Source organism: Paenibacillus sp. 01T47 (assembly GCF_056398245.1).
This window is the reverse complement of the sequence record NZ_JBFTPA010000019.1, coordinates 57672-162429: the sequence shown is the minus strand read 5'-3', so window position 1 is coordinate 162429 and position 104758 is coordinate 57672. Positions and strand designations below refer to the sequence as shown.

General features: G+C 45.5%; 82 protein-coding genes and 1 pseudogene (1 of these 83 running past the window's edge). 12 read left to right on the top strand and 71 right to left on the bottom strand.

Annotated elements, in window-relative coordinates; all coding sequences use genetic code 11:
* Nucleotides 1-198 (bottom strand): annotated as a pseudogene (locus AC1DOV_RS28010) (IS110 family RNA-guided transposase); the annotation flags it as partial.
* 542 nt (nucleotides 199-740) lie between these two features.
* Between AC1DOV_RS28010 and AC1DOV_RS28005 the strand changes: the two are divergent.
* Nucleotides 741-944 (top strand): tyrosine-type recombinase/integrase, encoded by a 204-nt coding sequence (locus tag AC1DOV_RS28005; protein ID WP_477509324.1) that lies wholly within the window; start codon nucleotides 741-743, stop codon nucleotides 942-944.
* A gap of 217 nt (nucleotides 945-1161) precedes the next feature.
* Here the strand turns inward: AC1DOV_RS28005 and AC1DOV_RS28000 are convergent, their stop codons facing one another.
* The 13 genes from AC1DOV_RS28000 to AC1DOV_RS27940 form a co-directional block, all read right to left on the bottom strand.
* Complete coding sequence (locus AC1DOV_RS28000) at nucleotides 1162-2607, bottom strand: alpha/beta hydrolase family protein (protein WP_477551588.1); 1446 nt, start codon at nucleotides 2605-2607, stop codon at nucleotides 1162-1164.
* Nucleotides 2608-3585: 978 nt separating this feature from the next.
* Nucleotides 3586-4140 carry a GNAT family N-acetyltransferase gene (locus AC1DOV_RS27995; protein WP_477551587.1) on the bottom strand — a complete coding sequence of 185 codons (555 nt, stop codon included), beginning with the start codon at nucleotides 4138-4140 and terminating at the stop codon, nucleotides 3586-3588.
* A 326-nt stretch (nucleotides 4141-4466) separates the two neighbouring features.
* On the bottom strand, nucleotides 4467-4946 hold the full coding sequence (locus tag AC1DOV_RS27990; RefSeq protein ID WP_477551586.1) for a hypothetical protein: 480 nt from the start codon (nucleotides 4944-4946) through the stop codon (nucleotides 4467-4469).
* Nucleotides 4947-6382: 1436 nt separating this feature from the next.
* Nucleotides 6383-7372, bottom strand: a complete 990-nt coding sequence (locus AC1DOV_RS27985) for a carbohydrate kinase family protein (protein WP_477551585.1) — start codon at nucleotides 7370-7372, stop codon at nucleotides 6383-6385.
* Nucleotides 7372-8211 carry a carbohydrate ABC transporter permease gene (locus AC1DOV_RS27980; RefSeq protein ID WP_339208274.1) on the bottom strand — a complete coding sequence of 280 codons (840 nt, stop codon included), beginning with the start codon at nucleotides 8209-8211 and terminating at the stop codon, nucleotides 7372-7374. Before AC1DOV_RS27980 ends, AC1DOV_RS27985 begins: the two co-directional genes overlap by 1 nt.
* A 10-nt stretch (nucleotides 8212-8221) precedes the next feature.
* Nucleotides 8222-9154: a carbohydrate ABC transporter permease gene (locus AC1DOV_RS27975; RefSeq protein ID WP_441879454.1), complete on the bottom strand. Its 933-nt coding sequence runs from the start codon at nucleotides 9152-9154 to the stop codon at nucleotides 8222-8224.
* Nucleotides 9155-9219: 65 nt separating this feature from the next.
* Complete coding sequence (locus AC1DOV_RS27970) at nucleotides 9220-11130, bottom strand: GH32 C-terminal domain-containing protein (protein WP_477551584.1); 1911 nt, start codon at nucleotides 11128-11130, stop codon at nucleotides 9220-9222.
* A complete protein-coding gene (locus AC1DOV_RS27965; RefSeq protein ID WP_477551583.1) occupies nucleotides 11127-12680 on the bottom strand; it encodes a glycoside hydrolase family 32 protein in 1554 nt (517 codons plus the stop codon). Before AC1DOV_RS27965 ends, AC1DOV_RS27970 begins: the two co-directional genes overlap by 4 nt.
* Before the next feature lie 169 nt (nucleotides 12681-12849).
* Nucleotides 12850-14481 carry a response regulator transcription factor gene (locus tag AC1DOV_RS27960; protein WP_477551582.1) on the bottom strand — a complete coding sequence of 544 codons (1632 nt, stop codon included), beginning with the start codon at nucleotides 14479-14481 and terminating at the stop codon, nucleotides 12850-12852.
* 5 nt (nucleotides 14482-14486) lie between these two features.
* Complete coding sequence (locus tag AC1DOV_RS27955) at nucleotides 14487-16289, bottom strand: cache domain-containing sensor histidine kinase (protein WP_477551581.1); 1803 nt, start codon at nucleotides 16287-16289, stop codon at nucleotides 14487-14489.
* Between the two features lie 106 nt (nucleotides 16290-16395).
* Nucleotides 16396-17760, bottom strand: coding sequence for an ABC transporter substrate-binding protein (locus tag AC1DOV_RS27950; protein WP_477551580.1), 1365 nt, complete (start codon nucleotides 17758-17760; stop codon nucleotides 16396-16398).
* Nucleotides 17761-18587: 827 nt separating this feature from the next.
* Nucleotides 18588-18839 carry a hypothetical protein gene (locus AC1DOV_RS27945; RefSeq protein ID WP_477551579.1) on the bottom strand — a complete coding sequence of 84 codons (252 nt, stop codon included), beginning with the start codon at nucleotides 18837-18839 and terminating at the stop codon, nucleotides 18588-18590.
* 762 nt (nucleotides 18840-19601) lie between these two features.
* On the bottom strand, nucleotides 19602-20492 hold the full coding sequence (locus tag AC1DOV_RS27940) for a LysR family transcriptional regulator (RefSeq protein ID WP_477551578.1): 891 nt from the start codon (nucleotides 20490-20492) through the stop codon (nucleotides 19602-19604).
* A 167-nt stretch (nucleotides 20493-20659) separates the two neighbouring features.
* On the opposite strand from AC1DOV_RS27940, the gene AC1DOV_RS27935 reads away from it, so the two are divergent.
* The 3 genes from AC1DOV_RS27935 to AC1DOV_RS27925 are packed head-to-tail and all read left to right on the top strand — an operon-like array spanning nucleotide 20660 to nucleotide 23361.
* A complete protein-coding gene (locus AC1DOV_RS27935; protein ID WP_477551577.1) occupies nucleotides 20660-21499 on the top strand; it encodes an SDR family NAD(P)-dependent oxidoreductase in 840 nt (279 codons plus the stop codon).
* A complete protein-coding gene (locus AC1DOV_RS27930; RefSeq protein ID WP_477551576.1) occupies nucleotides 21489-22667 on the top strand; it encodes an MFS transporter in 1179 nt (392 codons plus the stop codon). Before AC1DOV_RS27935 ends, AC1DOV_RS27930 begins: the two co-directional genes overlap by 11 nt.
* Nucleotides 22654-23361 (top strand): SDR family NAD(P)-dependent oxidoreductase, encoded by a 708-nt coding sequence (locus AC1DOV_RS27925; protein ID WP_477529000.1) that lies wholly within the window; start codon nucleotides 22654-22656, stop codon nucleotides 23359-23361. Before AC1DOV_RS27930 ends, AC1DOV_RS27925 begins: the two co-directional genes overlap by 14 nt.
* A gap of 363 nt (nucleotides 23362-23724) precedes the next feature.
* On the opposite strand, the gene dcm is transcribed toward AC1DOV_RS27925, so the two are convergent.
* From dcm to AC1DOV_RS27905, 4 genes are all read right to left on the bottom strand, one after another.
* Complete coding sequence (gene dcm / locus AC1DOV_RS27920) at nucleotides 23725-24591, bottom strand: DNA (cytosine-5-)-methyltransferase (protein ID WP_477509151.1); 867 nt, start codon at nucleotides 24589-24591, stop codon at nucleotides 23725-23727.
* A gap of 555 nt (nucleotides 24592-25146) precedes the next feature.
* Nucleotides 25147-25716 carry a manganese catalase family protein gene (locus AC1DOV_RS27915; RefSeq protein ID WP_477551575.1) on the bottom strand — a complete coding sequence of 190 codons (570 nt, stop codon included), beginning with the start codon at nucleotides 25714-25716 and terminating at the stop codon, nucleotides 25147-25149.
* A gap of 43 nt (nucleotides 25717-25759) precedes the next feature.
* On the bottom strand, nucleotides 25760-26023 hold the full coding sequence (locus AC1DOV_RS27910; RefSeq protein ID WP_144376813.1) for a spore coat protein CotJB: 264 nt from the start codon (nucleotides 26021-26023) through the stop codon (nucleotides 25760-25762).
* 2 nt (nucleotides 26024-26025) lie between these two features.
* A complete protein-coding gene (locus AC1DOV_RS27905; protein WP_477551574.1) occupies nucleotides 26026-26250 on the bottom strand; it encodes a spore coat associated protein CotJA in 225 nt (74 codons plus the stop codon).
* 205 nt (nucleotides 26251-26455) lie between these two features.
* Between AC1DOV_RS27905 and AC1DOV_RS27900 the strand changes: the two genes are divergently transcribed.
* Nucleotides 26456-27331 (top strand): arylamine N-acetyltransferase family protein, encoded by an 876-nt coding sequence (locus AC1DOV_RS27900; RefSeq protein ID WP_477551573.1) that lies wholly within the window; start codon nucleotides 26456-26458, stop codon nucleotides 27329-27331.
* A gap of 102 nt (nucleotides 27332-27433) precedes the next feature.
* On the opposite strand, the gene AC1DOV_RS27895 is transcribed toward AC1DOV_RS27900, so the two are convergent.
* The 9 genes from AC1DOV_RS27895 to AC1DOV_RS27855 all read right to left on the bottom strand — a co-directional run bounded on the left by AC1DOV_RS27895 (nucleotide 27434) and on the right by AC1DOV_RS27855 (nucleotide 42767).
* Nucleotides 27434-27712 (bottom strand): DUF2277 domain-containing protein, encoded by a 279-nt coding sequence (locus AC1DOV_RS27895; protein WP_076269556.1) that lies wholly within the window; start codon nucleotides 27710-27712, stop codon nucleotides 27434-27436.
* A gap of 112 nt (nucleotides 27713-27824) precedes the next feature.
* Entirely contained in the window at nucleotides 27825-28715 is an 891-nt protein-coding gene (locus tag AC1DOV_RS27890) for a glycoside hydrolase family 43 protein (RefSeq protein ID WP_477551572.1), read from the bottom strand.
* Nucleotides 28716-28935: 220 nt separating this feature from the next.
* Nucleotides 28936-31875, bottom strand: coding sequence for a GAP1-N2 domain-containing protein (locus tag AC1DOV_RS27885; RefSeq protein WP_477551571.1), 2940 nt, complete (start codon nucleotides 31873-31875; stop codon nucleotides 28936-28938).
* Entirely contained in the window at nucleotides 31875-33134 is a 1260-nt protein-coding gene (locus AC1DOV_RS27880) for a TRAFAC clade GTPase domain-containing protein (RefSeq protein WP_339208235.1), read from the bottom strand. The genes AC1DOV_RS27885 and AC1DOV_RS27880 overlap by 1 nt, the downstream gene beginning before the upstream one ends.
* Before the next feature lie 14 nt (nucleotides 33135-33148).
* Complete coding sequence (locus tag AC1DOV_RS27875) at nucleotides 33149-33784, bottom strand: beta-mannanase (RefSeq protein ID WP_076269552.1); 636 nt, start codon at nucleotides 33782-33784, stop codon at nucleotides 33149-33151.
* A 23-nt stretch (nucleotides 33785-33807) separates the two neighbouring features.
* Nucleotides 33808-35094: a VWA domain-containing protein gene (locus AC1DOV_RS27870; RefSeq protein WP_339208231.1), complete on the bottom strand. Its 1287-nt coding sequence runs from the start codon at nucleotides 35092-35094 to the stop codon at nucleotides 33808-33810.
* Between the two features lie 57 nt (nucleotides 35095-35151).
* Entirely contained in the window at nucleotides 35152-37575 is a 2424-nt protein-coding gene (locus AC1DOV_RS27865; RefSeq protein WP_477551590.1) for a transcription initiation factor TFIID, read from the bottom strand.
* Between the two features lie 2 nt (nucleotides 37576-37577).
* Nucleotides 37578-40967 carry a tubulin-like doman-containing protein gene (locus AC1DOV_RS27860; RefSeq protein WP_477551570.1) on the bottom strand — a complete coding sequence of 1130 codons (3390 nt, stop codon included), beginning with the start codon at nucleotides 40965-40967 and terminating at the stop codon, nucleotides 37578-37580.
* A 24-nt stretch (nucleotides 40968-40991) separates the two neighbouring features.
* Nucleotides 40992-42767, bottom strand: coding sequence for a vWA domain-containing protein (locus AC1DOV_RS27855; protein ID WP_477551569.1), 1776 nt, complete (start codon nucleotides 42765-42767; stop codon nucleotides 40992-40994).
* A gap of 153 nt (nucleotides 42768-42920) precedes the next feature.
* Between AC1DOV_RS27855 and AC1DOV_RS27850 the strand changes: the two genes are divergently transcribed.
* Together AC1DOV_RS27850 and AC1DOV_RS27845 are read left to right on the top strand one after the other, a co-directional pair.
* Nucleotides 42921-43076, top strand: coding sequence for a hypothetical protein (locus AC1DOV_RS27850; RefSeq protein WP_179089849.1), 156 nt, complete (start codon nucleotides 42921-42923; stop codon nucleotides 43074-43076).
* The gene (locus AC1DOV_RS27845) at nucleotides 43073-44041 is read left to right on the top strand and encodes a hypothetical protein (RefSeq protein WP_477551568.1); all 969 of its coding nucleotides are present in this window, start codon (nucleotides 43073-43075) and stop codon (nucleotides 44039-44041) included. Before AC1DOV_RS27850 ends, AC1DOV_RS27845 begins: the two co-directional genes overlap by 4 nt.
* A 118-nt stretch (nucleotides 44042-44159) precedes the next feature.
* On the opposite strand, the gene AC1DOV_RS27840 is transcribed toward AC1DOV_RS27845, so the two are convergent.
* From AC1DOV_RS27840 to AC1DOV_RS27805, 8 genes are all read right to left on the bottom strand, one after another.
* Nucleotides 44160-45209, bottom strand: a complete 1050-nt coding sequence (locus AC1DOV_RS27840) for a glycoside hydrolase family protein (RefSeq protein ID WP_477551567.1) — start codon at nucleotides 45207-45209, stop codon at nucleotides 44160-44162.
* A 52-nt stretch (nucleotides 45210-45261) separates the two neighbouring features.
* Entirely contained in the window at nucleotides 45262-46596 is a 1335-nt protein-coding gene (locus tag AC1DOV_RS27835; RefSeq protein WP_477551566.1) for a multi antimicrobial extrusion protein MatE, read from the bottom strand.
* Nucleotides 46597-46940: 344 nt separating this feature from the next.
* Entirely contained in the window at nucleotides 46941-48356 is a 1416-nt protein-coding gene (locus AC1DOV_RS27830) for an alpha-L-fucosidase (protein WP_477551565.1), read from the bottom strand.
* Between the two features lie 27 nt (nucleotides 48357-48383).
* Nucleotides 48384-50093: an ABC transporter substrate-binding protein gene (locus AC1DOV_RS27825; RefSeq protein WP_441879498.1), complete on the bottom strand. Its 1710-nt coding sequence runs from the start codon at nucleotides 50091-50093 to the stop codon at nucleotides 48384-48386.
* Nucleotides 50094-50214: 121 nt separating this feature from the next.
* A complete protein-coding gene (locus AC1DOV_RS27820; protein ID WP_477527530.1) occupies nucleotides 50215-51114 on the bottom strand; it encodes a carbohydrate ABC transporter permease in 900 nt (299 codons plus the stop codon).
* Nucleotides 51115-51135: 21 nt separating this feature from the next.
* Complete coding sequence (locus AC1DOV_RS27815) at nucleotides 51136-52020, bottom strand: ABC transporter permease (protein WP_076269619.1); 885 nt, start codon at nucleotides 52018-52020, stop codon at nucleotides 51136-51138.
* A 317-nt stretch (nucleotides 52021-52337) separates the two neighbouring features.
* Nucleotides 52338-54575 (bottom strand): helix-turn-helix domain-containing protein, encoded by a 2238-nt coding sequence (locus AC1DOV_RS27810; RefSeq protein ID WP_477551564.1) that lies wholly within the window; start codon nucleotides 54573-54575, stop codon nucleotides 52338-52340.
* A 617-nt stretch (nucleotides 54576-55192) separates the two neighbouring features.
* Nucleotides 55193-55915, bottom strand: coding sequence for a ThuA domain-containing protein (locus tag AC1DOV_RS27805; RefSeq protein WP_477509165.1), 723 nt, complete (start codon nucleotides 55913-55915; stop codon nucleotides 55193-55195).
* A gap of 195 nt (nucleotides 55916-56110) precedes the next feature.
* On the opposite strand from AC1DOV_RS27805, the gene AC1DOV_RS27800 reads away from it, so the two are divergent.
* A complete protein-coding gene (locus AC1DOV_RS27800) occupies nucleotides 56111-57049 on the top strand; it encodes an AraC family transcriptional regulator (RefSeq protein ID WP_477551563.1) in 939 nt (312 codons plus the stop codon).
* A gap of 55 nt (nucleotides 57050-57104) precedes the next feature.
* Here the strand turns inward: AC1DOV_RS27800 and glgD are convergent, their stop codons facing one another.
* The 3 genes from glgD to AC1DOV_RS27785 all read right to left on the bottom strand — a co-directional run bounded on the left by glgD (nucleotide 57105) and on the right by AC1DOV_RS27785 (nucleotide 60602).
* Nucleotides 57105-58217 carry a glucose-1-phosphate adenylyltransferase subunit GlgD gene (glgD, locus tag AC1DOV_RS27795; RefSeq protein WP_477551562.1) on the bottom strand — a complete coding sequence of 371 codons (1113 nt, stop codon included), beginning with the start codon at nucleotides 58215-58217 and terminating at the stop codon, nucleotides 57105-57107.
* Nucleotides 58218-58228: 11 nt separating this feature from the next.
* Nucleotides 58229-59377, bottom strand: a complete 1149-nt coding sequence (locus tag AC1DOV_RS27790) for a glucose-1-phosphate adenylyltransferase (RefSeq protein ID WP_076269533.1) — start codon at nucleotides 59375-59377, stop codon at nucleotides 58229-58231.
* Nucleotides 59378-59786: 409 nt separating this feature from the next.
* The gene (locus tag AC1DOV_RS27785) at nucleotides 59787-60602 is read right to left on the bottom strand and encodes an alkaline phosphatase family protein (RefSeq protein WP_477551561.1); all 816 of its coding nucleotides are present in this window, start codon (nucleotides 60600-60602) and stop codon (nucleotides 59787-59789) included.
* A gap of 270 nt (nucleotides 60603-60872) precedes the next feature.
* Between AC1DOV_RS27785 and AC1DOV_RS27780 the strand changes: the two genes are divergently transcribed.
* Nucleotides 60873-61487, top strand: coding sequence for a methyltransferase domain-containing protein (locus tag AC1DOV_RS27780; protein WP_477551560.1), 615 nt, complete (start codon nucleotides 60873-60875; stop codon nucleotides 61485-61487).
* A gap of 98 nt (nucleotides 61488-61585) precedes the next feature.
* On the opposite strand, the gene AC1DOV_RS27775 is transcribed toward AC1DOV_RS27780, so the two are convergent.
* Complete coding sequence (locus AC1DOV_RS27775; protein WP_477551559.1) at nucleotides 61586-62980, bottom strand: alanine/glycine:cation symporter family protein; 1395 nt, start codon at nucleotides 62978-62980, stop codon at nucleotides 61586-61588.
* A gap of 299 nt (nucleotides 62981-63279) precedes the next feature.
* On the opposite strand from AC1DOV_RS27775, the gene AC1DOV_RS27770 reads away from it, so the two are divergent.
* Nucleotides 63280-63606 (top strand): antibiotic biosynthesis monooxygenase family protein, encoded by a 327-nt coding sequence (locus tag AC1DOV_RS27770; RefSeq protein WP_441879518.1) that lies wholly within the window; start codon nucleotides 63280-63282, stop codon nucleotides 63604-63606.
* A gap of 96 nt (nucleotides 63607-63702) precedes the next feature.
* On the opposite strand, the gene AC1DOV_RS27765 is transcribed toward AC1DOV_RS27770, so the two are convergent.
* Both AC1DOV_RS27765 and AC1DOV_RS27760 read right to left on the bottom strand, forming a co-directional pair.
* Nucleotides 63703-64413 (bottom strand): response regulator transcription factor, encoded by a 711-nt coding sequence (locus tag AC1DOV_RS27765; protein WP_477551558.1) that lies wholly within the window; start codon nucleotides 64411-64413, stop codon nucleotides 63703-63705.
* Nucleotides 64406-65578, bottom strand: a complete 1173-nt coding sequence (locus AC1DOV_RS27760; protein ID WP_477551557.1) for a sensor histidine kinase — start codon at nucleotides 65576-65578, stop codon at nucleotides 64406-64408. Before AC1DOV_RS27760 ends, AC1DOV_RS27765 begins: the two co-directional genes overlap by 8 nt.
* A gap of 335 nt (nucleotides 65579-65913) precedes the next feature.
* Between AC1DOV_RS27760 and AC1DOV_RS27755 the strand changes: the two genes are divergently transcribed.
* Nucleotides 65914-66246, top strand: coding sequence for a response regulator transcription factor (locus tag AC1DOV_RS27755; RefSeq protein WP_477509173.1), 333 nt, complete (start codon nucleotides 65914-65916; stop codon nucleotides 66244-66246).
* A gap of 107 nt (nucleotides 66247-66353) precedes the next feature.
* Here AC1DOV_RS27755 and AC1DOV_RS27750 read toward each other — a convergent pair whose 3' ends face one another.
* From AC1DOV_RS27750 to AC1DOV_RS27715, 8 genes are all read right to left on the bottom strand, one after another.
* Nucleotides 66354-67277 carry a flagellin gene (locus AC1DOV_RS27750; protein ID WP_477551556.1) on the bottom strand — a complete coding sequence of 308 codons (924 nt, stop codon included), beginning with the start codon at nucleotides 67275-67277 and terminating at the stop codon, nucleotides 66354-66356.
* A complete protein-coding gene (locus tag AC1DOV_RS27745) occupies nucleotides 67258-68226 on the bottom strand; it encodes a flagellin (RefSeq protein ID WP_477551555.1) in 969 nt (322 codons plus the stop codon). Before AC1DOV_RS27745 ends, AC1DOV_RS27750 begins: the two co-directional genes overlap by 20 nt.
* 264 nt (nucleotides 68227-68490) lie before the next feature.
* Complete coding sequence (locus AC1DOV_RS27740; RefSeq protein ID WP_477551554.1) at nucleotides 68491-69459, bottom strand: proline dehydrogenase family protein; 969 nt, start codon at nucleotides 69457-69459, stop codon at nucleotides 68491-68493.
* A gap of 82 nt (nucleotides 69460-69541) precedes the next feature.
* Nucleotides 69542-70348: a helix-turn-helix transcriptional regulator gene (locus AC1DOV_RS27735; protein WP_477509175.1), complete on the bottom strand. Its 807-nt coding sequence runs from the start codon at nucleotides 70346-70348 to the stop codon at nucleotides 69542-69544.
* Nucleotides 70349-70507: 159 nt separating this feature from the next.
* Nucleotides 70508-71314 carry an acyltransferase domain-containing protein gene (locus AC1DOV_RS27730; RefSeq protein WP_477551553.1) on the bottom strand — a complete coding sequence of 269 codons (807 nt, stop codon included), beginning with the start codon at nucleotides 71312-71314 and terminating at the stop codon, nucleotides 70508-70510.
* Between the two features lie 564 nt (nucleotides 71315-71878).
* The gene (locus AC1DOV_RS27725; RefSeq protein ID WP_477509177.1) at nucleotides 71879-72022 is read right to left on the bottom strand and encodes a hypothetical protein; all 144 of its coding nucleotides are present in this window, start codon (nucleotides 72020-72022) and stop codon (nucleotides 71879-71881) included.
* Between the two features lie 122 nt (nucleotides 72023-72144).
* Entirely contained in the window at nucleotides 72145-72474 is a 330-nt protein-coding gene (locus AC1DOV_RS27720) for a carboxymuconolactone decarboxylase family protein (RefSeq protein ID WP_477509178.1), read from the bottom strand.
* A gap of 14 nt (nucleotides 72475-72488) precedes the next feature.
* On the bottom strand, nucleotides 72489-72887 hold the full coding sequence (locus tag AC1DOV_RS27715) for a tautomerase family protein (protein WP_477509179.1): 399 nt from the start codon (nucleotides 72885-72887) through the stop codon (nucleotides 72489-72491).
* 109 nt (nucleotides 72888-72996) lie between these two features.
* On the opposite strand from AC1DOV_RS27715, the gene AC1DOV_RS27710 reads away from it, so the two are divergent.
* Nucleotides 72997-73884, top strand: a complete 888-nt coding sequence (locus tag AC1DOV_RS27710; protein WP_477551552.1) for a LysR family transcriptional regulator — start codon at nucleotides 72997-72999, stop codon at nucleotides 73882-73884.
* 599 nt (nucleotides 73885-74483) lie between these two features.
* Here AC1DOV_RS27710 and AC1DOV_RS27705 read toward each other — a convergent pair.
* The 22 genes from AC1DOV_RS27705 to AC1DOV_RS27600 form a co-directional block, all read right to left on the bottom strand.
* On the bottom strand, nucleotides 74484-76301 hold the full coding sequence (locus tag AC1DOV_RS27705; RefSeq protein ID WP_477551551.1) for a glycoside hydrolase family 35 protein: 1818 nt from the start codon (nucleotides 76299-76301) through the stop codon (nucleotides 74484-74486).
* A 45-nt stretch (nucleotides 76302-76346) separates the two neighbouring features.
* Entirely contained in the window at nucleotides 76347-77588 is a 1242-nt protein-coding gene (locus AC1DOV_RS27700; RefSeq protein ID WP_477551550.1) for an alpha-L-fucosidase, read from the bottom strand.
* A gap of 123 nt (nucleotides 77589-77711) precedes the next feature.
* On the bottom strand, nucleotides 77712-79097 hold the full coding sequence (locus AC1DOV_RS27695) for an ABC transporter substrate-binding protein (RefSeq protein ID WP_076269514.1): 1386 nt from the start codon (nucleotides 79095-79097) through the stop codon (nucleotides 77712-77714).
* Between the two features lie 123 nt (nucleotides 79098-79220).
* Nucleotides 79221-80009 (bottom strand): carbohydrate ABC transporter permease, encoded by a 789-nt coding sequence (locus AC1DOV_RS27690; protein WP_477551589.1) that lies wholly within the window; start codon nucleotides 80007-80009, stop codon nucleotides 79221-79223.
* 63 nt (nucleotides 80010-80072) lie between these two features.
* Entirely contained in the window at nucleotides 80073-81011 is a 939-nt protein-coding gene (locus AC1DOV_RS27685) for a carbohydrate ABC transporter permease (RefSeq protein ID WP_076269513.1), read from the bottom strand.
* A gap of 215 nt (nucleotides 81012-81226) precedes the next feature.
* Complete coding sequence (locus AC1DOV_RS27680; protein ID WP_430063181.1) at nucleotides 81227-82822, bottom strand: response regulator transcription factor; 1596 nt, start codon at nucleotides 82820-82822, stop codon at nucleotides 81227-81229.
* Nucleotides 82823-82829: 7 nt separating this feature from the next.
* A complete protein-coding gene (locus AC1DOV_RS27675; RefSeq protein WP_477551549.1) occupies nucleotides 82830-84545 on the bottom strand; it encodes a sensor histidine kinase in 1716 nt (571 codons plus the stop codon).
* Nucleotides 84546-84623: 78 nt separating this feature from the next.
* Nucleotides 84624-86786, bottom strand: a complete 2163-nt coding sequence (locus tag AC1DOV_RS27670; RefSeq protein ID WP_477551548.1) for an alginate lyase family protein — start codon at nucleotides 86784-86786, stop codon at nucleotides 84624-84626.
* Nucleotides 86773-87900, bottom strand: coding sequence for a glycoside hydrolase family 88 protein (locus AC1DOV_RS27665; protein WP_477551547.1), 1128 nt, complete (start codon nucleotides 87898-87900; stop codon nucleotides 86773-86775). The genes AC1DOV_RS27670 and AC1DOV_RS27665 overlap by 14 nt, the downstream gene beginning before the upstream one ends.
* Before the next feature lie 236 nt (nucleotides 87901-88136).
* Nucleotides 88137-90440 (bottom strand): glycoside hydrolase family 95 protein, encoded by a 2304-nt coding sequence (locus AC1DOV_RS27660; RefSeq protein ID WP_477551546.1) that lies wholly within the window; start codon nucleotides 90438-90440, stop codon nucleotides 88137-88139.
* A 718-nt stretch (nucleotides 90441-91158) separates the two neighbouring features.
* Nucleotides 91159-92589: a sulfatase family protein gene (locus AC1DOV_RS27655; protein WP_477551545.1), complete on the bottom strand. Its 1431-nt coding sequence runs from the start codon at nucleotides 92587-92589 to the stop codon at nucleotides 91159-91161.
* On the bottom strand, nucleotides 92558-93472 hold the full coding sequence (locus AC1DOV_RS27650; RefSeq protein ID WP_477551544.1) for a helix-turn-helix domain-containing protein: 915 nt from the start codon (nucleotides 93470-93472) through the stop codon (nucleotides 92558-92560). Before AC1DOV_RS27650 ends, AC1DOV_RS27655 begins: the two co-directional genes overlap by 32 nt.
* 57 nt (nucleotides 93473-93529) lie before the next feature.
* The gene (locus AC1DOV_RS27645; protein WP_477551543.1) at nucleotides 93530-94966 is read right to left on the bottom strand and encodes a sulfatase family protein; all 1437 of its coding nucleotides are present in this window, start codon (nucleotides 94964-94966) and stop codon (nucleotides 93530-93532) included.
* 52 nt (nucleotides 94967-95018) lie between these two features.
* A complete protein-coding gene (gene cysC / locus AC1DOV_RS27640; RefSeq protein WP_477551542.1) occupies nucleotides 95019-95570 on the bottom strand; it encodes an adenylyl-sulfate kinase in 552 nt (183 codons plus the stop codon).
* A gap of 31 nt (nucleotides 95571-95601) precedes the next feature.
* The gene (locus AC1DOV_RS27635) at nucleotides 95602-96606 is read right to left on the bottom strand and encodes a Gfo/Idh/MocA family protein (protein ID WP_477551541.1); all 1005 of its coding nucleotides are present in this window, start codon (nucleotides 96604-96606) and stop codon (nucleotides 95602-95604) included.
* Nucleotides 96603-97997 (bottom strand): sulfatase family protein, encoded by a 1395-nt coding sequence (locus AC1DOV_RS27630; RefSeq protein WP_477551540.1) that lies wholly within the window; start codon nucleotides 97995-97997, stop codon nucleotides 96603-96605. The genes AC1DOV_RS27635 and AC1DOV_RS27630 overlap by 4 nt, the downstream gene beginning before the upstream one ends.
* 34 nt (nucleotides 97998-98031) lie before the next feature.
* Nucleotides 98032-98835 (bottom strand): sugar phosphate isomerase/epimerase family protein, encoded by an 804-nt coding sequence (locus tag AC1DOV_RS27625; protein WP_477509193.1) that lies wholly within the window; start codon nucleotides 98833-98835, stop codon nucleotides 98032-98034.
* A gap of 111 nt (nucleotides 98836-98946) precedes the next feature.
* Nucleotides 98947-100053, bottom strand: coding sequence for a Gfo/Idh/MocA family protein (locus AC1DOV_RS27620; RefSeq protein ID WP_076269500.1), 1107 nt, complete (start codon nucleotides 100051-100053; stop codon nucleotides 98947-98949).
* A 384-nt stretch (nucleotides 100054-100437) separates the two neighbouring features.
* Nucleotides 100438-101343, bottom strand: a complete 906-nt coding sequence (locus AC1DOV_RS27615) for a carbohydrate ABC transporter permease (RefSeq protein WP_477551539.1) — start codon at nucleotides 101341-101343, stop codon at nucleotides 100438-100440.
* A complete protein-coding gene (locus tag AC1DOV_RS27610; RefSeq protein ID WP_076269499.1) occupies nucleotides 101340-102206 on the bottom strand; it encodes a carbohydrate ABC transporter permease in 867 nt (288 codons plus the stop codon). Before AC1DOV_RS27610 ends, AC1DOV_RS27615 begins: the two co-directional genes overlap by 4 nt.
* 91 nt (nucleotides 102207-102297) lie before the next feature.
* Nucleotides 102298-103659, bottom strand: coding sequence for an ABC transporter substrate-binding protein (locus AC1DOV_RS27605; RefSeq protein WP_076269615.1), 1362 nt, complete (start codon nucleotides 103657-103659; stop codon nucleotides 102298-102300).
* A 318-nt stretch (nucleotides 103660-103977) separates the two neighbouring features.
* Nucleotides 103978-104758: the 3' portion of a response regulator transcription factor gene (locus AC1DOV_RS27600; protein ID WP_477551538.1), read on the bottom strand. Its footprint extends 722 nt past the window's final position; 781 of the gene's 1503 nt are visible here — the last part of the coding sequence; the start codon falls outside the window, past its right edge — the gene reads right to left on this strand; it ends in the stop codon at nucleotides 103978-103980.

Below are 104758 nucleotides of genomic sequence, written 5' to 3'. Positions count from 1 at the left end.
GGTTATCCAGCGGCTTAATTTTTCAAAACCTTCGATAGAATTCGAAAACGAGAGATGCCGTTTTGAAATGACGATTCCTCGGAAATTTGTGGACTGTGCCACGTGAGTTTCTTTGGCCATGTCAATTCCTATGACAAGATGCGAGGTGGYAATTTGTTCAATCCGTTGATTTTGTGCGTCTGATTGCTTAAACTTCATAGTAAGAGCGCCTCCTTGATGTGTTGTCGACAAACCCATCATACCGAGGTGCTCCTTTTTTGACAAAGACTATTTCTTAGCCTCAACAGGAATGTTTAGCTTAACAGGACCGAGAGCCGAATGGCCCGAAGCGTGAATATGGTGTTATACGAGCCGGAAGCAGGTGATTCCAGACCTCTAAATTCCCGATAAACCCTTATGGATCAAGGGATCATGTCATTTGTAAAACAATCCCAATCGACTGCAAATATTCCGATTTTTCGTGAAAGTTATATGAAATCGTATATCCCATAGTTATACGATTTCTCCCCTCCTCCTTCGTATATCCGTTTTGGTTCGCATAACTTCATAAGGATATGCGAAGTGCAAAACCAAGATCACTTCATCATGAACGTCAATTGGAACGCTGCTGTGCAATTCTTTCTTCAGAATTGTAAATCTCGAAGCTTATTTCGTATACATATCTAATGAGACTTTTTGTTCCTGAAAGGTTCTTTCATCAATAATGAGCCAATCAGTACGCGCGCGCATTGCAATATAAGATGCATGCCTATGGTCACGCGGCAAACATTTCGGGAGTGAGAGTCTCTCCTCATACGTTCCGGCACTCGATGGCGAAGTTTCACATTTTGAACGGAGGCGATCCGTTGACTCTTCGGCGCATTTTGGGACATGCCACCCTCGATATGGTCGATTACTATGTCAAATTATTCAGCAGCGATATAAAACAGCAGCATAAAAAATAGAGTCCGGTGGAAAACATGAAACGCATCTTAGCGACGCCGTGCATGACGCGGAGTTACAAGCTACACAATTCCGATATGCCGAGTTTAGCGGCCAATTAGTGAAAAGGCATCTCTGTAGCATGCCAGAACGAAAAATATTTAGTTCTTGCATCCTTGTTGTATATGTTAATAAGAAAGAGAGTGTGCCACCGTCGGCACCCTTTCTGTAGTTTTCGGTTTATTCCTTCGGAAACTCAACCTCCGGATATGACGGATTCGGCTTGCTGATCAAGCCACCGCCGGTTTCTTTTAAATGCTTGTTGAAAAAATCCAAAACGTACCGGTTCACGATATCCGCGCTTCGTTCGCCGTCAATGTCGCCCGTTATGCCGAGCTGCTTCAAAAGTTTTGAATAAAGCTGTAAGTCGGTGAAGTTGTAATGCTCCGTACCTTCAATATACACCATTGATGCTTGGTCTATGATTTTGTATTCCTTTTTTCGTTCCTCAATCATCTTGTTGAATTCTTCTTTCGTTAAACCCGAATTTTTGATTTCTTCATCAGAAATCTTTCCACTCAGCGCCTTGTTTTTGATGTTCATAAAGCTGGTCGATTCCATGAACAGAAACGGCTTTGAAATCGCCTGCTTGTCGTTGACATTGTACAATGAACCGTCCATGTTGATTCCTGCTTTAATTCTGTGATTTGAATATGCGGCGTTAAACGCCGTGGCGCCGCCGAATGAGTGACCCATCATCCCGATGTTATCCATATCGAGTTTTCCCTCAAAGGCATCACGATTCAGCTGATCCAACTGGTTGATGACAAAGTCGGCGTCGTGCGTCCAAATGTTCCCGAGCTTGCTGATGTTTTCGGAAACTCCGTTCATATATGGCTCGGTTGTTAAGCCTGTCACCCGTCCGTCTGGAAAAGCCGTTGCCATTGTGCTGTAAGTATGATCGATAGCCACTGCGACAAATCCATGACTTGCCAGATGCTCGGCTTGGGAAGCGTGCAGCAGCCGGCTTGTTCCGAAGCCGTGGCTGATTACGACGACTGGATATCGGGCTTCAGCTAATGAAATCGTGGTGTTTTCGTATGAGTTAGTTTTGATATAGCGCCAATAGTCCAAAGCAAACGCGGGAAGGCCGAATCCATCTGCGAACCTCTCGATATACTCGTGAAATGTGCTTGCGTCTTCGGAAAAGAGAGGTGCCTGTTTCTGTCCATTCAAACCTTGTGCGGGGTACCATACTTGGACCATCAGTTCTCTATGATCGTGCGGATTTTTTGTCAGCGTTTCTTCTCTGCCGCGGTCGGTCAAATGAAACATCTTCGTCCCGACCGAATAAGCACCGTCAGGCTTAGGCAAATCGAAAACGGGCAGGTATACAGACAGGAAGACGGAGACCGCCAACATGGCGATTGTTAGAACATACAAGCCATATTTCAACAGCTTCCACATCCTGATATGAAACCTTTTTCCGAAGATCGCGATAAAGGCGAGGACGACGGAGATCAGATAGATCAAAACCATTTGCCATCTGTACCCCTCAAAAAAAAGCTGTCCCGCCAATAAGCCAATGTTCGCAAATCCGGCTGACGCCGCAAGCTTTCTCGGCATTTTTTGCTGAAACAGCATGACAAAAGACAAAAGAGTTAATAATATTTCGAAAGTTCTCATGATTTCTCCATTATATAAGTTGTTGGTGGTCTTATACATAACGAATGTGTGGTTCGATTGGTTGCAAAAATATTCCTTTTGGCTGCATTAAAAAAAACGTTGGATTGCCCAGAGGTTGCAGCTTATGATGTTGTGGTTCGCTCTAAGCTAGTTCTCCTTTATCTGTTTCACATGTATACGGTAAACCCATTATCGCTTTGAGAAAGCATGGACATGTTGCAAACGACTATTATATCTTTCATAAGTAATATGACAGTATCAGCTTCGTATATCTCGTGAAACTCAGGTTCGCAAATCCTTTTCTGCGCATAAACCGTGAACACCTGATTCGTATATCTAAGCTAAAAAAATCAAAGTTATGCGAAAACAAAGCACCAAAAGCGAAGTAGGGAAATAGATTAAACCCTTGTTGCACAAGGGTTTAATCTATTTATGAAGGCTCAAAAAATGGTTCGCATAATTGAATTTGATATGGCTTAACATTTTATCCTTAACAAAGAATTTTTTGAATAATAATCATGATGTTGTTATCGACTATTACGTTACCTATAGTGATAAAACGAGTTATATGATGGAAGCATCAAGAGATTTAAACATTAACATTAAATTTATTGTATTGCTGGTTGACAAGAATGAGTTATTACGAAGAGATAGTCAGAGACCTCTTAGACATCAAATGGGTGATCGTTGTATTATAGGGCTTAACGAGATACTAAAGTCAAATCCACCTGAGAAGCACATCATGAATACAACGCACACTGATATTGAGGAAGTTGTAGATGAGATTTTGAGAAATCCAAGGTTTCTTTTAGATTCTTCGTCATAGCATTCAAAGTGTTGATAGCTAAACAGCCTGCCGGAGTGATCTGGCAGGCTGTTTACGATTAAAAATGAATTAAGTTACCTCAGTCTTATAATTCCGATTCACTGACTTGTGCTCGGATGCCTCTTATTGTCTCCATTCAACATCGTGAACGGTTAGCTCGATACGAGGTGTTTTATAAATGCAATTCGTACTATTTGATCATCCCATATAGGCCCGCGCCATACCACTTCGTAATCTAACTTACTATTCATTTTAATCACGGGGATATTTGATTCTTCAGTATGGGAGTAGACTAATTGTACACCCTTAATTCGTGCTTCCTCTTCTAATTTTAGCTTAAGTTCGTAGGCGATCCCTCGTTTACGATAATCTTTATCGACCCATAGTTGGTAAACTTCCATAAGCTGACCATCTTCGGGAAACAAAGCTCGATCTATCCTCCGTAAAATACTAAAATCAGGAACATCGTCACGATTTCTTACTCGATACATCAATAATCCAATCTTTTTCTTGTATGATTGGTCTTCACAAATAAATGCACCTATTCCATTATCATCATTCTCTATAAAGGAAGAAACTGTATGCCGGTGCTCCATTATTTCTTCAGGTGTCTTATCGGCATTTGTTGTTGTCGTTCCTTCACTTTTAAAATCTATACTAAATATGAAATCCAAATTACAAGCCAAGGCCTTTCTTATAACGATCATCTTTCAACTCTCCCAATATACGCTTCATGTACTTTTACATAATAAGTAATATTAAAAATCGCATCTATCAATTTGAGAACCCACACCATGTAAAGTAGGTGAAGACCTTGCTCGAGAATAAGAGTTATTTCGACTATATTGTTCTCAATCCTTTCTAATATGGAAAATTGTAGCATGAGAAAAATAACTATGTAAATGGTTTTCTACTTACAGAGGTGATTAACGTATTCTGCTCGTTAACGTAATGAAGCTGCCCATCGTTCCGGCAGCTTCATCATAGGTGTTTATTGTGCTATCGTTCCCTGTTAGCTTATCAATTTGTTCCTCTAACTTCTCAATTCGTACAAAAAGACATTAAGTGAATTTACTTTTATATTTTCCACAGTTTGCTTATCTTCATCTCTTGCTTCCTCAAAAGGAATACCATCATGATACTGATATTTTAAAAACACATTTATTATCGAATCTATGTTTTCTACTGTTTCAATTTCACATTTAAAAGGTAGTTTTGTATGGATGTCTGAAATGAAATTAAAGCGCAACCTTCCAGATCGCCAATCGAACCATACATAAAAAAGCATTCTATTACAGTCTGATTTTGTCATTTGTTCAGTTCTATTTGTAATTACATTACAAAAAAAGTTTCCTATCTCACCAACTGTAAACTCACTAGCTAACTGTTGACTCATCGAAATTGACCATGTGTTTTGTGAAATTTCTTCTTCTAAGTCATCGATATCATTTCCAATGAACATTTTATCTTCTACTATTTCATCGAGTTCCTTTAGAAACACCTCTTTGTTCATGTCCGCAGCACCTTCTCATTATACTTAATTAGCTCTCATTGCCCGTCAGTGAGTCAAATGTTACTTCTCATTGACTTATAGGCCATGTGAATAAGGAGCGGCAGACGCCAACGAATGGGAGTATAGGGAAATTTTGAGTTAATTGGTAACGTCTCGCTGTCGATCCATATCGGTAAGCACCTGGACGACATCGCCTTCTTATATCAGTTCTAGGTTTCGAGCGGCGGCAGCAAGCAGAATCTTCAGATAGATCTGTTCTACCGGCTTTCCGTCCGGCTTATGCTCATCCAGTGGCGGATATAAGCACTCGCCTCCTCCTTGCTCATACTGCCCAATCGCGTCTTAAGCGAGTTTAAAGAAAAGGATCCTGATGCTTCACGAAACGTCTCGTGTGCTTATAGATGCCCTGGATCAGTGGTAAGGATTTTTTTCGTGTTCCTCATGGAGCACAACTTCGACTGAATGACCATTGCCAAACGTAACACCACCCTGTTTCGATTCGTGAAGGAGCCGGGCCGACAGGATCGATACATCCAGTATCTGCATGCCAATTGAGTAAAGAATCGTATAAATCCCTTTTCCCAAAGGGACTGCCGAAAGGGCTAAATGCGTTAATGTTACCTATAATAAATCGTAGTGCTGTAAGAAACCCCTGTATAGAAAAATGATGATCTGCCAGAGGGAACCGCACTTCTCATACAGTATAGATTTATATCATCGGTCAATATTGAACAGTGCTTGTAAGTCTTTTCTGCGCTCACGGTGTTATCAAGGTAGTTGATGTAATTTCTTAAAAAAAGTAGCGATTAATTCATAGAATTTTGCCCAGCTTGGTCACTCCGAACCTTGTATAATACTCCATATATCCTCTTATCTGCATTTCTTCGTACAACTCTTTAGTTAAATATTTCATTCTTTCCTCTTAATCTCATTTCGCTGACTCACTAAGTATACGGCTTGTAAATCTCTTTTTTTGCGGTAACCTTCCCATTAGTTTAATAAAAAACGGGCCATTAACATGACTAAAAAATCAAATAACCCGAACTCACGAGGTCGGAAAGCTTCATCTTAAGCTATTCAACTAACGTTCCCCTTCCTTCGGATGGAATATTCTGGAGGATGCAGCCAAGTACGAGCATCTCCTTGTAATCGATATAGACGGCTCGAAGGTTGCCTGTTTTCCTTTCATAACTCAACGATCCCTTTAAGATGCACATCTGAAATGCCGCCGCATCCGATAAACCCGAGTTTTATGCTTTTATCCTCCTTCAATATTTGAAAGCATCCAACGTTAACCATTCAGTGGCATTTCCAAAATGTCATTTGGAATACCGGCCAGACTCTCAGAACTGATCAAATTAATTTACTGGAGCCTCTTAGACGGTACGGTGCACAAAAAAAGCCAGAGTCAGACAACTGACTCTGGCTTTTCGGGGTTAACGTCTCCCGCGAAGCAACTCTTCGATTTCTTCCAGCGTCCCGAGCGAATGAATGGCGCCCTTACGAGTCGTAGCGAGCGCCCCGCCGGCGTTGGCGAAGGCGACTGTTCTGTGCAGTTCCTCCTCGCTCCAGTTCGCCGCCTTCGTCTCGCTGCCGAGCACGCAGTGCAGAAACGCGCCCATGAAAGCGTCGCCCGCCCCGGTCGTATCGACTGGAACGACACGGTTGGCTGCCACTTCGCCGGCATAGCGCGCCGTCCGATAATACGTTCCTGCTGCTCCTCGCGTGACAAGCAGTACGTCCAGCCCGTAGCGAAGGACAAGCTCTTCGGCTCCGGTAGCAATATCCAGTGTGCCGGCGTCAGGCAGGCCCGTCAGCAGCGCCAGTTCCTCATCCGACACCTTAACAATGTGAGCCTGTTCAAGCCCACTCTTCATCCATACAAGCCCGAGTTCCTCGGTCTCCCACAGAGATGGACGCCAGTTCGGATCGTAGGAGATGATCGCGCCTGCTTGCCGCGCCGCCTCAACTGCATGAAGCGTCGCATGGCGCGAAGGCTCCGATGTTAGCGAGATGGAGCCGAAGTGGAACAGACGCGTTCCGCTTGTAAGTTCCGGCCGCACTTCGGCCTCCATAAGCAGCGCGTCCGCTCCCGGCTGACGGGCGAAGTGGAACGAACGCTCTCCCCGCTCGTCCAAATGTACGAACGCCATCGTCGTATGTGCTTCCCGGCTTAACACAAGCCCCTCAGCTGCGATTCCTTGCCGGATCAGCACATCCCGCAAATACTCGCCGAACGGATCCTGTCCGACCTTGCCGATAAAGGCAGTCTTGTTGCCCAGTTTTGCGAGCGCCGCCAGTACATTAACCGGAGCGCCGCCGGGGTTGCGTTCCAACAAAGGCTCCCCGGATACCGATACGCCCTCCGGCACGAAATCGATCAAATACTCGCCAAGTGCCACCGCATCGTAAATTTTGTGCCCCATTACCCTTTGACCCCCGACATCGTGATGCCCTGAATGTAGTAGCGCTGCAGAAACAAGAACAGAATCAGAATCGGAGCCGTTGCTATCGTGCTAGCCGCCAAAATTTTGGACCAATCGGTACCGGCTAGCGAAGAGAACGACGCAATCGCGACTTGAAGCATCTGCTTCTTTTCGTCGTTGATGACGATAAGAGGCCAGAGATACGAGTCCCAGTTGCCGAGAAACGTCATAAGGCCGAGTGTTATTAGCGCCGGAACGGCCGCCGGAACGACGATTCTAATGAACACGCGCATAACCGAAGCACCGTCAATCTTCGCCGCTTCCATAATCTCATTCGGAATGTCCGCGAAAAACTGCCGCAGCAGGAAGATGCCGAACACCGACAGCGAGGAAGGCACAATGAGACTAGCGTACGAGTTGACCCACCCGAAATTGTTCATCAGCAAGTAGTTTGGCACGAGCGTTACTTCACCCGGAATAACCATCGCCGACATGAACAAGGCGAAGACGATCGACTTGCCACGGAATCGCAGCTTCGCGAAAGCGAAGGCGGCCAAGGCGCTTACGACGAGCACGATGACGGTTACGGATCCAGCGACGATCACTGTGTTCCAAATGTAGCGTAGGAATGGATTCGTATCGCTGAAAATAACGTTTTTGTAGTTCTCCCAGGTGAACTTGACTGGCACGAACATATGCCAATTCAAGCTCGATGAATATTGGAACAGTTCCTCATAAGGACGCAGAGATCCAGCGACCATCCATACGATCGGAATGATGCAGACGATGGCGATGAGCGTCATCATGATGTATTTAAGCGCAAACCCCATTTGCCGCATAATAATCCCCCTAGTAGTCAGCTTTCTTATTGAAGTAGGTCATTTGCGCAAGCGAGATGATCAGCACGATAGCGAACAGAACAAAAGCCGCCGCTGTGCCGTAGCCCATTTGCATTTGCTGAAAAGCCGTTTTCCAGATGTAATACACGACTGTCTGGGTGGACCCGTTCGGTCCTCCATTGGTGAGGACGAAGACGATACCACCCAGCTTTATTGCATCGATCGTCGTCATGATGACAACGAAAGCCATCGTCCGGTTCAGCATCGGCAGCGTAATGCGGAAGAACTGCTGCGCTCGGCTTGCTCCGTCAACCCGAGCCGCCTCATATAAGTCTTGAGAGATGTTGTTCAGTCCCGCAAGAAAAATAATCATGAAAAACCCAGATGCTTTCCAAATGCCGAGAATGATTATGCCGTACATCGCGGTATCCGGATTGGATAAAAAGTTCGTCAGCGGCAGTCCCATCGACTTGAGAAGCTGATTCAGGATGCCGAAGTCCTTGTTGTAGATGAGCTTGAACACCGTGGCTGCGACCGAGGTCGAGATCACGACTGGGATAAAATAAGCCGTGCGAAACAGGCTTGTAAAACGCCCGGCTCGCTGAATCAGCAACGCGAGGCCTAGCGAGATCGCTGTCTGTACCGGAATGACAATGACCGCGAAGAATAGTGAATGCCGAAGACTTGCCAGAAACTCAGAGTCATTCATCAGCGTCCGGTAATTATCTATGCCGTTAAAAGACCGGGTTCCGCCCACCATGTTGTAGTTCTGGAAGCTGATGAAGAATGCTTGGACCATCGGGTAGAAGACAAAGAGCAGAAGCGCTGCCAACGCAGGCAAGATGAACAGCCAAGCCGTTCTCTCTTCCTGGCGCAGTGCCCGGCCGAAGGGATTTCCTTTGCGGCGCTTGGATATCGATGGAGCCAGCTCGGTGTGTGCCATGGTTTTCCCTTCCTTTCAGTTTGGTGGATTGGGTGAATAAACTTGATTCAGAGAACTATCGCCCTTTACGGCTCGAAGACAAACACACTCATCGTCGCCGTCACTTTGCCGTCAGGCGTCTTCGCGATCAAGTCGGCTTGTCCTGCACTTATGCCAGAGATGTCAACACCGTTGCCGTCCGCTGCATGTGTCACTTTAGCGACTGACATGTCGCTGGACGCCCATTCGAGCTGTTGGGAGGCGGACAGCGGCAGCACGGACGACTTCACGGTTACATGGGCGCCAACCGCCACGTCCACACTTTCCTTGCCGATGAGGATGCGGCTCGGTACGTTGGAATCAGGATTCTCGTCACGCCACACCGAGCGCATCGGGTAGAATGAGGCTTCATCTAGCTTGACGCTCCCCCGCTCAAGTTCTAGCGACAAGCCATTGCTTAACGGCTCGGGGAACACGATGGCGGATAGCACCTTCGCTCCGTCTTCAGCAAACACTTCGAGCGTGTCTTCGTCTACATAGATCCGAAGAGGTAACCTTCCGTCTGCAGACGGCTTCACCGGAGCCACAAAGCTCTCCGCGAAGCCCGGCTCAAACGAAACAGCGCCAGATTTCGAACGGTCGATTGTAAGTGTTCCTGCTGCGGCATTGTAGCGGATGATGGTTTCCTCCGCCCCCGTACCATCTGTCCTTACCTTGAGTGCAAACGCAGCATCAGCCGAAACGGTGAAAGTCGTATCCAGCTCATAAGAGGTTCCGCGCCACTTCCCGAATGCGTTCGAGTTGGTCGCGAGCTGCTGCGCTTCGAGCTTAAGTACGATGCCGCGCAGCGAATCGAGTTCCTTGACTGGTTGTTGAATGAGACGGATCCCTTCGCCAGGAATATCGCGAAGTGTAAGCTCGCGGGGAACGGACATGTTGCCTTTCCAAGGATCGGTCGGCATCGTAAACGGGTAGCGCCAGTTGGACATCCAGCCGAGCCAGATACGCCGTCCATCCTTCTCCGGGATGTCCGAATACGAGACCGCCGCATAGAAGTCCTTACCGTAATCCGTCCACAACACTTTATCGGCGGGATTATCATTATGGAAGGTTTTTCCGTCGAACTCTCCGATGAAATATTGCGCTGTCGAGCCTTTGGTCGCCTCGTTGTTGCCGACGCTCAGCGTCAACACCCACTTGTGATTACCACTGCCGTCTACCGGAAGCTCGAACAGATCTGGACATTCCCATACGGCGGCATGCGAACCTTGATTTATGCCGAATTCACCTGTCTTGGTCCAGTTTCGGAGATCGGGCGATGAGTAGAATCTAACATGATTGTCGACTGATACCACCATGATCCAACGCTTGCTCGCTTCGTGCCAGATAACCTTCGGATCGCGGAAATCCTTGATTCCGGGATTCGGAATGACCGGATTACCCTCATACTTTGTCCAGGTGCGCCCGCCGTCGCTGCTGTACGCGATGCTCTGCGACTGCACGCCGCTCTGGAAATGCGTAAAGATTGCAACCAGCCCGGATTTACCTTGGAAAAAACCGCTCGTATCGTTCCAGTCCACAACCGCGCTGCCCGACCATATTTCGCCGAGCTCATCGCGAATCAAGGCGACCGGAAGATGCTCCCAATGCACGAGATCCTGACTGACCGCATGCCCCCACTGACCGCTGTTCTGGTAAAACTGATGGTACTCTCCCTCGTAATACACCATGCCGTTTGGATCACTCATGTTGCCGGTCTCGACACTTAAGTGGTACTGCGGGCGATAGCGTTCCGTGTAATAATTCGCGATCGGGTTGAATCGGAAAGGTGCGGGCGTCGCGTAGATTTCCTCCGCCTTGTTGGTTTTTCCAGCGGAATCTTTAATTGAATCGGAGTGAAAAGACATCCAGATCGCTCCTCCTATCGCGAGCACAACCACGGTGCCGATAGCGATCGTGGCTAGGGCCGACATAGACTTTTTCGGAATCCCGCTCATTGCTTAACCTCCAGTCCATCCATAGTCCAGAGCCGCATGGCTTCGAATACAATGGTTCCTCCCACCGCCTGAATCTCCAGTCTGCGTCCTGAAGCCAGAGGATAAATGCGGCTGGTCAACACTCGATCGCCATCGTTGACAAACAACTCTATGGATGAGTTGTCTGAGAACAGACGGAGACTCAGGCGAGTGGCGGCAGAAGCCTGAAGGTCGGATACGTACACGCCGGGATCGCCAATTCCCGCCTCATTGCGGTTCAATTCGATGCGGCGCTGCGCAGCCAGCCAGCGGATCTTAGTGATTTGGTCTGTGACGGACCGCGAAGTCTTTACGGACTCTGCGTCGGATAAATCCTCGCATGCTCCACTAATTACGATCCGAAGCTCCTGCGCCTCTGTTGCAGACAAATCAATATCGGCTTGCCATTCAAAGGCCGGCGGCAGCAACCAGATTCGTTCTTCGCCAGGCTGCAGATGGAGTCCGTTGTCTAATTTCGAAATCTCTTGTCCTCGAAGAGAAGCTAGTTCCTCTACTGGCCTCGAGGCCAGACGCCCATCTTCGGTCATCTGAAGCTCTCGGGCAAGCGTCATAGCCCCATACCAGGCGCGTCCCGTCTTAATGAGTCGCGATCCCCACATGTCCATCCAGGCGATCAGGATGCGGCGTCCGTTGCTGTCCAACATCGTTTGCGCGGCATAGAAGTCCGGTCCGTCATCGATGATACCGCTGCTCTCGGGGATAAAACGACCTGCAGCGAAGTCCATCTCACCGATCATGTAGAGATTTTTGACGCCGTCCATGTTCATCGGTGAAACGATTAGGACGTACTTGCCTCCTAGCGGGAACAAATCCGGACATTCCCACATATCTCCCTGCGTCCCGTCGCTCTCCGCCGCGACACCTCGGTACGACCAATCCAAAAGGTTGGGAGACTCGTATAGGAGGGCGCGGCCGCGACCGTTTTTACCTGAGCCAATGACCATATACCAGCGCTCTTCATGCTTCCACACCTTCGGGTCGCGAAAGCCGAAGCATTCACCGTCTGGACTGCCTTGAATAACCGGCACCGGATGCTTAACGAAGCGGATGCCATCCTCGCTCGTCGCCATAGTCTGCACTTCCTCCGGGGTACGCCCATCGACGTGTGCGGTATAGAAAAGCACCAATTGTCCCTCATGCTCCACCGCACTGCCCGACCAACAGCCGCAGCCGCCTTCAGACGAACCGAACTCGTAGGGCTCCGTCGGTGCAAGGGCAACCGGGCGATGCTCCCACCGCACCAAGTCCCGGCTGACCGCATGTCCCCAGTACATCGGGCCTTGATAATCACCGAATGGGAAATGTTGATAGAAGGCATGGTACTCGCCTTTAAAATGAATAAGTCCGTTCGGATCGTTCATCCAGCCCGACGGCGCCATCAGATGATAGCGCAGGCGGAACGGATCTTGCGCCGCCCGAGCGGCTCCGGCCTGTACCGCTTCCTCCGCTATCTTAAGCGCCTCCTCATGCTCGGATTGGCGGCTGTCTTGCCTCGTGTTCGTGTTTGTCATGTCGAATTCTTCCTTCCCGCAGCTTTCCATGTTTGTTTCGATTGCCTCTATTGTAAGGCTGCGGGAAGGGCCAAGACTTTCACTATGCTCGGGGAGCAACTTTTAAAATGCTGGGTGGGGGGAGGAAGTAGCGAATAGTGGGGAGGGATGACTTCTTCTATAAAAGCTGTTAGCTCTCATTCGTTGTCTGCCGCTTCTCCCGGTATTCCTTTGGGCTGCAGCCGTAATACTTTTTAAAAGAGGTGCTGAAATAGCTGGAGCTGGAGTAGCCGACCAGCATCGCGATATCCGTCAACTTCAGATCTGTCCCGCTCAGCAGCTCGGCGGCGCGCGTCATCCGGAGCCGCGTCAAATAGTCACTGAATGTAACGCCAGCGTTCTGCTTGAACAAGCCCGACAGGTAAGTCTCGTTCATGTGAAACATACTGGCCAACTGAGACAGCGTCAACTCGTAAGGATAATTCTCATCCACATACTTGCGGACCGCCTCCGCCTGCAACTGGCCGCTGGAGGTCCGGCTGCTTCGCACCGCATCCATGACCAAATCGGCGATCCGTTCAATTTGCGCAAGTACCTCTTCCCGACTCCGATAGGTCGCAATCGAAGCTTGGCAATTCCAAAGCACCTGTTGAAGCGAGGTATCGCCCAGTTCAAACTTTTTCGCAAGTGAACCGAAGGTTAGAATGACCCGCAGCGCCAGGAAGGTGAAGGCGAACATCGGCATGTCTCGATTCGACGGGAACAGCTCGAGTAATTGAGCGGAAAAAGCTTGCCGATTCAATGTCTCGATCGCCTGAATCAGCCTTCGCTCCGTCTCAGCCGTGAATGACTGCGCCCAATCCAGTACTCCCTGCTGGGTCGATGCGGTGGCCGATCCATCGATCGTCTCGCGGCTCCAGGCCAGCATACAGCTCGCATAGCCGTTTTTCGCTTCGCGCCACCCCGACACGGGCTCGCCTATGCCGCTGACGCTCTCAAGCCGCAGGTACATCGCCGCATTGCGCTTCAGCTCGCGAACGAACTGCTCCGCGGCTGCGTCACTAGACTCCTTACTTCCCGTGTCCACCAGCAGGAAAAACATCATCGACGGGTGCCCCACGTCATAGAATGGGTACACGTCCTCACGCTTATCGGCCGTTTCCCGGCAGAGCATGCGGAATGCCAGCTGCAGCAGATCGCGGCGTCCCTCCCAGCTTCGCAGCCGTCCCGGCGGCAAGCGCATCTCTAGTGTCGCAAAGCGTAGGCTTAGCGCTTCGCCGTCGAGCTTGGCGAGCTGCAAATGGTGCAGTCGATCTCTCACCGCAGACTCGCCTACGCCTTCCTCTTTCACCAATTGAAGGAGGAAATGCTCCTGCATTTGCCGCAGCTGCTGGTTACGCTGAACCTTCTCCCGCTGGCGCTCACCTTCCAGCAGTCGTTCCTCCTTCAACTCGCCCGCCAGCTTCCCGAGCAGCGATGAGAGCTCCGCCCGCACTACAGGCTTCAGCAGGTAATCCTTGACGCCGAGCTGAATGGCCGACTTCATATAATCGAAGTCCGAATAGCCGGATAAGACGATAACACGCAGTTCCGGATAGGCCTCCTTGCAAGCTCGGATGAAGGTGATCCCGTCCATTTTCGGCATTCTAATGTCCGAGATGACGATATCCGGACGAACTACCGCCTCGGCAAGCATACGGAGTGCTTCCTCTCCATCGGACGCTTCGTAAGCGATGACGAATCCGGCACTCTCCCAATCAATCTTCGCCCGGATGCTATTGCGAACACCGGCTTCATCGTCTACGAGCATTACACGGTACATGATGATCAATTCCTTCTTGCGGGCAACCGCATCGTTATCGTCGTGCCGGAATCCGGTGATGAAGCAATGTGGACTTCAAAGGCATCGCCGTATTGCACCCTGCAGCGCGCCAGCACGTTTCGGAGTCCGATGCTGTTCCCCTCCGTGTGGAGGATCGCCGTCGTATCCGCCCCAGACAGCCCCCTCTGCAAATCGGCTGCCAGTTCCCCATTCATGCCGATTCCGTTGTCGGAGATGGTCAAGTACAGCCAACCGTCGCGGGCCTCGGCACCTAGTTCAACAATCGCTATTTCCCCGTTTTCCAAACTGTATTTAACCGCATTCTCAACCAAGGGCTGCAGAATAAACTTAGGCATCTTAAGTTCACGGGCCCCCGGCGCCTCTTCGATCCGTACCTGTAGTCGATCGTCATACCTTAGCTTTAGGATGAACAAATAATCCCGGATATAATCGAGTTCTTCCGGCACCCACACCTGATCAGAGCTCAAATCCAGCGAATACCGCATCATCTGTCCCAGCGACTCGGTTGCATCCATAACGAGGTCATTGCGCTTCATAGCGGCCAGACCGCTAATAATTTCGAGCGTATTGTTGTAAAAATGCGGGTTGATCTGCAGCAGCAACGCTTTGTATTCGGCGTTTTTACGCCTCAGATTCGTCTCGTATTCCGTTTCGATCAGGTACTTCAGCCGGTGCGTCATCTGTCCGAAAGCGCCGGTCACATAACCGATCTCACTGTGCCCCCGCTGGGTGTTGGGCATCTGTTTAATCGCTTCGTCGAACTCGCCTCGCTTCACAAGCTTCATGGATCGGGCCATTCGCGTAAGGGGATTCGTGACGCTTTTGGACAGGCCGAATGCCACAACAAGCACGATCACCAGCAGAATTCCGCTTACGAGCAGCATCGTCTCCTTAATGCGGTTCAGCTTCGCATACAATTCCCGTTCCGGCACGACGCCCATGATCGTCCAGTTCTGATCCGGCAGCTCCTCGTAGAAGACCAGGTAAGGCTTGCCCTGATTTCGTACGGCGAACACGCCGCTCTCCCTCACTCGCTTCCCCGCCTGATTGGTCTGCCGGACTTTGGCAAGCTTGCTTATCCCTTCCTGCAAGATGGCCGCTACTCCTGTAAACTGCTGGCCTAGCACGCTACGCCCATCGATATCCAGCAGGAAGACGCGGCCCGTCTCGCCGAAATGAATCCGTTCTAGTGGATCCCGCAGAACGCTCGTCGGATAGTTGACCTTAACGATGCCAACGCTGGTCAACGTCTGAAGCTCAACAAGAGGCAGCAGGTAGCCATTCACATTGCGGTTCCTCATGCTCTCATCCGGCTGGTCCTCGTCCAGGTGAGACCCCGTCCATTTCACATTCTGCTCCTTGTAATCCAGAAACCAAGGTTGCTGTTCATATGTGCGATCCTGCTTCCACAATCCGCCCTTCGCAATAGTAAAAAGACTGATCGAGATTCCGTTGGAATTATTCACCGCATAGGAGGACAGAAAATCCCGCACCCTGCGCTTCGCCAGCAGTTCTTCTCTCTCCAGGTCTTCGCTATTGCGCAGATCGGCCAGCCAAGTCTGGGTAATCGAGCTTCCGAGAACCTGGTTGCCGATATCCTCCAACTGCTTCATCAAGGTCGTTACGTGGGAAGCATACTGCTCGATCGTCTGCGAAGCGGATATTTCAAGGGAATTCTTAATAAGGTTCGCCGACGTAGAAGTCAGAATATAGACCAACGAAACGAACGGGCAAATAAGCAGGATGGAGAAAGCAACCATAAGTCGGCTTCGAAGCGAGTAGAGCATGTCGTCAGGCCTCCGGTGAATGTAAGATGAGAGCTATTTGAACGCAAAAGCCTGAAAAAGACGATCCGCAAATAGCGGACGTCTTTTTCAGGTTATCCTTTATTTTTTACTTCGGCATATCGGCGTAAGCCTTGTCGATCTTCTTGATGGCATCAGCAATCGCCGTATCGACGTTGCGTTTACCAATCGTTACGTCTTCAATCATCTTGTTGACGGCATCCGACATCTGCGGGAAGATCGGCGTAATCGGACGCGAGCGGCCGTATTTCTGGTTCTGGATGACAAAGACGTTCTTCGGATATTCGTTCAGCTCCGGGAACTGCTTCGCGACGGAGTAGCGAACCGGAATATCTTTCGTCACGCTGCTGTACAGCTTGGAGCCTTCCGCTCCAGTCACGTAGTTCACGAACTTCCAGGCTGCGTCCGCGTTCTTACTCTGGGAAGAGATGGCGAGGGACCAAGAGCCGTTGGCCACCGCTTGCTTCGTTTCTTTAGGCAGCGGCGCGACGTCCCAATCCTCACCGAGCTTGAAATTCGGGAACTTCTCGGCCAAGAAGGACAACGACCAGGAGCCGTCGACCGTCATCGCAAGCTTGCCTGTAGGGAACGGATCCGGCGGGTATTCCAGCGACGATACTTTGTCCTTATTATACAGATCCGCGAAGAACTGTACCGCCTTCTTGGTCTCCGGCATATCCAGGTAGCCCTTAGATGTCATACCATCCTTGTCCATGATCTCCCCACCGAACTGCCAGATGATCGGGTACTTGAAGTAAGCGGCCGCTCCCGCGTTCCCAAAGCCTTGGGCCGGATCGATGCCGTAAATGCCCTTTTTCGCGTCGGTCAGCTTGATAGCCGCATCGCGCACTTGATCCCATGTCATCGGATCATCCGGGTTTTTGGACGGTAGCGGAATACCTGCTGCCTCGAACATCTTCTTATTGTAGAAAAGAGCAATGGACGATTCGGTAAGCGGCGCCATGTAGATGTTTTCCTTGTACGTATAGGCCCCAATTGTACCCGCCGGAATATCGTCGAGATTGCCGTCCACCTTAAAATAATTCGTCAACGATTGCAATGCTCCTGATTGCGCGTAGGATGCCATGTTCGGGGCATCAATCGCCATAATATCCGGCGGATTGTTCGCTGCGATCGAAGTCCGCAGCTTCGCATCGTAGTCCGAATAAGGAATCGGGCTCATCTCGACCTTGATGTCTGGATTGTTCGCATTGAATGCCTTCACCAATTGATCGTAAGCAGAGTTTTCGGCGTCATTTCCGGAGTTGCGCCAGAAAGTCAGCTTGACCTGTTCGCCGGATGTGGGCTTGTCAGAAGACGATGTGGATGCGCTTTCTGAAGCAGTTCCCGACGGGCTGGCGGTGTTCACATTGTTGTTGGATGAGCAGCCTGCAAGGAAGGCAGTGACGAGCAGCGCGCTTGTGCCGATGGCAGCAAGTTTTGACTTTTTCAAGGATGATGCCCCTCTCTTTATTGTGGTTGTTTGCAGTAACATTGTATCATCCAAGAGAGCGCTTAATAATTCAATATTCTCGGTTCCTGAGTTGCAAAATATTCAGAAGGTTCAAGAGGCAGACGATGAAGCTTGATACGCAGGACGCCAATAAGACAAAGGACGTTTGATTGCAATGCGGATAGTGAGTCAGTTCAATTCTAATTCAAACATTGGGGACGCTTCCTAATCGATTTTTTGCCAGCATACTGGACTGCTTCTTCTCGGTCTCATTCTCCCCTATACCTTCGATACCCGGCTTGGAAATACCCATTAGTTAATTGTGATGTCGTAGTTTATTTTGCGTTCTTACGACGATTCTTTTCTGAATGGGGTGAAACGGCTGGCGCTTGCCTCATAGAAAACCTCACAGACTAAACATTTCTCAAATGTTCAGTCTACTGGGGCTGTTCGCAACTACAGAGATAATGCCCTGATGATAACCGTTACAGCCGCCGCACGAGTAGCTTGCTCATAAGGTTTAACCGAGCAGGATACGGTTGGCGTATGCGTCTCTTAATCACAGAGGCAACAATAAATTAGAAGGAGAGAGCAATGCTCAACGTCTTGATTTCATACGGCGACATTGCTTCACGGCGTTATGGCACACCTCTTAACCGTACTAGCTATGATGTCTGTGGTAGGTAATAAACGAGCTATGCGCTCTCAGGTTGGCCAAAAAAACCGCTCGGCTTTTTGACTAGCCAGCGGTAATTTAAGTTGCGAGTCGTTAAAGCGTAGCCTAAGCAGAAATCTTATATTATCCTCCATCTGCCTTGTGACATACGCTATAGATTTACGGAAGCTTTCCAAGCTTGATACACTTCAATAAAATTTGATTCAATTTCCTTTCGCGGCCTGCCAAACTTAACTCCTTCAGATTTAGCCACTGCAATTCTTTCAGCTTGTCGCTCCAGATTCTTTTTACACTCTTGTTCTGCTACATAGGCAAGCAAACTAAGAAATTGACTCTCCAGGACCTTTCCGAAGTTACCCATGGTTCGATACTTTCTAGAATCAAAGAGCAGCTCGTTATCCAAACAAACAATATCCGCTACAATCTCACGAGTAATATATTCCCACTCATCTATGATTCCTTCGTAATCTCGTCCCTATCGATCTAACGAATCGATGTAAACTAAATCACCTTGTCTCAACATAAGACACTTAGCCTGATACTGAGGTCGATTCAAGTCTTTGCCGCTCAATTTATCAGCAGTTGCCTTTCCGGATTTTGCTCCTTAGTAGAAACACGCGCGTAGCCCATCTCCATCATTAATACTCCTCCTTCTCTATAAAGATATCTATGTCTTCTCTCCCTTGTAGGTTTATAACTCATACTCTTTGTCCATTACGTTAATTCAGAAGAGTGTCCCTTATTGTACAAGAAAGGTAAATTGTCTTTTTTCACATATTGAAGTATCTGGATTGAATTATATACCGGTATAGCCTTAGTCACCATCCTATCCTTTCAAAATGCATGCTTTTTGATACACTAAAAAAAGACACTATAAAGCGTTTCAAAAACTGTATATTTGATTTATGGTACGTTTCATTTTCTGGACACACTTTTGATACGGTATAATCATCGAAATCTTGATTAGTAATTGGTCTTCATATACCCAGTCGCCAAATGAAGAGAAGGATAAAGCGCGGTAACGTGTATGCCATACTATTATCGAGAGGTAAACTCGCTTTTGGCAGAAGGTTCAAGATTGGACCTATTGCAATATATAAACATATTGGGTAGAACTTATTGGCAGAGCTGGTCGTGGCCCGCGGAATTTCGGAAAGTTGTAACACTATCCATAGAAATCTTGATTATGAGTCAAGAATGTTTTTGCAGCAGCGGAAAAGACCTGATGTTTTTTCCAAACCATATTCAATCCGGACTCTACTCTTGGCTCGAGAGGTCTGAAACAAAGGTTGCTATCAAACGACGTATTTACGATCTTATCTAGTGTTAGAGCATAACCGATGCCTTCTTCAACCATAATTGAGGCATTATAGGCCAGGTTGTAAGTGGCTATGATATTTAGTTTATCGAAATCGTCACCAAACCAATCCGCAAAATCATTCTTTGAAAATGTTTGCTTTAGCGCCTGTCTAGAGCAAATGAGCGGAACTTGTAGTAAGTCAGCGGGTTGAATTACATCCTTGCAAGCTAGTGGACTATCTTTTCTCATCACAACGCCCCAAACGTCTTTGGCGGGCAAATTCAAATAATTGTATTTCGAAACATCAGCCGGTTGAATGAGTATTCCAAAGTCAAGCAGTCCCCTATTGATCCGCTCCGTTACGTCATCTTCATTCCCGCTGTAGAGATGATACCGTATATGCGGATATTTTGAATGCAATTTCTTTACTACTCGAGCAATTTGTTTCATGGCTTCTGTTTCCCCGCCACCTATATATACATCCCCACTAACAGTTTCCTCCATAGACCGGAACTCAGTCTCTAATTTATCAACCATCTCAATGATTTCTTCAGCTCTTCTTCTCAAAAGCGTTCCTTCTTCTGTGAGGACAATATGGTGGCTACTGCGAATAAATAGTTTTTTTCCTAACGTTTGTTCAAGATCCTTTAATTGTCTGGACAAGGTTGGCTGTGTTAGATGTAAAAAGTCTGCAGCTGCCGTAATGCTCCCTTCTCTAGCGACAGTAAGGAAATAACGTAATACTCTTACCTCCATCGACATATCTCCTTTTTTGTTTCCATACTACATGTTCAAGAAATGCTTTTCAAGCATATCAAGTTATGAGATATAAGTATTTGTTATGTGATAATAGCACGTCTAAAATAAATACAATCAGCTTTTTTGATCCACATTGTTATAAAGAAATCGGAGGGATTTTAAACATGGTTAGAGAAAAGGTTTGGTTTATCACGGGAACTGGCCGAGGTATGGGCAAAATAATCGCGAAAGCTGCCTTGAATGCAGGACATAAGGTTGTGGCTACAGGACGCAATACAGACGCGGTGGCTAAAGCGATCGGTGATTCTGAGAATGCCTTGGTCGTTAAATTGGATGTTACCCGTCCTGATGATGCTCAGTCGGCAGTTAAGGCTGCAATTGATCGCTTCGGCACTATCGATGTGCTTGTTAGTAATGCCGCGCAATTTTATGGAGGTTTCTTTGAAGAACTGACCCCCGTCCAAATCGATGAGCAATTACACGTGTCATTGATAGGGCCTATGAACGTTACCCGTGCGGTGTTGCCTGTCATGCGCAAGCAGCGTAACGGTCATATCGTCTCGATTTCTTCCGGTGCAGGCATTTCCGGCTTTGAGTTTAACTCAGCCTACAGTGCATCGAAATTCGCGCTTGAGGGCTGGATGGAGTCCCTCTCACCTGAAATAGCTCCTTTCGGCATTCATACGACGATTGTCAATCCGGGCTTTTTCCGTACGGAATTTCTGACAGAGTCCTCGTCGACTTACGCCAAAAACTTACTCGAAGATTACGAGGATCGCAGAGCAAGCTTCCTGTCATTTTTCAAAGAACAAAATGGGCAACAATCTGGTGATCCAACCAAGCTCGCGAATGCGATTCTCAAGATTGTAAGTGAGATTGATCCACCGAAACGCTTTATCGGAGGCGCTGACGCGATGGGTATTGCTGAGCAGAAGATTGTCGATCTTCAAGCTCAAGTTAATGCCTACCGAGAGCTTTCGTCAGCTATGGCGTATGAGGATTAATCGCAACCATTTAGTTGTCTATGTATTAACTTTTGGGGTATTTGGTATTTTAAATACTGAAATGGGCGTTATCGGAATTTTGCCTTTAATCTCTGACCACTTCCAGGTCAGCATCTCCGCTGCGGGGCTGATCGTTAGCCTCTTTGCGCTTGCGGTTGCCATCTCTGGTCCCATTTTGCCCTCATTGTTCTCGGGGATAAATCGTAAAAAAATCATGCTACTTGCACTTGGCATTTTTATTGTGGGCAATTTCGTTTCCGCTATTACATCAGACTTTACCGTGTTATTGATTGCACGTGTCGTACCCGCTTTTTTTCACCCGATTTATTGTTCCATGGCCTTTACGGTCGCAGCCGCTACCGTTAACAAAGAAGAAGCATCAAAGGCAGTAGCGAAAGTCTTCATTGGCGTTTCTGCGGGCATGGTAATTGGGGTACCGGTAGCCAGCATAATCGCAAGCGCAACATCGCTTGCTTATGCGATGTTGTTCTTTGCGGTGGTAAATATAGCCGCCTTCATCGCAACGCTTTTATTCGTTCCGTCTATGCCTGTAGCGAATCAGCCTTCTTATGGCGTTCAATTGCGAGTCTTAAGAAGATCAGCAGTTTGGTTGTCCATTGCCGCGGTTATCTTCATGAACGGAGCCTTGTTCGGAGTGTACAGTTATCTTGCGGAATACTTGGAAATCGTGACCCAATTGACTTGGAACACCATTAGTTTGATGTTATTCCTTTACGGTGCGGCTAATATGATTGGAAACATAATCGCAGGGAGACTGCTTACTCATCATGCATTAAGTACAATAAAGCGATATCCGTTTGTATTAGGTGGCGTCTACATCCTCATGTTATTCCTCGGCCAGTTCAGCGTACCCATGGTCTGTATGATTCTGATCTGGGGAGTATTGGGAGGGATTGGCGGCAATATTACTCAATATTGGATTGTCACTTCAGCGCCGGATGCGCCTGAATTCGCAAACGGAATCTTCCTGACATCTGCTAACTTGGGCACAACAATAGGCGCAAGCGTATGTGGGCTTTTCATAACGGGAATGGGGGCGCCATACGTCTTACTTGGAGGGATCTTGTTCGTTGTATTAAGCATTGCGTCCATTTATCCAAAAATTTCAATAGAGGGTCGATTGGAGGTTGCTCATGATGATAGATAAGCAGGTAGCTCTGGTCACAGGAGCGAATCGTGGCATCGGATATGAACTCGTCAAACAATTAGCTTGCATGGGTTTCAAGGTCATATTAGCAAGCAGAGATACAAACAAGGGCACTGCAGTTGCGCAACAGCTTGCCGAATCGGGATTTGATGTCTCCTTTATTTTAATTGATGTAACGGATCAAGAAAGCATTCGTCAAGCTGCAATGACTATCACAGAGACCGTTGGGCGATTAGATATACTAATTAATAATGCTGGTATTTATCTTGACGGGGATAACAACTTATTATCGATGGATCCAACGATTCTCGAGAACACAATGACAACGAATTTATACGGTGTTTATCATGTCATGCGTTCGTTTGTACCACTTATGGAAGAGCGAGGATATGGAACAATAATAAATGTCTCCTCGGAATATGGAACCATGAGTGCCATGTCATCTGAAGGTGCTGGTGCATACAAGATCTCCAAACTTGCCATGAATGCATTGACCCAATTGGCAGCAGCCGAAGTCAAAGGACATATAAAAATTTATGCAGCCGATCCAGGGTGGGTCAGCTCGGATATGGGAGGTTCGTCCGCTCCAAGAACTCCAAAACATGCTGCCGAGTTGATCCTCGGGTTGATAAAATTGGGGGCGGAACGACCACGCTGTGGGTTCTTCAGAGATGGTAAACTAATCAATTGGTGATGTAAGTAAGTCTGGGCGTTTGCTAATATGGAGGAGTAACAATGTGGAAGATTTGATTGAATTAGTGTTTTTCTTGTTATGAAAACAGAATTGAAGTCTAAAATCAATAAATCGTTGAACTAACGGGAAACCATAGTTCAATAATACACAGAAGCAGCCAATCATAATGATCGGCTGCTTCTTTTTATTAGTTGAGGGAAATGATAATGCTGATAACCTAACATGTACTACTTTTATTACCCTTAGATAACAATGTAGATACTGTTTATACAAAAAATTAATGCAGCACAGAACAGACTGCATTACTCAAGTACATTAAAATCTGAAGGAATCCATCAATCGTTTACCGATTTCATAAGCAACTCAGCTCGTTACAGCATTGCCTGCCATTTTATATAATTGGGAATCGCTTATCCCATATCCTTTGAGTGTATAAAACCAATCGTCCGGAAAAGACTGCAGTCGAAAACATTCAAGAGGTGTCAGTTTGCGAATACGATAACCATCATAGATTCCATGTTTGTCCTGTGCTGTTAGCGTAAAAGATGGTTCTCCTGGCTCCTTAAATCTACGTCCGTTCTGCCTTTTCTCTTCGCGGTCAGGTGTTAATACAGCCATGGGTTCCATGACCCCTGTTCGAGCTTGATTGGCTCCTAATCCTTTGAAATAACTTGCATCTAAACAAGCTGCTTCTCCTGCTTCGTTGACACCTGTCTTTTGTGATACATTAACTAAAATTTTGTTACCTTCACCCTTATTCGTTGTAAGTGTCGGCGCTAGTCCGTTTGCTGCAATTACTTGGCCATTCATACCTCTTCTGCTTGGATTTACATTTCCAGCGATCATGACCCTAGAAGCTATTGTTTTAGAGTCTTTAGCAGGCTTGTTGTTTTCTCCTCTGAAAGGAAATATTTTTCGTCCACTTGATCCTCTAAGACTTGCGACACTGAAGACTCGTTCTCTGTTTTGTGGCACATAGGCCGAGCTGTTAAGCACATACCACTCCCCCACGTACCCCAACTCATCCAACGTTCCGATGATAGTCTCGAACGTTCTCCCTTTGTCATGACTGAGGAGTCCTGTGACATTTTCAAGGAGTATAAATTCAAGTTTGAGAATAGATGCGAACCTGATGATCTCAAAGAATACTGTCCCTCTAATAGCGTCGTTAAATCCTTCACGCTTTCCAGCAATGGAGAAAGCCTGGCAAGGAAATCCCGCAACCATCATAAGCACTCCACATCCTTTCGTTTGGATCATGTAAGATTTTAAAACTCTCGTGAGTAGGTTGTTTTTTGGGAGATCCGCACGTTAGGCAGATTGTGTAATACTTTTTTTAGGATGAGCTTCATGCTGCGTGAATGTTTGGCATGTTTCGCATTTTGTATCACATTCCGCATATCCCACACATTTCATTCCAGCCTCCATAAGTCCAAATCCCATTCTAATGCCGGTATCTGATGTTCTCTCGTTAAGAACAAAACGTTGATACGCCCAAAAGGGTTGAACGACCTCGTACGTCCTTCGGTTTACTTCATTCCATCTAAGTCGGTTTGCTTCCAACTCTTCTGTGTACACCACTGCTTATAAACGTATAACTGAAATTCCGCTTAGTCCCGATGGACTTGTGTGATCAATCAAATTGTAGGGTTAGCGGATGTGTTACTCTGGCAAAAGAAAGAGCGATAATAAATAGCCGGTCCACCACACTCTTCTTGCTGTTAGCTTAACATCAGCAGGCAAAAGCAAAAAACCTCCCCGCAGTACCCTGCAGAGAGGTTCCATCTAATAAAATATTTTCTCATCCCGCTTTTCCTTAAGTATCTCGACCGCTTCACGGAACCGCAGCGAATGTATAATCTCCCTCTCCCGCAGAAACTTCAAGCTGTCCTGCAGATCGACGTCGTCCGTCAAATCAATGAGCCACTGATACGTCGCCCTAGCCTTCTCCTCCGCCGCTATATCCTCATACAGATCAGCAATCGGATCGCCTTTCGCTTGAATGTAGGTAGCCGTAAACGGTACGCCGCCTGCATTCTCATAAAACAAAGCGCTGTCATGAGCCACATAATGTGCACCAAGTCCCGCCGCTTTCAATTGATCCGGCGTTGCATCCTTTGTTAATTTATAGATCATTGTAGCAATCATTTCTAAGTGCGCAAATTCCTCAGTGCCTATATCTGTTAGCAATCCAATGACTTTATCCGGAATCGTGTACCTCTGGTTTAAATACCGAAGCGCTGCTGCAAGCTCACCATCAGCACCGCCATATTGCTCCATTAGAAACTTAGCCATCATTGGATCGCATTTGCTTACGCGAACGGGATATTGCAGTTTTTTCTCATAAACCCACATGTACGGTGCCTCCTCTAGATTTCCTACTAGCCCTATCCACTATTTATACCTGCCAAGGCCATGGTGTATCATTCCATGACCAAGGGTTGGTAGAGAAGCTTTGGCCAAAATGCTTTAAAGGCCCGTACTTCGATTCATACTGCTGTACGATAGGCAATCTTAGCTGTGCGAACTGATTGTATTGATGTATGGCATTGGAATCTGTAGGATGAGTATCCAAATATAAATTCAGCTCCACGAGTACAAAATCTACCGCCTGCAAATCATGCAGCAGCTTGTAATACTCTTCATCAAGTATGATCGCCACCGTCAATCACCTTCTTCCTGTCTGTCGTTTTTCGGATCATATGGGCTATACAACATAGGCCAAAGAGTACCATATCTCAATGCTTCATGAGGTGAAAACTGAGGTAAATTGGGCGGTTGAAAGGTAATAAATAATTGAGGCGGCGTGCTGAAGCTTTTTACTTTTATAGTCGGGCAGGGATCTAAAGGGCTAATAAACGGCTTATAATAACGCACCTGATTATTCACGCAGATGTCTCCTCTCGGTATGCTCTTCAAAAAAGTATATGTATAAGGACTTGGTCATCATGACTAACCATTCATTGAATGACGCTGTACCGGTACAGTCTGTGCATTTCTACATTGTTCTCTAGCTCTTTCTCGTTTAGGATGTGATAAAGGCAATAAAATAAAGAAGCTCAAAACGATGTTTGAGCCATAGAGGTGAATCGTTATGGAACCGTTGACGAGAGAAGAAATAAAAGCTTATTTAAGCAGACTTGGCATCTCAGAAATTCAGGAGCCAACCAAGGCATTTCTATTTGAGCTTCATAGAGCCCATGTAAGAGTTTTTTCTTGGCAAACCATTGATGTTTTTGCAGGTAAGCCCGCAGGGATTCACATCAATCAATCCGTCCCGCTCCTTATCCATGGCAGAAGCGGATATTGTTTTCATTTAAATGGCGCATTTAGCCAGCTTCTGCGTTCATTAGGCTACAAGGTTTCATTCCACAGGGCAGGCGTACAGCCACTAGGTGCCGAGCCTCGTATCAACTCGTTTCACCTTGGACTAACCGCTCACTTGTTGAACGAAAACAAAGAAGAAGAAAAATGGATTATTGATGTTGGATTAGGCGATATGCCTTTTGAGCCGCTGCCTCTTCTTGCTGGAACGTATAACCAAAACCCTTTTATTTATAAAGTAACAGAATCTCTTGTTGTTCCAAATGGATGGCGCTTAGAGCATGATCCATCTGCGTCATTTGTTGGCGTGGATTATGATTCTACCGTTTTGGCGGATATGACAGAGTTTGAGCCTAAGCATGAGCATTACAGCCGCTCCGCAGAATCTCCATGGATCAATATGTTTTTAATTAGAAATAGACATGCTGGCGGAAGCAATGAAATCCGAGGCTGCATTTGGAATGAACGAGGAACTGACGGTGTGAGGCAGACGGAATTAGTGAGTCAATCCCAGTGGCTCGAGGTGTTGGGCGAGGTTTTTGAAGAAAAACTCGTCAACTACAGCCGTCAAGAGCGGGATGAACTATGGAAAAGAATTCAGCTTGCTCATGAACAATGGAAAGTAGCAAAAGCCTCATCATCATAACAAAAAAAGGCTTTTACTAACTCCTTATAGATGTCCTAATCAAATAAACCTCAGAGAAATCTGAGGTTCATTTGACTATAAGTGGTATAAGAACTCCAACCTCTAAGCTTCCGCCGTACCGAATCTTTTGGCATTTCTTGCGCGGGCACGCTCGATTTCGACCTCTCGATCACGCGGCTCAGCTTGGGTAACTAGCGTGTCGAGCAATTTCTGAGCAGCCGCAGCCACCTCTTGGATCGCAACATTGAATGCTTCTTCATTGGCTTTCGATGGTGACTGATATCCCGATAGCTTCCGAACAAACTGGAGCGAAGCGGCAGCTACTTCCTCTTCTGTTGCCGGTGGATCGAAGTTAAATAACGTTTTAATATTTCGGCACATCATGCTCTTCCTTTCAGCATTTTATTTTGCCTGAAAGCTCTAGTTCCATGCAAATACAAGCCTTTTAACTTCGATAATAGCTTTTCTATAGAAACTTTTCAAGGGATAACAACTACCAAGCATTTGTCATAACTATCGGTTTTATCTCCCCGTCAGCAATAATCATTTTATCAATACAAAGCATACGATTCCCCGCTTCAGGGTCACCAATAATACGGCGATGATAAACAATGAGCCATTCATTACTCTCTGGCAAATGGAGGAACCCATGATGTCCTGGCCCTTCCGCAATAGGCTCTTGTCGCTCAAGCACGATGCCCTTATTCTCGAATGGACCCAAAGGATTCTCACTCACGCCATACGCAACGCAATAAGAGCCGTTCACCCAGTCACCTTGCGACCACATGAGGTAATACAGTCCATCCTTCTTTATCATACAAGGTCCTTCAACATAACCATCAGGCGTAATGGAGAGAAAGGTTTCACCATTTTCAAGTGGAATGAACCCCGTCATATCATCATTCATTTTCGCTACGTTGCAATGACGCCAGCCGCCATAATATAAATAGATCGTTCCATCATCATCCTTGAACAAATGAGCATCAATCGGCTGAGCGGAATGAATGAATCGATCAATGAGCGGTTTTCCCAGATATCCTCTGAATGGTCCTTCAGGACGGTCAGATACGGCTATCTCCAAACCGCCGATCTCATCGTTGCTTTGAATATCGTTTGTTGCAAAAACCAAATAATATTTTCCTCGTTTCCGGGTAATCGTAGGTGCCCAAACCGCTCTCCACATCCATGGAAAGTCTGACATTTCAATAATGCTCTCATGCTTCTCCCAATGGATCAGGTCGCTTGAGCTGAACGCATCCAAATTCAATTGCTTCGTATATTCCGTAATGGACCTGGTAGCATAAATCCAATGCTTGCCTTCATACGTTCTCGCTTCAGGATCAGCATACCAGCCTGGGACTATCGGATTATTAATACCTTTCATCGAAAAACAGCTCCTTGTTCGTGTTGTAGTACCGATATTGTAAAATATTGCAGACCCTATGTCTCTATCATAAATTCAACTTTCTTATCCACTTTTATGACATTAATCAATTTCATCATTTTAATAGCCGATTAGCTAAAAAGAAAAAAGGGGTCGTCCCAGCAGTAGTAAAACTACTAACGGAACAACCCTTCCTATTCTTATAAATACGTTGCTTTGGTTATGGCGCAACAACACGCAGCACGGAAATCTCATACTTCGATTCACCGACTGTGATAATGCTTTTCTCCGGTATATCAACCTGCTTACCGAGGTTAACTACAACCCGGTTCGTATAGTCTGCTTCATTTATTGCAGTATTGCTCGGTTGCTCCGTCTGAGAATCGGTAGCTGTCGGCAGTGAATCAGTCTCAGCCGGTGTTGGCGTTGGCGTCGGCTTATCGGATTCTTTGGCAGTCGAATCCGTTGTTTCCGTCGGCTGTGATGAGCTTTCAACTTGATTTCCGTCAGTGCTGCTACTCCCAGTATCCGATTTGCAATCAGAAGTAACTTCTAGTGTCGTGTACGAAACTGCTTCAGCACCCGGCGTTTCTACCGTCAATGAGCTAGGCTTAAACAGTCCGCAAGCTGCTGCTTCCTTAAATGCGAAGACGAGGGTGGTCGCAGCCTTCTTGCCCACTGATGCAGCATTTTGCTCCACGTATACGATTGTATCCGGCTGGGTTATGCTCGGTTCAGGAGTCGTTTCAGGCAAAACAGCACCACCAGGCTTCACATCATCCTTGCCGCCGAAGGCAAACATAATGCCGGCTACGATTAGTACAATACCTATAGCCGATAACGATGTTATAAACGTCGATTTACGATTCCTGCGAAAAAATTTAGTCAGCGGTGAGGATAGCTCGCGCTCCGCCTGTTTATATACACCTTTAAGAATAGGGCCTGCTTTGTCAAAATGCTGCTTCCAATTGGCTCGTTTCTTAAATGCATCCCGGTCATGTTTTGTGAAATAGCTGACTACTGCAGTTACATAGGCAGGGACAAAACCTCTCGAGCGCATGAAACTAGGATGTTTTTCTGCCCATCGGAAAAACAGATATACCGTATCTTTTTGAGACGCGTTTTGCTGCAAATAGTTGAGGAGCGTGGCATAATCCACTGATTCCATATCCGAGCTGCGAAGAAACAATAGCACGAGACGGGGAAACTCAGCTAACTCCAGCTGATTGGCAAGCAATCGGCGACCAACGAGCTGCACCCGGTCGATCTCTGCTGGGGATAGATTTTCGAATAAATCTACCGTTGGCTCCGGGAATGCGAAGCATTCGTAAAGCGCCTGCAGCTCAAGCGCTGCTGATTTCTGCCTCGGATCGCTCAGCTGTCCATTCCATTTTTTCAGCTGATCCTTCGATTTGAGAAACTCGCCCAGCATGAGCTGATCCTTCGTCAATCTTTCCATATCAAGTTCAATTAACATTGCTCGATAAGCCGCAAGCTCGAGCTCCGTATAAAACTCTACCGCATCATGAGACGGCAGCTGTTTTCGCACGCCAAACTTGCCTTCACTTGCTAAGCTGCGCAATTGTTCAAGCGCTTTGCTCGTCGCTGGCAGCGAGTGGCGCTCCCGTTTCAGCTTCTCGATGAGCTGCTGACGGACCAGCACAAAAAAGTCTTCATCACCGTACAGCTTAGGATGAGCATTGCCCCACTGCTCAATGAGCTGTAGAACACTTTTGGCTCCTGCAGCTGCTTTAAGCTTTTGCTCAAGGAATGGAATAAATAAGTTTGCACTTAGCTTCGCATCTACTAAGACTCTTGTGAAAAAAGCTATACTAAAGTCAGGATTACTTTCAACTGCCGCATAGAAGGAAGCCGCTGCGTCTTGCTCACTCTGCTTTCTTGCATTTAACAATGCTAAAAGGAAAAAGGAAACCAGCTTATTTTCGATATTTTTGCCTTCAATTTGATAGTATTGTGTAAACACATCTACAATGAAGGTTTCCGGCACTACTCCTTGCCTAGCACGGTCAAACTCATAATCAAATCGAGACAGAAATAAATCATTCAAGCGCATCTTGGCATCCAATGCGCCGGATGGCTGCAAATAATCCATCAAGCTCCGCATTACCGCGCTTTTATGCGATTCATATAACTTTTCGTTGCCTTCCTCGATTTGGTAAACGACGCATAGCTCATGATAACTGGCTGCTGCGAGTTCGCGCTCCTCCCCCATATCTGCCAGCATCAGCTCAGCGAATTGAAAGAAGCTATCCGTACGGTCAGGACGATCCAAGTTATCCCATGCAAAATCCAAAAAAGGCTGATCTATACTGTCCAGATCAACATTCATCATTCGGTCGTTGCCGAAATCAAACGTAAAATCCTTCTCGATGCTGCGATCCCCATTGCGGAGGCTTCCTTGCTCTACGAACGTAAGATGAACCGATTTGCGGCTTACCGGCTCTTTCGCATAGGTAATGAAACCAAGCTGCTTGCGGAAGGCGTAGGGTAAACTCGCATATAGCACACCAAGCAGCTGTTTTGCCTTGTCTGGCAGCTGTTTGATTGGAACATCAAGCGAAACATAGATCTTTTTCTTACCCCCGACTGCTGCCATTACCGCATAGAGCAGCTGTTTAAACGATTTTTCTGAAATGTTCAGCAACGAAAGGATGGAACGAGCAGACGGCTTAATCGCTGCTGCACTCTGAATCGGAAGCTCTAGCAGCTCTGCTATTTCCGTACCGCTGTCAATATTATATTGATCTGCGAAAGCGGCTTGCAGCCAGTTCATATAATCACTTGCAGGCTTACTGCTATGACCGCTTGGAATAATAAAGTTATGTGTAAAAAAAGCGCTGCGCAGACCCGTGAAGTCGGCTGCCTGATAAACACTTCTGCCAAGCAGCAAATCGCCATTATCCAAATGAAGCAAGTGCATCGTCTCTGGATACGCGGATCCGTCCTTCTCACCGCGGGTAGCCAGCTCAGTCGGGGCATCATAAACACAAAACGGATGAAGCACTTTTTTTACAAATGATGCTTCCAAACCGCTTGATTTGGCGATCGTGTCATAACCTTCCGTGGATCTGAAAATGCCGCGTCTTTCCCGTGCATACATCTGCTGCTGAATCATCCTGCTGGGCGTAGAATCGCGCACTATTCTCTTCTCCCCTCAATGAAGTTCAGCTTATAAAGCAGCCAAATGAAGGGCTCGTCTACCCGAATGGGACTGACGACGGTTTGCAGCTTCTGATCGACGGGATTGCTGCCGAGTGCGGAAACCGCATAATAAGCCGTATCCTTAAAATAAACATCCATCGTACCTTTAAAGGGACGATCGACCTTCTCGATGAAACGGCGGATTTCTCCATCAATATTTTCAAACTCGGTCAGGTTGAAATAATTGCGATGCACCATGTTGTTGAAAATATTGCTGTTCGATTTAATATATTCTCCATCTTCATCCTTTAGCGAATGAAGCATATCGCTCTTCGTTAAAACGACGGCAGTCGGAATATCCGTTTTGTTGTTTTCCTGATAAGCAATAAAGTCGCCAAACATCGTCAGAACAACGTCGCGCGGCTCGTCGTATTGGGAAACCCATTCACCGGGCTTATCGCCCAGATTCATTCTAATTTTCTCGCGAATGGAGCGAATTTGAAGCGGATCTACCATCAGCAAAATGCCTGCTGAATTTTTGATATGCTGACCATGCAAACCAAGATAATCCTGCTCTACCATACCCTCGCCAGCGACATCAAAAAATACGAGAGTAAGCGGTGGCTTCGATTCATCTTTAAAAACAAATTGAAAAATAAAAGGCTCCTGCATCTTTTCCTTTTGGGTAGACGCAAGCAGATCGCCGCGCTCAAACAGCGGCTCCTCGTAATAGGTTCGGAATTTCCGGCTAATTTCAGCGTTAAGCGGCATGCAGGCTGCATTAAAATGATCCGCTGTAGTGTTCTGCAGCGTATGTATCAACGCGGTCATATACACCGACTTGCCTACCTGTGAAGCGCCAATGATTGAAATAATATTGCTCGGCACCTTGCCTGCCGTTACTGGAATTTCGTTGTGGCATTTTGGGCAAAGTCTTCTGCGTGTCAACTCGCCATAGCGGTCATTTATTCCAATCAATACATGGTCTGAGTAAATCCGATGCTCTTCAGGCACGTCGTTTGGATAGAGCACCGCTTCCATATCATGTACAGAATCAAGGCCAAAACGCTCACGATACTTATTCAGCTCATCATCTTCTCCAAGCGCATAATCCTCATCATCCTCACGGGAATGTGAAGCGCGGAATACAACCTCATCCGGTGTAAATTTACTAAAACAATAGGGGCAAACAATATCATAAAACAAAGGCCTTTGCTTTGCTTCCGGCTTTTTCTTGAAAAGATCGAAAATACCCATGCGATCTTCCTCCTTTATACTGAAATCAATTCGTACATCTGTCCAGACGTTCGGCCATCAGTGAAAAACAATCGTATAAAATCCTGTTTGCCAACCTCAATGGCAGGCAAAACGGTTTTTCCAGCTGCGAAAGGCGCAACGAACGGATACAGCATGCCATCTTCTTTATTCGCGGGATAGCTGCCCTGCTTTTTCACATAACAAAGTACGTCTTTCCCAATCGGTACCTCTGTTGAAACTTGAATTTGAATCGTTTTGAACTTTCTGAACAAACCGCTCTTATTTGTAATCGAATAATGAATTTTAGCTCGGCCAGCACTTATTTCGATGCTGTTCTCGTGATTAGGCTGAAGGATGAGCTGCGGACCGCCGCTCCCTTCCAGTGCGGCATATACCGTAAAGACAAAACGTCCGATGCCCTCTAATCGGCTATGATAGCCATTATTCGCTTTATATTCTGCCTTCGTGTACAACTTGACAGTTCCTATATCCACGGGGCTTTCCGCCGCCTGCTCAGCCGGTGTTTTCCCAATGTAAACCGCTTCTATACCGCCCGGCCAAATCCAGCGCAGCGTGCAGCGGTCCTCCTCCAACACGCGAGTTAAACCGCTGATGATCGGAGAACCATCCTCTGCATCGATAAACCGCATTTTATATCCGCCTCCCGCATCGTTTAAAATCCATGACTGCGGCTGTCCTTCGTCCGTTCGCCTAACGCCTTTGTGGACTGATCTCTATTGCTGTTTTTTCTGCCGCCATCATAACGGTTTGTACTGTTATTATCCCTTATCGGAACAACAAGTGTGAAAATGCTAATAATGGCTGCCAGTACAAGAACAGCGAATAGACGTGATAAACCGTCAGAGAGCATATCCCCGGACAAGCCGGAGTCCAAAATGAAGCCAGCCAGCAAACCGCCTACAATACCGCCCGCCCCAAAGCTTAATGCCAAAAACCGATTGTCGAAAAACAATCCGAGCGACATCCCTAAAGCTGCACCGATAATGGCTAAGGATAAAATACGAAGCAGTGTATACAACGTGCTGTCCGCAAGCGATCCCGTTCTTTCGGTTAAGAGCGTCCGATTATCGATTGTATTGTAAATATTTTGGAATACGAGCGCCAGCCCGTTCGCTTCCGACACATCGTAATAGCTTCCATTGGTGGAATCAGCTATTTGCTGCAGCAAGGCAGAGCCCTTGGAATCTGCAACGCTAAGGCCTACCGTATTAATGACAATTTGCTGCTCTTGGAATTGTGCAATTTGCTTATTGATATCGGATTCGCTGAAACCGTCCGACAATAGAATGACCATTGTCCCGCGCCCAGCCTTTTCCTTATCCTTAATCGTCTTCATTGCTTCGCCAAGCGCAAGACTAAAGTTTGTACCGCCGTCCGTCGGCTCAAGTGAGTCAATTGCGGCATTTACTTTATCTTTCTCTTCCTGTGTGCTTACTTTAACAAAGGGCTGTATCAATTGTGCGGTATTGTGAAATGCAACCACCGCCACACGCTTATCGCTTTCCATGTTTTGAATCAATTGCTTCGCAGCCGAATAACGCTCGTTATCAGGATCGGTCTCCAGCATGCTTCCTGAATTATCGATGACAAGCACAATATCCTTTACCTGCTTCGCACCGCCAAAATGTGCGCCGTAAATAAATTGCAGCAATCCGCCGACTGCAAACAGCAGAACTAGCGTTGCTGGTACGAGCAGCTGCCACGATAATCCGGTATAACGCTGACGCCACGAAGTTCCGTTCAAACGAGGCGATATCATTTCAGCAATCAGGCAGGCTAGTCCAATGCATAAAGCAAGAACGCCAAAGTATAGCCCAACGACGGCAAAGCGCGGCCAGATTTCTGACAGCGCCCCCAGTATGATTTCCCCGATGACGAATCCTACTGCGCCTCCTATCAAGCTGAACAGTAAGAGAAGCCCATTTATTTTTCGTTGCATAATAACAGCACCCTTTCTACTTGCTAGTGGACCGCAGCAATTGTTGATGTATATCGCTCAGCGAAGATCAGGCAGCAGAGCAGGATCAAGCGTGTGAAATTCGTACCCATTTTTCAAATAGGTCTCATAATACACTTTGCCGTTTCGATAATACATCAAATCTTCTAAATGAAAGCCGCCCATAATATTCAACTTTTCTACACCGCTGCTGCGCTTCTCATGTACACACCCCAGCTTGTAAATGCGTGAAGATTCGTCAACGCCAAGTGCATATCGGATAAATTCACTCTCGCGATCTCCGAACAAATACTTTTCCTCATACCGATGCTCATGTGTATAGTCGAGAAGACGAATATGAACGACCGCATGCTCTTCCAGTGTCCGGTATAATCGGTGAAATAGCTCGTCCCTCGATAAAGCTTTACGATTGCTGTATGCAACGGATACATTGGCACGCAGCAGCAGCTCCTCCTCGAAAGTCTGTGCAAAAGGCTCTGCTGTCAAAATGTACTTTCGGCAAATCTCCATTAATCGCTCCAGAAACGCGGAATCTCCCTGCTGCAGGAGCTCCGTCATATTGCCGAGAAATCGTTCCTCAAAAAATATGGATGCGCCGCGTTTCTCTTCAATATCCTTCATGACAGCCGCAGTGACTCGCTCATAATACTCGAAGATGTTCTGCCCGATATAATCATCCGCTGAACGGATACTGTGCTGAGCCGCCGCATTCAGCGTTTCCTCTAGCAGCGCCATCTGTTCTACGCGAATTCGGTATTTCTCATGAAGACGCTCCAGCTCAGCAGCAAATTTACGGTACAAAGCAAGCTCAGTCTCAAGTCGTAAAAGCTGCCATTCCAGCCGGTACACCGCATCAAAAAAAGCGCGTATAAAGGATCGAACATTTTGCTTGTCCATAAATGGAAGACGCTGAAATTTCAAATCATCCACACGTTGTTCGCGGATTCGACCCAGCTCATCCTGAGCGATATCAATCTCTCTGACCAAATCGCGCATTCGAGCGCGAACAGCTGTCATGACGCTGTCTGTCTCATTTTTTTCGTCTGTCCATTTGGCAACCTGGAAAAAGCTAAACAATGGCTGATCTTTCATATTACGGTTTACAGTGGCTCGCAGCTCATCTGAAGCCTTCACATAACCTAAGTTCACCTCAGCTGAACTAGTGAAATGCTTACGGAAGAAGATGGTACAGCCATCTCCGAACAAGGCTTCCTCTGCCTCGCGCAGCGACAGGCGCCGCAGTTGATCATAACGAATGTTGTTCGTCAGAAGACCCGACATATCGATGAGACTGTCCTCGCTTGGTACGAGATCGAGCATTCTAGTGTCCATCGCAGCTGCATCCAGCCCAAAGAAGGACAGCTTTTCCTTGTTGCCCTGCAGGTCAGCAATTTCCAGCCGCTCTTTTATTTGTTTAAAGAAATGATAAAGGACGGTTAACGCAATCGAATGATTCGGTCGTTTCACCTTGGACAATCCCGCTGATACGAACCCCTGTCTTCCGGATTCCGTCATGAGACTGTTTTTGAAAGAAGAGTTGTTGTAGCTTACGTCACTCGATTGTACCTGTGTTTCCTTTCTCCTCCTGTTTTTCAACAGCAGAATATTGCAAATGATTTCATAGTTATCCTGCATCCCGTTAAGCGTTGTAATTCCCCGCTCATTGCGATCAGATAATACATAAACAAGATCAAATAATGGGGATGCCTTGTGAGTGACCGGAATTGATAATCCATCACCCGTCACCTGAAGCCTCGCCGAAAAAGAATAATCTGGCCGCTGCATTCCATCCAGCTCGCGCAGGAAGCTGATACCCGCTGCGCTTGCCAAACCAAACGTCTCTGATTGCTCACGTTCATTAATTAAAGCGTACAAATCCATTTGAACGGATTTGAACAGCTGCAAAAAAATGGATTGAGCAAGCAGCGATATTTCTGGAACAAGCACGTTTAATGGATCATCAACCCTTGTAATGACAGCAAGGTGAAGGCGATCGAAAGATGCGTACAATCGGCCGTAATCAGCAATTGTATCGCTAACCTGACGCAGCGCCCGGTTGAGATCCGCTAGATGACGCCCTTCCTTATGGAATGCAGTGCCTATATCTTTGCGTTTGGTGCGATTATCCGTTTTGCCATCTACAACATCCGTAAGCGCTACCCTCGTCACCTTCGGGACAGATCGATTACGATTTGCCCCATGGTATGACGATGCTTTATTACCTGTACTTCCAGAGGCAGCATTTGCTTCACTCGACGAGACATGGAAATAAATAACGCCGGCATTGTTGTCCCATTTCAGTTCATTGGATTGAATCATAGGTTCAATCGCATGTCCTGCCTCATCTCCGATGTATAGAAATACGGTTGGATAGTGAATGCTGCTTTGATCATCCTCAAGGCCGCTAAGCTTCTGCTCAGCAGCCGAATAGTCGCTTGCATATAGATCCAACAATTCTCTCATCATTATTTCAACTTTCTACGAATTTCGTTAAGTTTAGTAGACATTTCCCGGTAGAACCGGTGCATTTCCTCTCCATTTGCCAGCTCAACCTTCTCGTATTCGAGACGCTCGCGTGCATCAAGGAATGTACCGAACAGCTCCTCCAGCTTAGCTAACAGCTTTGAAGTATCCTCCGTTGCAGTCAGCTCGGTTACTCTGCGCTCTGCTTTGCGTCTTAGCACGCTGCGGTTTTTCTCATCCAGCTGTCGGAAGCTCTCAAACACCTCAAACTCAACATAGCTGCTGCTTTTCATTAAATTAGCGAAAGGCGGCCATGCTTCTTCCTCTGGCTCGCGATCATAAACATACAGGGCACCTTTCTTGCAAATGGTCTCTGTGTATAGCGCCTCGATAAACTGATCCAGCAATTTCTCATCATCTTGGTGCTGCATAAGCAGCTGCTCAAGCTCGACTAATTTTACAGAGATAGATTCATACTTCGCCAATTCCTCACGAACCCGTCTTAGCTGCTCCGGCGAACGAATGAGATTTTCTTGTGCAAGCTCCTCTGTAAAGCTGCCGAAAATATCTTTTGTCGATTCAAGCTCCAGCCCCTCGGATAAAAGGCGCTTCAGCTCATTTACTGCTCGCTTAACTTCACCTAAATTCGGTTTCGCGCCATCAAGCTGCATATTGAACGGTTTTAACGCATCCGATAACTGGAACGGCTTCGTGAAGCGAACGGAATAACGGCTGCTCGTGTTATTGTCTATGCCCTTCTCTTCAATAATACGGAAGCTCTCGGCTTTGACAAACTCAGCGCGAACCCTTGCATTATAGCTTCTCACACGTGGGTTGACGTACGTATCGCCCCATGATTTCTCTGGAATCGGCGAAGGCAAATAGGTCCAATTGACACGGTCAGTCTGCACCAAATGACGGCCGATGCCTTCCTTATCGAGAATCGTGCGTTCATAGCTTTCTTCATAGACCTTCAGCGGCGTATAAACAAACAAAGGTACACCATTTCTCGTATTCAGCCAGAAAATCCGGTTTTTCACTTCACTTTCCTTTATCGTAAAGTGGGATTTGCCTATCGAGTTATTTTGATAGTTCCGAATCCCTCTCAAAATACTTGGTGCCTGCACAGGCACGGACACAAACCCCCATGAAGGGACATGTAAATTACCTGAGCTGTTGCTGAGATGGAATACAGGCACAGCTTCCTCATCTAGCTTGCTAGCGATATGACGCTCAACAAACTTCTCAATCGATTCATCGTTCCCGTATTTCATAACTAGGAATTCTTCCATTGATTTCGTAATCAGATCGCCGAATTTATTCGTCAAAAACTCTGAAATCGAGCTGACGATATCAATTTCCTGCTCTTTTACCCAAAGATTCGAATGGTCTAGAAGCTCCTGCGTAAAGTCGCGGATCAGATCATCGCCGTCCTTCTTATCCATTAAACGGCTGATAACGTCGGAGATGTCTGGAACGCCTACGATATTCCAATAATAAGTTTTGTTTCCTTTATGATCCGCTTGTTCCTCGCCGCTTGTCAGGATTTCACCATTTTTGGCAAAGATGGAATTAAGCACATTCAAAATTTCAGTAAATACGTTATAAATGCGGTTATTCTCGTTGTTCAGCAGCTGGTGGAGATCCTCATAAAATTCAATCAGTTGTTCCATTCGCTCAACGTCAGCAAGCAGCCAGTACTCATTTATTTTTGCTTCGATATAGTTGTTTTTCTTCTTATCCTTGGATACGAACGCGCTCTTCGCATCGCCCATACGCTCATTGGCTTGCTCTCTAGCTGCTTCGATCTCTTTAGGAAGTCGTGACAGCCCTTCACGAAGCGTCTCAATATAAGAGAGCAGCATCTTCAGCAAGCAGAAGCCTTTCTCAGTATAAAGGAGACGGGATACATAAAATGGCCCTTGCTCTGGATGGAGAAATGTACGACGAATTTGATCGGTAAATTGTCCAACAATTTCGCCAGGCAGCTGTTTTTTGGCCTTAATATATTCCTCGCGCGCACGAGCCAAAAAGTTTTGCTCCAGCTCCGTATCCATGTTCACGGCTTGCATTTTCACCACGTTATTGTAGCTGAGTCGCTCGCTGTTCTCGAAGCCTGGCAGCGGCTCAGGCACTCGTGAGTCAAAGGTTTTCATCATCGTTTCGAGATCAATGCCAAGCTTGCGGGCAAATTTCTCTACATCGTCCTGACTCGGCGCCTTTTCAAACATCTTGTCCATTTTGTTGAAAAGTCGGTAGGCCAAATAAGTCGTCATTTCCTCGATCGGCAGTACCGCCGAAGAAGCTCCGATAATGTTGTAATCGTAGTTAGCCGGGTACATTTTGTTCATTTGAGCAATATTGGTCCGAATGTTGCTAATATAATCATGAATAGCGAATTCCTCGCCGGATTGTTTTTCCTCGCTGGAAATAAAGTTCGTAATATTCTCTGCCGTTACATTCATGCAATAATCATAAGCATTTTCAAGCAGCTTGCCCTCAGCGTTTGTAGCCGAGATGAGATGGCATAAATTAAACGGTGGGAGCGGCGAATTAACGTTTAGTATATTGCCATATTGCTGCGTAAACCGTTCACCACGGCTGTCCACATTCATCCAATAGTCCAGTTCCTTCAGTGCAGCATAGCCATTTTTCTTAATGTACTCACGTGTATGGTCACTCAAGCTTTTGCTTGCAAGGTTAATATCCGGCGTAAACAAATAACCAAGCGTATTAACGCGGTCGATGCCGGCTGATCCGTGATCACGCTCTATAATTCCTCGAACGATATAAGAGATATCGAGGAAGCAGCCGCTTCCTGTTCCGCCAGACAAGCCGGTTAGCAGAAACACCATCAGCTTTTTGTTCGTCCCGACGGATAACGTTTTAATTTTTTTGTCGATGCTCTGCACCACTTGATTGATCTTCGTAAACAGCAGCAGCCGACCTGCTTGACGAACGCCAGCTGCACCATTCATGCCATCAGTTATACTTAGCTCTGGCGACAGCCAGTCCGTGATGTACGGCTCCAAAATGCTGCGATTTTGCAGCAGTCCTCCAACCTCTGCATTAGATAGCAGCACAAATTCATTAATAGGATCAAGACCGATCCCTTTATACTTTTTATTGCGATCCTGTTCATTCGTTTCAAAAGCAAGAAATTCCACATTATCAGGCTTTTCGCGTTTTCTTTTGGAAACGGGGTCCTCAGGAAGCTTAAAGCGGCGATTGATCTGGTATTTTAGGCGCAGAAGCGCATCAATACCGGTACCGCCAAGTCCAATGATCAAAATGGGATTATCTATGGTGTCTACCCGAATTTTCTCGCTGACAATACCTCCGCCAAGCGAAACGTCAAGCTGCTGTATGTGTTCTCTTACGATCGGTTTCATTTTTCATTACCTCCAGGGCTCTATTTATACGAGATATTCAATGAATATCGTTTTGTCTATTTGTCTCAATGAAACCGTAATGCGGTCTCCGCTTTTCATTTCCAATGCACGCGCCGCATCCACTACTCGTCCCGATTTTTCAATAGTGCAGGAAGAACCATTTTGCAGAACGATACGATCATTGCTTCCCGGCTTGAAAATGACCTTGTCGGTTTCCTTCAGCTCAGGCGCTAGCTGCAACAACTGGTGAAGCTGCAATTTGCCTTTGAAGGCTGTCAGCTTCTTGTACTGCGGCGACGTTTTGTCACCTGTATTCTCATCTCGAATTTCAATGACGAGTTGTCCAACAAACCCACGGTTCGCTTGTTTCAGCACTCTTAATATAAAGTAAGCTGCTGCAAGCAATGCCGCTAGACCTATAACGCCAATTACAACAGGTACAACCGGGAACGGCTTCTCTTCTTTATCTGCCTCCGGCTTTGGCGTCTGCCCCGTTGTTCCCGCCTTTGCCGAAATTTTAACCGCATCGGTCTCTCGGAAAAAGCTTTTCTCTTTGGCCTTCACTATAATCTCATAGTCATGCTTCTCAGGTATTTTGTAGGAGCCTGCAAAATGGTCGCCCGCATTCTCCATCGGTATTTCCTCGGTTTTGCCCGTGTCTAAGTCTTTAACGAGTAAAACCGCGCTCATGTTGCTGTACTGGGAGGTGTCTTCCAGTTTTTTTCCGCCGCTTACGAGATAAGAATTGAACGTCACCTTGTCGCCCTTGGAATAGGCCGCTTTGGCTAGTGGATCCATAGCAAGACTTAAGTCATAGTTGAAAATAAGATTAATGTCGATTTTATCGCGATTCACGCCTTTGATTTGAAGCGTCCAGTCGCCTTCCGACGGCTTTAACAGCTTCAGCAAGGAATAGCTCTTCGAGCTCGATAGCAAGACGCCATCCGAAGGAATAGGAATAGCGTTGCCAGATGGATCTACGAGCTTCGCCTCAACCGGCTTGCTCGACATAATCGAAATATTTGCTTCTAGTACATTCGAGTTGGGAACTGAAATTTTCACATCCTGATAGCTGCCGTTTGCCGTCAAAGAATCAACCGGTACGACGTTCAGCTCAAGATGGCTGGCAAAAATTTCACTCAAAATTCGCGGCAAATCGTCAGCCGAATCGGTCGCGAATGACTTCCCGCCGGTTATTTCCGATAGCTTAGCAAGCGCAGATTCATTTAGTTTCCCATTTGCATTTAGGCCAATCGTATAAATCGGAACGCCTTTATCATTCGCTTCTTTAAGCGCCTTGTCCATGTCCGCGTCGGACTGCGCCTGCGTTCTGCCGGATGCCTTATTAAAATCGTTATTGCCGTCAGCTAGCAAAATAATCATCGGCTCGTGATCTTGGTCAGCACCATCTTCCAAAATCTGTACCGCTTCCTTAACTCCGACAGAAACATCGGTATAGGCTCCGCGGTTTAACTGATCGATGAAGCTCTTCAGCTTCTCTTTATCCGAAGCAGACTGGATTTCCAGCAGCGCTTTCTCGCGCTGAATTTCATCGGTATAAGCCACAATGCCAACCCGGTCGCCTTGTGTCGGCAGCATATCAATGAACATCTTCATTGCTTCATTTCCAATTTTCCCTGGATCGCTTGTGCTCATTGAATTGCTGACATCCAGCACAAGTACTGCATCAATTTGCGAGTCGCCTTGCGCTGCATGCACGGTTTGGAAGCTGCTGAACGGCAGCAGCAAAATAGCAGAAACCATCATTAGCTGACATGATAAACGTTTTAATCTATTCATTTTGCTGTACTCCTTTGTAATGGGACAAACGGTTCTTCTTCGCTAGTCCAATAGTCACTGTTAGTCACTGCTACCAGTATGATGATATACTACAAAATAAGTATACCTGATAGATTTTGTTAAATCACTTTTATTGTAAGAAAGGAATAGGATATGGTTACCTACGTTTGTCTTGGACTATTGTTTCTTTTTGTCATCATCAAAGCAATGAGCTATCGTGCACAGCGGAGACGGGCGCCTTCTCCAGAACAGCTGAGCAAGCTTGTCCTTTCCATACTAAAAAGCAGCGGGCAGCGTGATCGCGAATGATGAAGAAGCTGCCAGTACTACTTAACCCTTATATTAAAACACGCTATCCTTATAATAAACTTAAAATTTGCCGAAGATGCAACCACTTTACAGTACTGGGTGATGCGCAGTGCCCCGTGTGCGGCAAATTTGCCCTAAAAAATGTTGAAGCTCAGGCAGCCTATAAGCTTAAGCTTAAATTGTGGAAAGAGCGGTTTTTTGCATTGTTTATTATCATTGTCGGATTTGCAATGAGCGAATCAGCAATGCATTCCACTTTGATTGTTGCCGGAGGAATGCTGCTAGTCGCTCTATTATGGACGTTGCAGAAGCGGTCGACCCCTGCACTTTTGCTCCTGCAGCTGCAAAAAATATTTCAAAAAGAGGCATATACCCTCTCTGCAGGTCTAGTAAATGACCGAGAAACAGCTATTCAAGTGTTCCATAGCGGCGATAAACCGCTTGCGTATGAAATGCTGCGTGAAATTGGCGCGCTCGTCCATACCGACCAGCTTCGACTGGAGCAAATTTTGCTGCTTCAATCCTTTGTTTTGCGCAAGGATATGGATTTGATGCTGGACCCCTTGTTAATGGATCATTTTAATCCCGATCTCGTTGAATATATTGGCGAGCTTGCCAAAATCAGAAGAGATTTGCTGAAAGAAAATACATTCCGTTATGTTTTACTTCACGAGGCGCAGATTTTGAAAATGGAGCATGGCGAGAGCATTCTCGTTGGTGTTGCCGGTGCGGCGGTCAGGATGAAGCGATACATCACACTCTACCCCTATTTGCTGATGCGCTATGCACGAATGCTTCCTAAAGACCGTTTCTTGCGGCTTTATCAAATGCTTCAAAGCAGTCCGCACGCAGGCGCCAGCCCTTTATATCAAGAAGTAATGGAAATCTATAATGAACGTTACAAATGGGACGAGGATTTCAAGCGTACGAGCAAGGAAACAGACCTGCAAACAGATCGAAACTAAATAAGCAAATTAGAGAAATAATGAATAAAGGCAAACAGTCACTTTAACAAAAGTGATCGTTTGCCTTTTTTATGTGAATGAATGATTAGAGTCTTTAGGCAAAAATCAAAGCTTGTTCTCAGCTATGCTCAGACACTGTTTTCTTTAAAGGAATAACCATACTCCAAGTGTTCCCTTCAAAATCCCAAGGCTGAGTCCCGTTTCCGGTTGCCAGAAATAAATGGGTTGGCTTGCCATCATGGAACAACAAATTAGGACGCTCGATGTTCGCTTGAACCGTCCTCGTGCCATCATCCCACAGGACATCTCTTGTATACGCCTTAGGATCATTTGAAATATCCCAGTGCAAGCAATCGGTGCTTGTTGCATAGATGCCCGCTCCCCAATCGCCAGTGACACCGCCCGAATCGTTTTTAAAATCATCTTTAATTAAAATATGAAATTTCCCATCCTCCCACCACAGAAACGGATCTTCGACGTGGAAGTCTGGATTGTCAAACTGAAAAATCGGTTCCTCCTGCAAACGGGTATACGGACCTTCTGGACGAGGAGCACGGGCAACGCCTAATTGCAAGGTAGAGCCCGCATACTCTCTCGACTTATAAATCATATACGTCGTTCCGTCCGGCAATATAGCTGCTGATGGATTGGTTGTAATCGTACAATCCCAATGCCCAGGCGCTCTTGGCTCTAACAAAGGGGCATCTGGACGCTCCCACGGTCCAAATATAGATTTCGAAGTGGCTAACCCAATTCTTTTTCCATTCCAAACCTCGACATCTCTTTCTTGACTTATTTTCTCTCCCACTGCTGGGATAGGCCCTCCATAAGTCGTTCCAAAATAGTAAAGATAGTACGTTCCGTTCCAATATTTCACCGACGGATTATGTTGATTCAAAGCGTCAAAATAACTGCGCTCTCTTCGCTCAAATATAACTTCGGCGAACGTATAAGGCCCCTCAGGCGTTTCGCTAACTGCTCTAACAATCTCGCAGTTGAACAGCCACTGCGCAGCAAAGCCATATTCCTTAGGCCACCTTGAAGCAAACATATGATATTTTCCATCCTCGCCTTGCACAACTGAGCCGCACCAAATATAATAGCCATCCATTTTAAATCCACCGTTCTTCGGTGCCGGCAATAGAATTTCATATATGCGATTTCCCATGATCATTCTCCTCGTCGATTAATGAGTCGATTTCGAATATTGCAGGGTGAATCTATCCACGTTTACCCATTGGCACAGGATCAGGCTGTTTAACAAATTTCAGCGCCAGCGCTACGAAGAGGAGTTCTGCCGTCATGCCGATCGATTGTGCCCATGCCCCTATTGTCCCGTTCCATTCTGGAGCAAGCCCAATACCGATTAGAAGTGTGATAAAGGTAAAGCTGAGATTGGCAATTTGAGAACCAAAGATCAGCTTCGTTTGCCCTCTCACAAACACGAGTCCATTCATGACATCGAGCCAAGGCATAACGAGCGCGAACAACACAAAGGCTTGCAGCACTCGTATGCTCTCAGCCTGCAGCCGACCATGAACGCCGATCACATGCTCTAGTAAAAATACACCTGCAGGTGTATATGCTATCAATCCCATTAATATAGCAGGAATAAAACCTAGCATTAAAATAAACTTTCGGACAGCCACAGGATCGACACGATAAAAGTTAATCACAATTTGATGAAAATAACTGAAAAAGCTGCTGAGAAGCATAACTAAACTAGCCGCAATCGCAAACGATGCAATGGCTAGCTGCGCATCCCATGTTTTCCCCAGCATCGCATTAATTGCCGGTCCGATCCATACGGATATAAACGAGGATAACAATAAGGGCCGGTAAAAAGAAAATACATGATGCTTGTTTTCAACAGGGTGATTGTCCAGCTTTTCGGGCATTTTGCGCACCAGTAAACGTCCTTCTGAATAGCTGACAGCTGCTTCGATCATCATACCAAATAAGAAAATGATCGCTCCAACAACTCCGCTGGTAACGCCTGTGTGTATAAAATAAAGCGAAAGCGCATACATTCCTGCCAGTCTAATCGCCATGCCAATGGTTAACCATTTCGTACGCAGATTATAAATAATGACACCATGGTAAAGACAACGAATGCCAGAGAACAAGCTTACGAACATCAGTACCTTATATACACGAATAACATCATGGACATTGTCTTCACTTACCCCGAACACTCCCTTGAAAATAAGCGTTCCAACCGGGGTATAGCTGATTATAAAACCTAATAGCATAATGCTGGCAAACACAAGCTGTGCAACGGTAAGCGTCGATTTAAACGAGCGTTTGTCGCGAACGAGTGTGGAGCAGGTTTGCCGCAGCAGCACGGCTGGCCTCTCTGTAATAGCAAGCAAGCTCATCGCAATGGCATAGCTGGCAATGATGCTTTCAGGGTTTGCCGCTCGGCTTAAGGTACTGTTGATAATGACATGTGAAATCGTAACTAAGCTTGCCGAAATGCCTAACGGGAGAAAAAAAGACCAAAGCTTTTTCATACTTACTGCTTGCTTCTGTGGCTCTGATAATGATAGGTTCATAGCTGCTTCTCCTTGCCATATCGTAAAAAAGTGTAGGCGTCCTCCTCCCGGAAAAGATACCGAGAAGCGGCCGCCGAACGTATTTGAACTTTCAAACGTCTCAAGAGCAGATTCCGTTATCGTCATCGAATCATGTTTGATTCATGTGAAACGCACTTTTTAAGTATAACTGGTATTTCTTCCCGATTCACCTTCTTTTTTGGTTGAAAGGATTCATTTGTTGTTTTCATATACGATAAATATATTTCTTTATCCTTTTCCACAAGAGAAAAGCATGTTGCTGAGTGCAACATGCTTAAGCTTAATATCTTGAACAATCTATTCCTATGCTATAGCAGACGACCTCAAGTTATTTTCCTCAACATCCGAAACACATGCGCAATTGGTGCAGGTCCCTTCACGGCAACTTCAGGCAGCTGCACGGAAATCCCTTCGTTCTCATGTGTCCAGTTCAGCTTTCCTTCCATTCCGAGCAGCTCGATCGACTCCAGCAAGCCTTCATAAGGAATAAAGACCGTCTCTGAAACTACTGTATCAGCTGATGGATAGTGGTTGGCACAATAAACATAATCTCCTTTTTGCGTGAACGCTTGACTGCCTGTATAGTAAGGCGCGCAAATGCGAGTACCATAAATCGCTTCGCCGTTCACCTTCAGCCAAGCGCCCAGTTCCTTCATGCGCTGGATAGCTCCTTCGGGAAGCCTGCCATCAGGCTGCGGAGCTACATTTAACGCGAGATTGCCGCCCTTAGCTACAACCTCAAGCAAAATCTTCACGATTTGGCGCGTCGGTTTATATTTATCTTCATACCGGAAAGAGAAGGACGTCCCCATCGTAATGCAGCTCTCCCAAGGGATGTTCATCGCCTCAGTCGGAATGGTCTGCTCAGGGGTAACATAGTTTTCATACGGTCCGCCTACTGTGCGATCTGCCGAGAGCAGCCATGGCTGTTGTTCCCTTGCTTTCTCCACAATCTCGCCAAGGCGAATGTCCTGACCGCTCCGCAGCGGCTTTACCCAGCCGGCGTCAAGCCAAAGGACATCTATTCGGCCATACTGCGTCAATAACTCAGTAATTTGCTCGTGTGTAAAATCGACAAACTTGTTCCACAGCTCAGGATGCTCCTGTGGATCGTAAGTAGGCCCACGCCGCGTATTAGTAAGACTTCGCTCCATATCCGGTGCCCAGTAATAAGGCGTATGCCAATCTGCTTTCGAGAAATAGGCGGCGATAGACAATCCTTTCGCGCGGAATGCATCAAATACATGACGGCAAATATCGGCATACTTATGCGTATGAAACGGTGTCTGTTCATCAGTGATGCGATAATCCGTCGTTTTTGTGTCCCACATGCAATATCCGTCATGATGCTTCGTCGTAAAAATGAGGTATTTGAATCCTCCCTCCTCCGCTAGATCTGCCCATACGTCTGGCTGAAAGCGAATCGGATTAAACGTCTTATTTAAATCAAAATATTGCTGCTTGAATGCTTCGCCATCCTTCTCCCAGTCAATGCCTTCACGCGACCAATCCTGATCCTCGTCGCTTAGTGCCCAAGACTCTACTACTCCTAGCTGGGAATAAGGTCCCCAATGCATCATAAGTGCGAGCTTCTGATCCTTAAACCATTCCAATCGCTCAAGCGTAACTGGATTATCAGGCCGTATCCAATCACGCTCGCTGCTAAAATTATGCACACCTTCATGAAGCTCTTGCTCTTCTGTTTCTTCTAGAACGTTATCACTGGATATTTCGCTCATCGCTGCAAAGCCTCCTCCATTCGGTTATTAAGAATTGCCCAATGCATTTTGATAAATTTCAATGTATTTGCCAAGCTGCAAGCCGTCAAAGCCTTTTACATAAGCATCCCATTCCTTGCTGATGTCTTTGGAGCCCGTAATAAACTGTGCCATATTCGATTTTGTATAATCAATAATCGTTGTTTTGAGCTGAGCAGCGATTTCCGCATCATCTTGCGCAATGAATACGCCGTTTGGATACATTTCTTTGGAATGGAATGATTCATATTTTTTCGATTCCGTATTCAAACGTGTTCCATATCCACCGTCTGCTAGCGGGTCCTGAATAGCCATCCAAGAGGAACGGTATGCATAGGTACGAAGTGAAGGGCCAATTTGCTCCCAGCCATCGTTATGCGTTTGCTTGCTCTCCCGTTGAATATAAGCATACTTAGCCTGCTTGCCATCAATATCTAATTCGCCGTCCTCTGCCTTGCGCCAGCCTTGCCCTTCAGGGCCATTCTCTTGCAGCACAATCGCTTCCTCCGTGAACAAATAATCGGCTAGTCTGATCGCAGCGATCTGTTGATCTGCGGTCGCCTTATTCGTAATCGCAAATTGCGATTTGCTAATGCCCGCGAAGTTAAGCGTTTGCTGTACGCCACTTGGTCCTTTCAGCGGAGGCAGCGTCACATAATCCTTGTGCCTAGGCTGTGTTTCCGACATATTATAGCCATAGCTTATAAGCGCGGTTGTCACAGCTCCCATAATGTTATCCGGCTCGCGGTTCGCCAGCTGTTGAATCGCATCCGCATTTTGCGTGAAGGCTGCCGGGTCGATCAACCCTTCCTTGTACAGCTTGTTCAAGTATTCAAGCCCTTGCTTCCATTCATCCTTGTTAGCTACAAAGTCGACTTTGCTATCTTTAACTGATAAGAAGGTACCAGCATTTTTTTCGGTATAATCATCTACTATAAACGCATTCATCAAGAAAGCGGACACGTTGCCAGCCCACATTTCATCGGACCCTGTAAGCGGAAGCTCATCCTTCTTCCCGTTTCCGTTCGGATCTTGTTCCTTAAATGCCTTCATGACCTGATAGAACTCCTCCGTTGTTGTAGGCAGCTGGAGTCCAAGCTTGTCAAGCCAAGCCTTGTTGATCCAAAGCTTCAAAGCATTATCGCAGTGGTAGCATTCATTGATTTGCGGCAGCGCATAGATGTTTCCATCTGGAGCAGTAATAGACGACTTCATATATGGAATATCTGCTAGAGCTTTTTTTATATTAGGAGCGTACTTATCGATCAATTCATTCAAAGGAAGGAATACGCCTTGCTTCCCATACTTCATTTGCTCTTCTCTTGTCAGATTAGCTTGCAAAATGACTTCCGGATAATCACCGCTCGCGAGCATCAGCTGTTTGCGGTCCTCAAGCGCATTGCTTGGAACGAGATCCCATGCAATCTTAATGTTCGTTTTTTCTTCCAAAAACTTCGTGTACGTATTCGTCTCCATGTTCTCGATCGTAGGAAGCTGAGGAGCAAACATCTTAAGCGTCATCTGCTTATTCACAATGGGATACGTACCTACAGCTGTAAAAAGATCCTCTTGCACAGCATTTGTTTCTTTTTGCCCTGTTTCCTCTGTTTTACCATTGCCGGATTTCCCCGTATCCTTGCTGCAAGCAGCTAGAATAACAACACAGCTAAGTACGACACACATTAAGATTGCACTGGATTTTTTCCATCCTTTTCTCATAAAACCGACTCCTCCTTGTTATATCCTAGTCACTCCTAGCAGCATGCTGTAACGTTTGTAACTGAATGATTGCCTCGGCCCCAAAGGCAACCCATCCCCCCTCCAAAAGAAATCCTCCTACTCATCCCTTCAAGGAACCAATCATGACGCCTTTCACAAAATATTTCTGAACAAAAGGATAGATGATGAGTACAGGTCCGCTAGCAACAACTATCAATGAATATTTCAATAAATCCTTTAGTCCCTGCTGAGCAAGCATCTGATTCGCATTGGAAATCATCGACGCATCCACCGTATTTAGAATTAGAATATTACGCAATACGATTTGCAGGGGAAACAATTCCTGGGATCGCAGAAATATGAGTGCATCGAAATATGCATTCCAATGTCCTACTGCATACATCAGCATCATAACGGCCAAGATTGGTTTCGAGAGCGGGAGTACGATGCTGAAAATAAACCGAATGTCGCTGCAGCCATCGAGGTCCGCCGCCTCGGACAGCTCCTCAGGAATACTGGTCTGGAAGAAGGTTCGTGCTATGATGACTTGGAATACGGCAAGAGCTCCCGGCAAAATCATAGCCCATCTTGTATCCAGCAGATGCAATTGTTTGACAACCAAATAATACGGAATCAACCCGCCCTCAAACATCATCGTGATAACAAGAAGAACCATGAAAAAATTTCTTCCATAAAACGTTTTCCTCGCTAACGGATAAGCAAGCATGACCGTCAGAATAACATTAATGATCGTTCCGACTACTGTATAGAACAATGAATTCATAAATCCAGTGCCGATCTGCGGATTGTTGAATACCGCCTTGTAGCCATCGAGCGTGAAATGGACCGGGAACAGCCATACCTTGCCGGAGACGACAGCCTGCGGCGAACTAAAGGAAGAGCTTAAAATATAGAGAAGCGGCAGAAGCACCACTAATAGAACCACAGTCAGAAAAGCATAAATGAATGCCATGAATAAACGATCTCCGTTTGATTCTCGAATGGTAACGTTTTTTTTCATAAAGTCTCCCTTCTGCCTCAATTACCACAGACTATTATTTGAAATTTTTCTAGCGATATAGTTGACGACAATCAGCAATGTTAAATTAATAACGGAGTTGAAAACTCCGATTGCTGCTGAGAAGCTGAAGCTCGAACCCAGCAAGCCCACTTTATACACATAAGTAGAAATGACTTCTGAGGTCGCTAGGTTAAGCGGATTTTGCATTAAATAAATTTTCTCAAAACCGAGTTTCATCAGATTGCCTAAATTAAGAATAAGAAGAATGACGGATACCGGAATTAAACTAGGGATATCGACATTAATAATTTTTTGTATTCTCGATGCCCCATCAACCCTTGCCGCTTCATACAGCTCAGGATTGACGCCAGCTAATGCCGCAATATAGATAATGGCCCCGTAACCGGTATGCTGCCACACATCCGACCAGACATAGATGGATTTGAATAATGAAGGAATACCCATAAAGTTTGTGTTTTCCACGCCAAGCATTTGGAACAATTTGCTGACGATCCCCACGTTTGGGGTCAAGTTGACAATTAAGATCGATACCATAATGACCGTTGATATAAAGTAAGGTGCATAAGAAACCAGCTGTACACTTTTCTTGAATAGTCCATTGCGCACTTCATTAAGCGCAAGCGCAAGGATGATTGGGGCTGGAAAGCCGACTAACAAGCCATAGAAGCTAATGCCAAGCGTATTTTTCATATAGAGCCAAAAATTTGGTGATTCGAAAAACTGCTTGAAATATTTTAGCCCGATCCACTCGCTTCCAAAGATGCCCTTAATGACGTTGTAATCTTTGAACGCGATCACGATGCCAGCCATGGGGACATATTTGAATATAATGAGATAAGCAATCGGCAATAAAATGACGAAATACAATTGCCAGTGGCGAGCCATTTTGCGTAGAGGCCCATACCTTCTTGCTGGATGTGCAAAGGCCTGCGGAACGGAATGCCATTCATGATTAACTTTGGACAAGGGCTAGCCTCCTTTAACATTCTCATTTTTGGTTACGCTTTCATGTGATCATTTTATAAGCTGCCCTCACCATGCAACAAGATACATTAATTGCTCGCTTAACCTTTTTCGCATCGCTGCTCCATAAGAAACGGCAGCACCTTATACTATCGGTGCTGCCGTCCCTATAGCATCCATTTTTCGATAAAAGAACTAACATAATTCTTGCGCTTAACGATTTTCAACTCCATGTATATTCAGCCATTTTGCTGCTTCAGCGTCTCTGAACGGTATTCGCCTGGCGAGCATCCAACCACTTTCTTGAACACTCTCGTAAACGAAATCGCACTTGTGTAACCAACCTCTTCCGCAATATCCTGAACCGTCCTCCGTGTCTCTTTCAAAAGCCGCTTCGCTTCATTCAGCCGAATATCAATTAAGAAATCAATGAACTTCTGGCCTGTTGTTTCTTTGAACAGCTTGCTCACATATTTGGCATTCATATCATATTTCTCGCTTAAATATTCAAGTGACATATTCGGATTCACATATTCCTCTTCAATAACTCTCCGCATCTCCTGAATAATGCCGGCATGCTGACCGCTGTAACGCATATCTGCAAGAGTATGCTCAAGCTCTGTCATTTTGCCGATGATCGCCTCGTGCATATTTTCCAGAGAATGGCAGTTATCCAATTTCCCCGTTAGAACCGGCAGTGCTTCGCTTTCCCATACGAGATTAAATTCCTTGCCGAGACCAGACAGCTCGCGTCCCAAACTATAAAGCAAGTAATTAATAACATTCATAATCTCGTCCTTAGTGAGCAAGCCTTGCTTCATCTGGCTGAACAAATCGTCTAATTCTGCTCTCCAGCTCGCTTCTGATTTGCGGAAGGCATAAACAGCAGATCTAATCATCCCAAGATAAGCGTATACTTCAACTTGGCCTTGACTCATCATATCCTCGCGTGTAATAAGGCGATTTTCGCCAAGCACCATTTTGTAATTAAGTGCTTCCAAAGCCTGTTGAAACGACTTTGCGATTTCAGAATGCTGCAAGGCTGGATCACCGATTCCTATACTAATCGTGAACTTCATATTTTGTTCAATCCAAGCCCGAATGCTGTCACAAAGCTGAACTAACATTGCAGCAGGAGCATTCCCGCTCTCAAATAAAATAACACTGAGACGAGAAGAGGCAGTCCATTCTGCCCAGCACGCGTATCCGAAGCGTGACGATTGCTCATAAGTAATGCTTCGCAGAGCGAATTTCAACAAATTTTGATCGTTTCGCGAATAACTGCTGCAAAACTCTCCGTACTTATCCAGTTCCATGACAATAAGCGTATGGCGATCCGCAGGCGCGGGAAGCTGCAGCCGCTGCGCTTCGCGCTGCCATTCCCCAAGCGTCAGCTCCGCTCCAGCCTCAATAAGCTGATGGAATAGATTACGTGTCCGTAAATGAAGATCTTCCTTATATTGCTGCTGATATTGCCTTGCCTGCTCTGTTAAATTATCAAGAGCGGATTCAATAAAGACAAACTCGTTAATCCTGCCAGATCCAATGTTTTTTCCACTTTCTGCCAGAGCTAATTTATATCCGCTGAAGCGTGACACAATCTGTTCTACCGGCTTCGCATTTCGCCTTGATATATAAATCATCCATACGAGACCTGCAATGATCATCAGGAGCCCGATCACAAACCATACGTTATAGAGCAACGATACCGTTTGAATAAACGTACCTTGCACAAAACCGCTTATATAAGACCAATTTGAATAACTCGATTTATAATTTGCATAAACGCGCATTGAATCTACAGGTTCTGCCGCATTGAGCAATTCATTGCCCGCTCCGTCTTTGATGCGAATGAAGCTGACTTCCGAATTGTAAAGCTCATCAACTAAACGCTCCAAAGAATCCGTTGCGACGTTGACAACGATCATTCCTTTTTCACCCGTCATGAATGGAGCACCTCTCACGAGGCTGACAACATCCTTGCTCTCCAATAACGTAAATTGCTTAAATGTCCGCTTATCCGTCCATTTCTGAGAGATCGTATTGCGATATTGCTCAATAAAAGCTTTGTCTGGATAGGTGTTGATATGTCCGCCCGTCGCATTACTTAGCACAACCTGATCATCATAGCGAACCAGATAGACAGAATCAATGAGTGGATAATAAGAAATCATATCGTTCATTTTCATGACGGCGCTAATGTTAATATAAGGGTCACCATTCTCGTTGCTGTTGAAAAAATCGATAAGTGACTTGTTGTTAATCGATTCCTTCATCACCATGTTATCTATCGCTCGCAAGGACGTGTCGATTAACCTCATCGCTTGCAAAGACAACATGCTGTTAGCATTAATAGCTTCTTTCCGACCCTGCTCACTAATTAATTGAAAAAACACAAAAAAAGTGAAGGTAACTACGATAATAAATATCGGCATATAGGAAAGAAGCAGCCGATTAAACCACGATTTGCTCATCATTAGCCCTCACCCTTTTCTCTTATGATTAGCGCCGTTTTCTTGTTTATGAATAGCCGCTCTTTACCTGAAGTTTTAAAGCCATGCAACGAACACATTAACTTGCTCTGCAAAAGCAAACTGTAATTATTTCCCGGGTGATGTAAACCAAAGAAACCCCGATACCGTTTCCGTATCGAGGCATGGCAGCCTCTTCAGGAGCAATGCCCTCTTCTCATGTGCAGGCCGTGCGAGTTTGGTTTTATTTATCTTAGGCGGTTGCGCTGGTAAGATCAATAAACCGTTTTCAACTTCCTGCATTATTTTCGCCAAAACAGCCGCTTGCCAACACGATTAACGCTGCTTTCTTTACAATCGGCCATAGGATTAAAAAGCACCATATCCAAAAGCACGTAGCCGGCTTTAGATATAGTGCACGCTTATTGTATTGTTCGTGCGACAAGGATTTCATCTATGCAATCGGGCAGGCAAGCCCGAGCGATCACTCCATTTAGTATGGTGGATTATACCCCATTTGCCAATGCTCTATTTTGACTAAATGTTACGCTTCAAAATAGTGCTCAAAACAAAATAACGCTTGGGATTCAAATCCCAAGCGTTACATTACTTTTTTTATAATTTTATTTTACTGAAATTTTTTCAAGTGGCTGTGCATTTCCATAAACCGGACGGTTGCGGTCTACCGGCTGTGCCCATTTCACGGCATTCGTAATGACGCGTTGAATGTCTTTGTTATGGTACGTTGGATAAGTTTCATGTCCCGGTCTAAAGTAAAATACTTTGCCGTTTCCACGTGTAAACGTACAGCCGCTGCGGAACACTTCTCCGCCTTCAAACCAGCTTGTAAAAATAAGCTCGTCTGGAGCAGGAATGTCAAAATGCTCGCCGTACATTTCTTCTTTTTCCAGCTCGATATACTCCCCAAGGCCCGCAGCAATCGGATGGCTTGGCGCTACAACCCAAAGGCGTTCCTTCTCATCCGCTTCACGCCATTTCAAGTCACAGCTTGTACCCATCAATACTTTAAAAATCTTGGAGAAATGACCGGAGTGAAGAACAATCAAGCCCATTCCATCCAGCACGCGCTGCTGTACTTTTTGAACAATTTCGTCCTTTACATCTCCATGCGCAAGATGTCCCCACCAAATGAGTACATCTGTATTGTTTAATACCTCATCCGTTAATCCATGCTCTGGCTCATCTAGTGTAGCCGTTCCCGCATCGTAGCCAGCTTCAGTTAAAAATCCTGCAATCGCACCGTGAATACCTTGAGGATAAATTCCAGCTACAACCGGATTTAATTGCTCATGACGATTTTCATTCCATACCGTTACCTTTGCCATTATATGAACACTCCTTATTCATTCAGTTAATCTCAGTATAAAAAATTCGCGCCGTTTACGTAATACTTAAACATGCTGATTTTATATTCAAAAGTGTCTTCCTTTTTCAAATGAGCTGAAAAGACAGCTAATAATGACGCGTTTATTGATTCAACATTTCCAAAAGTGGTATACTTCAAAATGGAGGTCATGCCCATGCCTATAATAAAAACCGCCATTGATACGCATTCCGAAGCGATCAACGAAGAAGTCATTTATCAAAATCCGCTATTGTTTCTTAAAATTTGGGAGATTTACTCCGAAGCTGACTATTTCAGCACGCTTGAGAAACATCCATGGCACTATCATAAAGAAGTAGAATTCCTCGCTATTATTGAAGGTCACTTAGGTGTGCAAAGCAAGCACGGCTATGCCGTCCTCGGACCAGGCGATGTTATGGTGCTAGGCGCCTCCCAGCCGCATCGCTCCCACAAGCCGCTTTCGGAAGTACAGCACTATGTTGTATTTCAGATAGATTTGGGCAAACATTTTGACCAGAGTACGATGCCTTATTTGAATTGCTTCTCTGAGCTGACAGAGCCGCTCGATAAGCTTAATTATATTTTTGACATGAACGAAACAGCCAAGCAAGAAACCCATGCCTTCATTTTGGAAATATTCAAAGAGTCGCAAACGAGGATGAGAGGCTACGAGATTGCAATCAGCTCAATTATAAAGCGATTGCTGCTTCTGCTGCTTAGAAGCGACAGCCGAAACCTGCTGAACGATACAGAGGAAATTGAACTAAATCGATTACGACCCGTTCTCGATTATGTAGACACCCATTTAAGCAGCAAGCTGTCCGTAGAGGATGCTAGTTCTTTGCTTAATTTGAGCTACCACTACTTCATTAAATATTTCAAAAAAACGATGGGCGTCTCCTTCGTTGAATACGTCAACTATAAACGAATTAAACGATCCGAGCTGCTGCTGCTGACGAGTGAGCTAAGCATCATGGATGTCAGCTACGAGGTCGGCATTACAAACATGGCCCAGTTCTATAAGCTCTTTAAACGGCAAAATCAGTGCTCACCACGAGAATACAAGCTGCGCATGCGCAGCGAATCCAGAGTTGCGATGGAAGGCATGCAGTAAGTTGGAATACAAAACGACCGCTCTCCCGTAAAAAAACGAGAAGCGGTCGCTGCTTTTATATTATGCTTTTCTTTGAGAAAACGGTAGGTGACATTTCCTCTCCTGCCAGCTTATTTCCCCGCGTGACATGTACCTCTTTATCGAGAATAACGTGATCAAGGCTAGAATCCTCATCAATCACACATTTCTGCATTACGATACTGTTTCGAACAACGGCCCCTTTCCCGATTCGAACGCCTCGGAATAAGATGCTGTTTTCCACAGTTCCCTCAATGATACAACCGTTAGCCACCTGTGAATTTTTAACGATGGCACTACTCGCATATCTTGCAGGCGGTTCATCCTTGATTTTCGTGTAAATAACACCCGGCTCGTAAAATAAAGATTTCCATACCTCAGGATTCAACAGCTCTTTGCTGTGCTTAAAATAATTTTGAACGGAGTTAATGACGGCCAAATATCCTTTATATTCGTAGCCATACACTTTTAACTCGTTCAGATTTCGAATAATGACATGCCGGACAAGGTCATAGTAGTTTTGATTCACACTTTTTTTGACCAGATTAATAAGCAGCTCTTTCTTAATGATGATCATCCGCATATAGGCTTTGTTGCTTTCCTTGTTCTGGCGATTTTCTGTCATACGTACGACTCGCCCATCCAGAGCCAAGTCAAGCGTAATGAGGTTAGAGAAATCGTCACGATCAACGTCCATTTCCTTGTAGATGACAGTAATATCTGCATTTGTGCGCTTATGATTTTCTACAGCTTCCGTATAGTTGATATTGCAAATCATATGACTGCTTGAAACGATGACGTACTCCTCCGTGCTGCGGGCAAAATATTCGAGAGAACCGTAAAAATTTTGCAAATCGCCGTTAAAGCCGGGAACATTGCTATTGTTAGGGGGCAAAATAAACAATCCTCGGTATTTCCGATCCAAATCCCACTCTTTCCCAGAACCCAAATGGTCAATGATGGAACGATAATTGTTATGAGCGAGTACTGCCACATTGTTAATTCCGGAATTCACCATATTGGATAATACAAAATCAATCAATCGATATCTGCCGCCGAAAGGTACCGTCGCTGTCGCTCTTGAGTAGGTCAGTTCATGCAAGAGCGGCTGATTAATGCTGAGATTGATGACGCCTAGAACATTATTCATCGCATTCACTCCTATATCAATTGAGAAGAAATGACCATGTTTTCACCGATTAGAGTGATTTCAGCCGCATCACCCGCGCTGCCTACAATCGCGCCATCTTGAATGACAGTGCCCGAGCCGATGATCGCTTTATGAATCGTGACATTGTTCCCAATCTTTGCGTCCGGCATAATAACCGAGTCTTTGATGAGGCTGCCTTCACCAACATGAACACCGTAAAAGAGCACGGAATGATCCACTTCCCCAAAAACCATACATCCTTCATTCACTAAGGAGCCTGTCACTTTGCCGGTAGATGCGATATGATGAGGAGGCTTGTTAGGGTTTTTAGCATAAATTCGCCACTTCGCGTCATGAAGCGTAAACGGTGGATTTTCAAGAAGAAGGTCCATATGTGCTTCCCACAAGCTTTCAACGGTGCCAACATCCTTCCAATAGCCGCTAAAACGATAAGCAAAAATAGAATGGCTGCTATAGAGCATCGATGGAATAATGTCTTTGCCAAAGTCATTGCTTGATCCAGGGTCCTGCGCATCTGCAATTAATTTCTTTTTTAATACATCCCAAGTAAAAATATATATGCCCATAGAGGCGAGATTATTTTTGGGCAGCTTCGGTTTTTCCTCAAATTCAATAATTCGGTCTTCATGATCAACATCCATAATGCCGAATCGGCTTGCTTCATGTAATGGGACTTCAATTACGGCGATCGTAGCATCCGCTTTCCTTGCCTTGTGCTGCTCGAGCATGAGGGAGTAATCCATTTTGTATACGTGATCACCGGAAATAACTAAAACATATTCAGGATCATATTGTTCGAGATAATGAATATTTTGATAGATCGCATGCGCCGTCCCTTTATACCAGCTCCCGCCTCGTTGCTCCATAAATGGAGGAAGCACGGTAACCCCGCCATTTTTTCGATCCAAATCCCATGAGCTGCCTATTCCTATGTAAGCGTTCAGTACCATCGGTTGATACTGAGTCAGTACCCCAACCGTATGAATACCTGAGTTGCTGCAATTGCTTAACGTGAAATCGATGATCCGATATTTGCCGCCGAAAGGCACAGCTGGCTTTGCTAGCTTAGACGTGAGATGGCTTAATCTTTTTCCTTCACCGCCTGCAAGCAGCATCGCTACACATTCTTTTTTTTGCATTCGGCTCACTCCCCATCGTAAAAAAATTAGATACTCCAAAATGTTGTTTGAATTTTCTGATAATTATAAACACACCTCCTCCTTACTATATGTATTCAAAAATTTATTTAAAATGTAAGCGTATACAATGTTGTAAAAATTATATTACCTCCTCGTTAGAAGGAAGTCAACAGCAGTTAATTATTATTTTAAATGACTTATTTTTGCAATTTTCGCAGTGTTTAAGTGCGTAAAATATGCTCCTGTTAATGTTGTCAGATTCACTCACAAAGCCACCTATATTAGCGAAAATAGCTCATCTTTTATCACGAATTTAGTAATGATTTGTCTATATCCCCAAAAAAACAGCGTGTTCCTTAGTTAAGGGCGCGCTGTTTTTTGGGTAAGCTCAGCTTTTGAATAAATAAGATCAAGGATTAAAAAGGCTTTCAGGCAGCTTGGCTTCCCAGCTTCTTGCATTCAGCCCTAGTGCGTGGAGAACAACTGCCGCCGTATCTGTAATCATTAGCTCACCTTGAAGCGTGGCATTATGTTTAATTCCAGGGCCAGTGCAGCCCCAGAAGATCGTTTTGTCCAGTGGGTGATCGCTGCCATGCTGATAAGCCTGCTCTCCGCCGCCCCCATGATCGGAAACGACAATAATCAAGCTGTCTTTCAGAAGTCCCGTCTCTTCAATGGCTTGTAATATGATTCCTGTACTTTCATCCGTCTCTTCTATGGCAAGCAGCTGTTCAGGTGTATTGAATCCATGCTGGTGCCCCGCTCCATCGGGTAAGTCTAAGCCGATAAACATCAGCAACACATCGGGATTCCCCTTAATATATTCAGCAGCCACAAGCGAAAGCTCACGGTCATTCATCGATACTTTATGCACATCGATTGTCGATTCGATAATGCCATCGTTAATTGGTTTCCAGACGCTGAAAGCCGCCATTTTGGCATCTGGATTAGTATCCCTTACAATTCGGAAAATCGAAGGATATTGCGATTGCTCGGGAAACGTATGTTCACTGGCGATATCATTCGTAAGACCATGTTTTTCAGGACCTACTCCGTGAAGAAGCGATCCCCAGCATTGCGCACTAATCGTTGGTGAGACCGTTTGAGCGTCAAATGTGAACGTACCTGTACGAATTAATCGATCCAAATTAGGTGTATGCGCATCTTTCACAAAATTCCCTGCTCCATCCCAACCTATAATGAACACCCGTGCTATTTTCTCCATTCATCATTTCTCCTCTTCTATATGAATTAAGTGCTACCCCAATCCGACTCATGATTTCCATGTTTATCATACTCACCTACCTTTACAAAGTCAACATAAAAACAACTAATAACAACTAAAAACACATTTTAGTTTTTTGCTATATTATTTTTGAGAGTATTTTGTTGTTTTCTATTATAAGGACTTTGCTTCGGTTCACTTAAAAGCTGTTATACATATAATGGTGGATGCCAAGGAAATGGATGAAATAAAAGGAGGCTAATGATCAACATGACCGAAGAACAAAAGACGCCATTTGACTATAAGACGTATTGGGACAACAATTACTCCCAAGGCGGCACATCAGGCAGCGGCTCTTACGGTGTGCTGGCGGACTTTAAAGCGGAGGTAATTAATTCTTTTATAAGCGAACACGGGATTCAAAAGGTAATCGAATTCGGATGTGGGGATGGAAACCAAATATCGTTAATGAGCTATGAACAGTATTTAGGTTTGGACGTAGCCAATTCCTCCATCGATATATGCGCGCAAAGATTTGCCGGTGATCGCTCCAAAAGCTTTCTCGCTTACAACCCTCGACACTTCGTTAACCATGGTTATCTAACATGCGAGCTCGTCGTTTGTTTAGACGTTCTTTACCATATTACGGATGACCATGATTTCAACAAAACGTTGAACGACATTTTCTCATGCGAGGCGGAGTATGTCATTTTATATACGCGAATTACTAGCGCCGACGAGCCAAACGTCGTGCCGACGATTCGAGATCGGGATATTTTAAATCATTTGAAAGCCTATAATAACTACAAAGTTGAGCGTATTATCGAACAAAAACATAAGCATTTATCATCTGCGAGCTTCATCATATTGCAAAGAGAAAAGTGATTGATGATGACTATAAATACAAAAAAGAGTGCCCTACAAGTCGTTAATTATGACCTGTAGGACACTCCTTTTATTTATCTTTGTGCATAATGCGGTTCTCAGTCATCCCAGCATTCCACGTCTTCCAAGCCTTTGACGCTGCTCTTCACAAATTGCGGATCACGCCCTGCCTTCTTCTGCTGCATATAGTTCCGCAGCACATCAAAGGCGATTCGTGATAAAAGAGTAATGGCGATGAGATTGATCACCACCATCAGTCCCATGAACAAATCTGCTAAATCCCAGACAAGCTGCACTTTGGCAACCGACCCGAAAATGACCATCGCCAGCACACAAATGCGGTATAGCCATAACCAGACTTTACTGGTGTTGAGAAACTCAATATTCGTTTCTCCATAATAATAATTGCCCATCAATGTGCTGAACGCGAACAGAAAAACCATGATCGCTAGGAAGCCCGATGCCCATGAACCCATATGTACGCTCAGAGCTGCTTGCGTGAGTTCAATTCCGCCTAACCCCTGCTGTTCATATACGCCTGACAGCAAAATAATAAATGCTGTACTCGTACAAATGACTAAGGTGTCAAACAGAACACCAAGCGCTTGGATCAAGCCTTGCTTCGCTGGATGACTGGTCGTTGCGGTAGCTGCAGCATTGGGAGCACTGCCCATCCCTGCTTCGTTAGAAAATAAACCGCGTTTTACGCCATGCATAAGCGCTGCGCCAAGTGATCCGCCGGCTACTTGTTCTATTCCAAACGCATTTTTTACAATTAAAGCAAGCACAGCTGGCATATCTGCAATATTTATCACAACAATCGTAAGAGCAACCCCAATATACAAAACCGCCAGCACAACCACAATATATTCGGATAGCTTGGCGATCCGCTTAACACCGCCAATAATGATAACAGCAAATATCGCTGTCATAATCAATCCCACTGCCAGTCGATTGGTGCCAAAAGAGTTCTCAAAAGCAATCGTAATCGTGTTCGACTGCACAGCATTAAATACGAGCCCGAAGGACAACGTAATTAAGATCGCAAATAAGGCGCCCATCCACCGCTTCTTTAAACCCGCTTGCATATAATAAGCTGGGCCTCCGCGGAAGCTCTCTCCGTCCTTAATCTTGTAAACCTGAGCAAGCGTACTTTCTACGAAGCTTGAGGCTGAACCAATAATCGCGATGATCCACATCCAGAACACAGCCCCTGGTCCACCTAACGCGATCGCGATAGCGATTCCGGTAATATTCCCTGTTCCTACACGAGCTGCCATACTAATGCAAAACGCCTGAAATGGTGAAATGCTGCCGCGCGGACCGCTTGTGGACTCAAACAGCAGACGGAACATTTCCTTTAACATACGCAATTGCAGTACATTTGACCGCAGTGTGAAGTAAAGGCCAATTGCAATAAGCATAACAATCAACAGCTTCGACCATAAAAAATCATTCACAATACCAATTAAATCTTGAATCATTTGCTCCATTTGTTTCCCTCTCGATGTCGTTCTAAGAATCCATTCATAGTTATACTTCCCAAGGCAAGGAATTAATAACAATATAATTTCATCTATTGATGTGATTGCTCGAATACTCATTTGTATAGGAATATGTAATCTTTTGCTACCATCAATCTAATATTCGGAAGAAACTATGATAGCACAAACGTTATGTTTTTCAAAATACACATATTGGTTTCTGCTCATCCTGTTGTTTATTTTCGATAAAAACAACTGTATAATTATTTTCTTTAAACTTTATATGTACAAATTCAAGGAGGCAAATCATGAGTGAAATTGCTAAAACGCCACAACCGCCTTATTATGCTGTCATATTTACATCAGAACGAACAGCAATTGAGAACCAATACAAGGAAATGGCGGATGAAATGGTGAAGCTTGCTTCCGTTCAACCTGGTTATCTTGGTGTAGAAAGTGCGAGAGAAGGGCTAGGCATTACCGTGTCTTATTGGGAATCCCTTGAAGCGATTCAAAAATGGAAACAAAATGAACGGCATTTGGTCGCACAGCAACAAGGAATAGCGGATTGGTATAGCAGCTACAAAACGAGAGTTTGCAAGGTCGAACGGGATTATGGTTTCGAAAAAAACTAAACAAATAAGCATGGCGCCGCATCATAAAATACATCGTACGACTACGCAAAAAAGCTGACTTCGGGTTATCCCAAAATCAGCTTTTTCGGCAATCGACTACGTAGAACTCGGGGGTGATGATGTTCCCGAAGAATGATGAAGATATGCGATTGCTTCCGTTCGGCTCGAAACCTTCAGTTTTTTATAAATCGCACTCAAATAATTTTTTACTGTACCCGTCGTTAAAAACAATTCAGAAGCGATAGCTTGATTCGACTTCCCTTGCTTCAATTGCATTACAATATTTCGTTCCTGTGCGGACAAACCATTCAGCAGGTCATCAGGCTGCTCGATTGAATAAGGCTCGGAAATTTCTTTGGGTGATCCTTGTTCATGCTGTTCTGGAAAGTTAAGAGCCTGTACAAGACGTTTCTGAATACGACTGGGATAATTGATTCTCCCCTCTAAACAATCCTGAATCGTAGAGAGAAGCTTCTTAGTCTCAACCCCTTTAACTAAAAAGCCGTTAGCTCCATGCCGTATCGCTTCCCATATGTATTCTTCATCCTCGAATGTTGTCAGAACGAGCACTTTGGTATCCGGAAACTCCGTTTTGATTCGTTTTGTTGCTTCCAAACCATCTAACTTCGGCATATGGATGTCCATCAAAACCAGCTCAGGACGGTGCAATCTTACTTGCGCTATCGTTGCCAACCCATCACCCGTTGTAGCTACAACTAAATATTCCTCCTCCATACTTAAAATAGCTGCCAAACCATCGCGAATTAAGGGCTGATCGTCTGCTATCACAATCGTTCTTTTAGACAATTTGCTCCCTCCGCTCTATCGTTTTCGTCTGAACAGGTATGCTTATGTCTAGTGCTACACCATCGGCAGCACACTCGTTCAAAATCGTTAATTCTCCGCCAATTTCCTTCACTCGCTCATTCATCGCTTTCAAACCAAAACCATGAACAAATTGCGATGGAACTTTTCCATTATTGGATAAAATAAACCGAATCTGCCCATCACGATGAGTTAGCGAAAAATCAAAATGGGTACTGCAACCATGCCGAATACCATTAGTAAGGCCTTCTTGTAATGCCCGATAAATCGTTATTTCAACTATTGGCAGCAGTTCAGGCAATGCTGCATCAATCTCACATGTAATTTCCACCTGAGTTTGTCTCTTCGTTTCATCGATCAGCTTAATAAGCTCAGGTATAAAAGGTTGATCTAGAACATGTTCATGCAGCAGCTGTACCGAGCTTCGCACATCATCCAAACCATTGTGAATATATTCTTTCGTTCTATTGATCATATCTTTTGCAATCGCATAATTGTTTTTCTCAATCGCATGTGCTGCAGTTTGCAGGCCAGCTAACGCTGATGTCAACGTGTGTCCAACGGAATCATGAATTTCACGGGATATTCTAGTCCGCTCTTGTAATTGTGTTTTCTTTGCTAACTCAATGGATGCGATTCGCAGCTGTTCATTGTCTTTGGCCAGCTGATTCTTTTGCTGAAAAGCAATTTTTGCAAGGAGGCTTATCCCAAAAATTGCAAAGTAGTCGATGATACGAGGCAACATATAAGCTATTTCTTTAAAGGGCGGGAATTGGCGATAAACCAAAAGTCCTAGTACAAAACTAGTATAGCTCACCGTAGTAAAGATAATCGAAAGGTTTCTGCTGTGATAAAAGCTAAATTCTCCAACGAGAATTAAAATATAAATTTGTGCAAAAAAGCTGTCCGACCCTATTGTTATAACAGATGCCAAGATTAATTGAATAGATAAGCTCAATATGCCTATCCATCCTTCTAGGTTAATCTTTAGGATGTAATTTCGAATGAAGACGATCGTTATATACGTACATACCAGCAATAAAAGTAAAGCAGATAGCTTGCTCGTATGAAACAATAAGCAAATCGTCGCTCCTATTACAATGATGAACAAGATGTGAGTCATTTTGTTATTTAATTGTACATCCATAGTAATGCCCCCGAGTGGGATGATAGATTTACCATTTATTTTATCATAAACATGACTTAAGTCATATGTTCGAGGTAAAAGCAGTCGAAAAATGACGAAATAGCGATTTTCTAATGATCTTCTTCATCTAGAATAAGCCTTTCGTATTATCTATAATGAGAAAAGTTGGATAAACAATTAGGATTAGCAATGTTTTTTTCTGCAGGTGAGAGTAAAAAAGTTCAAGGGAGACTTGTAGAAATGCTTGTGATAGTATGGAACGCAATCGGTTGTTTGCTTCTCATTTTAAGTGTGTTTTTCTCAATCCGCTTAATACTAGAAGGTAAGTATAAACAGTGAAACTCTCCTATGAAATTAAGAAACCGTCACATGAAGCGATATTTAATAATAATTACGATATAGAAAATGAAGATGTTAACGATTTTCTAATTCGAAGATTAGATTTTGTTATGCAAAGTTTTGCAACTCGTTATCGCCTTACACAGCGCGAATCAGAAATTCTCATCCTTTCCGTTGTATATGGTTTTACTAATCGCGAGATCTCCGAAAAATGCGTGATCAGTGAAAAGACGGTCAAAAATCATCTATCAAATCTAATGAACAAAATTGGCGCTCGATCCATGCGTAAACTATTTTCACTGCTGCTCTTCCATGCCTTATCCTCTTAAAAGCAATCCTCCTGCCATACGGCAGCCATTTAACCAATCCACAACCAATAGCGAAAATGTAGATGCCCTAACAACATGAAAAACCTACCATAAAGGTAGGTTTCATGTTACTGGAACAAATGTAAAATAGCCTGTGGATTTTGATTAGCCTGAGCGAGCATAGCTTGTGCCGTTTGATTCAGAATACGCGATTTGGTTAAATCCATCATTTCTTTTGCCATATCAGCATCACGTATTCGTGATTCTGCTGCGGTTAAATTTTCGGCATAATTTCCTAAGTTGTTCGCTGTGTGTTCTAATCGATTTTGCAATGCTCCATAAATCGTTCTATAGTTTGTAACTCTTGTTATGGCATGATCTGCTTGAGCTAGCGATTCACTAGGTATGGCCGGCGGTAAAATAGACATATTGGCAATACCCAATCCTTCCAGCTTCACACTGAAAAGGGGAATAATTATCGATTGATTTTCGTTTGCCCCGATTTGAATATCAAGTCGAGGCGGAATATAGTCCACATCCGTTATGTCCGTAGTAACCGTTTCAATAATTGAATCAATTTGACTTGTCGTTTTATTCGTTACGAGGTAAACATCTTTCTTAAAATTAAAATGATTTAGCACAATGCCAAATTCTAAAACAGCGCCATCATCAAGATCCGTCGTTCCCCATGTCGGAGTGATGAAATTGGGACCTAAGTTATCCGATTGCAAAATATCGCTTCCCGTTGTTAATGTATTAGGCTTAACGTAGCTTCCGCCATTCAGGAATGAAAAATCGTAATTCACAAGATCATTTGATAGTTCAAACACAGTTCCTGAACTCGGTATTTCCGTTTGATTAGCAGTAACGCCTGTGGGAACTCCGCTGGAGGACGAAATATTATATGATCCGTCGTATTCCGGCTTAAAACCAGCACTAAATTTGATTTGTTTATCATCTACACCGGAATTATTTTTAATTTTAAACTCTGCTTTAAAAGCCGACCCGTCCGTCGACATAATCTTTTCGATTTCAATACCATGTTTTTTCATAAACAGCTGTAATCGCGCTCGAAGTTATAGTCGAACTCGTTAAAGTAAAGTTATCAAGGGTATGTGAGATACCGTCTATTTCCACAGTTATGAAACGATCTTCAAATCCACCAAAATCAGGGTACTGTCCAGCTGTCGTTCCACTTGGAATAAGCTCAGTCTGAAAAAACACATTGTTAATGGAAAGATGCTTAATATCAAGCTCTTTATATCTAGGATCGCTGACTAGTTCTCTTCCATAATAATAGGTACCTGTAGTTGTTGTCTCTGTATGGATATGTTCATTTTTTTCATAATTGTTATACCCCTCACGTCCATCAGGTGAAGTAATAGGCGTGACTGAAGCGTTAAAATTATTAACGTTACCGATTGTTGTATTCGTATTCGAAGATTGAGCGGTTACGGGAACTTCAGTCATACCAATTGAAAAAAAGGATGTTGTCCTTTCATTAATTATAGTCGTTGGAGGAAACGGTCCAGATGTATTTACTTTAATCGTATGACTTGAACGGTCGGCTAATATTTGATAGTCATCTCGTCCCAAAAGATTAATTGTATTGAATTCCGTTTGGGTAGCAATTTTATTTATTTCTTCTTTAAGCTGTTGAATTTCTTGGTCAATTTTCTGCTTGTCTTCAAACGTATTCGTATCATTCATACCTTGAATAATCAATTCTCTTTGTCGTTGAATAATATCCGTTATTTCCTGGTATCCGCTTTCAGCAGTCTGAATAAGTGATATCCCATTTTGTACGTTTTTATGTGCTTGATCTAACCCTCTGATTTGAGCTCTCATCTTCTCTGAAATGGCTAGTCCTGCTGCATCATCAGCTGCTCGATTAATGCGTAGACCCGAAGACAGCTTTTCCGATGCTTTAGACGTTTGGATATTATTTTTCTTTAAACTATTATGAGCGTTAATAGCAGATGGGTTATTATTAATTATCATTATGGCTTCTCCAGTTCGTTTATCAAGCGAAAGTTTAATTAGTTTACAGTTAAAACACAGACTTCGGAACTACTTATATCTACAATTCTAGACCAATGTACCCAAAACCTCCCAAACATTAAAATAAATTTCCTTAGGTGCTCATTTTTCTATAAACAAGCAAAAAACAAAAAAACGCTCGAAAATTCAAGCGTTTTACGATTATTTTATAGTGTACTTCAGCATAGTTGCTCTCGCGCGAAAGCATCACACCACTAAGCTCCTTCACTCATACGACTGCACAGGCTGGACTCCCTCATGACTTACCGTATCTATGACAGCTTGAAAAAGATTCGGCGGGTACTCCGCAATGCGATGGCACAAGTACAAATACCATTCATGTCCATAAGTAAGATAAATCCTGATCGGATATCCTGCTGCTTTCAGCTTGCTGCTCAAATCTGGACGAATGCCATACAGCATTTCAAACTCAGCATTAGAGCTTGATCCCACTCCTTGATTAAGAAGTTGTTCAATAATAGACTCATCATGGGTAGCGATCGATACACGATGTCCTTGGCGGAGCGCGCTCTCGACAAGTTCAACATAACGATCATTTAGCGCAGGAGTACGAGGTAACGAGTATTCACTGGATTCTTGATACGCGCCTTTGACGATGCGGATACGGCTAGGTGAGGATATAGCTGCCAAATCCTGCGGTGTTCTTTTCAAATGCGCCTGCAACGTAATGCCGACATTCGGATAAATAGAAGCTGCTCGCTCAAAAATAGACAGTATTCTGTCCGTCTTCGAGGACTCTTCCATACTAATGAATAGTTCAACACCAGCTTTCTGCGCCTGCTCAGCTAGATTCATAAGATTCGAATAAGCAAGCTCCTTATCCAGCGAGAGCCCGATATGTGATAGATCAAATGATACTCGTGCGGAGAGCTCATTTTGCCGAGCTTCATGGATGAGCGTCATCATTTCTGCAACTGCTGCCTCACATTCAGCGACATCAGCTGTATTCTCGCCGATATACTCGAGTGATACCGCGTATCCTTTGGAGGAAAGCTCGCTTGCTGCTTCAACTCCATCTTGCCTTGCTTCACCCGTTACATACCGAGCAGCTGCACGTCGCAGCATTTGGTTCAGCTCTGGCGTTTGCTCCACATATGACTTTAGGTCAGGACGACGAGCGATAGATTTGAGCGCTGCTGTAAATTGTTTTTCTAAGTCTGATCTGTAATGCATAATGGTTCAACCACTCCTTTATTCAAGTAAATCTAAGTTTACAAGCTAGGCAGGAAGCGGTATTGTATAAAATTGCTCCATTTCAAATAGACAAAGCATATTTTTGCGGCGTTGCCCCAACGATTTTGACAAATGCTTTCGAAAAGTGACTCTGGTCATAAAAGCCCACTTCTGCTGCAATTTCGGATATTGGTCGCTGCTTGGTCAATTCCAGCTTTGCATGATTGATTCTCAGCAAAATCTGATAAGCGTGCGGAGGCAGATGGCTCCATTTCTTAAATAGACGAACAAGATGAAATCTGCTGATACCCGCTTCATTCTCCAGCTGTTCCAACGTAACATTTTCGTCATAATGCGCATGCAGATACTCTTTTATCAGTTTGACGTACTTTTGATCCTGTTTACGCTGTGATTCATGTTCAAGATCTTCCGTATTCTGACTAACGAGTGCTTGTACCAGCTCAATTAAAGCCGTTTCGATTTCAAGCGGAGTACCTTTGCTAATAAGTGCCTCCATCGTCCGGTTTATTTGCAATCGACAAACATTATTTTTACCCTCTTCCAGCAAGTACGGGATATCAAGCTGGCCAAGCTCTGTATGATTAAGGCCTTGAAACCATTCAGGCTTGATGAAAAGCATCTTGTACTGCCACTCCATATCATCAAGAGGATGACAAGCATGCATCATTTTCGGCGGAAAACTAATGACCCTTCCCGCTTCAACTTGAAGCAGCGTTCCATCGCACCATGCGCTCGTTTCACCCTCATCTATAAGTCCAATCGAATATTCCTCATGAAAATGCTTTTGATAAGCAAGATCGCTCCTCATACATCGTTTTGCTTCCAAAAAAGGCAGCGAATCCTCGCGGTAAAAGGTCACAGTTGACATGCTTGTGTCCTCCTCTTAGGCTTCAACTTAACTATTCCATAAGCTTTATTATATCATGATTATAGTGAACCAATGGACATCCATATACACAAAAAAACACGCCCGAATTGGCGTGTTCTTCTTAGTAGCGAATGATGGAGTTTCACAATTGAATTTTTCTTAGTCCAGCTTAATTCCAAAACCGCTTCCTAGGTTGTTCCCAGCAACTAGAAATGCTTTCGCACTGCGCTGTAAGCTTGTTTCCTCGTCATAACTGTATGGGTTTGCACTTAATCGGTTGAATATTCTTTGCTCTGCTTCCCTTGAAGCCTCATCGATATCATAGATGTAAAAATGCTTTTGAAACTGCAATATATTGGAGCCATGACTTAAAATCTTATTTAAATTCGGATAAAGCAGCCACGAATGACAAATGTACACTGGAGATATTCCTCTAAAAAAAACTCTGGCTAATTCAAAGGACTCTTCTACGCCCTGTTGAGAAAGAGGTTCGCCTTGTGGAATATGTACATTAAGCACAATTTGATTTTTAAATATTTTTTGTCCTTCTACCTCTAAATCACGATCTATAGCAAAAGGCTGAAATTGCAATCTGCCCAATCGGAATAAACGAAGCTGAACATGCTCTTGCAGCCAATTGTATTCTTCAATCCCGTATTCATTGAAATCACGCTTGCAGGTTAAACACCAGATTTGAATATCAGAGAAGGTATCATAATAATATTGATCACTAATCCCTCGTATCTGGTACTCCTCATACGCATCTACAGCAAATCTAACAAATAAATACAATAACAATTTCCGATAACCTTTTGTTTGCTTTACCTTTTCAAAAAATGAATATCGATCTGAAAGAAAATGTTGTTTATATTGACTATACTCCTCTTCCTTCATAGGATACGCATATACTTGCCGCCGAGCAGCCTCGTTAAGCCTAATCCCCTCACAAAACTTTGTTATGTCCAAGACAATTCCACCTCTTTTTTCATCAAATCAGGTAAAAGATTTATTTATAGTCAATCTCCCCTGATTATATTGAAAAAATTGTACTCCTTGAATATTTTTTCATCAAGAGTAAAGTTTTGATCTATTCAATTAATTTTCCTTTTATCTTGTCAACCCATTTGTCCCCTCTCAAAGTCTACCGCTGCCAATAGTTATCGTCAAAGAGAGAGGGTCTATCCCGAAAGTAGCTGTAGCTACCTTTAGAACAGACCCTTTTCGCTAATGTGTATATACAGCAAGTAGAACCAAATATACTTCACACTCAAGCTCACCAATCGCTTCTATCCTGCATATATGCAGGGTAGAGGCTTGTATGCGATGCGGATAGGCGTCTATGTTGCACACCATACAACATAGAGACCGATTAGTTAGCTAACCATTGAAGTTTTCAACATTTTATTGCAAATATACAGGATAGGTGAGGTATACACGCTTATAAGGAATAAGTTACTGCATATGTGCAGGATAACAAGGTAGTTAACCACATGCTGGCCTTAAACTACCTCAAGATAAAACCTCTTACCGTTAGGTTGTCTGCTCATCTTGCACAAAATTTAACACCCGGTCATCCATATGAAAATGCTTTTGATAGGCAAGATCGCTCCTCATACATCGCTTTGCTTCCAAAAAAGGCAGCGAATCCTCGCGGTAAAAGGTCACAGTTGACATGCTTGTGTCCTCCTCTTAGGCTTAAACTTAACTATTCCATAAGCTTTAGTATATCATGATTCTAGTGAACCCATGGACATCCTTATACACAAAAAACACGCCCGAATTGGCGTGTTCCATCTTTATATGTTCACCTCGAATACTTCCTTCGCAACTTGAATCGCCGACACAGCTCGCGGCCATCCAGCGTAAAACGCCAGATGGGTCAACGCTTCGATCAGTTCTTCTTCGGTCAGACCGTTCTCTTTTGCAAGGCGGAGATGATAAGAGAGCTGTTCTGTAAGTCCACCGGTGACTAGTGCTGATATCGTAAGGAGACTGCGTTCCCGAAGCGATAATTGTTCTCTTCTCCACACGTCACCGAAGAGTACTTCTTCCGAATATCGCACGAAAGTAGGTGCAATATCCCCAAACGATTCTCGGGCAGTTGATTTGATTTTTTGATGTTTCATTCTTATGCCTCCCCTTAGTTGTCTGGACGTTCGATCATTTGTGCTACGCCGTTACCGAATGACCAGTCCTCGAATTCCGTATCGACCAGTACGACGAAAACGTCTTCTTTCCTCATGTTAAGCGTATTTGATAATCGTTCGGCTAACTTTGCGTAAAAGCTTTTTTTCTGCTCGGTGCTTCTTCCGGATTTGAGCGTAATTTGAATATAGAGTAGCCCGTCACTTCGCTCTATATTTAAGTAATTCCGGCTAAAATAAAACTCGCTTTCTTTGTGTGAATGGAAAACTTGAAAGCAATCATTCTCCGGCACGTTAAAATGCTGAATTAGTGCATTCATAATCGCCTGGCTTATGATGGGTAGCTGTTCTTTCCCATATTGGTTTTCCATGTAACTTACTCTGATGAATGGCATTTTATATCACTCCTTCAATGGGATAACTTAATTTTACTCCCCGCTAATTTATTTGTATAATTGAATAAAATGATATTTTAATTCAATTATACCGATGGAGATATGTGCTATGGACTTAAAGGAACTAATTACGTTTCGAACCATTATTCAAGAAGGAAACTTCACCAAAGCGGCCGCAAAATTGAATTACGCGCAGTCTACGATTACTAATCAAGTCCAGCGGCTGGAGAAGGAATTGGGCATCCAGCTATTTAAGCGAGGATGGGATGCAGAGTTAACCGCTTCTGGACAAATTTTTGCCGTGGAAATTGACAAGCTCATTCAACACTGGAACCATGTAACTGAGCAAGCAAAAGCTTTGCAAAGAGAGGAGATTGGCTCCCTGCGCGTCGGAGGACTAGCATCGATATTCGAGCATGTGCTGCCAAGCTCACTGCGGCAATTCCAGGAACTTAAACCAAAAGTATCATGTCACTTTGTCAGCGGGAACACCGACTCCTTGTCACGAGCGGTACTCCAGAACCAACTGGACTTTGCCATATGCGGAGAGCCTGCCGATTTTTCTTCATTTAGTTTTGAGCCTCTATATAACGAGAATATTTCCTTCATTGTAGCGAACAACCATCCCTTGGCTGAAAGAAACGGAATAATATCCTTTGAAGAACTGCTTAACTATCAAATGATCGTTGGAGGAAATACCTGCTTGTATTATCTGCGGTTAGCTAAGCAATATTCCCATTACACCGAAACCCCTTTTCTATATACGGTGAATCAAATTTCGGCTATTCCTTCATTCGTTCAGAGAATACCTTCCGTTGGAGCCGTTCTAGATTCAACAGCGTTACCCACGAATGTTGTGAAAATTCACGTTGAACTGAAGAATTCAACCATTCCAGTCGGTTTGCTGCAATTACGTAACACGGAGTATAATTCATCATCCAAAAATCTTTTCATGCAATATGTAAAAGAGGAACTGCAGCGAAACGAAGTGTATTGAGCTTTCGTTTAGCACCAAAAATAAGGTCAACCAGAAGCTATGATGGCATCTTTCTCTTTTGGGTCTGTTGATGCTCACTTAAGCAAATGGCGGGCAAGTGAATTTTGACGTATAATCGAGGCGGGTTATGGAGCTAAACACACATAGGTTCTTACAGTGTGCGAAACTGCTAGGTTTGTGGTCTGTAAGCACATATATGCACTTATAGAGTTGCTGAAGCGTATGGTCATGGCGGGAAATGGAGCAATAAGCACACATAGGTTCTTACAATGTGCGAAACGGCTAGGTTTGTGGTCTGTAAGAACATATATGCGCTTACAGGGTTGCTGAGGCATATGGTCAAGGCGGGAAATGGAGCAATAAGCACGCATAGGTTCTTACAGCGTGTGAAACGGCTAGGTTTGTGGTCTGTAAGAACATATATGCGCTTATAGAGTTGCTGAGGCGTATGGTCGAGGCGGGAAATGGAGCAATAAACACACATAGGTTCTTACAGTGTGCAAAACGGCTAGGTTTGTTGGAGGGTGCCCCTGAAGCTTATTGCTTTTGGAACACCCTCTGATTTACTTCATTGCTAAAGCCTAGGGTTAAAGCTAGATTTAGGTTATCTGCTCATCCTGCACAAAATTTAACACCCGGTCATCCACCGCTGCGGATTCCCCTAGATCAGGCTGGTCGCTAAGCGTGATTACAGGCTCAGTCAAGAAACCATGCAGCTCAAAAAAAACAATTTCGTTGCGTCCCTTTCGCAGCAAAGGCCCTGGGATATAAAGCGCACGCTGAGGTCCAATCTCCCAGTACCGTCCCAGATTAAAGCCATTAATCCATGCTACGCCTTTATTCCAACCATCAAATCTTAAAAAAGTGTCCCCGATCGCTTCTACCTCAAAGGAACCTTTGTAAAATGCAGGAGTTTCTACATGTAATTCATGAGCATTCGTTCTCTCGTAGCGAACAGATGATAGAGAGTCAGGACAAAGAGGAAGCGTCCGAATCGTCCAATTGTATAGAAATTGATTATCAAGGAGCACTCCTTCGGTAATCCCCTTCGGATCACGAAGTCGAGGACCGTAATTGATTCGCCCCATGTTCTCGACAAGGATATCGAGTCTTGCCCCATTTTCTGGGATGCTAATATCTAAGGGCTTAGGGTCCCAGCGCTCCACCACACCTAATAACTTGCCATCTAGAAATACTTGCGCTCGGTCACGAACCTCTTGAATATGCAGCTTCTGCCCAGATCGAGGTCCTTTTACCCATGTCGAATACAAAATAAAACCGTACGCCTGATCGAATTTCTCCATAGGCTGTATGAATGTCGATTTTACTGGCTCTGATAATTGGTCCAAATTATCAAGCAGTGTCGCGCTCTCTGACAGTGTCACTTTGCCGTATGAATATTTAGGAATCGGCTGCGGCATCTCACAACCTGGCTCGATGCCGTGCTTAGCAAACACGCTGCGAACCGCCTCATACTTGCTCGTCACACCCCCCCACTCACTCAGCGGTGCATCATAATCATAGCTAGTTACCGTAGGCTCATACGTTTTAATATGATTGGCGCCATTGTAAAATCCGAAATTCGTTCCGCCATGGAACATATAGAGATTAACCGATGAACCACTATCCAATATTTTATCCAGTTCGTCGGCCACTTCAGCTGCATCACGAACATGGTGAGGCTCCATCCAATGATCGAACCATCCATTCCAAAACTCCATAACCATAAGCGGTTCTGTTTCTCTATACTCCCGATACTTTCCGAACGATTCCACAACTCGCGATCCAAAATTCACTGTTGCATGAACATCATCTATCGTGCCGCCGAGCAGCATCTCGTCAGTAGGTCCGTCAGAAGTGAAGAGCAGCACGTCTATCCCTCTTTGTACAAGCCCATCTCGAATATAGGTTAAATAGGAGGTATCATTGCCGTAGCTGCCATATTCATTTTCTACCTGCACCGCAAGAATCGGCCCACCCTGCGTAGAGAGCAGTGGAATAAGCTTAGGAATTAATACATCGTAATATCGATCTACCTTCGCCAAATAGGCACTATCCGAACAGCGAAGCTGCATATCGCTCTCTTTCAATAGCCATGCCGGCAATCCTCCAAATTCCCACTCCGCACAAATAAATGGGCTGGGACGAACAATCACGTGCAAGCCCAGTTGTCCCGCAAGCTCAATAAACTGGACGATGTCTGCCATTCCTTCAAATTGAAATTGACCTTCCTGCGGCTCATGCACATTCCAAGCAACGTAAGTTTCTACTGTATTAAATCCACATGCCTGCAATTTCTGCAAACGATCCATCCAATACTCTGGCACGACACGGAAATAGTGTACGGCACCCGACACGATACGGTAAGGCTCCCCATGCAAGTAATACTGCTCATCTCTAATCTCCAATTGACTCATGGTTTCCTCTCCCATCCTTTATAGTTTCCAATGCTAACATCGAATCTAATTGCTATTAAACACGGCAAAACGTTTTATTATTGGCCGCTCTACCGACTCAAGTACAGTTAAACGTATTCTGTCTGTGGAAATTGGTTGGAAGAAATCTATTTTTTTGTGCCCAATTGCGCTCCCACGGATCATTTCTATCCATTCATTTCCAGCTTGAACCTCAATCTTATAGTCCCGTACCCGTTCTCCATAAGCGATATCTTCCATAGTGATGATATGGTCGATGACAAGTTTCCGAGGCAGCACAAGCTCGATAACCTCTCCCTCGCCAAACAGCTCGGCAAGTGGATGATCAAACCTGCGACGAACCTCGTTTCCAAACGAAATAACCCGGTTTACATCTGCCTCCGGCATAAGCCCCCGGTTATCTGGCGTTACATTCAAAAGCAGTGTTGCACCATGGCCAACCGACCGATAATAGATATCCATTAATTGCTCCAAAGAAAGCAGCAGATGCTCCTCCTCAGGATGCCAGAACCATCGGTCCTTCCGAATAGGGACATCGCATTCTGCCGGTACCCAGCGAGGTGTTTCTGGCAGCCATTTCAGATCCCCTTCACTAAACATGCTTACCCGAGCAGATTCAGCTGTATTCCAGCAAGGATAAGGGGCAAGACCATCCTCATTCCCTACCCATCGGATCGTCGGTGCTCCCATATTAAACACCATGGCATCCGGCTGATGCTGCTTAATTAAGCTCATGATGCGTTTCCAGTCATACTCTCTTCCTTCGGAGCCCGCTCCATCGAACCAGATCTCAACGAGTGGACCATAACCCGTTAGCAATTCCTCCAGCTGACCAGCGTAGAAGAGATCATACGCTTCTGGATCGGAATAACACGGTTCATGTCTATCCCATGGAGATAAATATAGGCCAAAGCCAATCCCTTCTTCAAGGCAGGCATCTGCACAATCCCTTACGATATCGCCTTTGCCCTCACTCCAAGGACTAGAGGCAACCGAATAATCTGTCGTAGCGGTCGGCCAAAGACAGAAGCCGTCATGATGTTTTGCCGTAAGGACGAAGTATCGGAAGCCTGCAGCCTTTGCCGTACGCACCCACTGGCGGGCATCAAGCTGGGCCGGATTAAATAAAGAAGGCGAGTCATTCCCATCGCCCCATTCCTGATCACAAAACGTATTCATTCCAAAGTGACAGAACATTCCGAGTTCAAGATCCTGCCAACGACGCTGCTGCTCGGTTGGCACTGATAATGATGATGATAAGTTAGCCATGCTGCATCTCCCTTTCCTTGCACTCTTAAGTTGCCATTGATCCGACACAAGAAAAAGGAGCTTTGCAGCAGCCATGTCTAGACTGCTCAAAGCTCCTCAATTTCGGTTTCAATTCACTTAACTTTATTTTGTTTCTTTCTCATCAATGATTCTCGTCGCTTCTTTTACCATCCATGCTTGTACATCGTCAATGGAATCGCTGCTAAGCATGAACTTGCTAAAGCCATCTCCGATAACTTTCGTCAAATCAGCAGTACTTGTCGTTACCACTTGTGAAGCATCCAAATATTTAATTTCAGGGCCAAACAATGTGTTTTTAAGCGATTCAACATCATATTTATCAGCGTTTGCACCGATCAAACGATCAAGTACGACGTTTTGGTCTGATTTTTTCCAGCCAGAGAATTCATTTCTTGATTCCGAATCAGTTGTTGTCATAAAGCGCATTAATTTGAATGAAGCTTCTTTATGCTTGGAAGTCGCACCCATTACTAGATGCCCTCCACCTACAAAGTACTTACCGCCTTCATAATCTTTTGGCTGCGCATTCGCAGGAGGAAGCGGAACTGGAGCAAATGCCGTTTTGAAATCATGCGGATATTGCTCCGTATTTCCTGGGTCAGGAATCATAAAGCTTCCGGAAAGAATCATCGCAGCACTTTCACTGAAAAATTCAGTACGATAGTTAAGCTTCGATGCAAGAACATCCGCATAAGGCTTAGCCGATTTATCTACCGTTTCCATGTCTTTGCGCAGCTGGAAGAAGTATTTATAAGTTGGATCAGCCAAGATCGTCGTTCCATCATCATAACGGAAAGGATCTTTCATCACCGTTTGGGCTGGAGCATTCATATACAATTCCCAGGTATGGAAGTACGAACCGTACTGTTTATCCACGCCTTCGCCTTTGGTCAGCTTCTTGGAATAATCGCGGAAGTCATCCCATGTCCAACCGTATGTCGGCACTGGCAAGCCTGCTGCATCTAGGGCATCCTTATTCAATAGAATGAACTGGTAACCTGTAGACATCTGCATGCCGTAAGTTTTGTCGCCCACTTTTGGATTAACAAAATATTCATCCGCAGCAACAAGATTATTGGCAGCATAATATTCATCCAGCGGAGCTAGCGCGCCTCTAGTTGCTCTTTCGATAACCGCTGACGCGCTCGGAACGTTTACGACGTCGACCGCTTCACCCGAAGAGATTAGAAAATCAAGCTTTTTCAACATTTCCAAGGAATTACCCGGAACAAGAATGACATGCTCAACTTTAATATCCGGATTTTCTTTCTCAAATTCTTGCAGCATAGCTTTTGTACCAACCTCTTGAGCTGCACTGTCAAAATTGTAATACTTAATGGTCACTTGCTTGTCCGCCGTACCCTCAGAGCCGGCAGCGTTTGAGCTTTTAGGCGAATTAGAATTACCTCCACATGCGCTTAGCACTGCAAAAGCCGCTAACAAAAGACAGATCGAAACTAAAAACTTGCGTTTACCCTTATGATTCATTTTTTTGCCCCCCTATTTAATAGCTGACTCATCTTCTTTCATCATCAGTATAAAGATTGGACGATTCATAGAAGAGTATAATTTTGAGGTAAAATGATTACTTTTTTGACTTTTTTTCAAATATCACCCTTTGACTCCGCCAAGGGCAATTCCGTTAATTACTTGCTTCTGCAATATAATAAATATAATTAATAACGGGATAATAGCTGACAGCGCGGCCATCATCATAATGGCATCATTCGTTGTATAATCATCCCTGAACAGGCTCATACCAAGCGGGATCGTATACAAATCTTTGGATTGCAGGAAAATAAGCGGATTCTGATAATCATTCCATGACCATATGAACTTTATAATAGCGACGGTAGCAAGAACCGGTTGGCACAGCGGAATGATAATCGAGCGGAAAATCCTTAAATGGCCAGCTCCATCAATTCTCGCAGCTTCCATATACTCATCGCTGATCCCCGCCATGAACTGACGAAGCAGGAATGTGAAATAAATAGAAAACATCCCCATAAAAATAAGCGCAAAGTGACTATCATAAATACCTAGCCAGCGAACCAGCATAAACCGAGGAATTAGGGTGGCCTGATCCGGTATAATCATGAACGAAATCAGAGCCATAAATACAAGGCCTCTCCCTCTAAACCGGAGTTTGGTAAATGCAAAAGCTGCCATAGTGGAAAAGAGCAATGTGAGACATGTGACAATTAAAGCTATTTTAATAGAGTTGAAATAAATATGAAGAAAGTTTACATTCCCCATCCAAACTGCTTTAAAATTGTACACCACATTAATATTTTTAGGAATCCACTCAATGGGAAAACGCATAACATCCTTTTCAAATTTAAACGCTGATGAAATCATCCATATGAATGGAACTAAGAAGAAAATAGATATGGCACCCATGATAATGGTAACAATTATTTTTGATATATTTTTTCTTATGATAAGCAAGCTGACCCCTCCCCCTTATAATGATTCTTCATTTCTGAATTTCCAGGTAACCGCTGTAATGACAGCAATAATCGCAAATAGCAGCCATGAGATTGAAGCCGCATACCCCATGTTATAATTTACGAATCCTTCCTCATAAATCCGGAACACAATGACTGTAGAAGAATTGTCTGGTCCCCCGGCTGTCAAATAAGAGATAATATCGAATACTTTAAAAGAACCAATCAACATCGTAATAAACAAGAAGAACGTTGTCGGACGAAGCAATGGAACCGTAATTTTGAGAAACTTGGTCATTGAAGTCGCTCCGTCGATATCCGCCGCTTCATATAGTTCATTCGAAATACTTGTAAGACCGGCCAAATAAATAATAATCGTATAACCAAGCCCTGCCCAAGAAGTGATGATCGCAATGGCGATAAGTGAAGTTTTTGGGTCCACCAGCCATTTAGGCGGGTTGGAAATGCCTAGATCCATTAAAAACTGATTTATCGGTCCTAGTGAAGGATGGAACAATGCGCTCCACACTGCCGCTACAGCAATAATGGATGAAATATAGGGAATGAAAAACACAACCTTAAAGTAATCCTTCCAAAACACCTTATTGTGAATGAGAACAGCGAGTACCAGCGATATAGCAATCGGAACCGGCACCGTTAGCACGGTATAAAGCAGATTGTTTTTCAACGCTTTAATGATGGTTGGATCATGAAACATTTTAATATAATTGTCGATACCGTTAAACTTAATGCCCCCTAGGCCTGATAACAAGTCCCACGAAGTAAAGCTCAAATAAAGAGAAAACCCAAGTGCAAATACATTCAGCAATAACATACCTATGATTTCTGGGGCAAGAAACAGCCAGCCGATTAATGCTTCTTTCCGCCTCGGAGTCCAAAATTTTCTTGGCTTCTGTAGAATTTCAGGGTTTGTGATTGGTTTAGCAGCTTCCATTTCGTATCACCTCAACATTTATTAAGTTGATACTAATGATAATAGAAATCCACAGGACAAGAACGATGGATTATGACTTCGTAGGAGCAATATTTTGACTTTCCAAATCGCTTGTAATGAGTGAAAACACCTTAGAGTTATGAATAATGGGAACGACAAAAAACCTGTACTCCGGCATTATCGGAGGACAGGTTTCGATTGTGGCTGCAGTCTATTCATCTTACATAAGTGTTAATCGTATAATTTGCTTTATATTCACTTGGAGTCATGCCTATATACTTCTTAAACACTTTTGAAAAATAAGTTCTGTCCGAATATCCGAGTCCCATAGCTAAAGATTCGATGCTTTGGTTGGACGTTTTTAGCATTTTTGCAGCAATTTTCATTTTATACTGGTGAACAAAATCCGTGAAATTCACACCCGTCAGTCGTTTGAAATAGCGGGAAAAGTAGCTTGAATTCAAATACAAATGACGCGCCATGTCAATTGAGGTAATGTTTTCGGATAAATTTTTATCTAGATATTGTTGAATCACCTGCAGCTTCGGCTCCTGGATCACGGGTTCTAATCCCTTCTGCCGGTTTTTTGCAATGTGAATAAGCTTTCTTTCAATCAGTCCTGTTACATCGAGCAAAGTCCTTGCAGAAGACAGGTATATATAAATCCCCTCATCCGACTTCCATCTTGAGAACATTATATCAATGCTGCGAATGAGTGTTGATAAATCTTGAACCAGCTCACTTGGCTCGACTCTATTCTCCTCTGCATTTTTTCCAATATTAGCAACGATATTATGGATACTGTCAAAGTCGCCTTTCATAATCGCACGCTCAATATCTGATTTATAACAATCTAGAAAACCAAGCGGATAGGATAAAAACATGCTCTGTAAGAAGACATTCATATTCGTAACCGTAAACTCACTGCTTTTGTAAAACTCATTTTTATATTGAATCACCTGCTGATAGACGGCTCCAATGGATTGCAGCTCCATCTTATCTGTCACGGTGACTATATTAAGCTGCAATTTCAGAAACTGTAGACAAAGAGCCTGCAGCTCCTGCATATACTTTTGAAAATAAGGATAAGCATTGTTCGCCAAATTATTTCGGTAATTATACAAAATAACTAAATTGTCTTTTTCCAAAAATGGCGTTATTCCATCATACGAACCAGACAGCTCCACCGCAATATTGTGAATCGCATAAAAAATTAACGAAATATTGTTCTGAACGTAAAGCGATTCGTAAGTTGAGAAATTGATATGGACTACACCCATCATAAAGAAGGGGTATCCCCATGAGATGCCTAGCTGAGCTGCATACCCCACAGTTGATGTGGGATTAACACCATCAATGACTCTTTGAAACAAACCTTGCTTGAACAGCTCACTGTTATAGTTCGATACTTCATTGTCGATCTTTGGGACTTTCATTTTGAGCAATTGTATGGATTTTCCTAAGCTTTGCTCAAGCTGCTCCGCCGTTAATTGATCTTTAAGAAGATAATCATCGGCATTCAGCTTTACTGCCTGCTGGGCGTAATGAAAATCCTCGTGGCAAGTCAAAAATATGACTCTAATATCCGGTTTCATCCGGCGGAAAATAGCTGCTAGCTCGATACCGCTTTTTTGCGGCAGTCCAATGTCAGTGATGACGATATCAGGCGACGTTTCTTCAAACATATGCAATGCCTTTGCACTTGAATAGGTAGCCCCCACTACGTGCAGCTGGAGTGACTCCCAATCGATCATTTGCTGCAAAACCCGAATCATAGGGACATCATCATCAATTAACATTACTTTATACATCACCGTTTCACCCCTCCGAAGAATAAACATGCCGTTCAATAACAGGAAGATGAAGGAAGGCTGTTACCCCGCCCTGTACATTTTCATATAGAGCTAACGCCGCCGTTGGACCAAATGTTAATCTTGACCTTTGAATCACATTAATCAAGCCGACCCTTTGATAAGAAGAGGACTGCTCTGAGCCGATGGAATGCAGATGATGGTTCAATGTAGCTAACTGTTCTTCCTCTATTCCACTACCGTTATCCTCTATTTCAATGACAATACCGTTCTCTACTCTTCTTGCTTGGATCGAAATTTTGGCAGCAGGATTGTCTACCAAACCATGTACAATCGCATTTTCAATTAAAGGCTGCAGCATCAGCTTCGGAATTAATAATTGTTCCAGCCCTGGTTCAAGCTCAACCGTAAGCTCAAGTACCATTTCATTTCTAATCTTCATAATATCGATGTAATGCCCGAGCAGCACGCACTCATCCTTCAATGAGGTCGGTTCATTTACCTTCAGATAGGCTCTTAGCAAGCTCATTAATGAATCGATGCTTTTGCTATGCAGAAGATCCTTGTGCAGGATGAGACTGCATTTGATTGAGTTCAATGTATTAATTAGAAAATGCGGCCGAATTTGCATGAACAAAGCCTCGAGCTCCATTACTCTCTTCAGCTCCTGTTCATGCTCAATATCATGGATAAGCCCCTTGAGCTGCTCCATCATCGTGTTCAACGAATGACCAAGCTCAGCGATATCGTCTTTGCCTTTCACTTCAAGCTTTACATCAAGGTTTCCCATTCCAAATTGCCTGACCGCACGCTGCAATTTTTGAATTGGCCTGTGCAATCTCCTTGCAATAAACATAGAAGATATGGAAAAAATAATAAAGAGGAAAATAACGCCTCCAATACCCAAATAGAAGGTTCTTGAAATTTCCCCCGTAAAGGTTTCCTTATTCGCTTCATAAACAAGCGTCCAGTCCGTTTTGTCTAACGTAACTTCAGAACGGAGAATATCTCTGCTTGCTGCTGCATCGTGCGACAGAAGCTCCGTGCTTCCAGCAATAAGCGTTCCCTCTGCATCAAAAAGCGCTACTTTACCAAACTCAATGGGCTTTAGCACTTTCTCAAAGTATGACTCTGAAATACCAATAATCAGAACCGATAGATAGCGTTTGTCATCATTATCATGAATCACTCTTGCCATATAATAGGTCCCTTCCTTATCGGACTCTTCTTTTACCATACCGAGCCGTTGCAGGGTTTCCGGCCTTTTGAGATCAATTTTTTTATATAAATCGTCTAGGTTTCTATTAACTAAATTCAAATCATCCTCATTCGAAGAAATAATAAAGCCTTTTCTATTGACCAAATACATTCGAATGTTATTATTTAAGGGTTTCGATGTAATGAGCGAAAATACTCCCCTTATGTTCGTAAAATTTGTGTAATCCGCATACGTATTCAACCGTTCTGTATCCGCGAATTTTTTCAAATCTGACCGGACATTCGTATCATTAACTATGAAATGCGATGCGAATATAACATCATCAATCGTTGTTCCAATCTCTTCGATCATGACATTCAAGAAGTTGTCATTGCTCAGTTGAAGCTTCTCAACCATCGTCTCTTTAATAAGCACAAATGAGATGACAGATACAGTAATGATAGGAACAATAATAAATAGGAGAAATGACAACTGAATTTTTTGATAATAGCTTAACCTAGACATATTTACCGCGCCTCTTTCAAGTTGCTTTCATGACTATTGCAGCAGGGTAGCTTATCGCCTTTTTTCGCGTTTCAGGCTTTATTTTATAACGGTAATCTCTTTGACCTTATCTTTCAAGGATATTAACACCACTTCGCCAAAAATCTGTGTGCCGTCAACCATGTATGAATCAATATGAGAGGATGGAGCCCTATGGCATACAACAATGATATATTGCTCTGTTGAATGCGGAATCACAATCCGGCATGCTTCTACGCTCTTGTCCTCTGCCAACTCACCAGTATATAGGTAGACTGGAACTTTTTCAACGATAGGAATGCTTGTTTCTCCCGCGCGTAAAGGGTAAAGAACCTGCATCATCGATGTTGTACCTGAACCAGTTCTCTCGTAGGTCACATATTGGTTAGGCTCCAATAGATTATATTCATAAGAAATAACACCCTCGCTCTGCTCAGCCTTAAGTCCAGCAGTCTGGATCGGAATAATGCAAAGATTTGCATCATTCTCATTTGTCGTACGACAAATACCCGTCTCCTGCGATAAGTTCAGTTGTCCAGGAGCAAAATGAAAAAACTGCTTAAACGTATGTTCATTCTGGCTTCTAAAGCAATCCACCAAAAGCCAAAAATATGGTTTTACAAAGATGATGCTCCTGCTTGGGTAGACAGCATCCTCCAAATGAATGTATCCATCATGACTCCCGCTAACGTAATCAAAATTCGGCTCCGAAATCCACTCCGTGCCTGTTCTTGAAGCTATTCGCCCAAATTGCCATGTATCGATAACTTCAGTAAATTCAGTATCATCAACTACCGTTGTATTATGGGAGCTGCACTGTTTAAGCTGCTTGCGCAGTGGCGTATGATCAGAGTAGTTGTATCTTCCTAGATCCGTAAGCAGATCCTTGCCGTACGCATGAATATCGATATGAAGCATATCGGCGTGCCCATGTCCTCCTCCAAGAGGACCACAGCGAAAATAGAGGTATAACGCTTGTTCTTCCCAGCCAGAGCGCATCACATAATGCCCTGACTGTTCAAACGCATAAGATTGCTGCGGCGGTATTTGAACGGGGCAATCTTCATAATAGCGAATACCTTCAGGCCCGAAGTTCCAAGCCTGATCAAAATCGACCTTCTCCCATCCAGCAAACCGAAACACGGGGTCTTTGAAAATAATCGCAGCAGCCGTCATAACTGACCGAATATCATTATTATCGCTATCACCAAGCATCACCTGTCTGTGATCCGGTCTTGCCCAGTAGAGTGAGGCAGCAGCCATGCTCTTTACCGAACGAGTAAAACTAGCTTCCATGGTCATTTTATTTTTTTGAGCCAGAGTCATAATGTCTAGGAAGCAGTTCAGCACCTCATGATGATATGTAGGGGACTGCTCCCAGTGAATGCCGTCCTTCATCACTTGCAGTCTTGACGTTTCTCTCAGCCTCTCAGCCGTTAGTTGCTGCCAGTGAAGTGTTCGCTTAAATTCTGGAACGAAAACGGACATTTGGAATAATCCACTTGTCTCAATAACTCCCCAGTTGCTAATATTACTCCAGCCTGTGAATGATGAAGCTAAATATTCCGCATGCTCATGGAGGGAGACTAACATCTTTGCAAATAGACGCGGCGTCATAACTTGGCTTTCAATTAAATAAGGCAGTGCCTTGATCCAGTTGCTGCAGCGTAGTCCCGCCTCAATAGAGCGCCAAGTTAACGTATTCCTAGTCTGCGCCGAAGGAACAGGATTTCGATCAATCCAATCCTCTAATTGTAGACAGAAGGTGCTCGCATATTTCTCATCTCCAGTAAGCTGATAGGCTTGTCCAAGTGCAATCCAGTACCGGTGTCGATTAAGCATGTAGGCCCATTCCACATCACTACCTTGAATGTGATTCCAATCGATTAGCCGATCAAAGTTTACAGGAATACGGGTACGTTCCATATCCCACTGAAAGCGGAATAGGAAGGTTTGCGATACGACCTCATCAGCTGTTTGCAGCACATCCTGCACTTCTTCTGAGCAATGTACATGAACATAGTCGCAAACCTGTTGTATTTCTTTCTTTTGCAAATACATCCTAGGAGAAGTTCGCTCTATAAAATATTGCTTTAACACCGCAAATGCATCATCAAGCTGATTCTGAAGGATGGCCTTCTTTACCACTTCTAACCCTTTATAATCAAGGTTTAATAGGTTAAATAGGCGCTCTTCATACTGAGCTTGGTTATTTGCATTCATACCAATAACCTCCAATACCCTTCTCAAGCCTCATCAGCGCTTCCAGATAGTAATAATCTCCCCAGATCATATAGTCATCTGGCGACAATCCTCCGTGCACATAATATGATCCGTGCTTAAGCAGTCCCTCGGCGTCTTCTTCCCCAATCGTTGCGTATTTCTGAACGAGTGAGGTCATTGATTTCTCAAGATGCTCTTGGAAATAAAGACGTTCAGGGTCTTGCTGCTCCATGAGGGATAGGAGCTCTAATAATCCCGCAGCTACAATCGCAGAGGCCGAGCTGTCTCTGTAGGTATCTCTCTCAATGGGAGCATTGAAGTCCCAGTAGGCTACATGGTCGTCTGGCAAATGCTCAAGGAAATAACGGGCAAGTCGCTTTGAAGCTTCGAGGAACTTTTTATCCTTCGTGTAGCGATAGGAGAGTGCGAATCCATATACCCCCCACGCTTGTCCCCTTGTCCAAGTTGAACCATTCGTATACCCTTGATGCGTCGCCCCTCCGATCGGTTCACCCGTTTCTGGATGAAAGAAGAACGTATGATAGGAGCTGTCATCCCCTCTTACTAGGTAACGCCTTGATTTTTCTGCTTGGATACGGGCTGCTTTCATATAGGATGGATTTCCTGTCTGTTCGCTCGCCCAATACAACAGTGGAAGGTTTAACAGACAATCGATGATAATCCGGCCGCCCTCTTTAGCATCTCCCTTTTGTCCCCAAGCTTGAATATAGCCGCCAGGTTCACACCACCGGTTCATAAGCAAATCCGCTGCTTGTAGCGTTAATTGTCGGGCTGCTTCATCCTTCTCCACGATCCATTGTGCTTTGGAGGACAGTGAGTATAAAAAACCGATATCATGATGATCGAGCACAACGTGATCCTTCAAACGTTGATGAAAACTTGTAACCGTCTGATCCGCCGCATTCCGAAACCGTTCGTCTTGTGTATATTCGTAGCATAACCACAGCATCCCGCTCCAAAAGCCATTGGTCCAATCATTATTTTCATTCAATTCATAGGATCCATTGCTGCTGACATGAGGGAATTTCCCCTCAAATCTTTCTATATTTTTTAGCGTCTTTGCAATAGCATCATCAATAGCCGTTTTCCACACGATGCAAGGCCCCCTTCATTCAACATTTTATTAGTTACGTTCAATCATATCGAAAGAATGATCGTCTAATGAGAATGAATTTTTGCAGGAATGTGCATTATTTTGACTTTTTTCTAAAAGTCGTATGATTAATGATTGGAATACAGAAAGAGGCTTCCAAAGCCTCGTTTAAGACGTTGGAAACATCTTTTTTGATGTTAGTCTCACATGTGCTAAGATTCAACCAACAATAGGCGTCACTCTGTTGCAGGCTTAACAACATACATGGTTTCGGGTGGCATAACAAATTTATAGGTGCAATCCGTCCATTCAGCCATTATAAGTTTATTTGCCAAATCACGAATTCCAAGCTGTACCTTGCTATAAATAGCAAGCTTCCCGCCGATCTCAGTACGAATCTTGGCTTCCATCAGCTTTCCATCCAACCATTCAATATCAACCGTGAACCCGTCCCTTGCCCGCAAGCCTGTAATACGGCCGGATGTCCATGCGGGAGGAAGTGCGGGCAGCAAAAGCAGCTCGCCTCCGTGCGATTGCAGCAGCATTTCTTGAATTGCCGCTGCCCCTCCAAAATTAGCGTCAATCTGAAATGGCGGATGATCTCCGAATAAATTAGGATGAACGGCTTTACGCAACAAATCTTGCAAGCTGTTATGGGATTTGTCGCGATCACCTAACCTCGCCCAAAAATTCGCAATCCAGGCCTGACTCCATCCTGTATGTCCGCCTCCATGCGCCAATCTCCGCTCGAGGGTACGCCGTGCGCCTTCTCCTAATTCCGGCATTCGATGAGCCAAAATTTGCTCCCCCGGATGTAGAGCAAATAGATGTGAAATGTGGCGATGTCCAGGCTCAGCTTCCTCATAGTCAACAGCCCATTCCATAATCTGACCGTACTGGCCAATCTCCGGCTTAGGAAGTCTGCTCCGAGCACCCATCCATTCCACTTGAAGCAATGGATCAAGATCAACAATTTTTGCTGACTCTATACAGGCGCTAAATAACGCATAAAGTATCTGAGAATCCATCGATGGACCAACGCATAACGACCCGATTGCGCCGCTTTCTGATACATAACTGTTCTCTGGAGAAAGGGATGGTGCGGTTATAAGCCTGCCTTTGTCATCTTCGATTAGATAATCGAGGAAAAAAAGCGAAGCCTCCTTCAGCACTGGATAGGCTCGTTCACGTAGAAACGATACGTTGCCGTTGTATCTGTAATGCTCCCATAAATGAAGGGCAAGCCACGCACCTCCTGATGGCCAAAAGATTGCCGGCGCCCACGCGCAAAATATCCCTGTTTCCGCCCACAGATTGGTTACAGAATGTGCTACAAAACCTCTTGCACCGTATAATTTGCGTGCCGTTTCTCGTCCGTTAATTACCAGCCGATCGATGAGGTCGAACAGCGGCTCGTGACATTCAGCCAAATTGCCAGCTTCCGCTATCCAGTAATTCATCTGCAAATTGATATTCAGATGGAAGTCAGATTCCCAAGGAGGTGTGAAGCTTCCATTCCATATTCCCTGTAAATTAGCCGGCAGGCTGCCAGGTCTTGAACTTGCTATTAACAAATAACGTCCGTAATGATAGAACAACGCTTCAACACCTAAATCTATATGACCCTGCTGATAATGCAGCAACCGCTCAGAGGTAGGTTTTTGTTCAAGTTCAAGATTATTCTCATCAGCAGAGCCTAATGTTAGTGAAACTCTATCGAATAAATGACTATGGTTTTGAACATGCCTATTCCTAAGCTCTGCATATGGCAAAGAAGCTGCCTGCTCCACCTGTTTGAGCGCCTCCATGCTCGGATCAATGCACCTAAACGAGGTCTGTGCCGCTACTATTAAAGTAACTGAACTCGCATGACGGATATCCAAATAGTTCCCAACCGTCTGTATCTCGCCTCCATCCACGACTGCTCGTAATACAGCTGCGTAATGAACGCCACCTGGCCCACATTGTCCTTTCATTGTCAAAGTATCATCTGCCTCACTTCCAACTTCCCCCTCGAATGGCCTTCGACTCAAACGAGCAGTTAAAGTAAGAGCAGCCTGCTGCGAAGCAGTCATGCGGACAATTAATACTTGGTCTGCTGCACTAGAGAAGACTTCACGCCGATAGTGAATAGACTCAGACTTATACTCAATAAAGTTGATTCCAGAATGAAGATTCAACTGTCGCTGATAGTCCGAAGCGTTGTGATGACCTTCCATTTTAATGGTTAAATCACCAAGCGGCTGATATGGGCCAAAATAATGCGGAGCATTGGTCATATGCAGCAACGCTAATCTTTCTGCTTCCTGCGGTTCTCCTTCCAGCAATAAGCTTCTAATTTCCTGCAGCTTTCCAATGGATGCTGGATTATCATTGCCTATCGGTCCTCCATACCAGATGGAGTCTTCATTTAATTGAATTCTCTCGGATTGAATCCCACCGAATACCATGCCGCCCAAGCGTCCATTACCGATTGGAGATGCTTCAGTCCAAACATTAGCAGGCCGTTTCTCTATTAATCTATCATTGTTAATCCCCATATTTTCTCACTCCAAATTAGTCCTTTAGAACGCTATGCTGGTAACTAAAATATCTAGCAATTTATTATCCAAGGAACTTAAAACGTTAATAATGCTGAAATATACAACAGTCATCATTCCACTATAGAGCAAACAAGGACAATTCAAAGGAGCGATACTGACTTTGGGCAAGTAAGATTTTGACTATTTGACTATTTGACTGTCTGAATCTTTATGTCAATGCAATTCAATTCCTTGCTTTGTTTTAAATACTACAGTGCCTTTTCAAACATCATCTTTTTTTGTTTAGTGGCAGCGGTTCTGCCTTCGATTTTCGCGGAGGAGGTGGAGAAAAAAAAGGGGATAAGCGTAGAAATCATTGATTTTTCAGACTCATGGAGGACCAATGTATTTTCAACACAATGAAAACATGTCGAAGGACTCCAAAAAGCACTGGATTTTTAATAACAAAAAGCCCCCGCCACCTTCCGTTCCTTCGACGGTCAGCCATGCGCGAGCTATGTCATAAGAAAATTCTTCTATTCCTTATTTTAAGTTTGAAGATTGCTATTTCAATTGACTTTAGCAGAAGCTAATTCAATTGAAATACCATCGCAAGACCCACCGTCTCGGGCGTCTTCGCTCCTAAAGCAGGATTTCAAGCCCTGTGCTACTTAAATAACATCATATCAATCAAATCGTTTCCAATACGTGATGCTCAAGGATTCAACAATCCTTTTCATATCCCGCCCAGCTTCCCGCCTTGCAACAGCTGACGTCTCGTCCATTCGTTAGCGACGATCGCATCACCTTCCAAGGACAGCTGCTCATATAGTCGTCTCCTAAGCACAGCAAGCAACTCTGCGTGCTCTAACTTCCCACTCACATTGACCAGTTCGCCAGGATCATTAGCCATATCGTACAGCTCGTCGACGTCTGTTAAATTCCAAACATACTTCCAATTTGTCGTGCGAATCATCCGCTGCGTATAAAGTCCGAACTGTTGGCCGTTATAAGTCGACACAACGGCGTCCCGCCAATCGGCAGGCTGTTCCCCAGCCAGCAGAGGCACAAGGGAATGACCCTGCAAATCGCCAGGATCATGCGTTTGCAGATTGAGAAGCTCCAAAATCGTCGGCGGTAAATCTAAAAAATTATAGACAAATCGGTCACATCGTCCGCCCACTTCTACGTCCCCGACGACGCCCGGCATCCTAATGATCAGCGGCACCCGAACAACATCGTCATACATGATGTAGTGCTTATCCATCATACCGTGGGAACCGCACATATCACCGTGATCTGCGGTAAAGATCACAATGGTGTTATCCGCCATACCTAACCGCTCCAGCGTCTCCAACACTTGACCAATTGCATCGTCGAGCTGACTAATGATGGCGTAATAACGGGCAACAATCGGCGCCCAGTCCTGCCAATCATAATCGACAACGCCCCAGCTCTCCAGCTGCTGGCGCTGAATGTACGGCTTTCCGGCAAAGGTATCGCGGAAGCCTGCCCACTCCGGGATGTCCGCAGCAGCATACATCCCTGCAAAAGGAAGTGAAGGTCGGCAGGGCAAGTGGGGATCGCTAAAGTGCAGCGCCATATGCCAAGGTCGACCATCGCCTTGCAGCCGCTCCAGCGTCTCACTTGCACGCGCGGCGAACCAATGTGTCTCTGCGTCCTCTAGCGGGAGCGGACTCTCTTCTCCGAAGAAGCCATTCTCGTATCGGACGTCCGGATGCTTTTGCGAGATAAAGTCATGATAGTCAGCTTCGCTGACGTATGAATCGAAACCATAAGCCGCAGGACCGTGCACCGGATTGACTCCCCATTTGCCCAAATATGCGGTTGCATAACCGCTCTCCGCAAGTGCTCTCGTCCATGTATAGGCTTCCGGCGGCAGTGCTGCCACAGGCAGCGCCCCGCTGTAATTCCATAAAGCGCCAAATGTTTCCGGCCTTCTGCCGCGCAGGAGCGACTGCCTCGCCGGTGCACATACCGGCAGTACGGAATAAGCGTGGGAGAAGGAGACTCCCTGTTCAGACAGACGGTCAATGTGTGGTGTGCGAACGGGATATTTACCGCTGAAGCCCACGCAATCCTCTCGCAGTTGGTCTGCCGTAATCAGCAGTACGTTAGGCCTCTGCTCTTTCATCGAGTGTGGCATGCGCGCTCAGCTCCTTTCCTTCCCGCAGACCCTGTGTACCGGTCCGATATTCACGCGGCGAGCAGCCGGCATAACGAACAAACAGTCGGCTAAAGAACGATGGATCGTCGTAGCCGACCATGGTCGCGATGTAGATGACCTTCTGGTCGGATTCCAGCAGCATCCGCTTCGCCCGTTCAATACGAATTTCGTGCAGCAGGTCGAAAACGCTCTTCCCGAACTCCTCGCGCACCAATCGGTTCAGCTGCCTTGTGCTGACATTGAACAGGCCAGACAGCGCATGAAGCGTAATTTTTTTGTCAAAATGGCGTTCGAGATAGCCGGAAATCCGTCTAGCCATCATTACTCGTTCCGATTGGCGCGGTGATTTATGAATACGCTGGCTTTGCATATAGGCGTAATAGCGAGACAGCAGAACGAGCAGCTCCACCATCTGCAGGCGAATCAACGTCGTGTGGCCGAGGCCGCGGCTGTTGAGCTCACGGATCATATTCTCCAGTAGCGCCAGCACGGACGACGCCTCCTGCCCGTTCAGATTCAAGTAATGGTTGAAACGGACATCCTGCTTCAGGAAGGGATGTACGTAAAAGTAGTCCATCGATGCCGTTATTTCCAGCTCCTGAAGCAGCGCATCGGGAATAAAGGACGGCATAAACAAACAGTTGATGATTTCCATACTCCCGCCACTCTCTACGGAATAAGCATGCGTCTCGCCGGGATTGATAATAAACACATCGCCCGCATGAATATTGTAATGGTTGCCTTGGAAGATATGGACGCCCTGTCCATGCACCACAAAGACGAGCTCAATGAACTCGTGACCGTGTTCAGAGACAGACGCTTGCACCATACGATTGATCCAGAACGGGAATTCATCCTTCATGTAACTATTGCTTCCCAGTATATGCCCCATCCTTCATCCCCTCGGTTCGTAATCGGATCAAGATCCGATGGTCTGTTCATGCCGCCCGTCTGTTGCCTGATCGAATCGTTCTCGGCGCGGATCCTGAAACCATTCGTCCCAAATCATCCCTGACTCCGCCAAAATCTGCTCAATGCGTCTGCGGAACGGAAGTCCCGCCTCGCGAAGCTGCCGATCCTTCGGATCCTCACGGCCGCAAAGCTTCGCCTTCACCCAACTATCCAGCTGCCGTTCCAGCTGATCGGCGAGCTCTGGCTCCCGCTCCGCAAGATTTACCGTCTCTTCTGGATCGGCATCCAGATCATACAGCTCTCTAGGCGGTCTAGTAAAAGGCCCCGCGTCGTACGTGCGAATAAACTTGTAGCGCTCCGTCCGTATGCCGCGTGCCGCTTGCCATGCGCATTCACTAAGGTAGACAGCATCGTGCGTTCTGTCAGCCAAGTTGAGAATAGAAGGCCATAAGCTTCGGCCGTCCATGCCTGGCGGGTCTGCAACCTTCATAAGCTCGATACCTTCTGGCTTCTCGCTGCGTATCGCTTCCAGTATTGTCGGCATGAGGTCAACCTGCTGCACGAGACCTTGCACCCTGCGCCCCTCTGGAATACGACCCGGCCACCGCATAATAATCGGTACATGGACAGTCGGCTCGTATAAGCCGCAATGATCCCAGTAGATGTCGTGCTCCGTCAGACTTTCACCATGATCTCCGAATAGAATGAGCAGCGTATCCTCTTTGATACCTAACTTCTCCAGATGAGCGTCGAGTTCCTTCAAACGATCATCAAGATAGCGGATTTCTGCATCATATAGCGCGTCGTAGTAAGCGCTGTCGGTCACTGGGCCAACGAGATCGTAATGGTGATGCTTAAAGAAAGGGTAGGCGGGATGATTGTAAGCCGGTTCCATGCTTCGGTTGTTCGGATCATACGGATCTCGCCCTGCTTCATAAAAGTCTGGAATATAGGATTCCGGCGGCAAATAAGGCGTATGAGCATCCCAGTAATGAAGGAACAAAAAGAACGATTCATCCTTATGCTCCGCCAGCCATGGCATAGCCAAATCGTTGACTGTTCGGCCGTCGATCCAGCGATTGCCGCCAACGCTGTTCGTATAGTAGCGATAGCCGCGGGCAAACCATTCCTTAAGCTGGTACAAATTGTCCACTGCCGATGTCGTGAAGCCCGCGCCGCGCAGCAGGTTTGGCAGCCACGGTGTCGATTTGGGCAGATGCGTCAGCTCTGAGCCATGGGAGACAATCCCTGTCGTGAGCCCTACTTTGCCTGTAAAAATGCCGGTATGCGCCACTTCGGTTGGAATGTCTGCGGCATAAGCTCGCTCGAACAGCACACCTTGCTCGGCAATCTGGTCCAAATATGGGCTTGTTGGCTTCGAATAGCCGTACCCGCTCAGCCTTGATGCACGAAGCGTATCCAGCGATATCAGTATGATCTTCATTGTATGTCTCCTTCGGGTAGTCCGGTATTCCGGTCCTTATTCACCTCTTGGGTTATGCTCGCTGCGCCGCATGCTTGAACCTCATATTGGCATGCAGCCAGCCCATTACGGCTTCGCCGTTATTCTGCAATGAAGCAGAAGCGGTGTCGATTATAATGTCGGGCGAGTGCGGTACCTCGAATGGGTCGGAAACGCCTGTAAAATGGTGCAATTCCCCGTTTCTCGCTTTAGCATACAAGCCCTTCACATCACGGCGTTCGCACTCCCCGAGCGGGCACTGCACATAAACTTCCACAAATCCGGGCAGCTGCGAACGGGCATAGTCCCGCATTTCCTCATAAGGGGTGATGGCAGAGACGAGCACATCTACGCTATTGCGAGAGAGAAGCTTAGCGACGTAGACGATCCGTTTTATATTTTCCAATCGATCCTCCCGTGAGAATCCAAGTCCTTTACAAATCGTTTCTCTAAGCTCATCGCCATCGAGCAGCTCTACATTCCGCCCTTCCCGCAGCAGCTCTGCCGCAATATGCCTGGCCGTCGTCGTCTTGCCTGCTCCCGACAAGCCCATGAACCATATAACCGAGCCATGTTGTTTATCCATGTTGTCCTCCCCTCTCGCCGAGTTCGGTCGCTTATCCGATTGCAGGCACGTCAATGGGCATCCCGCCGGACTGATGCGAACGAATTGCGGCTTCAATAACTTCCTGTGCGGCAAGCGCATCCGCTCCTGACGCCTCGATCTTCTCCGGCGCATCGCCTGCTTTGACCTGCTCGATGAATCGATTGATCCGATGGGTAAACGTATCATTGAAGCCCTGCATCCCGCCAAACAGCGAGTTGCGTACAACGAGCAGCTCGTCGGAGTGATGCGGATAATATGTCATGCTTTCATACACGTTATCGATAACAAACCGGCCTTCATTACCTGCGACTTCGCAATATTCAATGGGATGCCGCATCGACATGTCGTAGCTGCCGGTCAAGTGGCCAACCGCGCCGGATGCAAACGTCACATTGACGGATGCGGTCGACCAGCTCTGCCGTCCCGGCGCCTTGGTCATGAACGCTTGAACCCGCTTAATATCACCGGCAAAATACCGCATGACATCGATGGAGTGGGGATGCAGAGCACGCATGTGCAGCCATTCCGTATCCTCCTGCGGGTTCTGAATCGTTAGCCGCATATTGACAAAGAGAAGAGAGCCTAGCTTGCCAGCTTCAATCAGCTCTTTCGCTTTGTAAGCAGCCGGCGTAAATCGATGATTCAAATTACAAGCGAGCCGGACGCCCCTTTCCCGGGCGGCAGCAACCAGCGTCCTCGCTTCCTCGATCCGATTAGAAATCGGCTTTTCTACATGGACGTCCTTGCCAGCATCGATCGCAATCATCGCGGGTTCAAAATGATGACTGCCCTTCTCAACCCCCGCCGTCGCTACGACGACTAGATCGATCTGTTCTTTAGCCAGCAGCTCTCTCAGGTCGGTATACGCAGGAACGCCATGTTCAAGACCAGCTGCCTCCGCGCGTTCTAGCATCAGATCACAGACAGCCGCAAGCTCCGTGTCTGGATGCTGCCGATAAGCACGGCAATGGATTTTCCCAATATGATTGACACCAACGACAGCAACCCGAATCATTTGGATGCCGCCTCCTCCTTGGATTGAAGGGAGCGCGCGCCAATAATATTGCCGATATGCAGTGACTCGTATGCCTGCTCAGACGAGGTGAACGTCTGGCCTTTGCCATGCCAATTCAGATTCGTATAGATCGGATTCGTACGACCCGTCTGCTCTTCACGTTTTGCAATATGGTCCTCCATCCGCTTCGTAAGCAGTGCAACGACTTCCGGCTGCAGTTCCGCCACATTGTTGTTTTCTTCTGGATCTTGGATCAGATTGTACAGCTCTACCTCCGGCTTAAAATGGAAGTCCGGCTCAAGCGATCGGATCAGCTTCCATTCCGGTGTGCGCCAGCCGTGCTTGCGCATCCACGTGCATTCCGTCAGATACAGCTCGCTTATCCGCTCTGAATCTTCGCTCGCAACCGGCTCAAGCAGGCTGCGGCCGTCGAAGGAAATGCCGCTGTCGATGCCAATCAACTGCAGCAGCGTCGGCATAATATCCGAGATGACCGACACATCCTGAGCCCGTTTTCCCGCAGGCAAACGCCCCGGAAACTTAATAATAAGCGGCACAACAAGCGTACAGTCATATAGGCCGTGATGATCAAAATAACAATCGTGCTCATACAGCGTCTCGCCGTGATCCGACGTGATAACGACAAGTGTCTCTTCCTCTAAGCCCAGCGCGTTCAGCTTCTCAAAGATACCTTGGATACAAGCATCCATATAAGCGATTGCTCCATCATATTGGGCACCAACATAAGCTTCATCCGTGACGCCTTCTGGAATCCATGACTTTAAGAAGTCGGCGAACGGCTTGAAATTATAAACCGGCTCCATGGAATCGTTGGCTGGGTCCTTCTCGTCCTTGCCGTAGAACATCCGCTCGAACGGCGCAGGCGGCAAATACGGTGAATGCGGATCCATATGCCGCATGAACAGCAGAAACGGCTTATCTTCTGCCGCCAGCCGCTCCAGCTCTGGAATAGCGACATCGTTTAGATTTTGCGCCTTAGGCGTACGTCCCGACTCGTCAGGCACCCAAGATTCATAATCGAGATACGTATGGAAACCGCGCGATGATGGATTGCCCGAGAAGCCGACACATGATGTGTTATAGCCGTTCTCCGCAAGCAGCTCAGGCAGCGTCTTCACGTGACTGCCAAGCGGTCCTTCGTGGCGCAGCGCCACAACGTCGGTTCCGAACACATCCATACCCGTCAGCATCGATGCATAAGCCGGCGTTGTCGGAATGCCCGGGCTGAAATGTTTCTCGTATAGAACGCCCTCGGCAGCAATTTTATCCAGATGCGGAGTAGTCAGCCTCGAATAACCATACGCACTCATATGATCCCGACGAAGGCTATCTATGCCGAACAGTAGAATATTGGGTTTCTTATTAGTCATTTTGAAATCCTCCTTTTGGATGAAAATAATGCTTTTATCGTGCGTTCAGCTGTTTAAGAACCGCATTTAGATAGCCGTACGACTCAGCGGCTACGATGGATACCTGCGCAAGCGTATGCTCAGGTGAAGCACCAATGACCTCAACGACGACCGGTCCGTCGTAACCTCCATCCACCATCGCTTTGCAGTAGCCATATAGATCGATGTCGCCTCGTCCGCACGCCTGAAGCATGATCGGTCCAGGTCCCTGCTCCCGTCCTTTGCAGTCTCGGATATGAACATGCTTTACGCGACTAAGCACAGCGGGCAGCGCCTTCTCCGCATTTTCGCCGGCACGGTGGATATGGCTCGGGTCCATGTCGATGCCGAACGCTGGGGAGATGATCGACTCCATCGCCCGCAGCGTGGTCGGCGTATTGTGAATGGCATTGCCGACATGAGCTTTGACGCAGAGCGTGATGCCAAACGAAGCCGCTCTCTCCGCCATCCGCGCAAGCATCTCGATTGACGCCTGCAGGTCTTCTTCGACACCCAGCTTTCCGCCAGGACCAACGTTTACGATTGGAATACCAATTTCAGCGGCAGCTTCGAACGCTGGGAGCAGCCGCTCCTCATTGAGCGATGCAACCTCAGTCGACAGAAACGTTAGGCCGTTTTCCTGCACAATCGCCTGCAGCTCACTCTTCTGCTGCTTCCAGCGGCTGAGATCCAGATGCTCGCACATGCCTTGAATGGCGGCGATCTCTACACCGTCGTAGCCGCAGGCTGCGATATGCTTCGCCGCTTCGGCGAAGTCGAACTCTTTGAACAGTACGGAATTGACACCCAGTTTAATCATGTATGAGCCCTCCTGAATAATGGATTAGTAAAACATGTATTAGTTCATGTTCCTGCAATACCTAAATTGAAATCGCAGGCAACAAAATAGCAACTCGCTATCTTACTGAGATTATTTCAGATAAAACGGATCACCGTGCAGCGGCGGCAGCGGCTGAGGACGAACGACCTCTCCTCCGCGTTCATATGATTCCTGTACGGCATGCACATACTCCAGCACAGCAAGCGCATCGCGTCCGCTGGCGCGCAGCGCATCCGGAGACACCTTGTTGTCAACATCCTCCAGAAATGCATGCAAACGATGGTTGAAAGTCCGGTTGAAATCATTTGTTCCGAAATCCGTCACTTCAGGCTCAATCGGAACGCTGATCGCTGGAATGCCTTTGTCCGCTTTCCAGAACGATACTTTCTCGACGCAGTTCTCAATAGTAAATGTTCCCTTCGAGCCCCCAACCTCAAGACTCCACCAGCCGCCTAGTCCATAGACCGCATCGCCGCGCTGACTCAATAGGTAGCCAACTGCACCGTTTGCGAACTTCATATGGATACTGTTGATGGACACCATAACATCGCCTGCACTCCGGCGGAAGCCTGGTCGGTCGGAGAATGTCTGGATGTGCGTAATATCACCGCAGAAATGGCGCATAACACTGAATGGGTGGGTCAGGAACGCCCGCATATGGAAGTAAGGGTGGCCTTTCACTTTATCCGAGCTGGCAAGCGCATAGTTGAGCTCGCCGCCGTTGAAGCCCATTTTAGCCAGACAATAAATTAATTCGCCCACCTCTCCGCTCTCCATATATTGCTTCGCCTTCTCCGCCGGCGGCGTAAAGTAATGGTTCAGGTTGCAGCCTAGGTACACCTTCTGCTTCTCAGCAAATGCCACCATCTCGCGGCCTTCACGCACATCGTTGCACAGCGGCTTCTCCACGAGCACGTGCTTTCCATAAGACATCGCTTCCATCGCCGGTTCAAAATGCCAGCTGCCGTTGTCAATGCCGCCTGTCGTCACATCGATCACCTGAATATCAGGCTCGTTCTCGATCATGTCCTTAAGCGTATAGTACGCCTTTACACCGTGCTTCTCTGCAGCTGCGTCGGCGCGTTCCTTAATGACATCGCACACCGCTACGACATCAGCCAGTTCATCCTCCTTGTAACAATTCGCATGGTTGTTGCCGATCCCGTTCATGCCTACAATTCCGATTTTGACCGCCATATTCAACTTCCTTTCGTCCTCTGAATTGAATAATGAATTTCCTAGATCATATCGATAGCCTAATCGCCAAGCCGTCATAGTTGTAAACGCTTTATAAGTTCATCATACTGTCTCCTTCTGTCCAAATCATGGCGGTTCGGGACAAAAACCTTTCCGATCGAGACTGCTTTTAAAAAAGGAGAGGCTCGATTTAGGATCTACATCAGACAGCTGGTAAGCTTAGGTCGATCAATGTTCTCACGAAGTGAGATTTGCAGCGACCGATTCACCGCAAGCATCCTAAAAAAACCGCAATCCTAATGACTGCGGCTCTCTGAATGAGGACAAAATCAATTACCTTACAATGAATTTCTGTTGTGCTCAAGTGGTGCAGTCCATGCTTGATTATCCCTTAATAGCGCCTGCTGTCATGCCGGCTACAATTTTTTTGTTGAAGAAAATAAACAGAATGAGCATCGGAATAGAGATCAGAACAATATCGGCAAATAACAAATTCCACGATGTCGTAAACCGGCTCATGAAGTTGTACAGCGTCAATTGCACCGTCGCGTTGGAGGAGCCTGGGAAGAAGTAAAGCGGATTAACAAAGTCATTAAATACGTTTATCGATTCCAGCACTATGATGGTTGAAGTAACGGGCTTTAGCAGAGGAAAAATAATACTAAAGAACAGCCGCCCGCCGCCCGCGCCGTCAATCAAGGCGCTCTCATCAATTTCGCGCGGCAGCGTTGCCACAAACGCTTTGTACAAAATAGCTGCAAACGGAAAGTGCAGCGCAACCTCCACGAAAGTGATGCCTGCCAGCGTTTTGAACAGGCCGATCGAGTTGAGTACCCAGATTGTAGGCACGATCGCGGGCGGAATCATCAAACCTGCCAAAACTAGAAAGTTTAAGAAGGAAGAAAAGCGCCCCCCTTCTCTGCGATGCAGTACAAATCCGGCCATCGCGCTGACGATGATCAGTACAGTGATCGATAATACCGTCAGCAGCATGCTGTTATAAAAAGCGCGGACAAGCATATGATCGGCAGCAGTCAACACATCCCTATAATTTTCCAAAATATGAAATGATTTTGGCCACGACATATTCATAAGTGCAGATTCGGCTTGATTCTTAAAAGAATTAATAATGACAAAATAAAACGGAATCCAAAAAATGGCGGTGCTGAGCACCAGCGAGAACGCGGCAACGATCATCCTCTTAGCTGCGCTGCTTATCCCCCTGTTTTCGCTCCGGTTCAACGGTTTGCCCACGCCTTTATTCATCATTCGGCTCATTTCGCTGCTCATAAGTGCACCTCACTTTTCGTCAGGTACTTATACAGAGGAAACGCCAGCAGTGACACACCGACAAACAGGATGACGTTGCCCGCAGTTGCTAGGCCATAAAAACCCGCCTGATACTGCTTGTATATGATCGAGGCGATGAGGTCGGTCGTGAAACCCGGCCCCCCCTTCGTCATGGCCCAGATCAGGTCGAAGGAACGGAGCCCTCCGATGAATGAGAGTATGATGACCGAATTCATCGCCGGTCTGCTTAAGGGAACGGTAATATACCGGAATGCGTTCATGCTGCTCCCGCCATCGATTTTGAGCGCTTCGTAATATTCGCCTGGAATGGCTGAAATGCCTGCGATATAGATAACGGTAGCAACGCCGATACCTTTCCATACGTCTACTAAGGCAACAGACAACAGCGCGATCTTCGTATTGCCAAGCCAATCGGGTCCGTTAATACCAAATACAGCTAGACTTGTATTGATCAGTCCTTGCGAAGGATGCATCATAATCGAGAAGGCGATTCCGACTGCGATCGTGCTAAGCAGCGTTGGGAAGAAAATAACAGAACGCAAATAGTTTTTAAATAAAACGGTAGAAGTGAGAAACGCACCAAGCAAGAGGCCAAGGATGACCTTGAGGCCGCAGGTTACAACCGCATAAATTAACGTGTTTCGGAAGCCGATGCTGAGCGCCGTCTCTGAGAAAAATGTGACATAGTTGTCGAAGCCGATGTAATTCCAATCGGTGAGTGTCCAACGCGTCATACTGAAGAATAGCGATAATACCGTTGGCAGCAAGTAAAAGACGAAGTAGATCAGAAATGCGGGAATAAGAAATAAATAAGAGTAAGTCCGAATCGTCAGCTTGGTCATGGCTCTCCCCTTCTTTCCGGAGAAAACGGACTCCGCAGCTTCTTGCGCGGAGTCCCGTCTTCAACTAGAATTCCCGCATGCGGCGGGCGTTCTACCAGCCCGGTAGATTTAACTGCTGCGCTTGTTTCAGTACGTCTTTGTCATAATCCTCGGCGCCCTTCTGCGCGGAGGTGATGCCGCTGCCAACAGCGACAGTGAGGTTCTCAAGGTTCGGGCCTTTGACCGGCGATACGAACTCCAGCGCAGGTGCCGTCTTGCCTTCATCGAAGTATTTCTGCATTTCTTTGACACCTTCGTAAGCATCGTCAGGGAGCTCAATTCCTTTAATAACATTGGGGCCTGCCGCCTTGACTTTAGAGGCAAATATGTCCTGGCCTTCCTTAGACACGAAATATTCCGCGAACTTCTTCGCGGCTTCTACTTTCTTGCTGTTCTTGTTGATGTACAGACCGCTCGGCATCCATACCGTCAGTCCGTTGACGTCTGCGCTATCGCTTGGTATTGGGAAAACGCCGATGTCATTGATCTTGTCTGGGCTATTTTGCAAGATGGAATCAAGTGCGCTAGTCAGCATCGGATAGTGTACACCTGTGCCATCGGCCAGCATTTTCAAAGCAACGTCATATGTTGTGGCTAGGAAGTCCTTATTCATATAGCCTGCTTTAAACGGTTCCTCCGTCTTTTCGAAGCTGCGCAGTGCAGCTGGTGTCGTTGCGTACTTCGCCTTATTGTTCGTGTAATCGTCTGCGAAATTCGGAACCTGCGCCTGCAGGTTGTAGTAATCACCGAGAACAAACAGCTGGGACGTCCAAGTATCCTTGTAGGACGCGATAACAGCGGTTTTGCCCGCAGCTTTGATCTTCTCATTGTTCGCCATGAATTCGGTCCATGTTTGCGGGACGGTTAATCCGAGCTCACCGTACACCTTCTTGTTGTAAAGTATCGCACCTGCGGAGCTTGATCCGACGGGCGCGCCGTACACCTTGCCATCGACCGTAACGACCGTTTTGAAGGAATCAAGCACGTCCGCCATAAACGACTCATTCGTCAAGTCGAGAAAGTTATCCACCGGATTAACTGCCTTCAGCAGCGAGCCCGTATTATAAACGAGAAGGTCGGACATATCTCCTGTTGCTAGGCGCGTCTTGACGAGGTTGTCGCCTTCCGTGCCATCCGGTTTGATGTCATACTCAATGGTGATATTCAGCTTTTTCTCTGCTTCAGTGGCAACAGCCTTGAGCGCTTCGAGCGTTGTGCCTGAATTGCCTACCATCAGCGTTAAGGTCGTTTTCGCTGCAGGTTCGCTTGTCGTGTCCGTTTTCCCGTTCGTAGCGCCGGTGTTGTTCTTCGTCGCAGAGGGGGTGTTGTTGCTGCTGCCGCATCCAGCGAGCAGCAGCAAGATCATCATCACGCTTGTCACAAATGCGAGTGTTTTGGCAGTCGTTCGTTTCATCGTTCTGCAGCCTCCCTTTGTAGGCATGGACCCTTGCTTTCGGCAGCCGTCCATCGTTGCCTCTTTTTTTGCATCACTGATGCTGTAAGTTACAATATGATGAATACGCTTCCATAAAGAGCGAGCTTCCGTTCCAAGGGCCCGGGTTCCCTCGTATTTTCAGTCTAAGGGTTTCTGTTTTTGATGAATACCTGCTCATTTGCTATTTTAAGGGGGGAATTTTTCCTTTTAACAACAGGAAGCGGTACGGGCGAGGAGACATCCAGCTTGCGAGAGTGCATCGCCCGCATATCATCTAACTGCTTGCTTGCACTTGGATCATTCGCTCATTTTGCGTTTTGCGAAGGCGGTCGGTGTTTCGCCTGTTATTCTCTTAAACAAATGAGAGAAATGTTTGGCATCCTCGTAACCTACCAACTCGCCGACTTCAGATGGACGCGACGTGCCGTCGGCTAGCAGCTCCTTTGCTTTGCTGATCCGGTAGCCGCTCACATAATCGGAGAAGGTGTAGCCGGTCTGGCTTTTGAACAATCTGGATAAATGTCCAAGACTGACATGATGATCAGAAGCAAACTGCTGAAGGGAGAGGTCGCCTTGATAGTTGGCATGAATCCAGTTCATCAACACCGGAATGAGCCCTTTTGGCTTCTGTTCCTTTGATGTGTGTTTCCCTGCAATCCCGAATACTGCTGCCGTAAGCCATTCCTTGATTGGCTCATAGTCGGTCACTTCGTGCAGCAGGCTCATATCCTCCTGCAGTAAAGTCGATGATTCTGCTTGCAAATTGAACTTCAACGAATAAAACAGATCGCTAGCAAACTGCACCAGCTGCTTTTGGGTGACCTCTTTGTACTGCAGTCCCTTGACGATACGCGATATCGTATCTCGTCCTCTTGCCATATCGCCCGCTTTAACCTGTGCTTGAAGTGCACGCGCTTTTACCCATATTTCGGAAATATCAGGCGCAGCCAGCTTCATATCCGGTGATGCCAAGGTCGGCTCGCCGATTCGCAAATGCTCTTCAAGCTGCTTTCCAAGGCGGATGAAGCTGCGATTTAGACTCTCGTTCTCTTTCTTTATTGTGAAGCTCACATGGAGA

Bases quoted from the DNA above. Each gene is read 5' to 3' on its own strand.
- AC1DOV_RS28005 (WP_477509324.1), top strand. From the start codon at position 741: ATGCATGCCTATGGTCACGCGGCAAACATTTCGGGAGTGAGAGTCTCT.
- AC1DOV_RS28000 (WP_477551588.1), bottom strand. From the start codon at position 2,607: ATGAGAACTTTCGAAATATTATTAACTCTTTTGTCTTTTGTCATGCTG.
- AC1DOV_RS27995 (WP_477551587.1), bottom strand. From the start codon at position 4,140: ATGATCGTTATAAGAAAGGCCTTGGCTTGTAATTTGGATTTCATATTT.
- AC1DOV_RS27990 (WP_477551586.1), bottom strand. From the start codon at position 4,946: ATGAACAAAGAGGTGTTTCTAAAGGAACTCGATGAAATAGTAGAAGAT.
- AC1DOV_RS27985 (WP_477551585.1), bottom strand. From the start codon at position 7,372: ATGGGGCACAAAATTTACGATGCGGTGGCACTTGGCGAGTATTTGATC.
- AC1DOV_RS27980 (WP_339208274.1), bottom strand. From the start codon at position 8,211: ATGCGGCAAATGGGGTTTGCGCTTAAATACATCATGATGACGCTCATC.
- AC1DOV_RS27975 (WP_441879454.1), bottom strand. From the start codon at position 9,154: ATGGCACACACCGAGCTGGCTCCATCGATATCCAAGCGCCGCAAAGGA.
- AC1DOV_RS27970 (WP_477551584.1), bottom strand. From the start codon at position 11,130: ATGAGCGGGATTCCGAAAAAGTCTATGTCGGCCCTAGCCACGATCGCT.
- AC1DOV_RS27965 (WP_477551583.1), bottom strand. From the start codon at position 12,680: ATGACAAACACGAACACGAGGCAAGACAGCCGCCAATCCGAGCATGAG.
- AC1DOV_RS27960 (WP_477551582.1), bottom strand. From the start codon at position 14,481: ATGTACCGTGTAATGCTCGTAGACGATGAAGCCGGTGTTCGCAATAGC.
- AC1DOV_RS27955 (WP_477551581.1), bottom strand. From the start codon at position 16,289: ATGCTCTACTCGCTTCGAAGCCGACTTATGGTTGCTTTCTCCATCCTG.
- AC1DOV_RS27940 (WP_477551578.1), bottom strand. From the start codon at position 20,492: ATGGAGGTAAGAGTATTACGTTATTTCCTTACTGTCGCTAGAGAAGGG.
- AC1DOV_RS27935 (WP_477551577.1), top strand. From the start codon at position 20,660: ATGGTTAGAGAAAAGGTTTGGTTTATCACGGGAACTGGCCGAGGTATG.
- AC1DOV_RS27930 (WP_477551576.1), top strand. From the start codon at position 21,489: ATGAGGATTAATCGCAACCATTTAGTTGTCTATGTATTAACTTTTGGG.
- AC1DOV_RS27925 (WP_477529000.1), top strand. From the start codon at position 22,654: ATGATGATAGATAAGCAGGTAGCTCTGGTCACAGGAGCGAATCGTGGC.
- dcm (WP_477509151.1), bottom strand. From the start codon at position 24,591: ATGATGGTTGCGGGATTTCCTTGCCAGGCTTTCTCCATTGCTGGAAAG.
- AC1DOV_RS27915 (WP_477551575.1), bottom strand. From the start codon at position 25,716: ATGTGGGTTTATGAGAAAAAACTGCAATATCCCGTTCGCGTAAGCAAA.
- AC1DOV_RS27900 (WP_477551573.1), top strand. From the start codon at position 26,456: ATGGAACCGTTGACGAGAGAAGAAATAAAAGCTTATTTAAGCAGACTT.
- AC1DOV_RS27895 (WP_076269556.1), bottom strand. From the start codon at position 27,712: ATGTGCCGAAATATTAAAACGTTATTTAACTTCGATCCACCGGCAACA.
- AC1DOV_RS27890 (WP_477551572.1), bottom strand. From the start codon at position 28,715: ATGAAAGGTATTAATAATCCGATAGTCCCAGGCTGGTATGCTGATCCT.
- AC1DOV_RS27880 (WP_339208235.1), bottom strand. From the start codon at position 33,134: ATGGGTATTTTCGATCTTTTCAAGAAAAAGCCGGAAGCAAAGCAAAGG.
- AC1DOV_RS27875 (WP_076269552.1), bottom strand. From the start codon at position 33,784: ATGCGGTTTATCGATGCAGAGGATGGTTCTCCGATCATCAGCGGTTTA.
- AC1DOV_RS27870 (WP_339208231.1), bottom strand. From the start codon at position 35,094: ATGCAACGAAAAATAAATGGGCTTCTCTTACTGTTCAGCTTGATAGGA.
- AC1DOV_RS27865 (WP_477551590.1), bottom strand. From the start codon at position 37,575: ATGAGAGAATTGTTGGATCTATATGCAAGCGACTATTCGGCTGCTGAG.
- AC1DOV_RS27860 (WP_477551570.1), bottom strand. From the start codon at position 40,967: ATGAAACCGATCGTAAGAGAACACATACAGCAGCTTGACGTTTCGCTT.
- AC1DOV_RS27855 (WP_477551569.1), bottom strand. From the start codon at position 42,767: ATGAATAGATTAAAACGTTTATCATGTCAGCTAATGATGGTTTCTGCT.
- AC1DOV_RS27850 (WP_179089849.1), top strand. From the start codon at position 42,921: ATGGTTACCTACGTTTGTCTTGGACTATTGTTTCTTTTTGTCATCATC.
- AC1DOV_RS27845 (WP_477551568.1), top strand. From the start codon at position 43,073: ATGATGAAGAAGCTGCCAGTACTACTTAACCCTTATATTAAAACACGC.
- AC1DOV_RS27840 (WP_477551567.1), bottom strand. From the start codon at position 45,209: ATGGGAAATCGCATATATGAAATTCTATTGCCGGCACCGAAGAACGGT.
- AC1DOV_RS27835 (WP_477551566.1), bottom strand. From the start codon at position 46,596: ATGAACCTATCATTATCAGAGCCACAGAAGCAAGCAGTAAGTATGAAA.
- AC1DOV_RS27830 (WP_477551565.1), bottom strand. From the start codon at position 48,356: ATGAGCGAAATATCCAGTGATAACGTTCTAGAAGAAACAGAAGAGCAA.
- AC1DOV_RS27825 (WP_441879498.1), bottom strand. From the start codon at position 50,093: ATGAGAAAAGGATGGAAAAAATCCAGTGCAATCTTAATGTGTGTCGTA.
- AC1DOV_RS27820 (WP_477527530.1), bottom strand. From the start codon at position 51,114: ATGAAAAAAAACGTTACCATTCGAGAATCAAACGGAGATCGTTTATTC.
- AC1DOV_RS27815 (WP_076269619.1), bottom strand. From the start codon at position 52,020: ATGGCTCGCCACTGGCAATTGTATTTCGTCATTTTATTGCCGATTGCT.
- AC1DOV_RS27810 (WP_477551564.1), bottom strand. From the start codon at position 54,575: ATGATGAGCAAATCGTGGTTTAATCGGCTGCTTCTTTCCTATATGCCG.
- AC1DOV_RS27805 (WP_477509165.1), bottom strand. From the start codon at position 55,915: ATGGCAAAGGTAACGGTATGGAATGAAAATCGTCATGAGCAATTAAAT.
- AC1DOV_RS27800 (WP_477551563.1), top strand. From the start codon at position 56,111: ATGCCTATAATAAAAACCGCCATTGATACGCATTCCGAAGCGATCAAC.
- glgD (WP_477551562.1), bottom strand. From the start codon at position 58,217: ATGAATAATGTTCTAGGCGTCATCAATCTCAGCATTAATCAGCCGCTC.
- AC1DOV_RS27790 (WP_076269533.1), bottom strand. From the start codon at position 59,377: ATGCAAAAAAAAGAATGTGTAGCGATGCTGCTTGCAGGCGGTGAAGGA.
- AC1DOV_RS27785 (WP_477551561.1), bottom strand. From the start codon at position 60,602: ATGGAGAAAATAGCACGGGTGTTCATTATAGGTTGGGATGGAGCAGGG.
- AC1DOV_RS27780 (WP_477551560.1), top strand. From the start codon at position 60,873: ATGACCGAAGAACAAAAGACGCCATTTGACTATAAGACGTATTGGGAC.
- AC1DOV_RS27775 (WP_477551559.1), bottom strand. From the start codon at position 62,980: ATGGAGCAAATGATTCAAGATTTAATTGGTATTGTGAATGATTTTTTA.
- AC1DOV_RS27770 (WP_441879518.1), top strand. From the start codon at position 63,280: ATGAGTGAAATTGCTAAAACGCCACAACCGCCTTATTATGCTGTCATA.
- AC1DOV_RS27760 (WP_477551557.1), bottom strand. From the start codon at position 65,578: ATGGATGTACAATTAAATAACAAAATGACTCACATCTTGTTCATCATT.
- AC1DOV_RS27750 (WP_477551556.1), bottom strand. From the start codon at position 67,277: ATGAAAAAACATGGTATTGAAATCGAAAAGATTATGTCGACGGACGGG.
- AC1DOV_RS27745 (WP_477551555.1), bottom strand. From the start codon at position 68,226: ATGATAATTAATAATAACCCATCTGCTATTAACGCTCATAATAGTTTA.
- AC1DOV_RS27740 (WP_477551554.1), bottom strand. From the start codon at position 69,459: ATGCATTACAGATCAGACTTAGAAAAACAATTTACAGCAGCGCTCAAA.
- AC1DOV_RS27735 (WP_477509175.1), bottom strand. From the start codon at position 70,348: ATGTCAACTGTGACCTTTTACCGCGAGGATTCGCTGCCTTTTTTGGAA.
- AC1DOV_RS27725 (WP_477509177.1), bottom strand. From the start codon at position 72,022: ATGTCAACTGTGACCTTTTACCGCGAGGATTCGCTGCCTTTTTTGGAA.
- AC1DOV_RS27720 (WP_477509178.1), bottom strand. From the start codon at position 72,474: ATGAAACATCAAAAAATCAAATCAACTGCCCGAGAATCGTTTGGGGAT.
- AC1DOV_RS27715 (WP_477509179.1), bottom strand. From the start codon at position 72,887: ATGCCATTCATCAGAGTAAGTTACATGGAAAACCAATATGGGAAAGAA.
- AC1DOV_RS27710 (WP_477551552.1), top strand. From the start codon at position 72,997: ATGGACTTAAAGGAACTAATTACGTTTCGAACCATTATTCAAGAAGGA.
- AC1DOV_RS27705 (WP_477551551.1), bottom strand. From the start codon at position 76,301: ATGAGTCAATTGGAGATTAGAGATGAGCAGTATTACTTGCATGGGGAG.
- AC1DOV_RS27700 (WP_477551550.1), bottom strand. From the start codon at position 77,588: ATGGCTAACTTATCATCATCATTATCAGTGCCAACCGAGCAGCAGCGT.
- AC1DOV_RS27695 (WP_076269514.1), bottom strand. From the start codon at position 79,097: ATGAATCATAAGGGTAAACGCAAGTTTTTAGTTTCGATCTGTCTTTTG.
- AC1DOV_RS27690 (WP_477551589.1), bottom strand. From the start codon at position 80,009: ATGGGTGCCATATCTATTTTCTTCTTAGTTCCATTCATATGGATGATT.
- AC1DOV_RS27685 (WP_076269513.1), bottom strand. From the start codon at position 81,011: ATGGAAGCTGCTAAACCAATCACAAACCCTGAAATTCTACAGAAGCCA.
- AC1DOV_RS27680 (WP_430063181.1), bottom strand. From the start codon at position 82,822: ATGTATAAAGTAATGTTAATTGATGATGATGTCCCTATGATTCGGGTT.
- AC1DOV_RS27675 (WP_477551549.1), bottom strand. From the start codon at position 84,545: ATGTCTAGGTTAAGCTATTATCAAAAAATTCAGTTGTCATTTCTCCTA.
- AC1DOV_RS27670 (WP_477551548.1), bottom strand. From the start codon at position 86,786: ATGAATGCAAATAACCAAGCTCAGTATGAAGAGCGCCTATTTAACCTA.
- AC1DOV_RS27660 (WP_477551546.1), bottom strand. From the start codon at position 90,440: ATGGGGATTAACAATGATAGATTAATAGAGAAACGGCCTGCTAATGTT.
- AC1DOV_RS27655 (WP_477551545.1), bottom strand. From the start codon at position 92,589: ATGCCACACTCGATGAAAGAGCAGAGGCCTAACGTACTGCTGATTACG.
- AC1DOV_RS27650 (WP_477551544.1), bottom strand. From the start codon at position 93,472: ATGAAGGATGAATTCCCGTTCTGGATCAATCGTATGGTGCAAGCGTCT.
- AC1DOV_RS27645 (WP_477551543.1), bottom strand. From the start codon at position 94,966: ATGAAGATCATACTGATATCGCTGGATACGCTTCGTGCATCAAGGCTG.
- cysC (WP_477551542.1), bottom strand. From the start codon at position 95,570: ATGGATAAACAACATGGCTCGGTTATATGGTTCATGGGCTTGTCGGGA.
- AC1DOV_RS27635 (WP_477551541.1), bottom strand. From the start codon at position 96,606: ATGATTCGGGTTGCTGTCGTTGGTGTCAATCATATTGGGAAAATCCAT.
- AC1DOV_RS27630 (WP_477551540.1), bottom strand. From the start codon at position 97,997: ATGACTAATAAGAAACCCAATATTCTACTGTTCGGCATAGATAGCCTT.
- AC1DOV_RS27625 (WP_477509193.1), bottom strand. From the start codon at position 98,835: ATGATTAAACTGGGTGTCAATTCCGTACTGTTCAAAGAGTTCGACTTC.
- AC1DOV_RS27620 (WP_076269500.1), bottom strand. From the start codon at position 100,053: ATGGCGGTCAAAATCGGAATTGTAGGCATGAACGGGATCGGCAACAAC.
- AC1DOV_RS27615 (WP_477551539.1), bottom strand. From the start codon at position 101,343: ATGAGCAGCGAAATGAGCCGAATGATGAATAAAGGCGTGGGCAAACCG.
- AC1DOV_RS27610 (WP_076269499.1), bottom strand. From the start codon at position 102,206: ATGACCAAGCTGACGATTCGGACTTACTCTTATTTATTTCTTATTCCC.
- AC1DOV_RS27605 (WP_076269615.1), bottom strand. From the start codon at position 103,659: ATGAAACGAACGACTGCCAAAACACTCGCATTTGTGACAAGCGTGATG.